The 82,343-nt window shown below is 73.3% G+C and carries 89 protein-coding genes; 43 read left to right on the top strand and 46 right to left on the bottom strand.

Features of this window, described 5'->3' with window-relative positions; all coding sequences use genetic code 11:
* Nucleotides 1-57 precede the first annotated feature (57 nt).
* The 9 genes from ACZ6TB_RS18335 (at nt 58) to ACZ6TB_RS18375 (ending at nt 8,022) form a co-directional block, all read left to right on the top strand.
* Entirely contained in the window at nt 58-1,026 is a 969-nt protein-coding gene (locus ACZ6TB_RS18335) for an NAD(P)H-dependent flavin oxidoreductase (protein WP_465555695.1), read from the top strand.
* Between the two features lie 111 nt (nt 1,027-1,137).
* Complete coding sequence (locus ACZ6TB_RS18340; protein WP_465555696.1) at nt 1,138-1,515, top strand: DoxX family protein; 378 nt, start codon at nt 1,138-1,140, stop codon at nt 1,513-1,515.
* Between the two features lies 1 nt (nt 1,516).
* On the top strand, nt 1,517-2,437 hold the full coding sequence (locus tag ACZ6TB_RS18345; RefSeq protein ID WP_465555697.1) for an RNA polymerase sigma-70 factor: 921 nt from the start codon (nt 1,517-1,519) through the stop codon (nt 2,435-2,437).
* A 249-nt stretch (nt 2,438-2,686) separates the two neighbouring features.
* Nucleotides 2,687-4,279 carry an ABC-F family ATP-binding cassette domain-containing protein gene (locus ACZ6TB_RS18350; protein WP_465555698.1) on the top strand — a complete coding sequence of 531 codons (1,593 nt, stop codon included), beginning with the start codon at nt 2,687-2,689 and terminating at the stop codon, nt 4,277-4,279.
* Between the two features lie 4 nt (nt 4,280-4,283).
* On the top strand, nt 4,284-5,225 hold the full coding sequence (locus tag ACZ6TB_RS18355) for a tyrosine-type recombinase/integrase (protein WP_465555699.1): 942 nt from the start codon (nt 4,284-4,286) through the stop codon (nt 5,223-5,225).
* Nucleotides 5,226-5,280: 55 nt separating this feature from the next.
* Entirely contained in the window at nt 5,281-6,117 is an 837-nt protein-coding gene (locus ACZ6TB_RS18360; RefSeq protein WP_465555700.1) for an undecaprenyl-diphosphate phosphatase, read from the top strand.
* Nucleotides 6,117-7,019 carry a DUF3626 domain-containing protein gene (locus tag ACZ6TB_RS18365; protein ID WP_465555701.1) on the top strand — a complete coding sequence of 301 codons (903 nt, stop codon included), beginning with the start codon at nt 6,117-6,119 and terminating at the stop codon, nt 7,017-7,019. The genes ACZ6TB_RS18360 and ACZ6TB_RS18365 overlap by 1 nt, the downstream gene beginning before the upstream one ends.
* On the top strand, nt 7,016-7,516 hold the full coding sequence (locus ACZ6TB_RS18370) for a GNAT family N-acetyltransferase (RefSeq protein WP_465555702.1): 501 nt from the start codon (nt 7,016-7,018) through the stop codon (nt 7,514-7,516). Before ACZ6TB_RS18365 ends, ACZ6TB_RS18370 begins: the two co-directional genes overlap by 4 nt.
* 2 nt (nt 7,517-7,518) lie before the next feature.
* Nucleotides 7,519-8,022 carry an NUDIX domain-containing protein gene (locus ACZ6TB_RS18375; RefSeq protein ID WP_465555703.1) on the top strand — a complete coding sequence of 168 codons (504 nt, stop codon included), beginning with the start codon at nt 7,519-7,521 and terminating at the stop codon, nt 8,020-8,022.
* Here ACZ6TB_RS18375 and ACZ6TB_RS18380 read toward each other — a convergent pair.
* From ACZ6TB_RS18380 to ACZ6TB_RS18420, 9 genes are all read right to left on the bottom strand, one after another.
* Nucleotides 8,019-8,486 (bottom strand): NUDIX hydrolase, encoded by a 468-nt coding sequence (locus ACZ6TB_RS18380; RefSeq protein WP_465555704.1) that lies wholly within the window; start codon nt 8,484-8,486, stop codon nt 8,019-8,021. The genes ACZ6TB_RS18375 and ACZ6TB_RS18380 overlap by 4 nt on opposite strands.
* Nucleotides 8,487-8,496: 10 nt before the next feature.
* The gene (locus ACZ6TB_RS18385; protein ID WP_465555705.1) at nt 8,497-9,648 is read right to left on the bottom strand and encodes an NAD(P)/FAD-dependent oxidoreductase; all 1,152 of its coding nucleotides are present in this window, start codon (nt 9,646-9,648) and stop codon (nt 8,497-8,499) included.
* A gap of 88 nt (nt 9,649-9,736) precedes the next feature.
* Entirely contained in the window at nt 9,737-10,666 is a 930-nt protein-coding gene (gene sigJ / locus ACZ6TB_RS18390) for an RNA polymerase sigma factor SigJ (RefSeq protein WP_465555706.1), read from the bottom strand.
* A complete protein-coding gene (locus ACZ6TB_RS18395; protein WP_465555707.1) occupies nt 10,663-10,920 on the bottom strand; it encodes a hypothetical protein in 258 nt (85 codons plus the stop codon). The genes sigJ and ACZ6TB_RS18395 overlap by 4 nt, the downstream gene beginning before the upstream one ends.
* A 20-nt stretch (nt 10,921-10,940) precedes the next feature.
* On the bottom strand, nt 10,941-11,297 hold the full coding sequence (locus tag ACZ6TB_RS18400; protein WP_465555708.1) for a GntR family transcriptional regulator: 357 nt from the start codon (nt 11,295-11,297) through the stop codon (nt 10,941-10,943).
* On the bottom strand, nt 11,297-12,685 hold the full coding sequence (locus tag ACZ6TB_RS18405; protein WP_465555709.1) for an MFS transporter: 1,389 nt from the start codon (nt 12,683-12,685) through the stop codon (nt 11,297-11,299). Before ACZ6TB_RS18405 ends, ACZ6TB_RS18400 begins: the two co-directional genes overlap by 1 nt.
* Before the next feature lie 86 nt (nt 12,686-12,771).
* Nucleotides 12,772-13,371: a hypothetical protein gene (locus ACZ6TB_RS18410; protein ID WP_465555710.1), complete on the bottom strand. Its 600-nt coding sequence runs from the start codon at nt 13,369-13,371 to the stop codon at nt 12,772-12,774.
* Nucleotides 13,368-15,170 carry a dynamin family protein gene (locus ACZ6TB_RS18415; protein ID WP_465555711.1) on the bottom strand — a complete coding sequence of 601 codons (1,803 nt, stop codon included), beginning with the start codon at nt 15,168-15,170 and terminating at the stop codon, nt 13,368-13,370. Before ACZ6TB_RS18415 ends, ACZ6TB_RS18410 begins: the two co-directional genes overlap by 4 nt.
* Before the next feature lie 25 nt (nt 15,171-15,195).
* Nucleotides 15,196-16,692 carry a dynamin family protein gene (locus tag ACZ6TB_RS18420; RefSeq protein ID WP_465555712.1) on the bottom strand — a complete coding sequence of 499 codons (1,497 nt, stop codon included), beginning with the start codon at nt 16,690-16,692 and terminating at the stop codon, nt 15,196-15,198.
* A gap of 169 nt (nt 16,693-16,861) precedes the next feature.
* Between ACZ6TB_RS18420 and ACZ6TB_RS18425 the strand changes: the two genes are divergently transcribed.
* From ACZ6TB_RS18425 to ACZ6TB_RS18440, 4 genes are all read left to right on the top strand, one after another.
* Nucleotides 16,862-19,621, top strand: a complete 2,760-nt coding sequence (locus tag ACZ6TB_RS18425) for a LuxR C-terminal-related transcriptional regulator (protein WP_465555713.1) — start codon at nt 16,862-16,864, stop codon at nt 19,619-19,621.
* On the top strand, nt 19,618-20,157 hold the full coding sequence (locus tag ACZ6TB_RS18430) for a LuxR family transcriptional regulator (RefSeq protein ID WP_465555714.1): 540 nt from the start codon (nt 19,618-19,620) through the stop codon (nt 20,155-20,157). Before ACZ6TB_RS18425 ends, ACZ6TB_RS18430 begins: the two co-directional genes overlap by 4 nt.
* Before the next feature lie 176 nt (nt 20,158-20,333).
* The gene (locus tag ACZ6TB_RS18435; RefSeq protein WP_465555715.1) at nt 20,334-21,131 is read left to right on the top strand and encodes a phosphotransferase; all 798 of its coding nucleotides are present in this window, start codon (nt 20,334-20,336) and stop codon (nt 21,129-21,131) included.
* Nucleotides 21,128-22,066: an FAD-dependent oxidoreductase gene (locus ACZ6TB_RS18440; protein WP_465555716.1), complete on the top strand. Its 939-nt coding sequence runs from the start codon at nt 21,128-21,130 to the stop codon at nt 22,064-22,066. Before ACZ6TB_RS18435 ends, ACZ6TB_RS18440 begins: the two co-directional genes overlap by 4 nt.
* Here the strand turns inward: ACZ6TB_RS18440 and ACZ6TB_RS18445 are convergent.
* On the bottom strand, nt 22,063-22,941 hold the full coding sequence (locus tag ACZ6TB_RS18445; protein WP_465555717.1) for a hypothetical protein: 879 nt from the start codon (nt 22,939-22,941) through the stop codon (nt 22,063-22,065). The genes ACZ6TB_RS18440 and ACZ6TB_RS18445 overlap by 4 nt on opposite strands.
* Nucleotides 22,942-23,004: 63 nt before the next feature.
* Here ACZ6TB_RS18445 and ACZ6TB_RS18450 point away from each other — a divergent pair, with 63 nt between their 5' ends.
* Nucleotides 23,005-23,538 (top strand): GNAT family N-acetyltransferase, encoded by a 534-nt coding sequence (locus tag ACZ6TB_RS18450; RefSeq protein WP_465555718.1) that lies wholly within the window; start codon nt 23,005-23,007, stop codon nt 23,536-23,538.
* Between the two features lie 218 nt (nt 23,539-23,756).
* Here the strand turns inward: ACZ6TB_RS18450 and ACZ6TB_RS18455 are convergent, their stop codons facing one another.
* The gene (locus ACZ6TB_RS18455; protein WP_465555719.1) at nt 23,757-24,497 is read right to left on the bottom strand and encodes a lysophospholipid acyltransferase family protein; all 741 of its coding nucleotides are present in this window, start codon (nt 24,495-24,497) and stop codon (nt 23,757-23,759) included.
* A gap of 89 nt (nt 24,498-24,586) precedes the next feature.
* On the bottom strand, nt 24,587-25,507 hold the full coding sequence (locus tag ACZ6TB_RS18460) for a hypothetical protein (protein WP_465555720.1): 921 nt from the start codon (nt 25,505-25,507) through the stop codon (nt 24,587-24,589).
* Between the two features lie 67 nt (nt 25,508-25,574).
* On the opposite strand from ACZ6TB_RS18460, the gene ACZ6TB_RS18465 reads away from it, so the two are divergent.
* Complete coding sequence (locus ACZ6TB_RS18465; protein ID WP_465555721.1) at nt 25,575-26,258, top strand: class I SAM-dependent methyltransferase; 684 nt, start codon at nt 25,575-25,577, stop codon at nt 26,256-26,258.
* Here the strand turns inward: ACZ6TB_RS18465 and ACZ6TB_RS18470 are convergent, their stop codons facing one another.
* Nucleotides 26,259-26,969 carry a VOC family protein gene (locus ACZ6TB_RS18470; RefSeq protein ID WP_465555722.1) on the bottom strand — a complete coding sequence of 237 codons (711 nt, stop codon included), beginning with the start codon at nt 26,967-26,969 and terminating at the stop codon, nt 26,259-26,261.
* Nucleotides 26,970-27,054: 85 nt separating this feature from the next.
* On the opposite strand from ACZ6TB_RS18470, the gene ACZ6TB_RS18475 reads away from it, so the two are divergent.
* On the top strand, nt 27,055-29,337 hold the full coding sequence (locus ACZ6TB_RS18475; RefSeq protein WP_465555723.1) for a putative bifunctional diguanylate cyclase/phosphodiesterase: 2,283 nt from the start codon (nt 27,055-27,057) through the stop codon (nt 29,335-29,337).
* Between the two features lie 175 nt (nt 29,338-29,512).
* Nucleotides 29,513-29,965 (top strand): GNAT family N-acetyltransferase, encoded by a 453-nt coding sequence (locus ACZ6TB_RS18480; protein WP_465555724.1) that lies wholly within the window; start codon nt 29,513-29,515, stop codon nt 29,963-29,965.
* Here ACZ6TB_RS18480 and ACZ6TB_RS18485 read toward each other — a convergent pair.
* From ACZ6TB_RS18485 to ACZ6TB_RS18510, 6 genes are all read right to left on the bottom strand, one after another.
* Nucleotides 29,958-30,938 carry a DUF6518 family protein gene (locus ACZ6TB_RS18485; protein WP_465555725.1) on the bottom strand — a complete coding sequence of 327 codons (981 nt, stop codon included), beginning with the start codon at nt 30,936-30,938 and terminating at the stop codon, nt 29,958-29,960. The genes ACZ6TB_RS18480 and ACZ6TB_RS18485 overlap by 8 nt on opposite strands.
* A 260-nt stretch (nt 30,939-31,198) precedes the next feature.
* Complete coding sequence (locus ACZ6TB_RS18490; protein WP_465555726.1) at nt 31,199-31,990, bottom strand: DinB family protein; 792 nt, start codon at nt 31,988-31,990, stop codon at nt 31,199-31,201.
* A 39-nt stretch (nt 31,991-32,029) separates the two neighbouring features.
* Nucleotides 32,030-32,473, bottom strand: coding sequence for an SRPBCC family protein (locus ACZ6TB_RS18495; protein WP_465555727.1), 444 nt, complete (start codon nt 32,471-32,473; stop codon nt 32,030-32,032).
* A 15-nt stretch (nt 32,474-32,488) separates the two neighbouring features.
* On the bottom strand, nt 32,489-32,815 hold the full coding sequence (locus tag ACZ6TB_RS18500; RefSeq protein WP_465555728.1) for an ArsR/SmtB family transcription factor: 327 nt from the start codon (nt 32,813-32,815) through the stop codon (nt 32,489-32,491).
* A complete protein-coding gene (locus ACZ6TB_RS18505) occupies nt 32,815-33,261 on the bottom strand; it encodes an SRPBCC domain-containing protein (RefSeq protein ID WP_465555729.1) in 447 nt (148 codons plus the stop codon). Before ACZ6TB_RS18505 ends, ACZ6TB_RS18500 begins: the two co-directional genes overlap by 1 nt.
* Before the next feature lie 104 nt (nt 33,262-33,365).
* Entirely contained in the window at nt 33,366-33,581 is a 216-nt protein-coding gene (locus tag ACZ6TB_RS18510) for a hypothetical protein (protein ID WP_465555730.1), read from the bottom strand.
* A gap of 555 nt (nt 33,582-34,136) precedes the next feature.
* Here ACZ6TB_RS18510 and ACZ6TB_RS18515 point away from each other — a divergent pair.
* Complete coding sequence (locus ACZ6TB_RS18515; RefSeq protein ID WP_465555731.1) at nt 34,137-35,093, top strand: tyrosine-type recombinase/integrase; 957 nt, start codon at nt 34,137-34,139, stop codon at nt 35,091-35,093.
* On the opposite strand, the gene ACZ6TB_RS18520 is transcribed toward ACZ6TB_RS18515, so the two are convergent.
* On the bottom strand, nt 35,090-35,509 hold the full coding sequence (locus ACZ6TB_RS18520) for an organic hydroperoxide resistance protein (RefSeq protein ID WP_465555732.1): 420 nt from the start codon (nt 35,507-35,509) through the stop codon (nt 35,090-35,092). The two genes, ACZ6TB_RS18515 and ACZ6TB_RS18520, sit on opposite strands and share 4 nt — an antisense overlap.
* A 9-nt stretch (nt 35,510-35,518) precedes the next feature.
* Nucleotides 35,519-35,938 carry a MarR family winged helix-turn-helix transcriptional regulator gene (locus ACZ6TB_RS18525; RefSeq protein ID WP_465555733.1) on the bottom strand — a complete coding sequence of 140 codons (420 nt, stop codon included), beginning with the start codon at nt 35,936-35,938 and terminating at the stop codon, nt 35,519-35,521.
* Between the two features lie 69 nt (nt 35,939-36,007).
* Here ACZ6TB_RS18525 and ACZ6TB_RS18530 point away from each other — a divergent pair, with 69 nt between their 5' ends.
* Nucleotides 36,008-36,523, top strand: a complete 516-nt coding sequence (locus tag ACZ6TB_RS18530) for a GNAT family N-acetyltransferase (RefSeq protein ID WP_465555734.1) — start codon at nt 36,008-36,010, stop codon at nt 36,521-36,523.
* On the opposite strand, the gene ACZ6TB_RS18535 is transcribed toward ACZ6TB_RS18530, so the two are convergent.
* Entirely contained in the window at nt 36,450-37,265 is an 816-nt protein-coding gene (locus ACZ6TB_RS18535; RefSeq protein ID WP_465555735.1) for an endonuclease/exonuclease/phosphatase family protein, read from the bottom strand. The genes ACZ6TB_RS18530 and ACZ6TB_RS18535 overlap by 74 nt on opposite strands.
* Before the next feature lie 138 nt (nt 37,266-37,403).
* Between ACZ6TB_RS18535 and ACZ6TB_RS18540 the strand changes: the two genes are divergently transcribed.
* Nucleotides 37,404-37,859 (top strand): heme-degrading domain-containing protein, encoded by a 456-nt coding sequence (locus ACZ6TB_RS18540; protein ID WP_465555736.1) that lies wholly within the window; start codon nt 37,404-37,406, stop codon nt 37,857-37,859.
* A gap of 41 nt (nt 37,860-37,900) precedes the next feature.
* A complete protein-coding gene (locus tag ACZ6TB_RS18545) occupies nt 37,901-38,872 on the top strand; it encodes an NAD-dependent epimerase/dehydratase family protein (RefSeq protein WP_465555737.1) in 972 nt (323 codons plus the stop codon).
* Here the strand turns inward: ACZ6TB_RS18545 and ACZ6TB_RS18550 are convergent.
* The 6 genes from ACZ6TB_RS18550 to ACZ6TB_RS18575 form a co-directional block, all read right to left on the bottom strand.
* Nucleotides 38,861-39,829 (bottom strand): pyridoxal-phosphate dependent enzyme, encoded by a 969-nt coding sequence (locus ACZ6TB_RS18550; RefSeq protein WP_465555738.1) that lies wholly within the window; start codon nt 39,827-39,829, stop codon nt 38,861-38,863. The genes ACZ6TB_RS18545 and ACZ6TB_RS18550 overlap by 12 nt on opposite strands.
* A gap of 10 nt (nt 39,830-39,839) precedes the next feature.
* Complete coding sequence (locus ACZ6TB_RS18555; RefSeq protein ID WP_465555739.1) at nt 39,840-40,697, bottom strand: sigma-70 family RNA polymerase sigma factor; 858 nt, start codon at nt 40,695-40,697, stop codon at nt 39,840-39,842.
* Nucleotides 40,698-40,820: 123 nt separating this feature from the next.
* Nucleotides 40,821-41,432 (bottom strand): response regulator, encoded by a 612-nt coding sequence (locus tag ACZ6TB_RS18560; RefSeq protein WP_465555740.1) that lies wholly within the window; start codon nt 41,430-41,432, stop codon nt 40,821-40,823.
* On the bottom strand, nt 41,429-42,541 hold the full coding sequence (locus tag ACZ6TB_RS18565; RefSeq protein ID WP_465555741.1) for a sensor histidine kinase: 1,113 nt from the start codon (nt 42,539-42,541) through the stop codon (nt 41,429-41,431). The genes ACZ6TB_RS18560 and ACZ6TB_RS18565 overlap by 4 nt, the downstream gene beginning before the upstream one ends.
* A 20-nt stretch (nt 42,542-42,561) precedes the next feature.
* The gene (locus ACZ6TB_RS18570; RefSeq protein WP_465555742.1) at nt 42,562-43,341 is read right to left on the bottom strand and encodes an ABC transporter permease; all 780 of its coding nucleotides are present in this window, start codon (nt 43,339-43,341) and stop codon (nt 42,562-42,564) included.
* Entirely contained in the window at nt 43,338-44,279 is a 942-nt protein-coding gene (locus ACZ6TB_RS18575) for an ABC transporter ATP-binding protein (protein ID WP_465555743.1), read from the bottom strand. Before ACZ6TB_RS18575 ends, ACZ6TB_RS18570 begins: the two co-directional genes overlap by 4 nt.
* 114 nt (nt 44,280-44,393) lie before the next feature.
* On the opposite strand from ACZ6TB_RS18575, the gene ACZ6TB_RS18580 reads away from it, so the two are divergent.
* Entirely contained in the window at nt 44,394-44,918 is a 525-nt protein-coding gene (locus ACZ6TB_RS18580; RefSeq protein ID WP_465555744.1) for a 2'-5' RNA ligase family protein, read from the top strand.
* On the opposite strand, the gene ACZ6TB_RS18585 is transcribed toward ACZ6TB_RS18580, so the two are convergent.
* From ACZ6TB_RS18585 to ACZ6TB_RS18600, 4 genes are all read right to left on the bottom strand, one after another.
* Complete coding sequence (locus ACZ6TB_RS18585; RefSeq protein ID WP_465555745.1) at nt 44,883-45,629, bottom strand: Clp protease N-terminal domain-containing protein; 747 nt, start codon at nt 45,627-45,629, stop codon at nt 44,883-44,885. The two genes, ACZ6TB_RS18580 and ACZ6TB_RS18585, sit on opposite strands and share 36 nt — an antisense overlap.
* Nucleotides 45,630-45,639: 10 nt before the next feature.
* On the bottom strand, nt 45,640-46,506 hold the full coding sequence (locus tag ACZ6TB_RS18590; protein ID WP_465555746.1) for an aminoglycoside phosphotransferase family protein: 867 nt from the start codon (nt 46,504-46,506) through the stop codon (nt 45,640-45,642).
* Complete coding sequence (locus tag ACZ6TB_RS18595) at nt 46,503-48,398, bottom strand: GTP-binding protein (protein ID WP_465555747.1); 1,896 nt, start codon at nt 48,396-48,398, stop codon at nt 46,503-46,505. Before ACZ6TB_RS18595 ends, ACZ6TB_RS18590 begins: the two co-directional genes overlap by 4 nt.
* Nucleotides 48,399-48,533: 135 nt before the next feature.
* Nucleotides 48,534-48,881 (bottom strand): DUF6204 family protein, encoded by a 348-nt coding sequence (locus ACZ6TB_RS18600; protein ID WP_465555748.1) that lies wholly within the window; start codon nt 48,879-48,881, stop codon nt 48,534-48,536.
* Between the two features lie 110 nt (nt 48,882-48,991).
* Here ACZ6TB_RS18600 and ACZ6TB_RS18605 point away from each other — a divergent pair, with 110 nt between their 5' ends.
* From ACZ6TB_RS18605 to ACZ6TB_RS18625, 5 genes are all read left to right on the top strand, one after another.
* Nucleotides 48,992-50,758 carry a hypothetical protein gene (locus ACZ6TB_RS18605; RefSeq protein WP_465555749.1) on the top strand — a complete coding sequence of 589 codons (1,767 nt, stop codon included), beginning with the start codon at nt 48,992-48,994 and terminating at the stop codon, nt 50,756-50,758.
* A 136-nt stretch (nt 50,759-50,894) separates the two neighbouring features.
* Nucleotides 50,895-51,704 carry a DUF72 domain-containing protein gene (locus ACZ6TB_RS18610; protein WP_465556053.1) on the top strand — a complete coding sequence of 270 codons (810 nt, stop codon included), beginning with the start codon at nt 50,895-50,897 and terminating at the stop codon, nt 51,702-51,704.
* A gap of 1 nt (nt 51,705) precedes the next feature.
* Entirely contained in the window at nt 51,706-52,185 is a 480-nt protein-coding gene (locus ACZ6TB_RS18615; protein WP_465555750.1) for a deaminase, read from the top strand.
* Nucleotides 52,178-52,717, top strand: coding sequence for a hypothetical protein (locus ACZ6TB_RS18620; RefSeq protein WP_465555751.1), 540 nt, complete (start codon nt 52,178-52,180; stop codon nt 52,715-52,717). Before ACZ6TB_RS18615 ends, ACZ6TB_RS18620 begins: the two co-directional genes overlap by 8 nt.
* A 20-nt stretch (nt 52,718-52,737) precedes the next feature.
* Complete coding sequence (locus ACZ6TB_RS18625; protein WP_465555752.1) at nt 52,738-53,283, top strand: alpha/beta fold hydrolase; 546 nt, start codon at nt 52,738-52,740, stop codon at nt 53,281-53,283.
* Nucleotides 53,284-53,291: 8 nt separating this feature from the next.
* Here ACZ6TB_RS18625 and ACZ6TB_RS18630 read toward each other — a convergent pair whose 3' ends face one another.
* Entirely contained in the window at nt 53,292-54,164 is an 873-nt protein-coding gene (locus ACZ6TB_RS18630) for a hypothetical protein (protein ID WP_465555753.1), read from the bottom strand.
* Nucleotides 54,165-54,305: 141 nt separating this feature from the next.
* The gene (helR, locus tag ACZ6TB_RS18635; RefSeq protein ID WP_465555754.1) at nt 54,306-56,471 is read right to left on the bottom strand and encodes an RNA polymerase recycling motor ATPase HelR; all 2,166 of its coding nucleotides are present in this window, start codon (nt 56,469-56,471) and stop codon (nt 54,306-54,308) included.
* A 102-nt stretch (nt 56,472-56,573) separates the two neighbouring features.
* Between helR and ACZ6TB_RS18640 the strand changes: the two genes are divergently transcribed.
* Nucleotides 56,574-57,389, top strand: a complete 816-nt coding sequence (locus ACZ6TB_RS18640; RefSeq protein WP_465555755.1) for an aminoglycoside phosphotransferase family protein — start codon at nt 56,574-56,576, stop codon at nt 57,387-57,389.
* Here the strand turns inward: ACZ6TB_RS18640 and ACZ6TB_RS18645 are convergent.
* The 3 genes from ACZ6TB_RS18645 to ACZ6TB_RS18655 all read right to left on the bottom strand — a co-directional run bounded on the left by ACZ6TB_RS18645 (nt 57,367) and on the right by ACZ6TB_RS18655 (nt 59,700).
* The gene (locus tag ACZ6TB_RS18645; protein ID WP_465555756.1) at nt 57,367-58,530 is read right to left on the bottom strand and encodes an RNA polymerase sigma factor; all 1,164 of its coding nucleotides are present in this window, start codon (nt 58,528-58,530) and stop codon (nt 57,367-57,369) included. The two genes, ACZ6TB_RS18640 and ACZ6TB_RS18645, sit on opposite strands and share 23 nt — an antisense overlap.
* The gene (locus tag ACZ6TB_RS18650; RefSeq protein ID WP_465555757.1) at nt 58,527-58,934 is read right to left on the bottom strand and encodes a YciI family protein; all 408 of its coding nucleotides are present in this window, start codon (nt 58,932-58,934) and stop codon (nt 58,527-58,529) included. The genes ACZ6TB_RS18645 and ACZ6TB_RS18650 overlap by 4 nt, the downstream gene beginning before the upstream one ends.
* A 79-nt stretch (nt 58,935-59,013) precedes the next feature.
* Entirely contained in the window at nt 59,014-59,700 is a 687-nt protein-coding gene (locus ACZ6TB_RS18655; protein ID WP_465555758.1) for a TioE family transcriptional regulator, read from the bottom strand.
* A gap of 93 nt (nt 59,701-59,793) precedes the next feature.
* On the opposite strand from ACZ6TB_RS18655, the gene ACZ6TB_RS18660 reads away from it, so the two are divergent.
* Complete coding sequence (locus ACZ6TB_RS18660) at nt 59,794-60,954, top strand: erythromycin esterase family protein (protein ID WP_465555759.1); 1,161 nt, start codon at nt 59,794-59,796, stop codon at nt 60,952-60,954.
* Here ACZ6TB_RS18660 and ACZ6TB_RS18665 read toward each other — a convergent pair.
* The 6 genes from ACZ6TB_RS18665 to ACZ6TB_RS18690 form a co-directional block, all read right to left on the bottom strand.
* Nucleotides 60,951-61,592, bottom strand: a complete 642-nt coding sequence (locus ACZ6TB_RS18665; RefSeq protein WP_465555760.1) for a response regulator — start codon at nt 61,590-61,592, stop codon at nt 60,951-60,953. The two genes, ACZ6TB_RS18660 and ACZ6TB_RS18665, sit on opposite strands and share 4 nt — an antisense overlap.
* On the bottom strand, nt 61,589-62,854 hold the full coding sequence (locus ACZ6TB_RS18670) for a sensor histidine kinase (RefSeq protein WP_465555761.1): 1,266 nt from the start codon (nt 62,852-62,854) through the stop codon (nt 61,589-61,591). Before ACZ6TB_RS18670 ends, ACZ6TB_RS18665 begins: the two co-directional genes overlap by 4 nt.
* Before the next feature lie 8 nt (nt 62,855-62,862).
* A complete protein-coding gene (locus ACZ6TB_RS18675) occupies nt 62,863-63,594 on the bottom strand; it encodes an ABC transporter permease (RefSeq protein ID WP_465555762.1) in 732 nt (243 codons plus the stop codon).
* Nucleotides 63,591-64,307 carry an ABC transporter ATP-binding protein gene (locus ACZ6TB_RS18680; RefSeq protein ID WP_465555763.1) on the bottom strand — a complete coding sequence of 239 codons (717 nt, stop codon included), beginning with the start codon at nt 64,305-64,307 and terminating at the stop codon, nt 63,591-63,593. The genes ACZ6TB_RS18675 and ACZ6TB_RS18680 overlap by 4 nt, the downstream gene beginning before the upstream one ends.
* Nucleotides 64,304-64,657 carry a hypothetical protein gene (locus ACZ6TB_RS18685; protein ID WP_465555764.1) on the bottom strand — a complete coding sequence of 118 codons (354 nt, stop codon included), beginning with the start codon at nt 64,655-64,657 and terminating at the stop codon, nt 64,304-64,306. The genes ACZ6TB_RS18680 and ACZ6TB_RS18685 overlap by 4 nt, the downstream gene beginning before the upstream one ends.
* A gap of 146 nt (nt 64,658-64,803) precedes the next feature.
* A complete protein-coding gene (locus ACZ6TB_RS18690) occupies nt 64,804-65,364 on the bottom strand; it encodes a GtrA family protein (RefSeq protein ID WP_465555765.1) in 561 nt (186 codons plus the stop codon).
* A 103-nt stretch (nt 65,365-65,467) separates the two neighbouring features.
* Here ACZ6TB_RS18690 and ACZ6TB_RS18695 point away from each other — a divergent pair, with 103 nt between their 5' ends.
* Nucleotides 65,468-66,337, top strand: a complete 870-nt coding sequence (locus tag ACZ6TB_RS18695) for a dihydrodipicolinate synthase family protein (RefSeq protein ID WP_465555766.1) — start codon at nt 65,468-65,470, stop codon at nt 66,335-66,337.
* On the opposite strand, the gene ACZ6TB_RS18700 is transcribed toward ACZ6TB_RS18695, so the two are convergent.
* Together ACZ6TB_RS18700 and ACZ6TB_RS18705 are read right to left on the bottom strand one after the other, a co-directional pair.
* Nucleotides 66,327-67,106, bottom strand: a complete 780-nt coding sequence (locus ACZ6TB_RS18700) for a class I SAM-dependent methyltransferase (RefSeq protein ID WP_465555767.1) — start codon at nt 67,104-67,106, stop codon at nt 66,327-66,329. The two genes, ACZ6TB_RS18695 and ACZ6TB_RS18700, sit on opposite strands and share 11 nt — an antisense overlap.
* 4 nt (nt 67,107-67,110) lie before the next feature.
* Nucleotides 67,111-67,851, bottom strand: coding sequence for a methyltransferase (locus ACZ6TB_RS18705; RefSeq protein WP_465555768.1), 741 nt, complete (start codon nt 67,849-67,851; stop codon nt 67,111-67,113).
* 190 nt (nt 67,852-68,041) lie between these two features.
* Between ACZ6TB_RS18705 and ACZ6TB_RS18710 the strand changes: the two genes are divergently transcribed.
* The 6 genes from ACZ6TB_RS18710 (at nt 68,042) to ACZ6TB_RS18735 (ending at nt 73,554) form a co-directional block, all read left to right on the top strand.
* The gene (locus ACZ6TB_RS18710) at nt 68,042-68,479 is read left to right on the top strand and encodes an endonuclease domain-containing protein (protein ID WP_465555769.1); all 438 of its coding nucleotides are present in this window, start codon (nt 68,042-68,044) and stop codon (nt 68,477-68,479) included.
* A gap of 52 nt (nt 68,480-68,531) precedes the next feature.
* The gene (locus ACZ6TB_RS18715; protein WP_465555770.1) at nt 68,532-69,932 is read left to right on the top strand and encodes a serine hydrolase domain-containing protein; all 1,401 of its coding nucleotides are present in this window, start codon (nt 68,532-68,534) and stop codon (nt 69,930-69,932) included.
* Between the two features lie 108 nt (nt 69,933-70,040).
* The gene (locus ACZ6TB_RS18720; protein ID WP_465555771.1) at nt 70,041-70,763 is read left to right on the top strand and encodes an ABC transporter ATP-binding protein; all 723 of its coding nucleotides are present in this window, start codon (nt 70,041-70,043) and stop codon (nt 70,761-70,763) included.
* Entirely contained in the window at nt 70,760-71,536 is a 777-nt protein-coding gene (locus ACZ6TB_RS18725; RefSeq protein ID WP_465555772.1) for an ABC transporter permease subunit, read from the top strand. The genes ACZ6TB_RS18720 and ACZ6TB_RS18725 overlap by 4 nt, the downstream gene beginning before the upstream one ends.
* Before the next feature lie 12 nt (nt 71,537-71,548).
* Entirely contained in the window at nt 71,549-72,907 is a 1,359-nt protein-coding gene (locus ACZ6TB_RS18730) for a sensor histidine kinase (RefSeq protein WP_465555773.1), read from the top strand.
* Nucleotides 72,904-73,554: a response regulator transcription factor gene (locus ACZ6TB_RS18735; protein WP_465555774.1), complete on the top strand. Its 651-nt coding sequence runs from the start codon at nt 72,904-72,906 to the stop codon at nt 73,552-73,554. Before ACZ6TB_RS18730 ends, ACZ6TB_RS18735 begins: the two co-directional genes overlap by 4 nt.
* 38 nt (nt 73,555-73,592) lie before the next feature.
* Here ACZ6TB_RS18735 and ACZ6TB_RS18740 read toward each other — a convergent pair whose 3' ends face one another.
* Nucleotides 73,593-74,141, bottom strand: a complete 549-nt coding sequence (locus ACZ6TB_RS18740) for a DUF1062 domain-containing protein (protein WP_465555775.1) — start codon at nt 74,139-74,141, stop codon at nt 73,593-73,595.
* A gap of 317 nt (nt 74,142-74,458) precedes the next feature.
* Here ACZ6TB_RS18740 and ACZ6TB_RS18745 point away from each other — a divergent pair, with 317 nt between their 5' ends.
* The 7 genes from ACZ6TB_RS18745 (at nt 74,459) to ACZ6TB_RS18775 (ending at nt 82,159) form a co-directional block, all read left to right on the top strand.
* Nucleotides 74,459-74,734, top strand: coding sequence for a hypothetical protein (locus ACZ6TB_RS18745; RefSeq protein WP_465555776.1), 276 nt, complete (start codon nt 74,459-74,461; stop codon nt 74,732-74,734).
* A gap of 110 nt (nt 74,735-74,844) precedes the next feature.
* Nucleotides 74,845-75,840, top strand: coding sequence for a LacI family DNA-binding transcriptional regulator (locus tag ACZ6TB_RS18750; RefSeq protein ID WP_465555777.1), 996 nt, complete (start codon nt 74,845-74,847; stop codon nt 75,838-75,840).
* Entirely contained in the window at nt 75,837-77,084 is a 1,248-nt protein-coding gene (locus ACZ6TB_RS18755; RefSeq protein ID WP_465555778.1) for a sugar ABC transporter substrate-binding protein, read from the top strand. Before ACZ6TB_RS18750 ends, ACZ6TB_RS18755 begins: the two co-directional genes overlap by 4 nt.
* The gene (locus ACZ6TB_RS18760) at nt 77,081-78,019 is read left to right on the top strand and encodes a carbohydrate ABC transporter permease (RefSeq protein ID WP_465555779.1); all 939 of its coding nucleotides are present in this window, start codon (nt 77,081-77,083) and stop codon (nt 78,017-78,019) included. The genes ACZ6TB_RS18755 and ACZ6TB_RS18760 overlap by 4 nt, the downstream gene beginning before the upstream one ends.
* Nucleotides 78,012-78,839 carry a carbohydrate ABC transporter permease gene (locus ACZ6TB_RS18765; protein WP_465555780.1) on the top strand — a complete coding sequence of 276 codons (828 nt, stop codon included), beginning with the start codon at nt 78,012-78,014 and terminating at the stop codon, nt 78,837-78,839. The genes ACZ6TB_RS18760 and ACZ6TB_RS18765 overlap by 8 nt, the downstream gene beginning before the upstream one ends.
* Nucleotides 78,840-78,851: 12 nt before the next feature.
* Nucleotides 78,852-80,363: a glucoamylase family protein gene (locus ACZ6TB_RS18770; RefSeq protein WP_465555781.1), complete on the top strand. Its 1,512-nt coding sequence runs from the start codon at nt 78,852-78,854 to the stop codon at nt 80,361-80,363.
* Entirely contained in the window at nt 80,363-82,159 is a 1,797-nt protein-coding gene (locus ACZ6TB_RS18775; protein ID WP_465555782.1) for a GH39 family glycosyl hydrolase, read from the top strand. The genes ACZ6TB_RS18770 and ACZ6TB_RS18775 overlap by 1 nt, the downstream gene beginning before the upstream one ends.
* The last annotated feature ends 184 nt before the right edge of the window (nt 82,160-82,343 follow it).

The raw sequence follows: 82,343 nt of genomic DNA on the forward strand, positions 1-82,343 counted from the left end.
GCTGAAGCGCCGCCCGGCCCCGGCCGCCGGGCCGCAGCCGTCGCGCGAGGATCGCCGATGACGCTTTCGACCGCGTTCACGAGGCTGGCCGGCGTGCGGCATCCGATCGCGCTCGCCCCCATGGGCGGCACGGCCGGTGGCGCGCTGGCGGCGGCCGTCGGCCGGGGCGGCGGGCTCGGTCTGCTCGGCGCCGGCGACGGGAACCGGGAGTGGCTCGACCGGGAGCTGCCGATCGTCGCGGCCGGGGCCGGCGGGCCGTGGGGTGTGGGCTTTCTGACCTGGGCGACGTCGGCCGAGGCGGTGGCCTACGTCCTCCAGTGCGGCGCCCGGGCGGTGATGCTGTCGTTCGGCGATCCCGGGCCGTACGTGCCGCTGGTCCGCGACGCCGGCGCGCTGCTGATTCTGCAGGTCACCGATCTCGGCGAGGCCCGCCGCGCGGTCGAACTCGGCGCCGACGTGATCGTCGCTCAGGGCACCGAGGCCGGTGGGCACGGCGCGCGGCGGGGCCGGTCGACGCTGCCGTTCGTGCCGGTGGTGGCCGACCTCGTGGCGGACCGGGCGGCCGGCACCCCGGTGCTGGCGGCGGGCGGCATCGCCGACGGGCGGGGCCTGGCCGCCGCGCTCGCCCTCGGCGCGGCCGGGGCGCTGATCGGCACCCGGTTCCAGGCCACGGCCGAGTCGCTGGCCGATCCCGGCATCGCCAAGGCGATCGTCGACGGGACGGGGGAGCGGACCGAGCGCAACCGGGTCCTCGACATCGTGCGTGGTTCGGCCTGGCCGGCCGCCTACACGGCTCGCACGCTCGATCATCCGCACCTGGAGCGCTGGCGGGACCGGGAGGATCTCGCCGCCTCGGACGCGGCCCGGCGCGCCTACCGGGACGACCTCGCGGCCGGCGTCATCCCGCCGGTGCCGGTGTGGGCCGGCGAGGCGATCGACCTGATCACCGGCCTGGAGAACGCCGAGAACTTGGTCGAAGACATCGCGACGCGGGCCGAGGCCGTCCTCAATAACCTAGTATCCTAGGATGCCATAGCGGGGGTGACCCGGAAGGCGTGCCGTGCAAAGGGCATGTCACTGGAGAGCGGGCTATCTCGTCTGGGTTTCGAAGACATGCTTCGGAACAGGGGAGTGACGATGAACCTCGCGCTGTGGATCGCCGCCGGGCTGCTGGCGGCCGTGGCCCTCGTCGGCGGGATCACCAAGACGTTCGTGCCGAAGGAGAAGCTCGCGGCCGCGCACGGCGGCGGCTGGACGGCGAACGCGCCGGCCTGGTTCGTGAAGGGCCTGGGCGTCCTCGAGATCCTCGCCGCGGCCGGGCTGATCCTGTCGGCGGCGTCCGGGATCGCGCCGGTTCTGGTGCCGGTCACCGCGCTGTGCTGGGTCGCGCTCATGCTCGGCGCGATGGTCACGCACGGGCGGCGCGGGGAGAGCGGCCTGGTGCTGGTCAACCTGGTCTATCTGGCGCTGGCCGTGTTCATCGCGTGGGGCCGGCTCGGTCCGGCATCCTTCTGAGATGACGGCGCACCTGAGTGGCGAGTTCGAGGAGCTGCGGCCGCTGCTGTTCTCGATCGCGTACCGGATCCTCGGCAGCGTGAGCGAGGCGGAGGACGCGGTGCAGGAGACCTGGCTGCGGTTCGAGGCGTCGGCGACCGAGCCGCGGTCGGTGAAGGCGTTCCTGTCGGCCACGGTGACCCGGGTCGCGATCGACGTGCTGCGGTCGGCGCGGGTGCGGCGGGAGTCGTACGCGGGGACGTGGCTGCCGGAGCCGCTGCCGGTCGACCCGTACGAGGACCCGGTTCGCGCCGCCGAGCTGGCCGACTCGGTGTCGATGGCCGCCCTGCTGTTGCTGGAGCGGCTCAGCCCGCTCGAGCGGGCCGTGTTCGTGCTGCGTGAGGTGTTCGACTTCGAGTTTCCCGAGGTGGCCGCCGCGGTGGGCCGCTCGGAGCCGGCCGTGCGGCAGCTGGCGGTGCGCGCCCGCCGGCACATGGCCGAGGGCCGGCCGCGGTTCGAGGCCGACCGCCGCGAGCGGCAGCGCCTGGCCGGCCGGTTCTTCGACGCGCTGCGGGAGGGCGATGTGGCCGGCCTGCGTGACCTGTTGTCGGCGGACGTGTCGCTGGTCGGTGACGGCGGAGGCAAGGCGCCGCAGCTGGCCCGGGCCGTGGCCGGCGACGCGAAGGTGGCCCAGCTGCTGGTCGCGGTGTTCCCGCGGATGGTCCGGGCGGGGATCGTGGTGGAGCCGCGTGAGCTGAACGGTCAGCCGGGCGCGATCGTCCGGGACCGGGAGGGCCGGGTGCTGCACACGGTCGCGCTGGACGTGCTCGGGGGCCGGGTGCAGGCGATCCGGATGGTCATCAACCCCGACAAGCTCGCGCACCTGGGCCCGCTCGCCGACGTGTGGGCAGTCGACCGCGAAGTCCGGACCCATCCATCCTAGGATGCCTTACGGGTGGTGCGCCGCATCACGGCGCACCAAAAACACCAACAAAACACCAAAAAGGAATCAACGGCAGCCCCACCACAAATTCGGTTGCGGCCGGCGGGCGGCCGGGGCAGGGTTGTCCGCGTTCCCGTTGTCTCAGCAGAGGAGCGGCCTTCTCCATGTGATTCCAACTCCGGCCTAGCTCAAGAACGGCCACGCTCACCGCGTACGGGCCGAGTCGGTGTTGACGTTTGGAGATTCGCCTTGCTGAAAGCTGTTTCGCTCGCCGCGACCCACGACGGTGATCTGCTCTTCTCGTCCTTCGATCTGGTGCTCGGCGCCGGTGACCGGATCGGGGTGGTGGGTCCGAACGGCGCCGGGAAGACCACCCTGTTGCGGCTGCTCGCGGGTGAGCTGCGGCCGGCCGAGGGCGCGGTGACCTACGGTCCGGCGACGCGGGTGGGTTATGTCCCCCAGCAGATGCCCGATCCGGAGGGCACGGTGGCCGCGTTCCTGGCCGGCGGTCTGGGTGAGCTGGCCACGGTGACTGCCGAGTTGCGGCGCCTCGAAGCCCGGCTGGCAGATGGTGAGGACGTTCTGGCGGAGTTCGGCCGGGTGCAGGAGCGGTGGACGGCGCTCGAGGGCTGGACGGCGGAGACGCGGCTGGCGGAGGTGCGGCAGCGGCTCGGCATCGCGGCCCTGCCCGGCGATCTGCCGTTGTCGAGTGTCAGCGGCGGGGAGCAGGCGCGGTTGTTGCTGGCGCGGGTGTTGCTGAGCGAGCCGGATGTGTTGTTGCTGGATGAGCCGACGAATCATTTGGATGCCGAGGGCGCGGCCTGGTTGCAGGAGTGGTTGCGGGCGTTTCCGGGTGGGGTGCTGGTGGTGAGTCACGACCGGGCGTTCCTGGATGCGGTGGTGTCGCGGGTGGTCGAGCTGGACGGGATTCACGACGAGCCGCAGGACTTCCCGGGTGGCGGCTTTTCGGCGTACCGGGTGGAGAAGCAGCGTCGGTGGGAGCGGTTGCTGCTGGATTTCGAGGCGCAGGAGAAGGATCGCCGCCGGTGGGAGGCGGATATCGAGCGTACGAAGCAGCAGGCTCGGGGGGTGGAGACGGCGTCGGGTCTGGGGGTGGCGGCGCCGCATCTGAAGCGGGTGGCGCGGCTGGTGGCGCGTAAGGCGAAGGTGCGGGAGCGGCGGTTGCGGCGGCAGATGGAGTCGACGGCGTGGATTGCGCGTCCGCGGTCGCGGCCGCCGTTGACGCTGGCGTTTCCGGTGGATGAGGCGGAGGCCGGGGAGGTGGTGCTGAAGCTGCGGGAGTTGTCGGTGCGCTTCGGTGACCGGGTGTTGCTGGACAGCGTCGATCTGGATGTACGGCGGGGGGATCGCATCCTGGTGACGGGGCGCAACGGGTCGGGGAAGACGACGTTGATGCGGGCGTTGGCCGCGGAGGGTGGCGGTGAGGTGGCGGTGTTGCCGCAGACCTCGGACGGGCTGCGGTCGGAGGTGACGGTGATGGAGTTCTTCCGGTCGCGGGTGCCGGTGTATGTGGATGATGCGGAGCGGTTGCTGGCGGGTCATCAGTTCGGGCCGGATCAGTGGGGGGCGCGGACGGGGAGTTTGTCGGCGGGGGAGTTGCGGCGTCTGGTGCTCGCGGTGCTGGTGAACAGTCCGGCGCGGGTGCTGGTGCTGGATGAGCCGACGAATTTTCTGGATTTCGACGCTCTCGATGTGGTGGAGGAGGCGTTGCGGCGGTTCCGGGGGACGTTGCTGACGGTGACGCATGACCGGTATTTCGCCGATGCGGTGGGGTTTGGGCGTCGCTGGCATGTCGCGGCTGGTGGTGTGTCGGAGAGCTGAGACGATGGGCGGCATGCAGGTGGTGCCGAGGCAGGGTGGCGGCGCGGTCGCGGAGATCGGTGCGGCGGAGCGGGTGACCGAGGCGTGGCTGGCGAATCGCCGGTTGTCGGAGCACACGCGGGCGGCGTATCGGCGGGATGTGTCGGCGTGGCTGGTGTGGTGTGCGGGGCGGGAGCTGGATCCGTTGGGTGCGTCGTTCCTGGATGTGAATGCGTATGCGCGGGGGCTCGAGGCGAGGAAGCTGGCGGCCACCACCGTCGCCCGTAAGTTGTCCGGTTTGTCGAGCTGGTACGACTTTCTGGTGAAGATTCGGGCGGTGGACGGCAACCCCGTGGGTGGGGCGGATCGGCCGTACGTGTCGCGGGATCATTCGGCCACGGTGGGTCTCAGCCCGGAGGAGGTGGACGCGCTGCTGGTGGCGGCGGCCCGGGCGGGGGAGCGGAGCCGGGCGGTGATCACCCTGCTGGCGGATCTCGGGCTGCGGGTGGGGGAGCTGGTCGGCCTCGACATCACCGATGTCGGCTGGGAGCGCGGGCACCGGACGGTCCGGTTCGTCGGGAAGGGCGGCCGGCCGCGGCGGCGGGTGCTGACGGCGGACGCGGCCGCCGCGCTGGACATCTATCTCGGCTTGCGCGGCATGGCCGAGGGGCCGCTGTTCGTGACGTCGAGCGGTGCGCGCCTGGATCGGCATGCGATCTTCCGGCTGGTACGGCGGCTGGCCGCGGAGGCGGGTATCCCGGCGGCGGATCGGTTGTCTCCGCATTCGCTGCGGCATGCGTTCGCGACGGCGGCCCGGGGTGAGGGTGTGGCGTTGGAGGATGTGCAGGATGCGATGGGTCATGCGGATCCGCGCACGACGCGCCGCTATGACCGGGACCGGCACAACCTGGACCGGGATCCGGCGTACATGATCGCGGCGGCGCGTGCCCGCCGCGCCGGGCCGTGACAGGCCCCCCTATGCTCATCCGCGGTCAGCGGTTCGGGACAAAAGGCGGTCGGGTGTGAACATCTTCGAGGCGGTGCTGCTGGGAGCGGTGGAGGGGGTCACCGAGTTCCTGCCGATCTCGAGTACCGGTCACCTGACGATCGCGGAGAAGCTGCTGGGCTACGAGATCGATTCGCCGGACATCACGGCGTTCACGGCGATCATCCAGTCGGGTGCGGTGTTCGCGACGGTGTGGTTCCTGCGTAAGGACATCGCGCGGATCGTGCCGGCGTGGCTGCGGGGGCTGTTCAGCGCGGAGGCGCGGAAGAACCCGGACTGGCGGTTCGGGTGGGCGGTGATTCTGGGGTCGATCCCGATCGGCATCATCGGTCTGGCGTTCCAGGACACGATCGAGACGACGTTGCGCAGCCTGTGGTTCGTGGCGGGCGCGCTGATCGTGTGGTCGGGGGTGATGGCGTTCGCGGATCATGCGGCGACGCAGGTGCGGCACGAGGACGACACGACCTGGAAGGACACGCTGATCATCGGTACGGCGCAGTGCCTGGCGCTGATTCCGGGGGTGTCGCGGTCGGGGGCGACGATGTCGGCGGGTCTGTTGCGGGACTTCGACCGGGTGACGGTGACGAAGCTGTCGTTCTTCCTGTCGATCCCGGCGTTGTTCGGGGCGACGATTCTGCAGGTCCACGATGAGGCGGGGAACATCGCCGCGGGTGTGGGCTGGGTGAACACGCTGACCGCGACGATCGTGAGTTTCGTGGTGGCGCTGGGCGCGGTGTCGTGGTTGTTGCGGTACATCGCGAAGCACTCGTATGCGATTTTCATCGCGTACCGGGTGGTGCTGGGTCTGCTGTTGATCGTGCTGCTGGCGACGGACACGATCGCCGCGAAGTGATGCCGGTGGAGCGCGCGCTGGCGCACGTGCGGGGCTTGTTTCCCGGTGCGGGCCCGGACGGGTTGTTCGACCGTGCGGTGATCACGGTGAGTTTCCATCCGGATCGGCTGCTGGCGGACGGCCGGACGGTGGCGGATCATCTGGCCGCGGACGGGGTGTACCGGTCGCAGTTCGAGACGGGGATCTCCAACGGCGGGCTGGGTGGTCCGCGGCTGGACTGGGAGGAGCGGATGTTCCCCGGCGTGTACGCGGGGAGCGCGGGCCGGCCGGTCTACGGCGGGCTGAATCTGGCCGGTTTCCCGGACGGGGCGTCGCCGCGGTTCGGGTCGTGTCATCTGGTGTTGCGGCCGGAGGTGTCGTGGCGGGCGACGTTCAGTCACGGCGACAGTGTGACGTTGCCGGTGGTGGTGGGCACGGCGGACGCGTTCGGCGGGGTGTGGGCGGCGCTGCTGGACGAGGTGGTCGCGACGGGCCGGGCGGTGAACGTGGCGGCCGATTCGGCCGGGGAGTGGGTGGCCGCCCTGTCCGCGCCCCGGACGGCGCCGGGCCGGGCGATGGACGACTACGTGGAGGCGCAGGTCCACGGCGGTCTGACGCTGGGCGATGATGTCGCGGCCGTCGTGGCCGACCCGTCGTTTGCCGGTACGCGTTATGAGCCGCTGCTGCGCTCGTTGTGCGGCGCGCTGACCTGGTCGCCGGGGTTCCGGCTGGCCCCGGCCGGTTTTCCGCCGGAGTTGCGCGGCCCGGAGGTTCCGCCGCTGGCGGCGGCGGTGGCGGCCCGGTATGGGGTGGGCGAGCTGACCGCGGAGGTGGTCGGGCGGGCGGCCCGGGAGCCGGGCGTGGACCGGCAGCTGGTCAAGTATCTGTGGCACATCCTGGTGTTGCGGGGCGAGCCGGCGTGAACACGGCCCGGTTGTCGCTGCGGCGGCCCACCGAGGGGGATGTGGATGCGATCCTGCGGATCCACGCCGATCCGGTCGCGTGCGAGCACAACCCGTCCGACATGATCACGGTGCGGGCGGTGGCGGTCGAGCGGTGCCGGGCGTGGGTGGCGCATTGGGAGCGGCACGGTTTCGGCTACTGGGTGCTGCGCCGGCGGGGTTCGGAGCATGTGGCCGGGTTCTGCGGGGTGAAGCTGATGCGGTTGCACGACGCGCCGGTGCTGAATCTGTTCTACCGGCTCGAGCCGGCGGCGTGGGGGTCGGGGCTGGCCAGTGAGGCGGCGACGGCGGTGGTGGCGTCGGTGGCCGATGCGGGGCCGCCGGTGGTCGCGCGGGTCCGGCCGGGCAATGTCGCGTCGGCGCGGGTGGCGTTGCGGGCGGGCCTGCACCGGGCCGAGCATCTGGACACGCTGGGCGAGGACGGCCTGGACTGGGTTTTCACGACCGCTACCCTCTGATCATGCCGGTGCCGCCGTACATCACGAGGCTGCGCGCCCACATCGGGCACGATCTGTTGCTGCTGCCGGGGGTGAGCGCGGTCGTGCGGGACGAGGCGGGGCGGGTTCTGCTGCTGCGGCGCGGCGACAACGGGAAGTGGTCGCTGCCGGCCGGGATGATCGAGCCGGGGGAGCAGCCGGCCGACGCGATCGTGCGGGAGGTTCGCGAGGAGACCGGCGTCGAGGTGGTGGTCGAGGGCCTGGCCGGGGTCGCCACCCACCCGGTCGTGTACCCGAACGGTGACCGCTGCGAGTACCTGAACGTGTGGTTCCGGTGCCGGGCCGCCGGCGGCTCCCCGCGGGCCGACGGCGACGAGTCGCTGGAGGTGGCCTGGTTCGCCGTCGCGCCGGGGGGTCTCGACGAGTGGGCGAAGCTGCGCCTCTCCACGGCGCTGGCGGAGGGCACGTGGTTCGCGTCCCCGGGTGCCGGCCGGCACCCGGGGCTGTCCCGGCCGGACGCGCTCTAGGCGAAGACCGCCGGTGCGTCCGGGTCGGCGGTCGTGGCGATCCGCATCAGGTCCCGCTCGTCCAGGCCGGGCGGCAGCGCGTCCGGCGCGAACCAGCCGACTTCGAGGGATTCGTCGCCGTCGGCCCGGGGTGTGCCGCCGGCGGCCCGGCAGCGGAACCAGACGCTCAGGTACTCGCAGCGGTCGCCGTTGGGGTAGACCGACCGGTGGGTGGCGACGCCGCCGATCCGGTCGATCGTGGCGTGGATGCCGGTCTCCTCGAAGATCTCCCGCACGATCGCGTCGGCGGGTTGCTCGCCGGGCTCGATCATGCCGGCCGGCATCGCCCATTTCCCGGTGTCGCCGCGGCGCAGGAACAGGATGTGTCCCCGGTCGTCGCGGACGACGGCGGCGGCGCCGGGCAGCAGGAGCAGGTCGTGGCCGATGTGGGCGCGAAGCCGGGTCACGTAGGGGGAGGCGGGCATGCGCCCCAACCTATTGGGGCGCCGCAACCGGGTCGGCGGTGACCGGGCGGCGGCGCACCGGCAGCAGAATGGTGGGGTGCGCGGCGCTCCAGCCGGCGCCGCGGCAGATCATCTCTTTGACCCGGGCGGCGTTGCGGCCGGTGATCGCGGTCGCGGTGGGGGTGTCGTCGGCGGCGACGAGCTGCACGATGCCGTCGCGGCGGCCGAGGCTCAGGCACTGCGCCCAGTAGCGGATGGTGGTCTCGGGCACGTCCCGGCCGGTGAGCCGGGCGGCGATCGCGTCGGCGGCCTGCCAGGCCATCGGGATGCTGGTGGCGCAGGCCATCCGCAGCGGCTTGTCGCCGGCCCCGGCGGCGAGGGCGGCGTCGCCGATCGCGTACACGTCGGGGTGCGACACCGACCGCATGGTGCGGTCGACGACGATCCGGCCGGTGCCGTCGACGTCGAGGCCGGACGCGGCGGCGATCGGGTGGGTGGCGAACCCGCCGGTCCACACGGTCACGGCGGCCGGGATCCGGGCGCCGGCGGCGGTCGCGGCGCCGGTCTCGTCGACGGCGGTCACCCGGGTGTGGTCGTGGACGGTGATGCCCAGCCGGTCGAGGGCGGCGCCCAGGTGGGTGCGGGCCTTGCCGGACAGCCAGTCGCCGACCCCGCCGGCGGCGGCGATCGCCACGTCGAGGTGGGGGTGGGCCTCGGCGATCTCGGTGGACGCCTCGATGGCGGTGAGGCCGCCGCCGACGACCAGGACCGGTTCGCCGCGGCGCAGCTCGCCGAGCCGGTCGCGCAGGCGCAGCGCGGCCGGTTTGCTCGCCAGGTGGTGGGCGTGTTTCGCGGGGGCGCGGGTGGTGCTGCCGAGGGCGTAGACGAGGGTGTCGTAGCCGAGCTCGCCGTCCTGCAGCTCGATGGTCTTGCGGCCGGCGTGGACGGCGGTGACCCGGCCGATGCGCACCGCGGCGTGGGTGCCGGCGAGCAGGCCGGTCAGCGGGCGGCGGGGCAGCTGCTGGCCGGTGGCGACCTGGTGCAGGCGGACCCGTTCGACGAAGTCGGGGTCGGCGTTGACGAGGGTGATGGTGGTGCCGGCCGGGTCGAGCCGCCGGGCGAGGCGGCCGGCGGCGTTGACGCCGGCGTAGCCGGCGCCCAGGACGACGATGCGGTGCTTCATGGTGGTGCTCCCGTCAGGTCGGGGATGCGGTTCGCTACCTGAACCGGGCAGCGGCCTGATCCCTGACAGGGCCGGGCTATGAGGTGGGTCACCACGCGGCGGTGGGCTCCCCGGCGGGGCGGGTGAGGTGGGTGAGCTTGGCCGGGTTGGCCTGGATGTGCAGGGCGCGGACGGCGCCGCCGGTGGTGGGTTCGAGGACGATGACGCCGATCGTGGTGTCGCCGGCGAACGCGAGCAGGGCCGGGTCGCCGTTGACGGTGGCCGCATAGAACGTCACGTCGTCGCCGTCGAGGAACCGTCGCGCGGTCGCCGGGCGCAGCACGCCGCGCAGGAACCGGGCGATCGCGACGGCGCCGACGATCGGGGTGGAGCGGGCCGGTACTTCCCCGCCGCCGTCGGCCACGCTGACCGCGTCGCCGGTGAGCAGCCGGACGAGCGGCTCGGTGTCGCCGGTGAGCGCGGCGGCGAGGAACTCCCGGGCGATCCGGTCCGCCGCGGCCGCGTCGATCTCCACCCGGGGCCGGCCGCCGGCCAGGTGCTGCTTGGCGCGGCGGTAGATCTGCTGGCAGTTCGCCTCGGACAGCTCCAGGATGTCGGCGATCTCGGCGTGCGAGTGGCCGAACGCCTCCCGCAGCACGTAGACGGCCCGTTCGTTGGGGGCGAGCCGTTCCATCAGGGTCAGCACCGCGATCGACACCGATTCGCGTTGCTCTGCGGTCTCGGCCGGCCCGAGCATCGGGTCGCCGGCCAGCAGCGGCTCCGGCAGCCACCGCCCGACGTAGGTCTCGCGGCGGGCGCGGGCCGAGGTGAGCTGGTTGAGGCACACGTTGGTGAGCACCTTGGTCAGCCATGCCTGCGGCGTCACGATCCGGTCCCGGGCGGCCGCCTGCCAGCGCAGGAACGTGTCCTGCACGGCGTCCTCGGCGTCGCCGGCCGAGCCGAGCAGCCGGTAGGCGATCGCTTCGAGGCGCCCGCGTTCGGCCTCGAACAGGCCGACGTCGCCGTCGGTGATGGTCACTTCTGCTCCCGGTCGCGCACCGCCCGGCCGGCCGTCACCAGCTGCTCCCACAGCCGTTCCGCCGCCGCCCGCGCCTCGGGTTCGAGGTTGCGGTGCACGACGCTCTTGGCGTCGCCGAGGCTGAGCCCGGTGGCGCGCAGCGCCTTGATCACGGCGATCGGGGCGGCGCCGCCGCCGAGAGCCTGCCGGGCGGCGTCGTCGACGCCGCCGCCCTCGCCGAGGGTCTGCCGCACCACCGCATCCACGTCCTGCACGCCTCGAACGCTAACAGCGGTCACCGGCCGAGCGCGGCCCGCACCAGCGACAGGGCCGTCTCCGGCGGCACACCCCACGCCTTGGTCTTCTCCGCGTAGGCGGCGGCGGCCTGCCGGGCCCGCTCGTCGGTGCCGGCCGCGCCGGCGGTGACGACCGTGCCGAGCCGGCCGCGGGTCTCGACCAGGCCGGCCTGCTCGAGCTCCTTGTAGGCGCGGGCCACCGTGTTCGCGGCCAGCCCCAGGTCGGCGGCCAGGGCGCGGACCGGGGGCAGTTTCGCGCCGGCCGCCAGGGTGCCGTCGGCGGCGAGGGCGGCGATGCGCAGGCGGACCTGCTCGTACGGCGCGACGGGTGAGCCGGGGTCGATGTGGATGTCCATCAGATCAGTCTGGGGGGTGTGTTGCCGGCGGCGGTGATGGCGCGGCGCATCGGCACGAGGGCGAGCAGCACACCACCGACCAGGAAGAAGATCACCAGGGAGACGATGCCGAACCGGTAGCTGTTGGTGATCTGGAAGACCAGCCCGAACAGCAGCGGGCCGAGCCAGCTGGTGCCCTTGTCGCTGATCTCGTAGAAGCCGTAGTACTCGCCCTCGCGGCCGGCCGGGATCAGCTGGGAGAACAGCGAGCGGCTCAGCGCCTGGCTGCCGCCCAGCACCAGGCCGATGGCGACGCCGAGCAGCATGAACGGCAGCGGCTCGCCGGCCGGCAGCCAGTAGGCGGCGATCACCACGCCCAGCCACAGCACCAGGCTGAACAGGACCGTCTTGCGGGCGCCGACCTTCGCCGCCATGGCGCCCAGCAGCAGGGCGCCGCCGAACGCCAGGAACTGCACGAGCAGGATGGTGACGATCAGCGTCGACTGGCCCAGGTCGAGCTCCTCGGTGCCGTACTGGCTGGCCAGGGCGATCACGGTCTGGATGCCGTCGTTGTAGATCAAATACGCGAGCAGGAAGAACAGGGTCAGCGGGTACGCGCGGATGTTGCGGATGGTGCGGCCCAGTTGCCGGAACCCGTCCACCAGCACATTGCCGCGCCGGTCCGACGACTCGGCCCCCGGGTGCTCCTTCAGCCAGGCCAGCGGGATGAGGGTGAACAGCGCCCACCACACGCCGGCCGACACGATGCACCAGCGGGCGATGTCGAGGGTGCGCGCGTCGTCGCCGTCGACCGACAGGATGGTGACGGCGACCAGGTTGAACGCCAGCAGCAGCCCGCCGCCCAGGTAGCCCAGCGCCCAGCCGCGGCTGGAGACCTTGTCGCGTTCGTCGGGGCCTGCCAGCTGCGGCAGGAACGAGTTGTACACGACGATCGACGCGCCGCCGGAGATGTTCGCGATCAGGAACAGCAGGCCGCCGAGCAGGTACCGGTCGCCGGACACGAACGCGAACCCGATCGTCGCCGCCGACGCGATGAACGCGGTCACCGCCAGCAGCAGCTTCTTGCGCGGCGCCCGGTCGGCGACCGCCCCCATCACCGGAAGCACGAAAACCGTCAGGAAAACCGAGAGGGAGACGACGTACGGGTAGAAGGAGCCCGGTGCCACCGAGATGCCCAGCGGATGCACCCGCCCGGCGCAGTCGTCCACGTCGGTGCTCAGCTGACACCCGGCGGCGACCTTGGTGATGCTGGTCAGGAACGGTCCGAGGAAGACGGTCAGGACCGTGGTGGAGAACGCCGAGTTCGCCCAGTCGTAGAAATACCAGCCGGTCCGTTCCCGGCGGCCGGCCGCGGGAACGTCGGTGGGGGTGCCGGTGGTAGCGGCCATCGTGGCTCCAGGTCGTCGATCGGTGCGCGGGTCACTATGCCATCCGCGGACCGCCGAGCGGGAGGAGGCGCGTACTCAGTTCCGCCCTAGTTTTGCGACCACCATTTCGCCAGCGCGGCGGTGGCCGGATCGTCGGAGTCGGCCAGGGCCGCCCACGGGTCGGCGCCGGGCGGCAGGTCGGTGTGCGCGTACTCGGCGAGCTCTGCCGCCGGCACCGGCTCGGTCTCGTGCGCGGCGGCGATCTCGTGCAGGCCGAGGCTGCCGGTGTCGATCCACGGGAAGCCGTCGACCGGCTCCGGCAGGTCCCCCACGTCCACCGCCGGCGGGAACACATCCTCCGCGCCGAGCCCGCCGTCGTCCGCGCCGTCCAGAAGGTGCGGGTCGTCGCCGTCCTCCGCGCCGTCCCCGCCCTGCACGCCCTCGTCACCGTGCGCACTCTCGCCGCCGTGGGCGCCCTCGTCAGCGTGGGCACCCTCTTGGCCGTGGGCGCCCTCTTCGGCGTGGGCGCCGTCCTCGCCGTGCCCACCCCCCTCGCCCGGCAAATCCGAAATGTCGGGCGGTTCGGTGTGGTCCCAGGGCTGGTGGTCGTCGTAGGGCGTCGGCTCGTGCTCGAGCGGATCGTACAGCGGGTCGTGCTGCGCGTCGTACCCGAAATCGTGATCGCCGAAATCGTGGTGATCCGTCATCGGTTCTCCTCGTCGTACGGGACGGGCGTCAGTGCCCGCGCCCGGATCAGCACGTCGTCCACTGTGCGCAGCCGCGCCCGTACGGCGTCAAGGTCGGTTTGCGCCGCGGCTCGCCGCTTGGCCCGCCCCGCCGCGTCCTCCGCCGCCGCCGCGTCGAGCTCGGCGAGGTGCGCGTCGAGGTCCCGCAGCCGCCGCTCGACCGCGTCGTCGACGGCCACCGACAGGGCGTACTGCAGGTCGGTGAACCGGTTCGCGATCTCGTCGGCCAGCGCCGCCCGGGCCTCGCCGAGCACGTCGCGCAGCCAGACGCGGGCCTGCTGCCGGTCGGTCTGCACCCGCCGGCGCCACAGCACGTACCCGCCGGCCGCCAGCCCCAGCCCGATCCCGGCGACCGGCACCAGCAGCCCGCCCAGCGCGAACACCGACGCGCCGAGGATCGCCCCGCGCCCGGCCATGAACGCGATACCGCCGGCGGACAGGGCGATCAGCGCGTTCTCCCCGGACCCGTCGCGCGGCGGCGCGGCGGCCAGCGCGTGCCGGAGGGTGGCGTTGAGCCGGCCGAGCATGGCGGCGCGTTCCTGCTCGTCGAACACCGACGCGAGGACCTTCTCGCCGACCTCGTGGAAGGTGGTCTCCAGGTGGGTGGACAGGGTCGCGGCGAGGGCCTGCAGGGCGGTGTCGACGGCGTCCGGCAGCCCGGTCAGGGTGTCGCCGCGGCCGGTGTCGATGCGCTCGGAGAACTGCTGCTGCAGGGTGGCGACGCTGGTGCGCAGCTGCCCGACGGTCTCGATGCGGGCCCGCTGGGTCTCGGTGCTCAGCAGCAGCGTCCACTGCCGGGACTCGGTGCGTTTGCGGGCGGCCAGGGCGGCGCGTTCGGCGCGCAGCTCGGCGTGCCGGGCCGGGTCGGCGCCGGCCGCGTCGACCCGGGTCGCGGCCGTTTCGGCCAGCCGGGCCAGCTCGCCGCGGGCGGCCCGCAGCACGTTGGCCAGTTGCAGCTGGTGCCCGCGCCCGGCCAGGTCGACCAGGGCGTGCTGCAGGCCGGCGATCTTCGAGGCGTCGACGAGGGCGGCCTGGTCGCCGGCCGGGGCCGCGATTGCCAGCTCGGCCAGCGTCGAGGACACCGGGAACCAGGGCGCGTCGGCGAAGCGGGGGGCGTGCGTGCGCAGCAGGGCCCGGTTGTCGTCGGCGATGCGCCGCCACCCCGGATAGGCGTCGATCTTGGTGAGGGCGAAGACCACGACGTCGACCCGTTCGCTGGCCGCGACCAGGAACTCCAGCTCCGGCGCGGACAGCGGGGCGGAGGCGTCGGCGGCGAACAGCAGCGCGGTCGCCTTCTCCACCGCGGCCAGCGCGACGGTGGCGTGGGCCGGGTCGAGGCCGCCGACGCCGGGCGTGTCGATCAGGCTCAGGTAGCGCAGCAGCGGCGCCGGGTGCGACACCTCGATGCGGCGGGCCTTGCGCTCGCCGGTGGCCCAGCCGCGCAGGTCGTCGACGTCGACCGGGTCGGCGGCGCCCGCGGCCCAGGCCCGCATGCCCGGCTCGCCCGGCACGAACTGCAGGTAGGTGGCGGTCGCGACGGCGGCGTCCACGGGGGACAGGCCGGGCACCCCGAGCAGCGCGTTGATCAGGGAGCTCTTGCCGCGCTTGGTCTCGCCCACCACCACGATCGACGGGCGGACCAGCTGGCGGCGGCGCAGCTCGGCGAGGTCGGCGCCGGCATCGGCGTCGATTCCCCGCACGTACGCGAGGGTGTCGCGCACGGCCTTGTCCAGCACCGGGGTCAGATCCGCGCCGGTCATCGCCGCACCTGCCGCGCCGCGCCGGTCATCGCCGCACCTGCTGGGCGAGCAGGTGGAACCCGCGGTGGGCGACCTGCGCGACCCGCGACTGGGCCGGGCCCGCCCCGGCGACCGCGTAGACCCGCCACCGGTTGGCGGCCTCCACCGCGGCGGCGGCCAGCTCGTCGGCGCCCGCGCCGGGCCGGCGCAGGATCCAGCGCGGGTCCTCGGAGGTGGCCAGCCGGGTCAGCTCGGCCTCCCACGCGGCGGGCAGCGGCACCGTGCCGGTCGCCACCCGCTGCGCCGCGTCGAGCAGCCGCAGCCGGTGGTAGGCGGGGTCACGCAGCAGCCGCTCGACGGCGTCACGCAGGGTCTCGCGGCCGGCCTCGTCGCGGGTGTGCCCGGCCATCCGTTCGAGCCGGCCGAGCGCCCAGCCCGCCTTGATCGCGTCGGAGCGCCACCGGAACGTCTCCTCCAGGGTCTCGCGCAGCCGCGGGAAACCGGACGCGGCGACCAGCCGGCGCACCAGCTCGCCGGTGCCCAGGTGCGGCTCGGCGGCCAGCTGGGCCAGGGCGAACCCGATGCCGTACAGGTCGAGCAGCGTCAGCAGCCGCTCGCGCCGCTCGGCCGGCACCGGCGCGGGCCGGGAGCGGAACAGGTCGACCGAGGCCAGCATCAGCCGCAACTCGGCGGCCGGCATCCCGGCCAGCGTCCGCAGGGCCTCCCCGTCGGCGGCGGTGAGCCGGCCCGCCTCGCCGGTCTCGGCCAGCAGCCCGATCACCGGAACGACATCGGACACCGTACGGGCGAGAAGTCCCGCCTGTTGCCCGGCCAGGGGTTCGGCGACCGGCCACGGGTCGCCGGCGCCGCCGACCAGGGTGTCGACCTTCGCGAACACGCCCAGCGCGTTGATCGGCGACGACGCCAGCCGGGCCGAGGCGTCCCGGAACGCCTCCAGGGCGCGCACGTCGTCGGCCCGCACAGCCTGGGTGAAGACGTAGACGACGGCCTCGGCCGCGGCGACCTCGTTCGCCGACGCGGCGTCGATGTCGGCGTCGAACGGGGCGGTGGACACGCCGACGGCGTCCTCGGCCCGCGCCGACACCATCGTGTCGGTCGACGCCAGCCCGGGGGTGTCGACCACCGTCAGCTCGCGCAGCTTCTCGCTGGTCAGCGTCACATCCACGTAGGCGACCCGGCCCAGCGGCACACCGAGCCGCTGCGGGATCATGCCGTCGTCGTCCAGCGGCAGGCTGCGGCGCTGCCCGTCGCGGCACACCACGTCGACCCGGTCGGCGGGCCCGTAACGGAACCGGGTGACCACCCGTGTGCACTCACCCACCGCCGTGGGAGCGACCCGCCGCCCGATCAGGGCGTTGACGAGTGTCGACTTTCCGGCTTTCAGGCGACCCGCGATCGCAACGCGTAACGGCTCGCCGAGCCTGTCCCTGATCTGTCTGAGCTGGCCACCGGCCTCCGGGCCACTCCGGCCGGCGATCTCGTCACACAGCGTCGCTACGCTGGCGCTCAGCGGCCCGCTCACAACGACTCGTCAGCCAGGCACACTGTCGGCGAGAATGAGCTGACCACGGCCGTCGGCACCTCGACCCTCCCAGCGTTGGGCGGGCCGGGTGCCCGCCGCAGCACAGCCTACGGACAGCCGCGCGTCACGGGATCCCGTGTTCGTGCCACGAGGACAGGGGAGGGCACCGGTGGCGGAAGTGATGGAGCCGGTCGGCGACGCCGCTGCCCTGCTCCGCCGCCCCGCCCTCGTGGTGCTGGCCGGGCCGCCCGGCTGCGGCCGCACCACCCTGCTGCGCCGTATCACCGAGCTGTCGCCCGGCCCCGTGCACGCCGGCGGCGGCCTCGCCATGCTGCGCACCACCCCCGCCCTCGCCCTGTCCCGGGCGGTGCGGGCGCGGCTGCCCGCCCACGACGTGCACCTGCTCGCCGAGGCGGTCCGCTCCCGGGTCCGCGGCGGCCTGCTGGTCCTCGACGACATCCAGTACGCGGACGCCGCCACCCTGGCCGCGCTGCCGCTGCTCGCCGCGCACTGCCGCGTGCTGGTCGCCGTGCGCACCCCGCACCGGCTGCCCGACGCCGTCACCGCCGCCCTGCGCGACGCGGCCGCCGCCTGGGTGCAGGTGCCGCCGCTGGACCGGGAGGCGGCGCTCGACCTGGCCCGGCGCACGGCCGCCCAGCTGCCCGCCGAGACGCTCACGGCGGTGGTCGACCGGGCCGGCGGGAACCCCCTGGCGATCACGGCGCTGGCCCGGCAGGCCGCGGCCGGTCGCGCCCCCGGCCACCAGGGCATCGACCAGGTGGCGTACGCGATCGCCACCGCCCTCGCCGACCTGCCCCGCCCCGCCCGCACCGCGCTGGCCGCGCTCGGCCTGCTCGGCCGTCCCGCCCCCGCCGCGCTGCTCGGCCCCGGCGCCGCCGACCTGCACGCCGCCGGCCTGATCACCCACACCGCCGCCGGCGACCTGACCCCCACCTCGACGTATGTCGCGGAAACCGCCGCCGGCCTGCTCGACGCGGCCGGCCGCGTCGAGCTGCACACCCGCCTCGCCCAGCTCACCCCGCCCGCCGAGGCCGCCCGCCACCTGGCCGCCGCCGGCGACCCGGCCGCCGCCCACCGCACCGCCCTGACCGCCGCCGACCAGACCACCGGCGGCGACCGCGCCGCCCTGCTGCTGTTCGCCTGCGAGCTCGACATCCCCATCGACCCCCGGGTCCGTCTCGCCGCCGCCGACGCGCTGCTGGCGGTCGGCCGCCCGGCCGCGGCCGCAAAGGTCCTGACCGTTCCGCCTTCGCCGCCTGCCGCGTCGCCCGTCTTCCCGCCGCCCGGCGCGGCACACCCGGCCGCCGGATCGCCGCTGGGCTCGGACGGCATGGCCGCGGGATCGTCTCTCGCCGCCGAGGCCGACGTGCTGCGCGGCGAAGCCCTGCTGCAGGCCGGCGCGCCCGCCGCGGCCCGGGCCGCGGTCGCGCGCGTGCCCGACGCCGCCCCCGCACCGGTCGTGGCCGCCCGCGACCGGGTGCTGCTGCTGGCCGAGCTGGCCGCCGACCCGGCCGCCGCCCACGACCTCGCCGGGAAGGTCAGCGCCCGCTACCCGAGCCCGCCACCCGGCGTCGCCGCCGCGCTCGCCGCCGTCGCGGCCCGGCACCGCACCCCCGGCTGGGACACCGCCCTCGCCGAGGCCGCCGCGACCGGCGACCCGCAGACCGCCCGCTGGAGCGCCTGGCTGCTCGTCGAGGAGCTGGTCGCCGACGGCCGCCTCACCGACGCCGCCACCACCGCCCGGCGCGCCGCCCGCGAATGCGCCGACACCCTCGCCTACGGCTGGCAGACCCGCTTCGCCGCCGCCGCCGACTGGGCCCTCGCCCTGCACGGCACCGGCCTGCCCACACCCGGCGCCGCCGTTTCCGTCCCCGGCCCGTCTCCCGCGACCAGTCCCCACGCCGCGCCGTCTTCCGCGACCCCGCCCCACGCCGGGCCGCCTTCCGCGACCCAGCCCCACGCCGAGCCGCCTTCCGCCGCCCCTTCCGGCGCCGCTCCCTTCTGGGCCGGCGGGTCCCGGGCCGGTGATCCGCGGGCCGGCGACGTGCACCCCGGCGTCTCAGGGCCCGGCGATGCCACCGCCGACGGTGACCCCGACGGCGTACTGCTGCGCAGCGGCAACCTCACCGACCGGGCGATCCCCGACGAAGCCCGCGGCTACGCCATCGCCGCCACCGCGCTCATCGAGGCCGACACCGGCCTGCTCGGCGCCGCCCGCGCCCACCTCGACGCCGCGCCCCGGCATCCGGCCACCGCCTGGGTGGCGCAGGAGACCGCGTGGCTCGACGGGCAACCCGACCGGGCCCTGGCCGACCCGGGCGACGACACCCACGGACTGCTCACCGGGCTGCAAGCCATCACCGCCCGGTGGGCCGCGCACGACCTCGGCACCACCGGCACCCCGGTCATCCCGGCCGGGCTGCCCGCACCGGCCCGGCGGACGCTGACCGCCTGGGCCACCGGCACCGGATTCACCGCCGCGGCCGACGGGTGGCGGCCCGTCGCGCTGCGGGAACAGGTCCGCTGCCTGCTCGCCGCCGGGCTCACCGACGGTGACCCGGCCCGGGCGGTCGCCGCGCTGCTCGACGCCGAACGGCTCGCCGACGCGGCCGGGCTCACCGTCCTCGCCGGGCGCGCCCGGCGCGGGCTGCGCCGGCACCACGTGCACCGCGACACCCGCAGTCCCCGGTCGGGTGACCAGCTCACCCGCCGGGAAACCGACGTGTTACGTCTGGTCGCCGCCGGGGAACCCACCCGCCGGATCGCCGGGCAGCTCGGCATCTCGGCCGAGACCGTCGACACCCACATCCGCGCCGGCATGCGCAAGCTCGGCGCCCGCACCCGAACGGAAGCCGCCGCCCTCGCCTTCGCCACCTTCCCCTCTGACGTACCCAAGGATGGCCGGTGACCAGACAGCCCGACGCCCCTCGCCACGTCGTCGCCACCCCCGGTGACGCCGACACCGTCCTACGCCGCCTGATCCGCGACGGCTGGGTCGCCCGCGACGGCTTCGCCCTGCCCGATCCCGGCTGGGACGTGACCGGCAACCGGCTCGTGCTGCACGGCCGCATCACCGACCCGGAGGCGCTGCAACTGGCCGTCCTCGCGGCCGCCCGCGGCGCCGGCATCGTCGCGATCTGCGACGCCGAATCCACCCTGGGCCGCGCCCTGATCGACGACCTGAACCGGCTCGGCCCCGTCCGGCAGGGCCCGGCGCCCGAACCCGGCGACGGCGGCGACGCGGTCGCCGACCTGGTGCCCGAACAGCGGGCCCTGCTCGACCGGCTCGCCTCCGGCGACACCATCGCCGCCGCCGCGGCCGCCGAGTTCCTGTCGCTGCGCACCGCCAACCGGCGCATCGCCGAGGCCCGCGCCCTGTTCGGGGTGCGCACCACCCGCGAGGCCGTGCTCGCCTACCTGCGCCAGCGGGGACCGCAATCCTGATCTTTATCGACTAGGGTTCCGGTCTGTCAGCCGACACCGCATCCTCGCCCGGCACGCTACGGTCGAGATCGGACGTCGTTCGTCGTCACCGGTTCGGGGGCCGTCGTGACCGATCCCGGGCATCGCCCGTGACTACCGAGGCGTGGCCGCGTGTTGCCCGCCTCGACGCTCCGCGTGTGCTGGACCGCATCGCCGAGATCACCGGGGTGCGGCTGGTCCTGGAAGGACCGGCGCCCGGCGGGGAGGTCGGGGCCACCTACGTGCGCTGGCCCGACGGCCGCCGCTCGGTGCTCACGGCGGGCCGCACCCACAGCGGCGCCCACGCGGACCGGGCGCGGGAGGCGGGCGTGCCGACCGCCCGGCACGAGCTGACCGCCCGCGTCGACGGGGTGCGCGTCATCGTGCAGCAACGGCTTCCCGGCGCGCCGCCGGCCATCGTGGACGCTTCCCTCGTACGCCAGATGCTCGCCGTTAACGACCGGCTGGCCGGGGTGTTGTCCGCCGCGCCCGACCCGCGCCCCGCGGAGCTGCATCTGACCGGCGACGGGCCCGGGTTCTGCCTGCACGATCCGATGCGTGAGCACAGTGACCGCACCGCCCGGCTGCTCGACTGGGTGCACGAGGTCGGCGCCGACGGCACCCACATGATCGGCGACGACCTGACCCACATGGATTTCCACCCCGGCAACATGCTGGTCGACGGCGGCCGGCTGACCGGCGTCGTCGACTGGGACGGCGCGGTCCGCGGCGACCGGCACTTCGACCTGGTCACCCTGCGGTTCTTCCTCGCCGCCGACGCCCCCGCCCTGGTGCCGCTGGTCGACGAACGGCTGTCGCTGATCTCCCGCCGGCGCCGGCGCGCCTACTGGGCGCACATGAGCCTGCGCATGGTCGACTGGTCGATCCGGCACCACGACGAGCCGACCGTCGAACGCTGGCTGACGGTCGCCGAGGGCGGCCGGGCCGCCCTGTGAAGAAGGTCGCGGTCGTCGGCGGCGGCATCGTCGGCGCCTCCATCGCCTACCACCTGGCCCGCGCGGGCGCGCCGGTGACCGTCATCTTCCGCGACGCCGGCGTCACCGCGTCGTCGTTCGCGTGGATCGGCGGCACCGGCGACGCCTGGCCCGGCGGCGCGGCCGTCCTGCGCGACTGCGTCATCCCCGACTGGCGGCGCCTCGCCGCATCGGTCCCCGGCGTCGAAGTCCGCTGGCCCGGCTCGCTGTCCTGGCCCGCGCCCGCCGCCGCGGCACCCGGCCAGGAGCTGATCGGCGCCGCCCAGATCGCCGCCCGGGAACCGTCGCTGCGCACCGTGCCGCCGCAGGCCCTGCACATTCCCGGCGACGGCACGGTGGACGCCGCCGCGGCCGCCCGCGCGCTGCTGCTGGCCGCCCGAGGCCACGGCGCCCGGATCGTCACCGGGGTGTCCGCGAGCCTTCCCGCCGACGGAATGACCGTGCTGGCCGCGGGCACCGGCGTGACCGAGCTCAGCGGCGGCCGGGTGACGGTGCCGGCGTCGCCGGCGTTCCTGATGCGGTTGCGCGGCCCGGCGGGCCTGGTGCGCTCGGTGGTGTCGACACCGGATTTCGAGGTACGCGAGGACGGCGCCGGCCGCTTGCTGGCGACCGCCCCGCTCGGCCGGGACCGTTCCTGGCCGGGCCTGCGCGCCCGGGCCGGGCAGACCATGCAACGGCTGCGCGACGCGTTCGGCGCCGACCTGCGCCTGACCGGCTGGTCCGTCGGCGACCGGCCGATGCCCCCGGCCGGACCGGTCATCGGCTTGCTCGACCCGTCCACGTACGTCGCCGTCATGCATTCCGCCGTTTGTCTCGCCCCCGCCGTCGGCCGCCTGGTCGCCGGCGAACTGCTCACCGGCCGCCCCGCCCCCGAGCTCGACGGCTGCCGCCCCTAGACGGCTGTGCGTTGCGCCAGCAGCGCCGCGATCCGCTCGGTGGACAGGCACGACACCAGGCAGCGTTCCTTCGCGTCGCCCAGCAGCTGCGCCGTCCACGTGGTGAACCCGCCGTCGCCCAGCTCCACCCCGCCGTCCGCGGTCAGCAGCAGCGCCGCACCCGCGTAGTAGCCGCGGCCCCGCTGCCGGTCCGGGTTCTCCGGCAGCATGCCCGCCAGCCGTTCGCGCAGCACTGGGTTGTCGAAGACGGCGTGCGTCATCGTGCCGCCCACCTCGGGCAGGATCTGCCGCCAGAACGCCAGATGCCGGGCCAGCAGCCGCGCCTCGGTGCGCCCCGAGCCGGTGTCGCGGGCGCTGGACACCAGCGAGAACAGCCGGAAATGCGACCCCATGCCCGGCCCGAAGTGCTGCGCCCGCAAAATCTGATGGGCGGCCGCCACATGCACCTCACCGCCCGGCCCCTGCCGCGAACGCCGGTCCGCGGCCTCGACGGCGAGCGCGTTCGTCGGGTCGCTGAGCACCTCGACCGGCCGGGTCGTGGTGACGATCCGGTTCGGGCTCTGCGGCGCCACCGCCGTGCACGTGCCCAGCGGCACCACCGGCGACAGCGACACCCCGCCGACGTCGCCGGGCAGCATCGCCCACAGCCGCGCCTCCAGCTCCGCCACCGCCCGCGGATCGGCCGCCGACGGCCGCACGAGACGGTCCTGCCGCCACCGCCGCAACACCTCCGCCGCCCGCACCCGCCCCGACCGCTCCCGCGCGACCGCCATCATCAGCACCTGCAGGTCACTGCCCGACAGCCCGCCGATGGCCGCGGCGGCCCCGTCCGGCAGCCGCGCCCAGACCCGCCGCTCGGCGTCCGTCATCTCCATGGGCCACACCTTCGCCGATCCGCGCGCGGGCGGTCCACCGGTTTAGGGCGGATCATGACCGGCATGCCGTTCCCGATGACCACCCTGCGAACCGCCCGCCTGACCCTGCGCCCGTTCGCCGAGCCGGACGCCGAGGACGTCCGCAAGGTCTGGAACGAGCACGACTACGTACGCTGGGCGCCCGCCGGCTTCCCGCTGGCCGGCGGATCACTGGACGAGGCCCGCACCTGGTGCGCCGACCCGTCCCCGGCCAGCTTCGCCGTGGTCCCCGCCACCGGCGGCCGCCTACTGGGCCACGTGTCACTGTTCGACGCCGACTGGACGGCGATGACCTGCGAAATCCACTATTGGACGGCCCCGTGGGCACGCGGCCACGGCTACGCCCCCGAATCCGCCCGCGCCGCCGCCAGGTGGGCGCTGCAAGACCAGGAGTTCGCCCGGGTGACGCTGAACGCGGTAGTCCCGAACGCCGCCTCCCGCAAGGTGGCCACCGCCGCCGGTTTCCAGTTCGAGGGCATCCTGCGCAACGCCGCCCTGACCCGCTCGGGCCGCCACGACCTGGCCTCCTACAGCCTCATCCCCGCCGACGTCCGCTAGCCCCGCGCTCGCGGTCCGCGCCCGTCGCCCACCCCGCGCGTATAGGTGAGCAGAGCGCCCGACGCTGGTCCCGGCGCCTCGCGTGCGCGTATAGGTGAGCAGAGCTCCCGACCCCAGTCCCAGCGCCTCGCGTGCGCGTATAGGTAAGCAGAGCGATCCCTGCAGCGCGCGGATTTCGGCGTGCGATCCCGGCAGCGTGCGGAAAGCCGGCGTGCGGCTCAGGCGTGCGGGGTCGACTGCGGGCGCGGGCGCACCCGCGAAGGGTCCTCGGCGCGGGTCACGTCGACGAAGTTCGGCTCCTGCATCTCGCCCGCGCGCAGCTGCGCCAGGGTTTCGTCGATGCCGTCCATGATGAGCCGGGTCGCCTTCATCGCTCGGGCACCCGGCGTGCCGGTCACGCCGCTCAGGTCGATCGGTGTGTCCCCGAACCGCACGTGCACCACCGGCCGCCGCCACATCGCCCGGGCCAGCGATCGCAGAATCCCCTTCGGCGTCGTGTACGGCAGCACCGCGTGCGTGCCCCACTGCGCCACCGGCAGCACCGGCGCCCCGCTGGCCTCGGCCATCCGCGCCACGCCGGTCTTGCCGCGCTCCGGCCACATCCACGGGTCCAGGCCGATCCGCCCCTCCGGGTAGACCAGCACCATCGACCCCTCGGCGAGCGCCTTCGCCGCGGCCGGCAACGCCTCGGCGACCCGGGCGGTGTTCCGGTCGACCCGGATGTGCCCCGCCGCCCGCATCGCGGCCCCCGCCACCGGCGCGTCGAAGATGCCCCCGGTCGCCATGAACCGCGGCGCGATCCTCATCTTGTGACAGGCCGCCGTCATCACGACCGGATCGAACGGGCTGATGTGATTGGCGGCCAGAATCACCGCCCCCCGGCGCAGCGACGCCGGCACGTCCCCGCTGACCCGCAGCCGGCACAACGGCAGCACCAGAACCCGCGCCAACACGAGCATGAACCGCCACATGAACGGCGCCCGCCAGGTCTCACTCCCCATAAGGCCGCCAATAATCGCACGCCACCCACGTTCGGAGTGGCCCCGGCTCAGCTCCCGCCGCCCGCCTCACCCAGCTCCGCCAGCCGCGCCTCCACCTCGGCCAGCTCGGCCCGCAACCGCTGCGCCTGCTGCTCGGCCTCGGCCCGCTCGGCGGACAGGATGTGCTCCACCGCCTCCTGCACCCCGGGCACGTCGACCAGCGACACCATCCGCAGCGCCTCGGCGGGCCGCACCGTGTACGGCTTGGCCAGCACCTTCGCCCCCTGCGCGGCCGACACGGTCCACTCGCCCTCGCCGTACGCCAAGGTCACCGTCAGCGACGGCACCGGTTTCACCTTCGCCGGCCGGGCCGCCTTGCGGGGCGCTGCCTCTGCCACGTCGTCTCCACCCTTCCGCGGCGCGGGCGCGGGCGCGCCCGGCTTATCCTCGCGCGCCATCCCGTCGACCGGCGTGACCGCCGCGCCCTTCACCGCCGATCCCGCGACGGGCGACGCCGTGACGACAGACCTCGCGGCCCCAGGCTTCGCCTCAGCGGACAACGCGGCCGCCGGCTTCGCGGCCGCCCCCGAAGGCTTCGCTGCCGCCCCCGCCGGTTTCGCGGCCGCCCCCAAAGGCTTCGCGCCTGCTGCCCCGGGTTTCGCCGCCGCCACCCTCGCCGGCACCGGCTTGTCGATGACGAACTCCGGCATCGCCGGCGCGACCGGCGCGACCGGAGCCGCCGCCTTCTTGGCGGCCGCCCCCCGCGGAGCAACGCGCAGATCAGCAGGGGAGAAGGGCAGCTCATCCCGCCCGAACCGCACCACCACCCACTCATCGGCGACGGCCGGGTCCGCCAGCGCCACCACCTGCCCGATCTGCCCGGCGATCTGTCCCGCCGAGTCGGTGAACTGCACCTTGGGCCTGCGGCCCGCCGCGAGCGTGTCGCGGATCGTCGTCAGCTCCTGCGTGCTCAGCCCCGGGGCCGCCATCGGTACCCTCCCACATCGTTCGAACGTTTGTGCCAAAGTTCTACCAGGCGGCTACGACAAAATCCCGTTGCCCGCGCCGATAACGTCATCGACGTGGACCTGTTGGCGCAGCAACGCGAGTATTACCGGCACCGCGCCCCGGAGTACGACCAGTGGTGGCAGCGCCAGGGGCAGCACGGCCACCGGCGACGAGCGGGAACGCGCCGGCTGGTTCGCCGACATCGACCAGGTCGCGCACGCCCTCGACACGTTCGCGCCCACCGGCGACGTCCTCGAACTGGCCGCCGGCACCGGCTGGTGGACCGAACGCCTGGTCCGCCACGCCACGCACGTGACCGCCGTCGACGCGAACACCGAAACGCTCGAGATCAACCGCCGCCGCATCACCGGCAGGGCCGTCGACTACGTGCAGGCCGACCTGTTCGGCTGGACCCCGCCGCCGCGCGCCTTCGACACCGTGTTCTTCGCCTACTGGCTGTCGCACGTGCCCGAGGACCGCCTCGACGCGTTCTGGCGCCTGGTCACCGGCGCCCTGCGCCCCGGCGGCCGGATCTTCCTGATCGACAGCTACCACTACCGGCGCACCACCGGCGACCTGCAGCAACGCACCCTCAACGACGGCCGCCGCTTCGAGATCGTCAAACGCTACTGGCAGCCGCACGAGCTCGCCGCGCTGCCCGGCCTCGGCCTGACCGCGCAGGTCACCACCCATGGCGGCATCATCTGGGCGCACGGCACCCCCGAAACCTGATCACGGGCGCGGCGAACGGGCGGTCACGCAGTACTCGCGCCCGGCCGGGTCCCGCAACGTCGTCCAATCCCCGGGCACCCGCCGCACCACCACCGCCCCGAGCCCCACATGACGATCAACTTCGAGGTCAACGGCATCACAGGCCAGATCCAGATGTACGCCCGGAGCACCGGAACCCAGCCGTTGCAGGAGCAGCCGCAACGGCATCGCCGGGCCGCCCGACAGGAAACGGAACTCGGGACGGTCCGACCGTCCGAGCGCCCACCCGGTCATCGATGCCCAGAACGCGACTTCCTCCTCGTACGCGGGCAAAGGAATGTCCAGACACAGCTGGTCGACCGTGCTCGTCTGCCCGCCGGGCCAGCCGACCGGCGCCGGGCGGACCGCCTCACCGTGCCAGCGCACCAGGCAGAACCCGATGCCCGCGGGGGAGCGCAGCACCACCAGATCACCGGCGTCGTCGACGACCGCCGCACCGAACCCGGCCGCCTCCGCCGCCGCCGGCCGCACCTCGTCCACGTGCAGATCCAGATGCGCCCCCGGCCCGGTCACCTGCACCCGCAGGCACGCGTCACCCTCCGCCGGCACCAGCGTCGCGAACACCCCGCCGTCCCGGCGCGCCGACAACGTCGTACCCGTCACCGCCAGCCAGAACGGCTCGGCATCCCGCGACGGCGTATCCAGAAACCCGGTGATCCAACGAACCCGCACCCGCAGAACCTACCCATAAAGCTCAGATGAAAGCGCCACCCCGCCGATCAGGTCAGCACTGACGGATGAGGCGGGGGTTGGGGTCATGAAGTCCGGGACGCTCCGGCGCAACGCGTCCGTCGTCGCCTCCATCGGCGTGGCGGCGTTCGCCGTCGCCGTGTTCGCCGCGAACCTCGCCGGCCCGCACGGCCCGGCCGCCCTGCTGTGGATCGCCGCGCCCGTCTCCGCCGTCATCCCCGGCGTGGTCGCCGCCCGGGTCGCCCGCACCCCCGGCCTGTCCGCCGCCACCCGCCGCTTCTGGCGCGACCTGGCCCTGACCTGCGCGCTGGTCTGCCTCGGCGCCACCCTCAACGCCGGCGACACCCTGCTCGCCGACACGCCCACCCAGGAAATGTCGGTACCGACCGTCACCGCGTACGCCGGCGCCGTCCTTGTCCTGCTCTGGAGTTTGTGCCGCCTGCCCCTGGGCGTCACCGGACGCCGCGACCTGCTGCGCGTCAGCCTCGACGCCGGAACCGTGCTCGTCGGCGTGGCCGTGTTCATGTGGCACTTCCAGGCCCACCCGATGCTCGACAAGACCGGCTACCACAGCACCCCGCTGCTGATGGTCACCCTCACCGGCCTGCTCGAGCAGCTCACCGTCTTCGCCATCGTCAAGGTCACCCTCGCCGGCCGCGCCCACATCGCCCGCCGCTCCCTGCAACTGTTCGCCGCCGGCCTGCTCGGCGGCGGCCTCAGCAGCGTCGTCCAGCAGTTCATCGTCGGCCGCCCCGACCTCAACGTCGCCCAGCTCGTCATCCCGCTCGTCATGATCTGCGCGACCGCCGGCGCCGAACAGCAACGCCGCGCCCTCGCCGCCGGCGAAGCCCCGCGCGCCGCCACCACCCGCCCGTTCAGCCGCCTGCCCTACCTCGCCATCGCCGGCATCGACGCCCTGCTGCTGGTCTGCATCCTCGACGGCGACCGCGACACCCTCATCGTCGCGAGCGCCGCCGTGGCCCTCACCGGCCTCGTCGTCTGGCGGCAGCTCGCCGCGTTCCGGGAGAACGCCCACCTGCTCGACCGGCTCGACCACTCCGCCACCCACGACGCCCTCACCGGCCTGCCCAACCGGGCCCTGTTCCACCAGCGCCTCGACGCCGCCCTCGACCCGGCCCGCCCCGGCCGCCCGGTCAGCGTCGCCCTCATCGACCTCGACGACTTCAAAACCGTCAACGACACCCTCGGCCACGGCGCCGGCGACGCCCTGCTCATCGCCGTCGCCGCCCGCCTGTCGAACGCGGTACGCCCCGGCGACACCGTGGCCCGCCTCGGCGGCGACGAGTTCGTCGTGCTGCTCGACAACGTCACCGGCGCCGACGCCGAGGGCGCCGCCCGCCGCATGATCGCCGCCCTCGCCGAACCCGTCCTCGCCGACGGCCACGACCTGCTCGTGCGGGCCAGCATCGGCATCGCCACCGGCCGCGGCGGCGACGCCGGCGCCGACCTGCTGCGCCGCGCCGACATCGCCATGTACGCCGCCAAGAACGTCAGCGGCAGCGCCTACCAGCGCTACCGGGCCGGCATGGCCAACGCCGTCGCCGACACCGCCGCCACCGGCGCCCAACTGCAGCGCGCCCTCGCCGACGAGCACCTGTTCCTGGAATACCAGCCGATCGTGCACCTCGCCGACGGCCGCCTGCGCGGCGTCGAAGCCCTGGTCCGCTGGGCCCACCCGACCCGCGGCACCATCCCGCCCGCCGACTTCATCCCGGTCGCCGAACGCACCGGCCTGATCGTCCCCCTCGGCGACTGGGTGCTGCGATCCGCCTGCGCCCAGCTCGCATCCTGGTCTTCCGAGTACGGCTCGGACGCGCCCGGGATCCTCAACGTCAACGTGACCGCCCGCCAGCTGTCCGACCCCGGCTTCGCCGACCGGGTAGCGGCGACCCTGCTCGAAACCGGCGTCCCCGCCGCCCGCCTCACCCTGGAGATCACCGAAACCACCGCCGTCGAACTCGGCGCCGGCTCGTCGGTCGCGACCCTGCACGTGCTCCGCGAGATGGGCGTGCGGATCGCCCTCGACGACTTCGGCACCGGCCAGTCCACGCTCACCCTGCTGCACGAGCTGCCCGTCGACCAGCTGAAACTCGACCGCTCCTTCACCCAGGGCACCACCAGCGGCCTGCGCGACACCATGCCGGCCGCGGTGATCGCCCTGGCCCGCGCCGTCGACCTGGACATCGTCGCCGAAGGCGTGGAAACCGCCGACCAGGCATCCCGGCTGTCGGCGCTCGGCTACCACCACGCGCAGGGCTACCACTTCGCCCGGCCCCTGAGCGCCGACCAGCTCACCACCATGCTCGCGACGCCGGTACTGCAGGGCTGAACCCCCGGCTCTGCTTACCTATACGCGCGCCTGTCGCGCTCCACCCATCCGAGGGCCGCCAGCTGACCTCGGCAATCTCGGCGCCGGCCTTGACTCTCCCTCTGGACTCTCCCTCTTGACTCTCCCCCTGGGGGAGACCCCAAGCTGGACCCAGCCGAGCGGAGGGACGCGACGAGTGACCGACCAGATACATCTCCGGGCGGTCGAGGACGGCGACCTCGACACGCTCTACCGACACCAGACCGACCCGGAAGCCGTCGAGATGGCCGCCTTCCCCGCCCGCGACCGCGACACGTTCGACGCGCACTTCGCGAAAATCCGCGCCGACGACACCCTGACCGTCCGCACCGTCGAGGCGAACGGCGCAGTCGCCGGCTACATCTGCTCCTGGCCCGCCGACGGGCGGCACCTGATCGGCTACTTCTTCGGCCGCGAGTTCTGGGGCCGCGGCATCGCCACCACAGCACTGGCCCACCTGGTCGCCGAGATGCCCGAGCGCCCGCTGCACGCGCACGTGGCGGCCCACAACACCGGCTCGATCCGGGTGCTGAGCAAATGCGGCTTCCACCCCGAGACCAAATCCACCGCACCCGACGGAGTGGAGGAATTCCTGTACGTCCTCACCTGAACCCGGTAACCACCATCAGCACCCACCCGACCACCGCCACCGGCAGCGCGACCACCAGCACCAGCCCACGCCCGGCCCACTCCCGGGCGCCCCACCCACGCACCACCAGCACGGTCATCGCCAGGCCCAGCACCACCAGCAGCCCGGCGAACTCCAGCGGGCCGGCCACTCCGTAGGACGGGTCGCCGATCCGCAGCGCCTCGAGCGCCGCCTCCGCGAAGAGCACCGCCCCCGGCAGCGCCAATGCCACCCACCGCACGACCTCCGCTCGCCGCGTCGTCACCGCTCGCCGTTCCGTCTCCGGGCGCGGTGTCGTCTCGGGCCGTGATGGTGCCTCCGGCTGCGGTGTCGTCTCGGGCCGTGATGGTGCCTCCGGCTGCGGTGGCCTCTCCGGCCGTGACGGTGTCTCCGGCCGCCACAGCGCCTCTGGCACCCGCGGAGCCTCGACCGCCTGCGAAACCCCTGCATGCGGCGATGCCCCCACACCGAGCGCGGTTCCCGGCGGGGGAGATGCTTCCGACGAGACCTCTCGCCGCGGCTGTGCGCCACCCGACCGCGATGCTCCCGATGGCCGCGATGCTTCCGACAAAGCCCCGGCGTCCCGCGAAGCCCCCGACCCCCGGGCCAGCGCACCCCCCACCCCGAACACCACGCCCGCCACCAGCGCGAACCCCATCCACAGCAACGCATACGAGCCGTAAGCGTTGGCCAAGTCGTCATCCTGGATCAGGGTCGCCGCCACGTAGTACGACGGCACCGCCACCACCAGCATCAGCACCGCGGCGACGGCGCTGCCCCACCACCCCCAGCGCGCCCGGAAGGTCAGCCAGAACGCCGCCACCGCCCACACCGCGGTCGCATTGCCCAACCCGCCGAGCGGGAACGGCACGAACCTGATCCAGACGAAGTCGGCGACGCCCAGCAGCACCCCACCGGCCACACCCGCGACGGCCGCGTTCCGCGTGATCACCATGAGGGCCGATCCTAGGAACCCCGCCACCCGCCCCGCCTCCCGCTCAAGACGGATGCCGGCACCAGGGCGCCCCCACCGAAACGGTTACCGGCGCCGGGAGAGCCTCGGCCGAAACGGGATGCGAGCCCGGGGGGAGCCGAGGACAAAACGGACGCGAGCCCGGGGGAGCCGAGGACGAAACCGACGCGAGCGCGGGGGAGCCGAGGACGAAACGAACGTGAGCGCGGGGGAGCGGCGGACACCACGGCCAGAAGGGGCGCCTACTTCGACCCCACCTCCAGCACCGCCAAATCACGCTCGGCGAACATGCGATGCTGCCACTCCTCGTTGAGCACCACCTCCAGGCACTTGCGCACCGGGAAACTCCGCTCCGGCGGCCAGCCCGGACCCGCCACCGGCGTCGTCTCCGCAAGCAGGTCGTCGTCGGTCAGCGTCGACAGGTAAACCCGCACCCGCTCGAACCGGTCCCCGCGCAACGCCAGCGCCTCCGCCAGGGACGGCCGCGCCGAGCGGTCGTGGGGGACACCGGGCGTTTCCTCCATCTCGTCCCACGGCAGGCTCAACGCCGCCCACGGCGCCGGATCGCCCTCGATCGCGCGCAACACCCAGCACTCCGTCGCGAACGCCAGGTGCCGCAACGTCTGGATGAACGACCACTCACCGTCCACCGACTCGTGCAACAGCTCCGGATCCAGCCGCGACGCCCGCTCGACCGTGCCGGCCCACAGCCGATCGAGCGTCGCCCACGCCTCCCGGAACCCCTCCGCGGACGCCGGTTTCATCTTCACCATGTCGGGATGGCGGCGCTCCAGCTCGGCCCGGATCAACGGCCCGATGTCGACCCCGTTGATCGTCACCCGGCCGATCTCGCCGCTGATGTCGACGTTGTCGAGCATGCTGCCACGCAGCCGCACCCCGAGCAGGTCGACGCCACGCATCTCGGCGTCCTTGAACTCCACATTGCGGAACCGGGCCCCGGTGATCTCCACCCGCTCGAACACCGGACCGGACAGAGTGGTCCGCTCGAAGCGGACCCCGACGATGTCATCCATGCCGGGGACCCTAGCGACCGCGTACGACAGAAAAGCGAGTCAGTGCCAGTCGCTGATCGGCACATCCCGCGGATCCGGCGCACCCGCACCCGTCTCGATCAGCTGCTTCAGGCTCATCAGATACGTCGCCCACTTCGTCGAGCAGTGGTACATGAACTCCACCGGCTCCCGCCAGCCCTCATGCTTGAACAGCAGAATCGTCCAGTCACCGTCCTGCCGCAGCTCCCACCGCACGAACGTGCCGATCCACTCCGCCGGCCCGTCCACCACCTCCCACAACGCCAGCCGCCCCGGCTCGAGCTCGACCACCTTCATGTCGAACCCGCCCGGCACGAACCGGAACTCGATCACCCCGCCCGGCGCCGTGTCCCCACTGGTCTTCTCCGCCCACCACCCGGACAACCCGTCCAGCGTCGTCAGCGCCTCGTACACCCGCTCCGGCGACGCGTTCTCGACACCGATCCGATGAAGAATGTCTGCCATGATCCGTACGTCTCCCTACTTGGTCTTGTTCTGGATCGACTCGGCGATCCGCTTGATCCGCTGAAGCCGCGCGTCCCACGCCGCCCCCACATCCGCCATCTGCGTCACCGCCCGCTCGAGTTGTGCGAGATCGACGCGATACTGCTTCTCCCGGCCGGCCGGCGTCGCGTGCACCAGACCCACCCGATCCAGCACCACCAGATGCTTGGTCACCGCCTGCCGCGTCACCGGCAGATGCTCGCTGAGGCCCGTCGCCGTCCCCGCGCCACCGGACAGCAGAAGATCGAGCATCCGCCGCCGCGTCGGGTCACCCACGGCCGACCACAGCTCGTCGTCGACCATCACGACGCCGCCTGCACCTTCGCCGCGTACGCCGGCAGCCGGGGAATGAAGACGTCCCAGCCCGACACGTGATCCATGTACTCGGCCGCGACCGTCGCCTCGGCCCAGCCCCGCTCCCGGAACCCGGACTCGGTCATCTTCAGCCGCGTGCCACCCGCGAACGGCTCCAGCTCGAACACCACCAGGAACGAGTTGCCCTCGGCGGCCTGCTCACCCACCGCGTGGGTCCATCGAAAAGAGAACCGCAGCGGAGGTACGGCGTCCACGACCGTGAACCCGACCCAGTGGGGACCGAATCCGATCCGCCCCGCACCACCCGCCACGACCGGGTACTCGGCCTCGTCGGGCCACCACTCGCGCAGATGCTCCGGGCTGCTGACCACGTCGAAGACCACCTCGGGGGAGGCCGCGATGTGGATTTCCCGCTCCAGCGTGCCGAACTCCATGTGCCCTGCCACCTTTCGCAACCATCGGTTGCGTATGAAGGTAGCTCGACGGCATCAAAAGCGCAACCATCAGTTGCACGTACGGCGGGAAACGCCCGCGACACTCACCAGTCCAGCCCGACCCGCCACTCACTGCGGGGGAGCACCACATAGCGCTCACCGTCCCCGGGCGGCCGGCCCAGCGCGTCCTCGACCGCCCGAGCCCGCCCACGGCGCGCCGGCAGACCGGGACGCCGTTCCACCTCACCGACCAGTTGCCAGGTGCCGCTCGCGATCTCCTGGAGCACGACGTAGGACGGGCGCGCGTTCGTCTCGGGCATGGTGCTCATCCTCGCGCGCCACCGCCACCCCGGTTCCCGAGAATTTCTCAGGTCGATAATTGACATTATGTCAACTAGTACGGGAAGAGGGGTGGCGGACGAGCCGGGGCGAGAGTGCCGACCGGCGAAATCCTGACAGGATCGCGCTCACGGAACCCGACCAGCCAGAAGCCGAGCAGGTTTGCCGCCCCGGCGTGCGCCAAGGGCGCGACAAGAAGCCCGCACCCGCGGCGGCCACAAGAATTGGCGCGGCCGGTGCCGCGGGCCGGAACATGGTGATCGTCAGCAACGCCCCGCACTCGCCGCCCAAGCACGTGTGCTCGCACCGGAAACCTCGGGCTTGGTTCGCGCGACGGCCCGGGCCTCGGCACGGAAGCTCGAGCGGTATTGCGGACGCTCGACCGTTCGCGGAAGCCCGAGCGGTATTGCGCACGCGTGACCCTGCCCGAGCCGCGACGCGGACGCTTAGGCGCTCCCGGACGCTCAGGCTGCACCCCGCGAATCCGATCCGGATATCACTGCACAAATATATCTAAATGCTGCATAATATACCTTATGCAGGACGGACGGGACGTCGGTGTGGCGGGGCTGGTCGATGAGTTCTTGGCGGCCCGCGCCACGCGGAAACCGTCCGTGCACACGCTTGAGGCCTACCGGCGTGATCTGCGGGCGGTCCTCGACCTGATCGGCGACGGCAAGGATGTCACTCTGGGTGACCTCTCCCCTCGTTCGCTGCGGGCGGGGTTCGCGCGGTTTGCCGGGAGCCGGGCGCCGGCCTCGGTGGCGCGGGCCTGGTCGTCGTGGAATGCGTTCTTCACGTTTCTGGTGACCGAGCGGGTGTTGCCGGGCAATCCGATGTCGGGGGTCGACAAGCCGCGGCTGGCGGCCTACTCCCCCAAGCCGTTGCGGGGTGAGGACACGCCGGAGCAGTTGCTGTCGGCGGTGCGCAGTGCGGATGAGCGGCAGCGGGATCCGTGGCCGGAGCGGGATGTGGCGGTGCTGGCGCTGGCCTTGTGTGCGGGGCTGCGGCTGTCGGAGATGCTGGCGTTGCGCAGCGCCGACATTGTGGGGCGGCCCGGTGAGCGGCGGGTGGAGGTGGCCGGTAAGGGTGGGCGGCCGCGGGCGGTGCCGATCGAGCCGGAGCTGGATGCGGTGATCGAGCGGTATCAGGACAGCCGGCGGGTGCGGTTCGGGCGGGCGGGTCCGCGGGATGCGCTGCTGGTGGATCGCCAGGGTGCTCCGCTGCGCCGGGGTGGGTTGCAGTATCTGGTGGAGTCCTGTTACCGGCGGGCGGGCGTGACCGATCGGGTGCCGCGGGGGGCGCAGTTGCATGCGTTGCGGCATACGTTCGCGACGCGGCTGGCGGAGGACGGGGCGAATGCTTCGGAGATCATGCGGTTGCTGGGGCATGCGTCGTTGACGACGTCGCAGGGGTATATCGAGGTGACGGCGGCGCAGCAGCGCGCGGCGGTGCGGGCGAACCGCACGAACCGCGCGCTGCGGGAGATCTAGGCGAGCGAGAGCTGCACGTCGATGTTGCCGCGGGTGGCGTTGGAGTACGGGCAGAGCTGGTGTGCGGTCTCGAGCAGGCTCTGCGCGGTCGCTGGGTCGACGCCGGCGATCTCGGCTTCGATGGTGGCCTGGAGCTGGAAGCCGCCCTTGTCGTTGGGGCCGACGCCGATGTCGATGGTGACGGCGGTGTCGGTGAGGGTGACTTTGGCGAGGCGGGCGGCGGCTTTGAGGGCGCTGTGGAAGCAGGCGGCGTAGCCGGCGGCGAAGAGCTCCTCGGGGTTGGTGAGGTCGCCGCCGGGTCCGCCCATCGCCTTGGGGACGGCGAGGTCGAAGTCGAGGACGCCGTCGGCGGAGCGGACGTGGCCGTTGCGGCCGTCTCCGGTGGCGGTGGCGGAGGCGGTGTAGATGGCTTCCATGGGTTCCTCTCAGTTGGCTCGGATGCGTCCGAGCAGGTCGTGCAGCTGGCGGTATTCGTCGAGGGTGAGGCCGGCGGCGCAGGCGATGCGCTCGGGTACCTCGGACAGTTGATCTTGCAACGAGGCGCCGGCGGGGGTGGGCGCGATGACGACGGTGCGCTCGTCGGTGGTGCCGCGGCTGCGGCGCAGGTAGCCGGCTGTTTCGAGGCGTTTGAGCAGGGGTGACAGGGTGCCGGAGTCGAGGCGCAGGGCGGTGCCGAGGTCGCGGACGGTGATCGGGTTGCGGTGCCAGAGGACGCGCATGACCAGGTATTGGGGGTAGGTGAGGCCGGCGTCGTCGAGCAGCGGCCGGTAGAGGGCGGTCATGGCGCGGCTGGCGGCGTAGAGCTCGAAGCAGATCATGTGTTCGAGTCCGGTGGTGGCCTCCATGCCGGTAATCATTGCGCGCAATTTGGTTGTGCACAACTTACGTGGCGATGATCACCACCCTGTGTGATCATGCGAGGCGTGCCGGAGATTCGTTTTGTGAAGCTCTCCCCCGCCGCGCTGACCGCCCTGATCGAGGGCGACCTCGGCCGGGCGAGCGAGGCCGCGGGCATCGCCCTGAGTCAGTACCTGGCCGACGAGAGCTGGCTGTGGGAGATCCGTCTCGAGCAGATCCGGCAGGACCCGGAGAGCGCGGACTGGATCGCGCGGGCGGCGGTCACCGAGCCGGACGGGGTCGTGGTCGGGCACGGCGGGTTCCACGGGCCGCCGGACGCCGAGGGGATCGTCGAGGTGGCGTACTCGGTGGATCCGGCGCACCGGCGGCGCGGGTACGCCAAGCAGATGCTGGCGGCTCTGCTGGCGCGCACCGACGCGGACCCGGCGGTGTCGGCGGTACGGGCGAGCATCCGCCCGGACAACGCGGGCTCGCGGGCGACGATCGCCGGCTTCGGGTTCAGGAAGGTCGGCGAGCAGTGGGACCCGGAGGACGGCCTGGAGGACGTGTATCTGCGTCCAGCTGCACGATGAGCGGCCGGTGGTCGGAGACGGGCGGGTGCGGGGTGGCGACCTGAACGACCCGGCCGACGTCGAAGCGCGGGTCGGTGAGGATGTGGTCGAGCTGGGCGCGCGGTGACGGGCTGGGGAACGTGGGCGCCTTGGCCAGGGGTTTCCAGCCGGTGACGGCGCGGACCGGGCCGGTGGGCATGTTGAGGTCGCCGAGCAGGATGCGGGGGCCGGGCAGGGTGCGCAGGGCCCGGACGGCGTGGCGCAGTTGCCGCAGGTTCCAGCCGGGCACGAAGGACAGGTGGGTGGTGGCGACGGTGAGCGGCCCGGCCGGGGTGTCGAGGACGGCGGCGAGCAGCACCCGGGGTTCGTCCTTGAGCATGCGGATGCCGTCGCCGGTGTAGACGGGTGAGCGGATCGGCGCGCCGGGCAGGGCGGTGATCTGCCAGCGGATCACCGGGTAGCGGCTGACCAGGGCGATGCCGTAGAGCGGGTGGGCGTTGTCGTCGGCGGAGCTCCACGGGTGCCAGGTCTCCCCCGGGGTGCCGACGACGGCGGCCGCGAACCGGTGGGTGGGTGCGCCGAGGGCCTCGGCGGCGATGGCGGTGAGGTCGAGCAGGCCGCTGCGGGGCTGGGCGCGGTCGACCTCCTGCAGGCCGAGGATGTCGGCGTCGAGGTCGGCGATGGCGTCGTGCACGCGGGCGGCGTGTACCGTCCCGTCGGACAGTGACCGGCCGTGCAGCAGGTTGAAGGTGGCCAGGCGCACGAGTACCGACCCTAGCGGAACGGGGTGATCCAGCGATGTTCGCCAAGTTGCTGTGCTGCTCGGCGTTGATCTTCGTGGCGGGGGCGATGCTGGGGCTCTGGCTGCAGAAGGTCCGCAAGCCCAGGGAATGATGGGCCGATGGAACTGATCAACGAGCTGGAGCGTCAGGAGCAGGATCTCGTCCTCGACCGCTTCGACAACGAGGACGCGTGGCGGCTCGGCGCGCTGCTGTGGGAGCTGGCCGGCGACCGGCCGGTGGCGATCGACATCCGGCGGGGCACGCAGCAGGTGTTCCACGCGGCGAAGAACGGCGCGGTGGCCGACAACGACCGGTGGATCGAGCGCAAGGTGCGGGTGGTCGAGCGGTTCGGGGCGTCGTCGTACCTGGTCGGGCGCCGGCTGGCGGCGAAGGACCAGGAGCTGAACGCGGGGATGGGCCTGGATCCGGCGGACTACGCCGCCCACGGTGGCGCCTTCCCGATCAGGATCCGCAATGTCGGGGTCGTCGCCGTCGCCACGGTGTCCGGACTCCCCCAGGCCGACGACCACGCGCTCGTCGTCGAGGCGCTCACCAGGTTCTGCTCTCAGCGATAGAAGCTTCCGCCGGGAAAGCGCATCGGGCATTCTCGATCGCCATGAAGCTGCTGATTCTGGGCGGATCGGGATTCGTCGGCCGGGCGATCGCCGAGGAGGCGGTCGCCCGCGGCGACGACGTGACGGTCCTCAACCGTGGTCTGCGCGACGCGGTGCCGGGTGTGCGGGTGCTGACCGGTGACCGGCTGGCGCCCGACGGGCTCGCGGCGTTGCAGACCGGCGACAGCTGGGACGCGGTCGTCGACACCTGGTCGGCGGGCGCCGGGGCGATCGGTCGCGCGGCGCGGCTGCTGAGGGACAAGGCCGGGCATTTCACGTACGTGTCGAGTCGTTCCGTCTATCGCTGGGGCACGCCGCCGCCGCTCACCGAGAGCGCGCCGCTGGCCGATCCGAAGGAACCGGGCTACGCCGGTGACAAGGTGCGTGGCGAGATGGCGGCGGCCGACTTCGGTGGCCCGGTGCTGTTGGCCCGGGCCGGGCTGATCCTGGGCCCGGGCGAGGACGTGGGGCGGCTGCCGTGGTGGCTGAACCGGCTCGCCCGCGGCGGTCCGACGCTGGCGCCGGGGCCGCGGATCCTGCCGTTGCAGTACATCGACGCCCGCGACCTGGCGATCTTCACCCTCGACGCGGCGGCCGCGCGGATCCAGGGCCCGTTCAACGTGGTCAGCGAGTCGGGGCACACGACCATGGGTGAGCTGCTCGACATCGCCAACGAGGTGACCGGCCGGCGGGCGGTGCTGCGCTGGACGGACCCGGCGGTGATCGAGGCGGCCGGCATCCAGCCGTGGACGCAGCTGCCGATCTGGCTGCCGCCCGGCCCGGACCACGACTTCCTGCACCGCGGCGACGTCTCCCGGGCGCTCGCGGCGGGGCTGCGGTGCCGGCCGGTGTGGGACACGGTCGCCGACACCTGGACGTGGCTGCGGTCGCTGCCGGGTGGGGCGCCGCAGCGCACCGACCGGGACCAGGTGGGCCTGGACCCGGCGGTGGAGGCGAAGGTGTTAGGCGAGTAGCGACGCCAGCCGGGCGGCGCCGACGTTCCCCCCGGAGAGGATCACACCGATCCGGGCGGGAGCGGGCGTGAGCCGGCCGGCGAGCAGGGCGGCCAGGCCGGAGGCGCCGCTGGGCTCCAGGACGGTCTTGAGGCGGTCGACGGCGAAGCGCAGCGCGTCGCGGATCTCGTCGTCGGTGACCAGCACGATGTCGTCGACCAGGCGCCGGTTGACCGAGAAGGTGAGCTCGCCGGGGATCGGGGCGGCCTGCCCGTCGGCGATGGTGCGGGGCACCGGGATGGTGACCCGCTCCCCCGCGGCGAGGGAACGTTTGGTGTCGTCGCCGGCTTCCGGCTCGACCCCGATGACCTTGATGCCGGGCTGCAGGCCCTTGGCCGCGGTGGCGCTGCCGGCGATCAGCCCGCCCCCGCCGACGGGCACGACCAGCACGTCGAGGTCGCCGACGTCCTCGAGCAGCTCGAGCGCGGCGGTGCCCTGCCCGGCGATGACGTCGGGGTGCTCGTACGGCGGGATCAGCGCCAGCCCGCGGGAGGCCGCGAGCTCGGCGCCGATCTGTTCGCGGTTCTCGGTGTACCGGTCGTAGGTGATGATCTCGGCGCCGTAGCCGGCCACCGCGTCGAGCTTGGCGGCCGGGGTGTCGGCCGGCATCACGATCACCGCGGTGCTGCCGACCTCGTGGGCGGCGAGCGCGACGGCCTGCGCGTGGTTGCCCGACGAGTAGGCGGCGATCCCGCGGGCCAGCTGGTCGGGGCTGAGGCGGGCGATCGCGTTGTAGGCGCCGCGGAACTTGAACGCGCCGACCCGCTGCAGGTTCTCCGCCTTGAGGTACACCCGGCCGCCGACGAGCGTGTCGAGGGTGCGGGAGCGGAGCACGGGGGTGCGATGTGCCGCCCCCGCGATCCGCTGCGCCGCGTCCCGGATGTCCTGCAGCTCCACCACGCTCACTGAAGAGGTCACGCCCGCGATATTAGGCAGCCTTGCGCAAGCCCTGCGCGTCGGTCGCCGACAGGCGGGTGGCCAGGGTGCTGCGGGCGGCGATCTGCGCGGCGTAGACGGCGCGGCGGCGGGCGACGCAGCCGTCCTTGGCCTTGCCGGTCTCCTGCTGCTCCATGTGGGTGGCCAGGCCGTCCTTGAGCAGGGCGAGGGCCTCGGTGCGCAGCTGCGACACGCGGGACTCGGTGACGCCCAGCTCGCCGGCGACCTCCGACAGCGGCCGCTCCTGCAGGAACGACGCCTCGACGACGAAGCGCAGCCGCTCCGGCAGCACGGCGACGGCGTCGTGCAGGTAACCGATGCGCTCGCGGTGCAGCAGCATCTCCTCCGGGTTCAGGGAGGTCTCGGTGACCATGTCATCGGCCGAGCCGGCGGCGAAGCCCTGCAGCGACAGGACGGCGGCGCGCTGCACGTCCTCGTCGACGGTGGCCAGCTCGGCGACCGCGACACCGAGCAGCTCGGCCAGCTCGGTCGGGGTCGGGGTGCGGCCCAGCTTGGTGGTCAGCTCCTGCCGGGCGGTGTCGGCGCGGCGGGCACGGGAGCGCACCGAGCGGGTGGCCCAGTCCATGCCGCGCAGCTCGTCGAGCAGGGCGCCGCGGACGCGGACGGCGGCGAACCGGCCGAACGGGATGCCGCGGGACGAGTCGTACGCCCGGACCGCCGTCACCAGCGCGGTGTAGCCGGCCGAGGCCAGGTCGTCGCGGTGCACGTGGGGCGGAACCTTGAACAGCATCTCGCGGACCATGTGGCCGACCAGAGCCATGTTCTCCCGGATCAGCGTCTCCTGCTCGGCGGTGACGGAGCGGGTGACGGTCGTCGTAGCGGCGCTCATGTTCGGTTCCCCCCTGTGTGGTTGCAGGGGGAACTTTTCGCGTCGCCGGGTGCAACGAACGGTCACTCATGGTTGCGGCCCGGTTGCATCGGGTCCGGTTTTCTCAAGCCGGGTGGAAAACCCTCAAGAAAGCAGCCAGCCGTTGTCCAGCGCCAGCCGGACCGCTTCGGCCCGGGTGCGGGCCCCGGTCTTGCCGATCGCCGAGGACAGGTGGTTACGCACAGTTCCCTCGGAAAGGCGCAGGTCACGGGCGATGTCGGCGACCGTGCCGCCGTCCCGGGCGGCGCGCAGCACGTCCGACTCCCGTTCGGTCAGCGGGGACTCGCCCTGGGCCAGGGACTGGGCGGCGAGCTCGGGGTCGACGACCCGCAGGCCCTCCTGCACCCGGCGGACGGCGTCGGCGAGCTGCCGGGCCGGGGTGTCCTTGACGATGAACCCGGACGCGCCGGCCGCCATCGCCTGGCGCAGGTAGCCGGCCCGGCCGAAGGTGGTCACCATCAGCACCTTGACCTTGGGCAGGTGCCGGTGCAGCTCGCGGGCGGCGGCGACCCCGTCGAGGCCGGGCATCTCCACGTCGAGCAGGGCGACGTCGATGTCGTGGTCGCGGGCGGCGGTCAGCACCTCGTCGCCGCGGCCCACCTCGGCGACCACCTTGAGGTCGGGCTCCATGTCGAGCAGGGCGGCCATCGCGCCGCGGACCAGGGCCTGGTCGTCGGCGAGCAGCAATTTGATCATGTGGGGACCTCCACCCGTACCCGGAATCCCGGCCGGCCGTCGCGGCGACCGACCGTCAGTTGCGCGCCCAGCGCCTCGGCCCGCCGGCGCAGCCCGGCCAGGCCCTGCCCGTCGGTCCCCGGCGGGGAACCGGCGCCGATCCCGTCGTCGACGATCTCCACACAGCCGGGGGTGATCACGACCGAGGCGTGCCGGGCCCGGCTGTGCCGCACGATGTTGGTGACCGCCTCCCGGATCGTCCAGGCGAACAGCTCCCGGTTGCGGCTGGGCACCTCGTCGGCGGCCCCGGGAAGGGTCGCCTCCACGTTCGCGGCGGCCAGGGCCGCCCGGGCGGCGGCGATCTCGCCCGGCAGGGAGATGCCGCGCACCCCCATCGCCGTGGACCGCACGTCGGCGAGGGCGTCGCGGGCGAGGCTCTCCAGGTCGGCGAGCTCCTTGCGGGCCCGGTCGAGGTCGACGTCGAGCAGCCGCTGGGCGAGCTCGGCCTTGACGGTGACGACGGTCAGCGAGTGGCCGAGGATGTCGTGCAGGTCGGCGGCGATGCGGGCCCGCTCGTTCTGCACGGCCAGGTCGGCCAGCTCCTGCTGGGTGGCGGTGAGCCGGCTCTGCCGCTCGGCGGCGAGCCGGATGCCGTAGGTGGCCAGCGAGCCGAGCAGCACGGCCAGGCCGTAGCCGTTGTCGTGCCAGCCCGGCACCAGCGCCGGCAGCGTCTCGGAGAACGCGGTCAGGAACACCGCCAGCGAGATGCCGAACGGCAGCGGCAGCGCCACCATGCCGAACGCGGCGATGTACACCAGGCAGGACAGGGCGTGCGCGCCGGCGCCGGGGACCGTCAGGCCGAACAGGCCCAGCATGACGGCGATCCCGACGGCGGCGCGCATCACGTACGGGCGGGACCGGACCGGCGAGCGGCGCACGATGCTGGCCAGCCGGACCATCATCAGGTAGGAGATCGCGAACGCGACCAGCGCGACGATCCCGACCGTACGCCAGAGCATGTTCTGCTGTTTGAGCAGCGCGTTGAGCGGCTCGGTCAGGTAGAACAGCCACACCGCCGCGAAGAGCCAGCCGTAACGCCGGCCCCAGTCGCGGCGGTCGGTCTCGTCCATGGCCACTGACGCTACCGGGCTCAGACGCGGGCGGTGTCGCGGCGGAACCGCCACATCGCGCCGACCGCGAAGATGGTGGTCCAGGCGACCACGTTCAGCACGGCCAGCCACAGGTTGCCGTCCTGGGTGAGCGGGTAGCGGGCGATCTCGCCGACCCCGTAGACCGGGGTGAACTTGGCGATCGTGGCGAAGGTGTGCCCGAAGGTGTCCAGCGGGGCGAACAGGCCACCGGCGAACGACAGCACGGCCAGCACCGGGCCGAGGATCTGCATCACGTTCTCGCTCGGCAGCAGGTAGCCCATGAACAGGCCGAACGCGGCGAACACCAGCGCGCACACCCAGGCCAGGATGCCGCAGAAGATCCAGGCGTGAGCCGGCAGCCTCGCCCCCGAGACCGAACCGACGAGGAAGGCCACGGCCACCGACACCAACCCGATGATCATCGCGAGGACGAGCTTCACGGCGATGTAGGCGACCGGCTTCAGCGGGGTCAGACGCAGCTGCCGGCTCCACCCGGCGGCCCGCTCGATGCTGACCATCGCGCCGCCGCTGGTGGTGGCCAGCATCGCGCCGTATACGGCCATGCTGACCAGGATGTAGCCGGTGACGTTGCCGCCGCCGACCGTCTCGTGCCGATTGGCCGCGTTGGTGCCGAAGAGCAGGAAGAACGCGGCGGGCATGACCAGGGTGAAGATGACCGTGCGGCGGTTGCGCATCATCCGCCGCAACTCCAGCTTGATCATCCCGATGTTGAAGCCGCCGAACTTCGGGAGGCTGCGCTCCACGGACAAGGTGGTCATTTCTGGTCTCCGGAGGCGTCGTCGGCGGTCAGGGTCAGGAAGGCCTCTTCGAGGTTCCGCGAGGTGATCTCCAGGTCGCGGGCCTCGGTCGAGTTGAGCAGGTAGCGGGCGATCTCGTCGGTGTCGCGGCCGTGCAGGTAGACGGTGTCGCCGCGCACCTCCGCGGTCTCCACCCCGCCGATCGCCAGCAGCTCGGACTCGGCCGCGCCGGGCAGGGTGGCGCGCACGGTGCGGCCCGAGGCGAGGGCCTTGACCTCGGCGGCGGTGCCGTCGGCGACGATCCGGCCGCGGCGGACGAAGACCACCCGGTCCGCGTACGCGTCGGCCTCCTCCAGATAGTGGGTGGCGAAGATGACCGTGCGGCCGCCCTGGGCGTCGCGGCGGATCGCCTGCCAGAAGTCGTGCCGGCCGCCGACGTCCATGCCGGTCGTCGGCTCGTCGAGGATCAGCAGCTCCGGGTCGGGCAGCAGCGCCATCGCGAACCGCAGCCGCTGCTGCTGCCCGCCCGAGCACTTGCCGACCAGGCGCTTGCCGATGTCGGCGATCCCGGCCCGCTCCAGCGCCTCGGGAACCACCGACTGCGGCTTGCCGAACAGCACCGCGGTCAGCTTCACGGTCTCCTCGACCGTGTAGTCCTTGAGCAGGCCACCGGTCTGCATGACGGCGGACACCAGGCCCAGCGCGACGGCGTCGTGCGGCTTGCGCCCGTACACCTTCACCGAGCCCTCGGTGGGCTGGGCGAGGCCGAGCAGCATGTCGACCGTGGTGGTCTTGCCGGCGCCGTTCGGGCCGAGCAGCGCCACCACCTCGCCGGGGCGGATCTTCAGGCTGATGCCGTCGACGGCGGTCACCGCGCCGAAGCGCTTGACCACGCCGTCGAGGTCGACGGCCGGTTCCGCGGTGCCGCGGGCCGTGATGTCTGTGGCGGTGAGGGTCATGGACACATCGTGTCCCGGCCGGCACCAGCGGCGAGGGGCCGCGCGTCATCTCGTCGCCATGACATCCGTCAGGGGTCGCCGAATATCGATGGCGGGCGTCGCGACAATGAGATCATGGAGCCCACCCACAGCGCGCTGATCGTGCCGATCCCCGAGGCCGAGCCGGCCGTCGGCAAGCACCGCGACCACCTCGACCTGGCCGCCGCCTGGGGCGTGCCCGCGCACGTGACGGTGCTGTACCCGTTCGTGGCGCCGGGCGAGCTCGACGAGCACGTGCTGGCCACCGTGAAACGGATCGTCGCCGGGGTGCCCGCGTTCTTCCTGACCCTGGACGGGATCGGCTGGTTCGGCGACCGCACGGTGTGGCTGTCGCCGAACCCGGCCGAGCCGTTCCGGCGGCTCACCGCCGAGATCGCCGCGCACTTCCCCGCCCATCAGCCCTACGGCGGCGCGTTCGACGAGGTGATCCCGCACCTGACGATCGGCGAGAGCGACGACACCGGCGAGCTGACCGCGGCCGGCGAGGCGGTGCTGCCGTACCTGCCGATCCACGCCCGCGTCGACGCGGTCCGGCTGATCACCGGCCGGGAACAGCCGGGCGGCTCATGGCCGACCCGGGCCGTCTTCCCGCTCGGCTGAGGGCGAGGGTGACGGCGCGGCGGCCGATGCTTCCTCACCCTCCGCGGCGAGGAAGGCGTCCACCGCCGCCTTGAAGACGCCGAGCCGCGACAGCACGCCACCCTCCGGCTCCTCGTCCTCCACCAGCGCCAGCAGGATGTGGCCGGTGCCGACCATCTGCTGGCCGAGGCGCAGCGCCTCGCGGAACGTCAGCTCGAGCACCTTGCGGGAGCGGGCGTCGTAGGGCACCAGATCGGGCGCGTCCCCGGCCGGCGCCGGCAGCGACGCCGTGGCGGCCGCGCGCACGGCCTGCAGGTCGAGACCCTGCGCGGCCAGCGCCCGCGACCCGAGACCGTCCGCCTCCAGGACACCCAGCAGCAGATGCTCCGGGTGGATCTCCCGGTGGCCGCCGGCCTTCGCCACGTTCATCGACGCCACCACCGCCACCCGGGCCGGCGCCGAGAACCGCTCGAACCCCTGGTCGCCCTTGGCCACGAACCGCTTCTGCGCGGCCTGTTTGGTGACGCCCATGCTGCGCCCGATGTCCGTCCACGACGCCCCCGACCGGCGGGCCTGGTCGACGAAGTGGCCGATCAGGTGGTCGGCGAGCTCGCCCAGGTGATCGCCCAGCAGCACCGCGTCCTGCAGGCGCAGCAGCACGTCGTCGGGCCGGGCCCGGTGGATGGCGGTGATGAGGTCGTCGAGCCGCACCGGCGGCATGATCTGCGTCATGCCGTCAACCCTAGGTTGACGCATCCTCAGGCGTCAACACCTGGTTGACGGTGCGGCGGCCGAGCGCCGCGAAGTCCGGTTTCGAATGCTGGTAGTAGTGCCACGCGCCCAGCCCGAACACCAGCGCCCAGGCACGGCCCCGCTCCCAGGTGGCGTCGTCGACGTCACCGGCCGCGGCCCGGAAGATCGGCCGGGTGGCGGCGTCGAAGACCGTCCAGGCCGGCATGAGGTCGCACGACGGCTCCCCGATCCCCGCGCACCCGAAGTCGATCACCGCGCTCACCAGGCCGTCCCGCGCGACGAGGTTGGGCGGGAGCAGGTCGCTGTGCAGCCACACCGGCGGCCCGTCCCAGGCCGGCAGCCGCAGCGCCGCCTCCCACACCGCGGCCGCCCCCGGCACGTCGAGATCGCGCAGCGCCGCCCGCACCTCCTCGTCCCCGCGCCGATAGGTGCCGCCGCGATAGGCCGCCGGCGCGCCCGCGGTCGGCACCCGGCGCAGCGCCGCCACGAATCCACCAAGCGCTACCGCCGCGCCCGACAAGTTAGAAATGTCGTGATTGCCGGGCAACCACCGATACACCGCCCAGTACAGGGGAAAGTCCGGCCCGGGCACCCCGAGCGCGACTGGCGCGGGAATCCCCAGCGGCAGGTGACCGGCCAGGAACGGCAGCCACCGGTGCTCCTTGCGGATCGCGGCCACCGCCCCCGGCATCCGCGGCAGCCGCACCACGAGGTCGTCGCCGAGGCGGAACATCACGTTCTCGGTGCCGCTGTCCAACGGCCTCAGCGGCAACGCCGCCCACGCCGGGAACTGCGCGGCCAGCAGCCGGCGCACCAGCCCGGGAGAGATGTCCAGCTCACCGTCGTGCAGCTTCACGAGACCTCCCGGGCTCCGGCGCGGCGCACCACGCGCAACAGGTATTCCTTGCGGTCCAGCGGATCCGGCCCGGTCCGCTCCCGCACCGGCGGCGCCCCGCGCACCGGCGCGTAGTGGTCGAACGCGCTGTCCAGCACGCCCTCGCCCCGGGTCAGCGCCGGCAACCGGCGCTGCAGGTCGTGCACCCGGGCCGCCGGGATCTCGCCCTCGATCCCGGCCGCCGACGTGGCCAGCGGGACCGCCCCGAGCCGGCCCAGCACCGGCAGCACGGCCGGGATCGTGTCCGGCGGCGCCTCGGCCCGGAACGCGTGGATCGGCTCGAGCACCCGGGTGCCCGCCTCGCGCAGGGCGGCCATCAGCACCAGCGGCGTCAGGTTGCGGAAGTCCCCCGCCGTACTCGACATGCTCTTGTCGAAGATCGCGTGGGAGTGACTCTGCCGCGGCGAGTAACCCGAGTGGGTCATGGTGACCGCGCAGTCCGGCACGGCCCAGCCCCGCAGCCCCTGCCGCAGCGTCTCCCGGACGGTCTGCTCGACCGCCACGAAGAACGCCGGCGGCATCGCCCCCGGCTCCACCGCCAGACCGAAACTGATCCCGGCCCCGGTCGGCGCCGGGCGGACCCGCAGGCCGACGGTGGCCAGGAACGGGTTGGGGTCGACCTTGTTGAACTCCACCGCCGCGCCCTCGCCGATCAGGCTCTCGACGCAGATGGTGGTGGTCTGACGGAACGTCACGTCCAGGCCGTACCGCTCGGCCAGGGTGGCCTGGATGACCTCCTTCTGCACCTCGCCGTACAGCGACACGTACAGGTGCCGGTCGTCGTCGAGCCGCAGGTTGATCAGCGGGTCCTGCTCGGCGAGCTCGGTCAGGGCCGCGTGCAGCTCGGCCTTGCGCGGCGCGAGCACGGCGGTCTCCAGGCTGGGCGGGGCGAACTGCGCCGCAATCTTTCCCCGTACGCCGAACGTGTCCCCGATCTTGATCCGATTGAGTCCGCGGACCGTCCCGATCTGTCCCGCCCGCAGCTGCCCGCGGACCTCGCTGCCGCCGTCCGCGAACACGCTGATCCCGGTGACCCGGTCGGCCCCGACCGTGTCCCGCACGTGCAGGACGCCGCCGAACATGCGCAGGTAGGCGACCTTCTCCCCGGCCGGCCCCCGGTCCACCTTGAAGACCGTCCCGCTGACGCCGCCGTCGTCGCGGGCGGCCGGCAGCAGGGTGGTGATGCCGTCGATCAGGTCGTCGATGCCGGCGCCGGTGATCGCCGAGCCGAAGAACACCGGCCGCACGTCGTCGTGCGCGCGCAGCGGCGGCGCCGGCCGGTCCTCCACCAGGGCTTCGAGCACCGTGTCGTCGTGGTCGGCGAGCCGCAGCAGATCCACCCGCCGCCGCACCGCCGCCGCCCGGGTGCCGATGCCCTCGACGGCGCTCATCGGCACGATCGCCGGGCCGAGCCGGGCGGCGATCTCGTCGAGCAGGCCGCCGAAGCGGGCGCCGGCCCGATCCACCTTGTTCACGAAGATCAGGGTGGGAATGCGCAGCCGGGCGAGCGTGCGGGCCAGCACCCGGGTCTGCGCCTGCACGCCCTCGACCGCGGACACGACCAGCACGGCGCCGTCGAGGACGCCGAGGACCCGTTCCACCTCGGCGATGAAGTCCGGGTGGCCCGGGGTGTCGATCAGGTTGACCGCGGTGCCGCGCAGCGGGAACGACACCACCGCGGACTTGATGGTGATGCCGCGGCGGCGTTCCAGCTCCAGGGTGTCGGTGCGGGTGCTGCCCGCGTCGACGCTGCCGAGCTCGTCGATGACTCCGGCGGCGTACAGCAGCCGCTCGGTGAGGCTGGTCTTACCGGCGTCGACGTGCGCCAGAATGCCGAGATTGAGCGTAGCCAAGCGTCATGTCCCTCATGCTGAGTCGGAATCCTTCCTCGGTGGACATGCGCGCTGCAGCCATCTCACTTCTCTTTCCGGTCGGGTACATCGGTCGGGTGCCAGCTCATCAGGGCGGCGACCGCCGCGGCAAGCGAATTACCCGCGGGCCTCGCGGCGGCCGCGCTTGCCCAGCGGCACCTCGGACATGTCGACGGTCTGCGAGGTCAGGTTCTTCACCGGGTAGCCGCGCCCGGCCATCCACGCGGCGGCCTTCTCCTCGGCTTCGAGGGCGAGCAGGGGAATCTCCTCCTCGTCGTCGGTCTCGGCGAGGAACCGGAACGTGAAGAACGGCCGGGCCGGCAGGTCGTACGCGAGATAGCCGTCCCGGGTGTACTCGGTGCCCAGGAACGAGTGCTCGTCCCCGGCGGCGACCAGCTCGGCCTGCTGCTCGGCGCTCAACCCGTCGAACGACCCCTTCACGGTGACCCGGACAGTCCGGCTCATACCCCTCACCCTCTTCCGCTCGCCCGCCGGTCAGTATCCGCGCCGCCCCATGATCACGACAGCGATATAGCGGGACCACCCGGCAAGATCGATCCCGCTATATTCGCCGCGTGACCACCGGCTACCGTCTCGCCTGGCAGCACCGCCGCCCGCTGCTGACCGTGCTGCTGCCCGTGCTGGCCGCCGCGCTGATCACCCTCACCGCGCTGGACCTGGTGCTGGGCCGCGACCACGTGGTCATCATCAACCGGCTGCCCGTCGTGCAGGACGACGACGGCGCCGCCCTGGCCCGGGCGAAACTGCTCGCCGTCGCCCTGTTCTGGCTGCTCGGGCTGGCCGCCGCCGCGGCCACCGCGGCCGGCGCCCGCCTCGGCCTCGCCGTCCGCCCGGCCCGCGCCCTGGGGCTGGCCGCCCGCCGCCTGCCGATCCTCGCCGGGGCCGCGCTGCTGGCCGGCTACGGCACCTACCTGCTGCTGCGGCTGGCCGCCCCGGTCGGCGTCGTCGCTCTGCTGGCCGCCCTGGCGGTCGCCGCGGTCGCGGCGGCCCGGCTGCTGCTGAGCCTGCTGCCGGTCCTGCTCGGCCACGCCGGCCCGCCGCACGGCGTCGTCGCGTTCCTGCTCGGCGGCCTGGCCATCCCGGCCGCGGCCGCGCTGGCGGCCGGCCGGATCGGCGTGCCCTACCTGGGCGCGGTGCTGCTGACGGTGGTGATCGCCGTCCAGGCCGGCCTGCTCGCCGACCTCTACCCGGCCACCGGCGCGGCCACCGCGCGGCTCGGGCTGCTGGCCGGCCGGGCGGCCCGCCCACCGTGGCTCGCCCTCGCCGCGATCGTCCTGGCCCTGCTCGCCCCGGCCGGGGTCGCCGCCGCCAACCCGTTCGCCGCGCCCACCGTCCGCTCGCACGGCGACGTCCCCGGCATCACCGCCGCCGTCGCCTGGCCGGCCGGCGGGCACCCCGTGCTGGCCACCCTGTCCGGCGCCCGGTTCTGCGACGACGACCTCTGCGACCGGCACGTCGACGTCACCGGCGGCACGGCCGTCTTCGACGGGCAGGGCACGGCCGGCATCGCCGCCGACGGCAGCGCCGTGCTCAAGGCGCTCACCACCGGGGGCATGGACAACGGCGGCCCGTTCCTCGACTACAGCCTGTGCACCCGCGCCGGCTGCGAGCGCGCCTACCTGCCCGTCCGCGCGTCGGCGAAGGAACCGTTCGGCTGGCCCGGCTACGCCGCCGCCGTCGGCCCCGACCACGCGATCTGGTTCGCCCTCGCCTGGCCGGCCGCCACGACGTACCGGCTCGTGCTGATCCGCTGCGCCGAGGCCGGCTGCCCCCGGCCCGAACGCCGCGAGGCGGGCACCGTCGAACGCCTGCCCGGCCCCGACGCCGCCGAAAACCAGCAGGTCCGGCTCACCTTCACGGCCGGCGGCCACCCGCAGATCGCCGTCCGCACCGGCCTCGAAGCGATCACCACCACCGGCACCACCCTGGTCGGCGAGCCCGGCAGCATCTGGACCACCACCACCGCCGGAACGGCCGTCTCCTACCGGCCCGGCTCGCTGCGCGTCGGCGACCGGCTCATGAACCTGCCCGGCAACGCCGTCGCCACCGATTCCGGGGCGGTCGCGGCGGCCGGCGGCCACGCCTGGGCCACCGCCGCCGAGCCGGCGCCCGCACCCGGCTTCCACGTCACCGTCGGCGCCACCGGCGAACCGGCCTACTGGCGGCAGATCCTGTGGCGCTGCGACCCGGCCGGCTGCCGGCGGCAGATCCTCGACGGCTTCGCCACCCGCTACGGCCGCGAAGTCATGGCCGCCGCCCCCGACGGGCGGGTCCTCATCGTTCGCCGCGACCGGATCCTCCTGGTATCGGCCGCAGCGTGAACCAGCGCGCCGCGGCCCGCAGCTCCTGCCGGGTCTGCTCCCGCTGTCCCTCGTCGAGCGACATGACGACCCCCTCGCCGTAACCGTCGCGGCCAACGCTAGCGTTGGCCGGATGCAGCTTCACGTCGGTTGCGCCATGTGGTCGCTGAAGGCCTGGCAGGGCCGGTTCGTCGCGGCGTCGCTGCCGGCCGGCGAGCGGCTGCGGGCGTACGCCGAGTGGTGCAACGCGGTCGAGGGAAACACCACCTTCTACGCGACGCCGGCCCGCGACACGGTGGCCGGCTGGGCCGCCCAGACCGACCCGGGCTTCCGGTTCCTGATGAAACTGCCCCGCGCCGTCACCCACGAGCACCGCCTCGCCGGCGCCGGCGACGACCTCGCCCGCTTCTGGGACGCCATGGAACCGCTCGGCCCGCGCGTGCACGCGTTCTGGATCCAGCTGCCCGGCTCCTTCGGCCCCGCCGACATCGGCGTCCTGGAGACCTTCCTGCGCCGGCTCCCGCAGCAGCACGCGTACGCGGTGGAGGTCCGCCACCCCGGCTTCTTCGAGCAGCCGGCCGCCCTCACCGCCGTCCTCGACCGGGCCGGCGCCGAATGGGTGCCGTTCGACACCACCGCGTTCTTCGCCGCGCCACCCACCAGCGACGCCGAACGCGACGCCTGGACCAAGAAGCCCCGCATGCCGCTGCGCACCACCGCGCTGACCGGCCGCCCGGTCATCCGCTACCTCGGCCGCGACGACACCCGCGAGACGGTCGAGGGCTGGCAGCGCTGGGTCGAGACCACCGCCGGCTGGCTGCGCGAGGGCCGCACCCCCACCGTCTTCGTGCACACCCCCGACAACGCCGACGCGCCGGCCCTGGCCCGCCGCTTCCACGACGAGGTCCGCGCCCGTGTCCCCGGCCTCGCGCCGCTGCCCGAGGCCGCCCCGATGACACTATTCTGAGGTGACCCACGAGCACTGGATGAGCCGCGCCGTCGAGCTGGCCCGCCTCGCGCCCCGATCCGCCCGGGCGTTCGCCGTCGGCGCCGTCCTGGTCGACGCGAGCGGCGAGGAGATCTCGTCCGGCTACTCCCGCGACACCGACCCGCTGGTGCACGCCGAGGAGTCGGCCATCGCCAAAGCCGATCCCGGCGTACGCCTGGAGCAGGCCACCCTCTACAGCACGCTCGAGCCCTGCTCGAAACGCGCGCACCGCCCCGACGCCACCTGCACCGCCCTGATCCTCGCCGCCCGGATCCCCCGCGTGGTCATCGCCTGGCGCGAACCCGACGTGTTCGTCACCTGCGAGGGCGTCGCCCTGCTGACCGCCGCCGGCGTCGAGGTCGTCGAGCTGACCGCGTTCGCCGCCGCGGCCCGCGCCGTCAACGCCCACCTCCCCGGTCTGCCGTGGACACCGCTGTGGGAGACTCCCGGCCGTGGGTGACGACGAGCGTGGGCTGACCGCCCGGGACCTCGTGCCCGCCGCGGGCGGCGACTGGCACGGGCTGCTGTTCGACAACCAGGCCGTCGGCCTGCCGCCGGCCCTGACCTGGACCTTCCGCATCCCGTTCGCGCAGGCCGAGCTCACCGTCGACTGGGTGCCGCTCGACGCGCCCGGGTGGCGGCGGATGGCCGGGCAGTCCGCGGTCAGCGACGCGTTCGCCGAACCGGCCGAGTCCAGCGTCTACCACGAGGGCGTGCACCACCGCTACGACCGGGCCGAGCTCACCGTCGCCGAGCAGGACGGCGCCCGCATCCGCGTGATCGTCGCCGTCAGCGGCGACATCGACCGGCTCGGCCCCGACACCATCACCGCCGACACGTGGCTCACCTTCACCGGCATCAGCGTGCAGCTCGCCGGCGCCGGCACCACCGAGACCGCCCTCGCCCGGCTCGCCGAGTTCACCGACACCGCCGGTCTCGCACCACGGCCGGACGCACCCGGCGTGGCCGTCCAATTCGGACCATCGGCGTGACTTTGTTCTAGGCTCGGGAGATGGCCGACGCCCTCGTCATCCCCGGCCGCAGCAGCGGACCCTACGCCCCGCTGCCCTGCTACACCGGTGACCTGGCCGAACTGCGCGGCGCCCGGGTGCACCGGCACGAGTGGACCGCGCCGCCGCCCGGCCACCCCGAGATCTTCGAACCGGCGGCCCAGCAGTGGGTGCGCGACCAGGTGACCCCGCTGCTGGACACGCTCGACCGGCCGCTGCTGATCGGCAAGTCCCTCGGCACGTACGCGTGCGGCATCGCCGCCGAACGGGACCTGCCCGCCGTCTGGCTCACCCCGCTGCTGCACGTCCCGCACGTGGTCGCCGCGCTGGAGCGGGCCACCGCCCCGTTCCTGCTCGTCGGCGGCACCGCCGACCAGCACTGGGACCCGGCCGCCGCGCGGCGGCTCACCCCGCACGTGTTCGAGGTCGCCGGCGCCGACCACGGCATGTACGTGCCCGGCCCGCTCACCGCGTCGATCGCCGTGCTGGCCCAGGTCGTGCACGCCATGGCCGAGTTCCTCGACGAGACCGGCCTGTCACTGCGATAGTCCAGCCCTCAGATGAGCTGCCACTCCAGGCCCTGCCAGTGCACCGGCGGGCCCGGCTCGCGGCCGCCGAGCGGGTCGGCGTCCTCCGGCCACAACCCGGTCACCGCGATCTGCGCGACCGCCGCCGACCGGGTCGGGTCGTGCTCGCCCAGCAGCGCCGCCGTCACCCCGGCCGCGGTCAGCACCGTACGGGTCAGGTCCAGCCGCACCGGCGGCATCTTCGCCCGCGCCGCAGCCGCGTCCGCCGCCTGCTCGAACGCCCGCCGCGCGGCCAGATCCACCGGCGAGGCCAGCATCCGGGCCAGCGCTGCCGCCAGCTCCGCATCGGCGGGCAGCAGCTTGGCCAGATCGGGCGCGTCGGCGACGGTGGTGTCGGCGACGTCGAACGCGGCCACCCACAACAGCCCCGACGTCTGCGTCCGGCACGGCGACGTGGTCGCCGCCCACACCGCGGACCGGAAGATGCCGTTGTGCAGCCGGCTCTCCGGGTCCTCGATCAGCCGCTCCAGGGCGTGCCGGGCGATCAGCGCCAGATCCCGGTCCACCTCGACCGACCCGGCGCCCCGCTCGACCAGGTACTCGACCTTGCCGTCGTCGTCGACCACGACGCAGAACGCGTCCCGGAACCCCGACTGGCGGATCTCCCCGAACAGGCAGGCGCGCGGCGCCCCCGGCGGCGTATCCAGGATGCCGGCGCCGATGTCGTCGCGCATCCACCGGTCGTAGCCGGTCACCGGCACGTCCTCTACCAGTACTTCTTCGACCGCCCGCCGTCCTTCGGCGAACAGCTCGGCGGGTGTGGGCGCGGCCCCCGCGCGGGGGTGCGGCGGGCGGAAGGCGGTCGTCTGACGCGGTCTGTCCGCGTATTCACGGAAGCGCATGGCCGCATCGTGACAGCGCCGCTCAGCGACAGGTCGCACCCCGAGTCCGACCCGGCGGCGATCGAAACAACCCCCAGCCGCCTCGGCCTCGCGCCGCTCGCCGCCCAGATCGTCCTGGGCGCCCTGGCCGGCACGGCCCGGCTACGGGTGGGTCAGGATCACCAGCTCCTGCGTCGCGCGGGTCATGGCCACGTAACGGTCCACGGCGCCCTCGATGCCGGTGCCGAAGGCGGCCGGGTCGACCAGGACCACCAGGTCGAACTCCAGGCCCTTGGACAGCAGCGGGGTCAGCGACCGCACCCGGGCCGATCCGGAGAACGACGGGTCGCCGATGACGCAGGCGACGCCCTCGCCCTCGGCGTGCGCGGCCAGCCACGCCTCGACGATCGCGTCCCGCTCGGCGTACGCGCCGTGGCGTACCGGCACGCCGCCGCGCCGGATCGACGTCGGCACGTTCGCGTCGGGCAGCGCGGCCCGGATCACCGGCGACGCCACCTCCATGATCTCCTCCGGGGTCCGGTAGTTGATCGTCAGCGACGCCATCGTGACCGCCGGCAGGCCGACCCGGGCCAGGCGCTCCGCCCACGACTCGGTGAAGCCGTGCCGCGCCTGGGCCCGGTCCCCGACGATGGTGAAACTGCGCGACGGGCAGCGCAGCAGCAGCATCTGCCACTCGGCGTCGGTCAGCTCCTGCGCCTCGTCCACGACGATGTGCGCGAACGGCCCGGCCAGCTGATCGGGCTCGGCCCGCTGCAGGATCGCCTCGTCGACCAGCGACTCGCGCATGTCCTGCCCCTTCAGCATCGTCCACACGCCCTCGCCGTCGTCGTACGCGGTGGCGTCGAGCAGGTCGTCCACGACCCGGGACATGTTCTCCCGCTGGGTCGCCAGCAGCGCCTCCTCCCGGCGGCGGCGCCGCGACGACTCCGGGTCGCCGAGCCGCTGCCGGGCCGCGTCCAGCAGCGGCAGATCCGGCACCGTCCACGCCCGGGCATAGGGCCGCTGCAGTTGCGCCACCTCGGCCGCGGACAGCCACGGCGCGCACCGCCGCAGGTACGCCGGCACCGACCACAGGTCGGCGACGATGTCCGCCGCCTCCAGCAACGGCCAGGACCGGTTGAACGCCGCGCCCAGCTCACGGTTGTGCGCGAGCTGACGGCGTACGAAATCCTCGGGCTCGTCGCCCTGGTATTTCTCCACCAGGATCGCCAGCAGCTCCTCCCACACCTCGTCGCGGCCCTCGTTGTGCGGCGTGCCCGGGCCCGGCACCGCGAACGCCTCGGCCCAGTCCGCCGCCGTCAGCCGCAGCTCCTCGTCGCCGGCCACCACCGTCAGCGGCTTGATCGGCGGCTCCTCGTAGAACCGGACCGCGGCCTCGATCGCCTTCACCAGATCGGCCGACGACTTGAGCCGCGCCACCGCGGGATCGGTCTCCGGCGCCGCGCCGGCGCCCTCGGTGACCAGATCCCGCAGCGTGCACGTCTGTACGCCCTCCTCGCCGAGGCTGGGCAGCACGTCCGCCACATAGGCCAGGTACGGCTCGTGCGGCCCCACGAACAGCAGCCCGCCGTGCTTGTGCCCGAGCCGCGGATCGGCGTACAGCAGATAGGCCGAGCGGTGCAGCGCGACCACCGTCTTGCCGGTGCCCGGCCCGCCGTCGACCACCAGCGACCCGCCCGAGCCGGCCCGGATGATCGCGTCCTGGTCGGCCTGGATCGTGCCCAGCACGTCCCGCATCCGCCCCGACCGGTCCCCGCCGAGGCTCGCCACGAACGCCGACTGATCGTCCAGCGACGCCCGGTGCCCGTCGAACCCGTCCGGCGTGAACACCTCGTCCCAGTAGTCGGTGATCCGGCCGCCCGCCCACCGGTACCGGCGCCGGCTGGAAAGGCCCATCGGGTTGGCGTGCGTCGCCCCGAAGAACGGCTCCGCCGCCGGTGACCGCCAGTCCAGCAGCAGCCGCCGCCCCTGGTCGTCGGTCAGCCCCAGCCGCCCGACGTAGACCGGGTCGCCGCCGTCCGCGGCGACCATGTGCCCGAGACACAGGTCGAGCCCGAACCGGCGCAGCGCCCGCAGCCGCCCGGACAGCCGGCGGACCTCCTGGTCACGGTCCAGGGCCCGCCGCCCGATGCCGCCCGGCGCCTTCCGCTCGGTCTCCAGCCGCTGCGACAGGTCGTCGATCGAGCGCCGCAGGCTGCCGGCGATCGCGGCGAAGTGCTTGTCGTCCCCGGCGATCAGCGCCGGCTCGGCCTTGGCCGACAACCGCTCGGGGAGAGAAAAAGCGCTGTCGATTCCGGTCCTCTGCACTGAGCAGCCCCCATTTGCTTGGCCAACACACCACCTAGGCTGGCGATTCTGCGCCGTTATGGGGGTCTTGCCGCAAGCCCCCCTATCCGCTATACCTTGAAAGTGGAGGGGAGCGCGCAGCACTTGCTCGGTGCGGGCATGGAGGGCGCGGTCTACGCCGTCGACGAGACCCGGGTCGCGAAACACTGGCACCGCGGCGACATCCCCACTCTGCACCGCCTCGCCGCCTTCTACGACGCCCTGTCCACGCGCGGGCTGTCGTTCGCCGTCCCCCGCATCGAGTCGATCGAGGTCGTCGACGGCCGCGTCGTCACCGTCGAGCGCCGCTTCCACGGCCGGAGCCCCACGACCCCCGGCCCGGTCCTCGCCGTGCTCGCCGAACTGGCCACCACCGGCCCCCTGGCCGAGGCCCGCGACCTGCCCGTGCTGGGCGGCCGGCCGCTCGACGGCGACTTCCCCGGCGCCCTCGCCCGGCTCGCCGCGCGCCGCGTCACCCCCGTGCTCGCCGAGGCCGTCGGCCACCTGGACGCGCTGATGGCCGCCCTGCCCGGCCGCCTGCGCGACGTCGACACCGGCGCCCGGGCCGTCATCCACGGCGACCTGATCCCCGGCAACATCCTGGTCGGCGACGCCGGCACCGCCGTGCTGGACTGGGGATTCCTCACCACCGAGGGCGACCCGGCCTTCGACGCCGCCGTCACCGCCGCGATCTTCGACATGTACGGGCCCGGCGCCCGCGCCACCGAACGGGCCCTGCAGGACCGGATGCCGTACGACCGCACCACGCTGCTGGTCTACCGGGCCGCCTACAGCCTGATCACCGCCACCGCCTACGACCCGGCCGGCGCCGACGGGCACTTCGCGTGGTGCGCCGAGGCCCTGCGCCGGCCCGAGATCATTCGCGCGCTGCTCGGCTGACCAGCTGCCGCACCCGGGCCGCCTCCCGGGTCAGATGATCACGCTCGGGGACGCTGGCCGCCGCGCGGGCCGCCGCCGCGTACAGGTCGGCCGCCTCGGCCCAGTCGCCGGCCCGCTCCCGCAGGTAGGCCAGCACCGCCGGGTACCGCGGCAGCCGCGGGTCGACCCCGGCCAGGGCGGCCAGCCCCGCCTGCGGGCCGTCCGCCTCGGCCACCGCCACCGCCCGGTTCAGCCGCACCACCGGGCTGCCGGTCAGCCCCAGCAGCTCGTCGTACCACTCGACGATCTGCACCCAGTCGGTCTCGGCGGCGCTCGGCGCGTCGGCGTGCAGGGCGGCGATCGCGGCCTGCGCCTGGTACTCGCCGAGCCGGTCGCGGGCCATCGCCGCCCGCAGCACCGTCACCCCCTCGGCGATCAGCGTGGTGTCCCAGCGCGACCGGTCCTGCGCGGCCAGCGGGATCAGGCGACCGGCCGGTCCGGTACGGGAATCGCGGCGCGCGTGATGCAGCAGCATCAGCGCCAGCAGCCCGGCCGCCTCGGGCTCGCCGCCGGTCAGCGCGACCAGCTGCCGGGTGATCCGGATCGCCTCCGCCGCCAGGTCGACATCCCCGCCGTACCCCTCGTTGAAGACCAGGTAGAGCACCCGCAGCACGGTCGGCAGATCGCCCGGCCGGTCCAGCGGCATCCCCTCGAGCTTGCGTTTGGCCCGGCCGATCCGCTGCGCCATGGTCGCCTCCGGCACCAGGTAGGCCGCCGCGATCTGCCGGGTGGTCAGCCCGCCGACCGCCCGCAACGTCAGCGCCACGGCCGCGCCGCTGGGCAGCGCCGGATGCGCGCACAGGAAGTACAACCGCAGCGTGTCGTCGGAGGCCGGCGCCGCCGCCGGCTCGACCTGCGCGACCGACGCCGCCCGCTCCCGGCCGCGCCGCGACGCGTCGGAGCGGGCGGCGTCGACGAACTTGCGCCACGCCACCGCGACCAGCCATCCCTTCGGGTCGCGCGGTGGCTCCTCCGGCCACGTCGCCAGCGCCCGGATCAGGGCCTCCTGCACGGCGTCCTCGGCCGACGCGAAATCCGCGCCGCGCCGGACGAGGACGCCGATGACCGCGGGCACCAGCTCCCGCAGCAGCGTCTCGTTCATTCCGCCACGGTCACCGGCTCGCCCAGGAACGGCCGCACCTCGATCCACTCCAGCAGCGGCTTCCCGCCGGCGCCCGGCGCCGCCGACAACTCCGCCGCCAGCTCGGCAGCCCGGTCCCACGACTCCACGTCGATGACCATCCAGCCGGCGATGAGATCCTTCGTCTCGGCGAACGGCCCGTCGGTGACCGGCGGCCGGCCCTCGCCGCCGGAGCGCACGAACGCCCCGGTCGGCGCGACGGCCTGACCGTCGACGAACTCGCCGGTCTGCTGCAGCCGATCGGCGTAGTCGCTCATGAACTGCATGTGCGCGTCGACCTCGGCCGGCGTCCACCGGTCGATCGGGATCGCGTCGCCGGCCGGCTCGGGGCCGCCGCGGTAGTGCTTGAGCAGCAGATACTTCATGTCGATGCTCCCTCTTCGGTGTCTGGCCTTCGTCGTTGCCCCCGGGGACGGAGCCGCCGCCGCGTTCTCGACAACTTCCTCAAACTTTTTTCAGGTACGCGTCGAGCGCCCCCGCCCCAGCGAGCAGCGCCCGGCCGCGGGCGGTCAGCCGGGCCCGCCAGTCGCGCAGCATCCCCTCCAGCGGCGCGACCCCGCCCGCCGCCCGCACCTGGTCGATCACGGGCGCGATCTGCGCCAGCCGGTAGCCGCCGCGGCGCAGCTGGTGCACCAGCCGGGCGTCGCGCACATCGGCCGCACCGTAGACCCGGTAGCCGGTCAGCCGGTCCCGGCGCGGCACGACGAGACCCGCCGCCTCCCATTTGCGCAGCGTGGCCGGGCGGACCCCGAGCCCGCGGGCGAGCGGCCCGACGAACGTGTCACCCCGCCGCGGCGGCACCGGCGCCAGGTCGTCCAGCGCCACCTCGACCGCCCGCAACGTGCGCCGGTCGTCGAGCAGCTGCGCGTGGCTCTCGTCGACCAGCCGCAGCGCCGCCTCGACCGCGCCGTCGTTGACGGCCCGCATGATCGCCGTGGCGGTGTGGTGGCCGTGCCCCGGCACCAGCGCCAGGAACGCGTCGAGGGCGTGCGCGTGCCGCGGCGTGTAAGTGCGATAGCCGGCCGGGGTGCGCGCGGCCGGGGGCAGGATGCCGTCCGCCTCGTAGTTGCGGACCGCCTGCGTCGACAGGCCGTGCCCGCGCGCCAGGTCGACCGGCCTCAGCCGTACCACTGCTTGAAGGTTTTCCGCCATCACCCTCGCCGCCACGCTCGCCGCCATCGCGAGCAAGTCTCAACCGGGAGTTCAACGATACCGTTGACGGGTATGACAGCTGTTAGCAAGGACGCCGTGCTGAGCCTGCTGAACGACCGGCCGCGGCTGCTTGCCCTCGGTGAGCCCACCCACGGCGCCCCCGCGATCCTGGCAATGCGGAACGAGCTGTTCCGGGATCTGGTGGCCGGCGCCGGCTACCGCACGATCACCATCGAGTCCGACTGCCTCGCCGGCCTGATCGTGGACGACTACGTGACGGGCGGGGACGGCACGCTCGACGACGTCATGCGGCGCGGCTTCAGCCACGAGTGGGGCGCCTTCCCCGGCAACCGGGCCCTGGTGGCGTGGATGCGCGCGTTCAACGACGGCCGGCCGGCCGGCGACCGGGTGCGATTCGCCGGCTTCGACGGCCCGCTGGAGATCACCGGCGGCGCGAGCCCGCGCCCGGCGCTCACCGCGCTCCTGGCGTACCTGGCCGCCCGGATCGACGCCGCCCTGCTGCCCTGCACCGCCGCCACCCTCGACGAGCTGCTCGGCGACGACGCGCCGTGGCCCGACCAGGCCGCGATGATGGACCCGGCGAAGTCCATCGGCCGTACCCCCGCCGCCGACCGGCTGCGGGTGCTGGCCGCCGACCTGGAGGCGCTGCTGACCGAGCAGCGCCCGCACCTGATCGCCACCTCGGCGCCGGACGAGTGGTTCCGGGCCCGCCTGTACGCGCGCACCGCCGCCGGCCTGCTGCGCTACCACTACTGGATGGCCGACCCGACCGCCGGCCGGCTGCCGCGGCTGCTCGGCGTCCGCGACGCGATGATGGCCGCCAACCTGCGCGCCCTCGCCGACCGCGGCCCCACCCTGGTCAACGCCCACAACAGCCACCTGCAACGGGACCAGAGCTCGATGCGGATGGGTCCGGCCCCGGTGTCCTGGTGGAGCGCCGGCGCGATGCTCGGCGTCGATTACGCGTTCCTGGCCACCGCGCTGGGCACCGACCACGAGCACGGGGTGGGCGTGCCGCCGCCGGACACCATCGAGGGCATGCTGTACGCCGCTCCCGACGCGACCGCCCTGGTCGACCCGCGCCGGCTGGACGCCGCCGCGCCGGCCCGGGTGTCGCCGTGGTTCGGCTACGCGCCCCTCGACCCGGCGCACCTGCCCCGCATCGACGGGCTGATCTTCGTGCGGGACGCGGCCGGTACCGGGAGTTTCTAGGCCCGGCCCAGCAGCCCCCGGTTGTAGCCCTCGGCCACCGCCGACGCGCGGTCCTTCACGTCGAGCTTCGCGTAGATGTTGATCAGGTGGGTCTTCACGGTGGCCTCGGTGATGAACAGCCGGCCGGCCGCCTCCCGGTTGGTGTGCCCGGCCGCGACCAGGCGCAGCACCTCCAGCTCGCGCTCGCTCAGCGGCCCGGACGTCGGCGCCGGGGTGCGCAGCCGGCTCATCAGGCGGGCCGCCACCGACGGCGACAGCGTCACCTCGCCGCGCGCGGCCGAGCGCACCGCCCGCAGCAGCTCCTCGCGCGGCGCGTCCTTGAGCAGGTAACCGGTCGCGCCGGCCTCGATCGCCGGGAGCACGTGGCTGTCGGTGTCGTACGTGGTCAGCACCAGCACCCGCGACGGCAGCCCCCGCTTGGTCAGCTCGCCGATCGCGGTCACCCCGTCCATCCCGGACATCCGCAGGTCCATCAGGATCACGTCCGGCGTCAGGGTCTCGGCCAGGCGCACCGCCTCGGCGCCGTCCGCGGCCTCCCCGACGACGGCGAACTCCGGGTCCCGGGCGAACATCGCGCTCAGCCCGTCGCGTACCACCGGATGGTCGTCGGCGATGAGCAGCCTGATCGGCTCGTTCACGAGCGCACCTCCGCTACCGAGAAGGGCAGGCACGCGGAGATTCCGGTGCCGCCGCCGATTTCCGATTCGATCTGCAGCGTGCCGGACAGGGCCTCGATCCGCTGGCGCATCGCGACCAGCCCGAAACCCCCGTCGGCGGGCGGCCGGGCGGCGGGGTCGAAGCCCGGGCCGTCGTCGATCACGTCCAGCGCCACCTGGTGATCCATGTAGGAGAGGGTGAGCCCGACCCGGGTCGCGCCGGCGGCGTGCCTGGCCACGTTGGCCAGGGCCTCCTGCGCCGTGCGCAGCAGCGCGACCTCGGCGTCGGGCGGCATGGTCACGGGCTCGCCGGTCACGGTCACCCGGGCCGGCAGGCCGTGCCGCGCCGACCACTTGCCGGCCACCTCGGTGATCGCGTCGGCCAGCCGCCCGGTCTCCAGCGGTTCCGGCCGCAGCTCGTTCACCGACCGGCGGGCCTCGGTCAGGCTCTCCCGGGCCAGGGCCTTGGCCGCCTCGTGGTGCCGCCGCCAGACCGGCCGGTCGCCGACGGCGTGCTCGGCCGCCTCCAGCTGGGTGACGATGCCGGTCAGCCCCTGCGCGAGGGTGTCGTGGATCTCCCGCGCCATCCGGGCCCGCTCGTCCAGCACCCCGGCCGTGCGGGCCTGCTCGACCAGCCGTGCCTGTAGCGTCGTGTTCTCGGCCAGGGCCGCCTCCAGCCGGGCGTTGGCCTCCCGCGCCGCGCGCAGCGCCACCTCGCGGGTCTCGTGGTGACGCATCAGCGTCTCGCCGCCCCAGGCCAGCAGGCTCAGCGGCACGACGTTGACGGCCAGCACCGCGAGCCGCTCGAGCCACCCGGCCCACGTGTCGTAGTCCAGGCCGGTCGACTGGGCGGTCGCGGCGACGACGCTCGCGCCGGCGATGAACCACAGCTCCCGCGGCCAGCCGATGATCCGGAAGGCGTAGAAGTACAGCACCACCGAGTAGAAGCCGAACCACGGGTCGCGCAGGACCATGACCAGTCCGAACAGGATCAGCCCGGCCAGGAACACCATCATGATCGCGGGCCGGTCCCGCCAGGCCGGGCGCACGGTGTAGAACGCCAGGTTCCACACCGCGGCCGCCGCGCACAGAGCCAGGTCGATCACCGCCGAGCCGGGCGCGGCGTGCTTGAAGGCGATGGTCAGCGCGGCCAGGACGGCGAGCATCACGTACGGGACCACCGTCACCATCGGCTGGGAACGCTGCTCCCAGGCCTCCGGCCCGGCCATCTGCCCTGTCTGCATGTGCGCACCTACTCCCAGCGGAACAATCTAGCGGCCGCGAGCCCGGCGCCGGCGGCCCAGGCGGCCAAGGTGAGCAACGCGAGGGCGTGCGGCCAGTGCCCGTTGGTCGCGTCCTGCATCGCGGTGACGGCGGCGCCCATCGGGGTGGCGTGGGCGACGTGCTGCAGCGTCCCGGGCATGGCCGGGATCGGCAGGAACAGCCCGCCCAGGAACACCAGCGGGTAGAAGACGGCGGCGCCGATCGCGTTGGCGGCCCGCCCGCCGGGCGCGGCCGCGGTGACGAGCAGCCCGACGGCGGTCAGCGCGAGCGTCGCCAGCAGCGCGGCCAGCAGGAAGCCGGCCAGTTGCCGGGGCAGCACCACCCCGAACGCGAACCGGGCGACGATCAGCAGGGCCGCCACCGACACGAACGCGGTCGTCAGGGTCACGATCAGCTGGGCGGCGAGCACCCGGACCGGGCCGACCGGGGTGGTCCGCAGCCGCCGCAGCACCCCCTTCTCGCGGTAGCCGGCCAGCACCGGCGGCAGCACGTTCAGGGCGAGCATCGCCAGCACGAAGGCGACCAGGATCGGCACGTACGTGTCCAGCAGCGTCCGCCCGCCGAGCTCGGCCCGCGGCTCGTGGTAGAAGGGCAGGTTACCGAAAATGATCAGCAGGAGCAGCGGCAGGCCGACACCGAACGCCGGCCCGGACTTCTCGCGCAGGAACAGCCGCAGCTCGATCAGGGTCAGCGTGCTCATGCGGCCCTCCCGGTCAGCGAGACGAACGCGTCCTCCAGCGTGGGCTGCCCGGCCCGGTCGATGAGCTCGGCCGGGGTGCCGGTGACCAGCACCCGGCCGGCGTCGATCACGGCGATCCGGTCGCACAGCCGCTCGGCCTCCGGCATGAAGTGGGTGACCAGCACGATCGTCACGCCGCTCGCCCGGATCCCGGCGATCAGGTCCCAGGTGTCGCGGCGGGCGTGCGGGTCGAGCCCGGTGGACAGCTCGTCGAGAATCGCGATCCGGGGCCGGCCGACGAGGGCGAGCGCGATCGACAGCCGCTGCTTCTGGCCGCCGGAGAGTTTCCCGTACGGCGTCCTCTCCCGTCCCGCCAGCCCGAGCCGCCCGAGCAGCTCGGCCGGGTCGGCGGGATCCGGGTAGAAGGACCGGTAGAGCCGCATCGCCTCGCCGACGCGCAGCCGCTCGGGCAGCTGGCCGTCCTGCAGCTGCACCCCGACGCGGCGGGTCAGGGCGGCGTGGTCGCGGTGCGGGTCGCGGCCCAGCACCCGGATCACGCCCCGGTCCGGCCGCCGCAGCCCGGTCAGGCACTCGACGGTGGTGGTCTTGCCGGCGCCGTTGCGGCCGAGGATCCCGAAGATCTCGCCCGGGGACACGGTGAACGAGACGTCGTCCACGGCCACCGTGTCCCCGTACCGCTTGTGCAGGTGCTCGACCTCGATGACGGCGCTCACGCCGCGGCCGCCGCCCGCCGGCGGGCCAGCGTCACGACCACCGGCAGCAGGAGCAGCCCGCAGACGACCTGCTCGAGCTTGAACCAGAGCGGGAACATGCCGGGCAGCGCCACGATCACCACGACCGCGACCAGCATGGCGGTGGTGACGAACCGCAGCCGCCGGAGCATCTTCGGCTCGCCGCGGGCGGCCCGGATCGCGAAGTACAAGGTGAGCAGTGACGCCGCGGCGACGATGCTGCCGCGGATCCACACCGCGGTGGTGACCGTCGCCGTGTCGTGCCGCAGGACGATCATCGTGGCCAGGGTCAGGGCGCTGACCGCCGCGTAGCCGCCGACCAGCCATTTCATGGTGCGCATGGTGTGCCTCCGAATGTCGCGCTGATGGGAATCAGCGTCGCAACGGAGGCGCCCCCGGCGGATCGCCCGATCTCCGGGGCGGCCGGTGGAGATCGGCGCTCGGTCAGCCGGTGGAGCCGCTCCACCGATCGGTGGAGTCAGGCCGCCTTGTCCCGCTCGACGTCGGCCGCCACCAGGCGGACGTTCGGGTGCGGGAAGACCCATTTGCGGTACGCCCACAGGCGGAACCCCATGGCCAGCAGGGTGCCGGCGATGATGCCGAACCCGAAGTCGCTGACCTCCTGCGCCATCCGCCCGACGTCGGGGACGCGCAGGTCCAGCACGTACCGGGCGAACCACAGCGGGATGTCGTTGACCAGGATCGCGGCCGCGTTGATGGCGAAGAACAGGGTGGCCTCGTGACGCCGCTCGCGGCCGCCGCGGGCGCTGAACGCCCATTCCCGGTTCAGCACGTAGGACAGCACGGTGCTCACCAGCGTCGCGATGCTCAGCGCCGTCAGCGGCTTGCCCGTGAGCACGGTCAGCTTCAGCGCGTAGTTGATCGCCACCGTCACCACGAAGCAGGTGCCGCCGACGATCAGGAACTTCAGCACCTCGCGATGCCGCAGCAGCCGGGCGCGCACGGGCGCGGGCAGCATGCGCAACACGGCACGCACCGCGGCGCCGGGCCGGCCGCGGAGGCCGATGGAGTCCTGCATCCGGCGAAGGGTACTCGCCCCACTCCATTCTTAAGCGCCGCTTAAACATCCAACATCAAAAACTAACTGGACCTTAGCCGTACGGGTGGAGCACCGTAACCGCATGCCGCTTTCCGGACTGTTCATCCCCGTCATCACGCCGTTCGGCCCCGACGGCGCCGTCGCGTGGCAGGCCCTCGAAGCGCTCGCCCACGACCTGCTGCGGCAGGGCGCCGACGGCCTGGTCGCGCTGGGCACCACCGCCGAGCCGTCGGCGCTGACCGTCGCCGAGCGGCGCGACGTGCTCGACCTGCTGGCCGCCGTGTGCCGCGAGCACGAGGCCCCGCTGATCGCCGGCGCGAACGACGCCGAGCAGCTGCGCGTGCTCGCCGACCGGCCGGCGGTGGTGGCCGCGCTCAGCCTGGTCCCGCCGTTCCTGCGGCCCGGGCCGGCCGGGGTGCTGGCCCACTTCGCGGCGCTGGCGGCGGCGTCGCCGGTGCCGCTGGTCGCCTACCACGTGCCCTACCGCACGGCCCAGCCGCTGACCGCGGCCACGCTGCGGGAGCTGGCCGCGATCGGCAACGTCGCGGGCATGAAGCTGGCCACCGGCGCGATCGACGCCGACGTGATCGACCTGATGGCGGACCCGCCGGCCGGCTTCGCGGTGCTGGGCGGCGACGACGTGGTGATCTCCCCGCTGCTGGCGCTGGGCGCGGCCGGCGGCATCCTCGCCTCCGCGCACCTGGCCACCGCCGACTTCGCGGCGCTGATCACCGCCTGGCGCGAGGGCGACGCGGCGAAGGCCCGCCCGCTCGGCCACCGGCTGGCCCGCCTGTCGGCGGCGGCGTTCGCCGAGCCCAACCCGACCGTCATCAAGGCGGTGCTGCACGCCCAGGGCCGCATCCCGACCCCCGACGTGCGCCTGCCGCTGCTGCCGGCCGCCCCCGGGTCCCGCGACGCCGCGCTGGCTCTCACGGCGTGGGTCAGGGTTTGACGGCGCGGGTCGCGAAGTAGCCCGGCAGCCAGCCCGCGGTGGCGTCCGCGTGGTGCGGCGCCTCCTCGAACCCGGTGATGACGAAGCCCGCGGCGAGCTGGCCGCCGATCTGCTCGGCCATGGTGTGGCTGTACTCCAGCGGCGCGTGCGCCCCGAAGAGCCGTTCGCGTTCCTCGGCCGGCACGTGGGTGAGGTCGCTGTACGGCAGCTTGTGCCGGACCACCAGCTCGCCGCGCTGGTCCAGGGCCTCGTTGTCGAACAGGTAGACGTCCGGGTTGAGGAAGCCGCACAGCAGCGTCCCGCCCGGCCGCAGCACCCGGAACGACTCCCGCCACACCGGGGCGAGCTCGGGGATGAACAGGTTCGAGACCGGGTTGAAGACCAGGTCGAACGACGAGTCGTCGAACGCCGACAGGTCACGCATGTCGCCGAGCACCGTCCGCAGCGGCACGTCGTCGCGCCGCGCGACCAGCTCGTCCTGCTCGAGCTGGCGCGGCGAGTTGTCCAGCACGGTGACCCGGGCCCCGGCCGCGGCGAGCGTCGGCCCCTGCTGCCCGCCGCCGGAGGCCAGGCACAGCACGTCCACGCCGGCCAGGTCGGCGGGAAACCAGGAGCGGTCCACCGGCCGGTAGCCGATGAGCACGACCGACCAGTCCCCCGCCCGCGCCTTGGCGACCGTCTCCGCCGAGATCGGCCGCGACCATTCGTTGCCCTGGTCGACCTGCAGGTCCCAGGCCACGCGGTTGTGCGCCGCCGGATCAACACTCATGCGGTCACGCTATCCGGCCGAGTACGAGGTAGGCGAAGCCGAATACGTCGCGGTAGACGCCGACGTATTCGCGTAGCCGGACATCGAGTTCGTCTCGGAGCTCGGTCGCGCGGGGATCATCGGGATGACGCAGCAACCACGCCTGCCGGCCGGCCAGCCACGTTGACTCGAAATCGTCCCATTCGCGCTGGTCGGCAACGCTCATGTGGAGCACCCGCCAGCCCAGCGCCCGGGCCTGCTCGATGAGATCGGAGAGCGGCATGATGCCGGGGCCGATGATCTCGGTCGCCTCCGGCGTGGGCGGACGCTCCCAGAACCCGTCACCGAACAGCAGACGGCCGCCGGGCCGGACGAGGGTGGCGAGCGACTCGAGAGCTGTGGCTGTTCCTCCCCACGCGTGAGAAGCGCCGATACACAAGACCCGGTCCGCGGGTTCCCGCCATGCCGACGCTTCCTGCTTGAGGAACGTCACCTGCTTGGCAAGTGACCGATCGGCAGCGAGCATGCGGCCGCGCGCCAAGGCCGCATCGTCGGTGTCTACGCCGGTACCCGTTGCCGAGCCAGTGCCATCGGCGCCGACTGCCTGCAACAACAATTCGCCCCAGCCGCATCCGAGGTCCACCACGCCGGCGCCGGCGGAAATGCCGAGTCGTTGGAGAAGGAGGTCGGCGTGGGTCTGCGACAGCGGCGTATTCCAGCGCATCCGCTCGTAGCGTACGGAGGTGACATCGTCGACTGTAGACATCGTGGCAGTGTGCCAGGCCTCGACCCGGAGTACTCCGTATTTACTGCTGGTCCTCACGTCAACGGACAGCCGGCACTTAATTACCGAATTACTGTTACCTGCAATCCGGTAATCCCCAATTCGGACAAAACGCCGACACACCATAATGACAGTTATGCGGTGACGACACACAAGGTGTATGTTGTACGTCGTGGACAAAGCGCTGGTGCATTGCGGGAAATGCGGCGAGACGAAGCCGCGGTCGGCGTTCTACAACCTGGCGCACACCAAGGCGCCGCGGCGACCGTGCAAGGCCTGCATCACCGTGGACAAGCGGGCTCGCTACGCGGCCGGCGACGGCGATCAGATCTCGCACGCGCAGGTGCTGCGGGAGAAGTACGGCCTGACCCCCGCGCAGTACGAGGCGAAGCGCGCGGCCCAGCAGGGCCGCTGCGCGATCTGCGGTCAGCCGGAGACCGCCCGCGGCCGCGGCGGCGCGCCCCGGCGGCTCGCCGTCGACCACGACCATCGGACCGGCGTCGTGCGGCAGCTGCTGTGCCGGCGGTGCAATCTGGTCACCTGGGCCGTCGAGGAGAACCCGGACCTGCTCTACGCGGTCCGCGCCTACCTCGACCGGCATCGCGCCTGACCGGGCGGTAAATCGGGCGAGCCGGGGCGGGTCGCGCTGTTAGCGTCGCCGGATGTCTTCCTCGGCTTTGCTGCTGCCTCGTTCGACTCCGGCGGCGGAAGGGGTCTCGTCGCGGGCGATCGGCGTCCTGCTGGATCGGCTCGAGGCGCCCGGGGTCGAGGCGCACTCCGTGATGATTCTGCGCCGGGGGCGGGTCGTCGCCGAGGGGTGGTGGGCGCCGTACTCGGCCGATCGGCCGCATCTGCTGTACTCGCTGACCAAGTCGTTCACCTCGGTCGCGGTGGGGATGGCGGTCGGGGACGGGCTGCTGTCGCTGGACGACCGGGTGGTGGACGTGCTGCCCGAGCACGTGCCGGCCGGGGTCTCGGCGCAGGGGCGGCGGCTCACCGTGCACCATCTGCTGTCGATGACCAGCGGGCACGGCGAGGACAGCCTCGGCGAGGCCTGGACCCGGTCGCCCGGCGATCTGGTCAACGGCTTTCTGCGCGTGCCGTTCCCGTTCGCCGAGGGCACGCGGCACACCTATGACAACGCGACCACGTTCGTGCTGGCCCGGATGGTGGAGCGGGTGACCGGCCGGGACCTGCCGGGGTTTCTCGACGAGCGGCTGTTCCGGCCGCTGGGCGTCGGGCACGCCGAGTGGGACCGGGTGGCGAGCGGCGCCGTGTTCGGCTTCCACGGGCTGCACCTGACGACCGAGGCGGTGGCGGCGTTCGGTGAGCTGCTGCGGCTCGGCGGCGGCGGGCTGATCCCGCGCGACTGGGTGGAGGTGGCGACCCGGCAGCACGTCGAGGTCGATCAGAGCGAGTGCCCGGGCTTCGCCGCCGGGTACGGCTACCAGTTCTGGACGACGCCGTACGGGTACTTCGGCAACGGCGCCAAGGGCCAGCAGTGCGTGGTGGTCCCGTCCCGCGACCTCGTCGTGGTGGTGACCGCCGGCTCGAACGAGGAAGGGGCGATGCCGGGCGCCATCGCCGACTGCCTGCTGCCCGGCCTCGACGCCCCGGACGGCCCGGACGACGACGAGCGGCTGGCCGACCGGCTGCGGCGCCTGTCGCTGCCGCTCGTGACCGGGGCCGCGGGCCGCTCGGCCACCGCCACGATCGACGGGTCGGACCCGGAGTCGCCGCTGCCCGGCGGCACCACCGTGGTTCTCGAGCCGGCGCCCGGCGGCTGGCACCTGCAACTCGGCCCGTCGCTGAAGGTCGCCGTCGGCCACGGCGAGTGGCGGGAGAGCGCACCGCTGGGCCGGCCGCTGGTCGCCACCGGCGGCTGGCAGGGCGGCACGTTCGTCGCCGACGTGTACGTCATCACCACCCCGCACCGGGTCCGCCTGACCGTCGACGCGACGGCCGGAACCGCGGTGGCGGCCTGGCACGGCGTGCCGCTGACCGGCCCCGACCTGATGCGGCACGTGCGGTCGCCGCTGATGACCCGGCCCGACGTCGCCTGACCGCCTGGGGGAAATCCCCCAGGCGAAGACGGCAGCCAGCCGGATCCCGCCCGGCCCGCCGCCTGCCTAGCGTCTTTTCCGTAGTCATCCACTGCGGAAGGAGCTCCGGTGATCGAGGCCCGGAATCTCACCAGACGATATGGACCGACGGTCGCGGTCGACGCGCTGAGCTTCGACGTGCGGCCGGGCAGCGTCACCGGTTTCCTCGGCCCGAACGGGTCGGGCAAGTCCACCACGATGCGGCTGATCCTCGGCGTGGACCGGGCCGACGCCGGGCAGGCGCGGGTCGGTGGCCGCCGCTACCGGGACCTGCGCTGGCCGCTGCGGGAGGTCGGCGCGCTGCTCGAGGCCCGCGCGTTCCACCCGGGCCGCAGCGCCCGCGCTCACCTGGCCGCGCTGGCCGCCGGCAACGCGATTCCGCGGGGTCGGGTCGACGAGGTGCTCGACATGGTCGGCCTGACCGGGGCGGCCGGCCGGCGGGCCGGGAAGTTCTCGCTCGGCATGGGCCAGCGCCTCGGTGTCGCGGCGGCGCTGCTGGGCGATCCGGCGGTGCTGCTGCTGGACGAGCCGGTGAACGGGCTCGACCCGGAGGGGGTGCGCTGGATCCGCGACCTGCTGAAGTCGCTGGCCGCGCAGGGCCGCACCGTGTTCGTGTCGAGCCACCTGATCAGCGAGATGGCGCTGACCGCCGAGCGGCTGGTGGTGATCGGCCGGGGGCGGCTGCTGGCGGACACCACGGTCGCCGAGATGTCGGCCGGGGCGGCGTCGCTGGAGGACGCGTTCTTCCGGCTCACCAGCGACGAGGTCGAGTACCGGGGGGCGGCGTCATGACCAGGGATCGGTACGGGTTGGCCGACGCCGCCCGGATGGAATGGATCAAGCTGCGCAGCCTGCGCTCCACCTGGCTGACGCTGGCCGTGACCGTCGCCGGCACCGTCGGCATCGGGGCCGCGGTCGGCCTGAACAGCCGCAACGGCGCCGCCGACCTGACCAACAACGCGCTCGGCGGGGTGGTGCCGGGCCTGCTGCTGGTGGGCGCGCTCGGGGTGCTGACCATGACCAGCGAGTACGGCTCGGGGACGATCCGGGCCACGCTGACCACGATCCCGCGGCGGCCGCTGGTGCTGGCGGCGAAGGCGGCCGTGTTCGGGGCGGTCACCCTGCTGATCGGGGAGCTCGGGTCGTTCGTCGCGTTCTTCGCCGCCGCGGCCACCCTGCGCCACGGCCTCACGCCGCCGGCGCTGGGCGATCCCGGGGTGCTGCGGGCGGTCGTGCTGTCCGGCGCCGCGTTCTGCCTGATCGGGCTGCTCGGCCTGGGACTGGGCGCGATCGTGCGGCACAGCGGCGCCGCGGTCGGGGTGCTGGTGGCCGGCGTGTACGTGGCCGCGCAGGTGATCGGCTTCGTCGCGCACGGCGCCGCCGCGTACATGCCGATCCTGATCATCGAGAACTCGCTGAGCACGACGATGCCGGTGACCTGCGGCAGCGACGCGGCGTCCTGCCCGGACTTCCTGCCGGCGTGGGCCGGGCTCGGCGTGCTCGCCCTGTACGCCGTGATCGCGCTCGTGGCCGGCGGCTGGCTGCTGTCCCGGCGGGACGCGTAGGAAGATGACAGCATGGCGCTTCCGGTGATCAGGACCGCGGTGCGGGCGCCGTTCGCCCGGCGCCAGGCCCGCGAGCTCGGATTCTGCCTGGCCACCCTGCCGTTCGCGCTGCTCAGCCCGCTGGCGCTGGTCGTGCTCGCGGTGGATCTGACCTGGTGGGCGGCCGGCGGCGGGCGGGGCAACCCGTCCCCGGCCCACCTGGCGATCGCCGGCGCCGGCGTGGCCCTGCTGGTCGTGCTGCTGGTGGCGACGCCGGCCGCCCGGTGGCTCGGCTCCCGGCAGCGGCGCCTCGCGTCCCGGCTGCTCGGGCTGCGGGTCGCGGCGCCGCCCCCGGTCCGGCCGCGCCCCGGCGGGCGGGCCTGGCCCGGCCCGCGCGACGGCGCCGGCTGGCGGGTCGTCGCCTACCAGCTGGCCAAGCTGCCGATCGCCCTGCTCGAGCTGTACGCGGTGTTCTTCTGGGTCGGCGGGCTGGTCAACCTGGCCTACCCGCTGTGGTGGGGTGCGTTCCGCAACCACCCGCCGGGGGTCCGGCTCAGCCCGGTGCCGGTGTTCACGCCGCTCGGGTTGTTCGGGGAGGGCACGTTCCGGGTCGCGACGGTGCCCGGCACGTTCGCCGCCGCCGCGGCGGGAGCGGCGATGCTGCTGGCCGCGCCGTGGGTGACCCGGGCCGTCACGTCCGCTGACGCCTGGCTGATCCGCGGCCTGCTCGGGCCCGGCCGGCTGGCGCAGCGGGTGCACGACCTGGAGCAGAGCCGGGCGCTGGCCGTCGACGACGCGGCCGCCGTGCTGCGGCGGCTGGAACGCGACCTGCACGACGGCGCGCAGATCCGGCTGGCCACGCTGGCCATGAACCTGGGCATGGCCCGGGAGAAGCTCGGCGCCACCGGCGAGGTCCCGGACGCGGCGGCCGCCCGCGAGCTGGTCGACGCCGCGCTGCGGGGCGCGAAGGACGCGATCGCCGAGCTGCGCGGCCTGGTCCGCGGGATCCATCCGCCGGTGCTCGACAACGGGCTGGCCGACGCGCTCGCCTCGCTGGCCGGCGACCGCGCGATCCCGGTCGAGGTGCGGGTCAGCATCCCGGTCCGGCCCACCCCGGCGATCGAGACGATCGCCTACTTCTGCGCGGCCGAGCTGCTGGCCAACGCGGCCAAGCACAGCTTCGCGAACACGCTGGCCGTACGGGCGTCCGGCGAGCGGGACGTGCTGCTGCTCAGCGTCGCCGACGACGGTATCGGCGGCGCCGACCCGGCCCGGGGCACCGGCCTGACCGGGCTCGCGCAGCGGGTCGCCGTGGTCGACGGCACGCTCACCATCGCGAGCCCGCCCGGCGGTCCGACGACCGTCACCGTCGAGCTTCCGCTGCGCGCATGACGGTACGAGTGGTGATCGCCGAGGACGCGGTCCTGTTCCGGGCCGGGCTGTCCCGCCTGATCGAGGACCACGGCCACCGGGTGTGCGCGGCGGTGGGCGACGGCGACGCGCTGCTGGCGGCGGTGGCCGAGCACCGGCCCGACGTGGTGGTGGCCGACATCCGGATGCCGCCGACGCACACCGACGAGGGGCTGCGCGCCGCGCTCGAGATCCGCCGCCGGCATCCCGGGACCGGGGTGCTGGTGCTGTCGCAGTACATCGAGACCCGCTACACGGCCCGGCTGCTGGAGGGCGACGCGGCCGGCGCCGGCTATCTGCTGAAGGAGCGGGTGGCCGACGTCGCCGAGTTCACCGACGCGCTGCAGCGGGTCGCCGCCGGCGGCACGGCGCTGGACCCGGAGGTGGTGGGCCGGCTGCTGCGGGCCAGCCGCCGGTCCGACGGCCTGGCCGCGCTGACCGCCCGCGAGCGGCACGTGCTGGTGCTGATGGCCGAGGGCCGGTCGAACGCCGGGATCGCCGACGCGCTGGTGGTGACCGGCGGCACCGTGGAGAAGCACGTGGCGAGCATCTTCGACAAGCTGGGGCTGCCGCCGGGCGAGGCCGACAACCGCCGCGTGCTCGCCGTCCTGCGCTACCTGGGCTCGTGAGGATCGGGCCGGGCCGACCGGCCCGGCCCGATCCCCCGCTACTGCGCGGCCAGCACGGTGAACGCGAACCCGGAACGGACCGGGCGGCGCAGCGCGATGTCGCACTTGACCCGGCGCAGCACCTCGCCGCGGCTGAGGGCGAGGCCGTGCGCGATGAGCCGGTCGGGGCGCACCGGCACCGGATCGTGGAAGGCGACCTCGATCCGGACCGGCCACGCCGCGGCCGGCGCGGAACCAGCCGGGGCGGGGCCGGTGTCCAGCCGCCAGGCGCCGGTCCAGTCCAGGGCGAAACGGTGGCGCCGGGCCAGCGCCGGGTCCAGCAGCGTGGACGCCACCAGGCCCGGGTCGTTGACGTGGTAGCCGTGCAGAGCGGCCGGGTCGAGGGTGCGGACCGGGGTGCGCTCGTGCACGGTGAGCTTGCTGGTGCGGTCGCACGACACGCAGCGGATCAGCAGCCACACGTCCAGCAGCTTGCCGTTGGCGTTGACCCGGAACCGGCCCTCGCCGGTGGTGGCCGAGGCGGACCGGCAGTCCACGCACCCCGTCGACAGCAGCGGCAGCCGGGTGCGGCGGACGGTCCAGGGCATGACGATATGAGGTTGTGCAGACATGACTCGTTGACCTGATCTCTGAAGACCTGACACGAGGCCGATTGCGCGCGGCCTCGAACGCGGTAGGCCGGGCGCACGAGGGCAGCCCGGCGGAACCGACGGGATGCGTCGGCTACCGGTGCGGGGAAGGTGTCAGGTCTACAGGGCAGGCGTGGTCACGTGGGATGGTCCTCCGGGTCGCGACGGGACGCAGGCACCGTAGGCGAGCGCGGGAGCGGCCCTCAACCGGTTTTCCGGGGCGCGAATCTGCCGAAGTCGCCGCCGGGGGCGCCGGGGCGGGCTTTCATGGGTTCGTGACCATCGAACACACCGGGCTGGCCGCGCCGGTTCCCGCCGGGCCGACCGTCGTCGAGTTGTCGCGGCGGGCGCGCCTGGCCGTCACCGACGCGGCCCGGCTGATCGAGGCCGCGGTCGACGCCGGCTGGGAGAACCCGGACGGCTTCGCGATGGCCGACCCGCACGCGGCGGTGGACGCCGCGCTGTGGCTGTGGACGCAGCAGTCGTCCGCCCTGCCCGGCGTCGAGGTGCTGTCCGACGGCGGCGAGGCGGGGTTCGCCGCCCCGGACTGACGGCGGTGCCGCGCGCCCAGAACCAGCGCCGGGTTCGTCCCGTATCGCTGATGGTGAATCCCGGATTCGCCCGAGTGTCGGGTCTTCCGCACCGGGGTTAGCGTCCGGCCATGGCGATGAAAGCGCTTTCAAGGGCGACGATCTACGAGGTTGCCCGGCTCGCGGGGGTCTCCATCGCCACGGTGTCGCGGGCGTTGCGCGACTCCGATCTGGTCACCGAGCAGACCCGGGAACGGGTCCTCGCGGCCGCGAAGCAGCTGGAGTTCACGCCCAGCCGGCTGGGGCGCTCGCTGGCCGAGGGACGGCACGCGGCCAACGGGATCGTCTTCCCGGACCTGGTCGGGCCGTACTACGCCGAGGTGGTGCTCGGCTACGAGGCGGCCGCGGCGGCCTTCGGGTCCAGCGTGCTCATTCTGGCCACGCACGGCCGCGCCGACGCGGAGGCGGCCGTACGCGACATGGCGTCGCGGGTCGACGGGCTGACCGTGATGGGCCAGACCGTCGGCGACGACGTGATCGCGAAGCTGGCGGCCACCGGGCTGCCGCTGGTGCTGCTGGCCCGCGACCCGGTCCCGGGCGTCGACACCGTGCGCGCGCAGAACCGGCAGACCGCCGAGGCGCTGGTGGAGCACCTGCTCGAGCACGGGCACCGCCGGTTCGTGTTCCTCGGCGACCCGGACGGCTCACCGGACGTCGCCGGGCGCTACCGGGGTGTGCAGGCCGCGCTCGCCGGCAACGGCATGGACCCCGCTGATCCCGTACGGCTGCATGGTTTTGATCTGGAAGCCGGACGCGCCGCGGCGCGGGAGCTGACCGCCGAGCCGCAGGCCGTGGTGTGCGCCAACGACGAGATCGCCCTCGGCGTGCTGCTGGAGCGCCCGGAATTGACCGTGACCGGATGGGACGACCTGATGGCCGCCCAGTTCGCGGGCCTGACCACCGTGCGGCAGCCGATGCGGGAGCTCGGCGCGACCGCCGCCCGCTGGCTGAACCGGCGCATCACCGAAACCAGCGAGAAACCCGCCGCCCCCCGACGGCGGGTCCTGCCCACCCAGCTCGTCGTGCGACGCAGCTGTGGCTCTCACTCCCCGGAGGTTCACCGATGAGGAAGCAGTTGGTCGCCGTCGCGGCCGTGGCGCTGACCCTCGCGGCCGGTTGCGGCCGCGACGCGAGCGGAGGCAACGAGACCGCCAAGACGGTCGGCGAGGGCAAGGCCAGCGGGGAGATCACCGTCTGGGCGATGGGCACGGAGGGTGAGAAGCTCGCCGAGTTCGCCAAGGCGTTCACCGCCGAGAACCCGGACGCCAAGGTCACCGTGACCGCGGTGCCGTGGGAGGCCGCCCACCAGAAGATCGCGTCGGCGATCGCGGCCAAGCAGACCCCGGACGTGTCGATGATCGGCACGACGATGCAGGGCGAGTTCGCCAAGACCGGCGCGCTCGACCCGACCCCGGCCGACCTGTTCAAAAAGGACGCGTTCTTCCCGGGGGCGTGGGACAGCACCGTCGTCGACAACACCAGCTTCGGCGTCCCCTGGTACGTGGAGACCCGCGGCATCTACTACCGCAAGGACCTCGCGGCCAAGGCCGGCTTCCCGGACGGGCCGAAGACGTGGGACGACCTGACCGCGATGGCGGCCGCCATGAAGAAGGCCGGCGCGAAGTGGGGCATCAACCTGCAGCCGGGCAAGACCGGCTCGTGGCAGTCGATGCTGCCGTTCGCGTGGTCGGCCGGCGCCGACATCGCGGCCGGCGGCAAGTACAGCTTCGACAGCCCGGAGATGGTCGAGGGGATGAAGTACTACCAGTCGTTCTTCGCCTCCGGGCTGGCGCCGAAGGACCTGCCGCAGGGCGCGCTCGAGCCGGCGTTCGCGAAGGGTGAGATCGGGTCGTTCATGTCCGGGCCGTGGCACATCGGCATCCTCAAGGACCAGGGCATGAAGACCGACCAGTTCGCGGTGGCGCCGATGCCGGCCGGCAAGTCGTCGACGTCGTTCATCGGCGGCAGCAACATCGCGGTGTTCAAGGACGCGAAGAACCGGGACGCGGCGTGGAAGTTCCTGGCCTGGCTGTCCCAGCCGGCGGTGCAGGTCAAGTGGTACGAGACGGTCAGCGACCTGCCGGCCGTCCAGTCCGCGTGGTCGGACGCGACGCTGTCCGGCGACCCGTTCCTGAAGGTGTTCGGCGAGCAGCTGAAGTCGGCCAAGGCCCCGCCGCCGTTCCCGACGTGGGAGCAGGTCGCGGCCGCGCTCGACAACGAGGTGGAGAAGGTGTGCGTCGCCGGTGAGGACCCGGCCGCGGCGGTGAAGACCGTGCAGCAGCAGGCCACCGCCATCGGGACCGGGGCATGACGGCGACGCTCTCCCCGCCGCGCGTCCTGGCCGAGCCGCCGGCCAGATCGAACACGAGGCTCCGGCGGGCGGTCACCGGCTGGTCGTTCGCGGCGCCGTTCACCGTGCTGTTCGTGGTGTTCGCGCTGCTGCCGGTGGTGGCGTCGCTGCTGATGAGCGTCACCGACCTGCGCGGCACCGACCTGCGGCACCCGTTCTCGGTGAACTTCGTCGGCCTGGACAACTACACCCGGCTGTTCTCCGACTCGCTGTTCCTGCGGGCGTCGCTGAACACGGCCGTGTTCGTGCTGATCGGGGTGCCGCTGACCATGGTCGGGGCGCTGGCCGCCGCGAACGCGCTGAACTCGGGGCTGATCCGGTTCCGGGCCGTGTTCCGGGTCGGGTTCTACCTGCCGGTGGTGACCAGCATCGTGGCGATCTCGGTGATCTGGCGGTTCCTGCTCGACCCGTCGGCCGGCATCGTCAACAACCTGCTCGCCCAGGCCGGCATCGCCGGACCGAACTGGCTCGGCGACTCGCACACGTCGCTCGCGTCGATCACGGTGATGGCGGCGTGGCGCAACTTCGGCTCCCTCATGGTCATCTTCCTGGCGGCGCTGCAGGGCATTCCCGCCGACCTGTACGAGGCGGCCACGCTGGACGGTGCCGGACGGTGGCAGCAGTTCCGGCACGTGACGCTGCCGTTGATGCGGCCGGCGCTGCTGTTCGGGGCGGTGATCACCGGGATCGGGTATCTCCAGCTGTTCGAGGAGCCGCTGGTGATGACGCAGGGCGGCCCGTTGTCGTCGACGCTGTCCGTCTCGTACCACATCTACAACCAGTTCGGGTTCGGCAACTACGGCTATGCCGCCGCGGCCGCCTACGTCCTGTTCATCGCGATCGTGGCGCTCTCGGTTCTGCAATTCCGGCTTCTGGGGGCGCGTGGTGATGACTAGGCGGGATCTGGTTGCCCGAATTGTGCTGTACGGCATTCTCGGCGCCGGGCTGCTCGTCGTCGTCGGGCCGTTCCTGTGGATGCTGGTGTCGTCGTTCAAGCCGGAGGGGGAGATCCGCTCCGACCCGCCGACGTGGCTGCCGTCGCACTGGACTTTCAGCCACTATCACGACTTGTTCTCCCGGCTGGATTTCCCCCGCTATTTCGTGAACTCGGCGGTCGTGGCGATCCTCGTGACGCTGGGAAACCTGCTGTTCTGCTCGCTGCTCGGCTACGCCCTGGCGAAACTGCGGTTCCCGGGGCGGCGGGCGCTGTTTCTCACGGTGCTCGGCATGCTCATGGTGCCGGGGATGGTGACGTTCGTGCCGCAGTTCGTGCTGATCAGCAACATGGGGCTGGCCAACACGTACGCCGGCCTGGTGTTGCCGTTCCTCGCCGGCCCGTTCGGCGTGTTCCTGATGCGGCAGTTCCTGCTGTCGATCCCGGACGACCTGATCGAGGCGGCCCGGGTGGACGGCGCCGGCGAGTGGCGGATCTTCTGGCGGATCGTGCTGCCGCTGTGCCGGCCGGCCCTGGCCACGCTCGGCATTCTCACGTTCCTGGCCTCGTGGAACAACTTCCTGTGGCCGCTGGTGGTGGCCACGACCGACGACAAGTACACGCTTCCGGTGGCGCTGGCGCTCTACAGCATCGGGCAGAACCGCATCTATTACGGGCTGCTGCTGGCCGGGGCCGTGGTCGTCGTGCTGCCCGTTCTCGCGGTGTTCCTCGCCCTGCAGCGGCATTTCATGCGCGGTATCGCCACGACCGGTCTCAAGTGAGGGGTACTTCTTGTGATTCGGCGCCTTGTTGCTCTGTTCTCCGCTCTCATCGTCTCCGCTTCGCTGACCGCCTTCTCGCCGGGTGATCCACTTCGTGGCTATGCCCGGGACACGTGGCGGTCCTTGACGGCGATGACGTCGCCGCTCGGGCTGCCTTCCGACAACATCTCCGGCGACTTGTCGGTTAAATCGACCTACACCTCGCCCACCAATATCGGCGGCTACATGTGGTCGGCCGTCGTCGCCCGGTCTCTGGGGCTGATCTCCGCCCGGGAGGAGACGGCGCGCATCTCGCGGACGCTCGACACGCTGGCGGTTCTGCGGCGGAACGACAAATCGGGCATGTTCTACAACTGGTATGAGCCGGCGACCGGAAATGTCGTGACGATCTGGCCGGAGGACGGGTCGACGGTGACACCGTTCCTGTCCAGCGTCGACAACGGCTGGCTGGCCGCCTCGCTGCGGGTCGTGTCGGGGGCCGTCCCGTCGCTGCGGGGCAAGGCGTCGCGGCTGCTCTCCTCGATGAACTTCGGGTTCTTCTACAACCCTTCCGCGGCCACCCCGTTCGGCACCCACGGGTTGATCCGGGGCGGCTTCTGGGACACCCAGCCGCCCGGGTGCTCGGCTTTCCAGGACGGCGTCTGGTTCACCTGCAACCACTACGACATCACGGTGACCGAGCCGCGCATCGCCACCTACCTGGGCATCGGCGCCGGGCAGATCCCGCCGTCGGCCTACTTCTCGACCATGCGCACCCTGCCCGACACCTGCGACTACGCGTGGCAGGAGATGGAACCACAGGGATTCACCGCCACCCATTTGGGAGTGCCGGTCTACGAGGGCTCCTACCGCTACCGGGGCATCACGTTCGTGCCGTCGTGGGGCGGCGACATGTTCGAGGCGCTCATGCCGGACCTGTTCGTGCCGGAGACCACGTGGGGACCGAACAGCTGGGGCCGCAACCATCCGGCGACGGTGGCCGCGCAGATCGAACACGGCCTGAACGACGCCCGCTACGGCTACTGGGGCTTCTCCCCGGCGTCGAACCCCTTCGGCGGGTACGCGGCGTGGGGCGTCGACGCGATGGGGATGGACACCGACGGCTACCCGTCCGACGTGCCCGGCGGCAAATACGACGCGGGCTTCGGCGCGTGCCGGCCGCCCGGTCCCGCCGCCGTCTACGGGGACGGCGTGGTCACCCCGCACGCCGCGTTCCTGGCATTGCCCTACGCGCCGCGGGCCGCCCGCACGAACCTGGCCCACATCAAGAGCGACTTCGACGCGTACGGCCGGGGCGGCTTCTACGATGCGGTGGCCGTCCGCTCGGGCACCGTCGCCAAGCGGTACCTGTCCCTGGACCAGGCCATGATCATGGGCGCCATCGGCAACACCCTCGACCGTGACGTGCTCAAGCGGGCCTTCGTGACGCCGCAGTTCGAGCGTGCGGTGCGGCCGCTGCTGGACCAGGAGACGTTCAACGTGCCCGCCGGCCAGCGTCTCCCCCAGCTGGGCGGTGGCCGTTGATGACGATCGAGGACCAGGCTCGCGCCCAGTGGGCGGCCCTGATGGGTGGTGGCGGCGCCCAGGACCGCACGGCCGGGGAACCGGTCGCGGCCGACCTGCCGGCGCCGGTGTCGGTGACCGCCGTCGCCGGGCGCGGGCAGGTGACGGTGTCCTGGCTGCCGGTGCGCGGCGCGATCGGCTACGCCGTGCACCGCGCCGAGTCGCAGGACGGGCCGTTCACCGTCGTCGACCACGGCGGCGGGGACGTCCTCGCGGTCCCGCACGGGCCCTACGCCGACACCACCGACGGGCGCGGCGGCTGGTACGCCGTCGCCGCCCTGGAGACCGTCAACGCGATCGGGCCGCTCTCCGCGCCGGTCCGGTCGGCGCCGCCCAGCCAGCGCCCGTCCGGGCCGCCCGCCCAGGTGCTCGTCGCGGTCGGCGACCGGGAGACGCCCCTGCACCGGGTGTGGCAGGAGATGGTCGGCTCCGAGCACCTGAGCCACCTGCTGTCGGCCGACACCACCGGCGGCCGGGTGATCGGCGACGAACTGCGGGAGGCGCTGCGCCGCGTGCACGACGAACTCGGCGTCCGGTCCGTGCGCGCGCACGCGATCCTCGGGGACGACCTCGGCGTCTACCGCGAGGAGAACGGCCTTCCGGTGTACGACTTCGACGGCGTCGACCGGGTCTACGACCTGGTGCGGGAGCTCGGCCTGACCCCGGTCGTCGAGCTGGGCTACATGCCGCGGGAGCTGGCCGCCGACCCGGAGCGCACCGTCTTCGCGTACGGCGGAATCATCTCCCCGCCGAAGGACTGGTCGCGCTGGCACGACCTGGTCCGGGCGTTCACCGCGCACCTGGCCGAGCGGTACGGCCTGGACGAGCTGCGCGCCCGGTGGCGATTCGAGGTGTGGAACGAGCCGAACCTGTCGGTCTTCTGGTCGGGCACCCCCGCCGAGTACTGGCGCCTCTACGCCGAAGCGGCCCGCGCCGTGAAATCGGTCGACCCGCACCTGATCGTCGGCGGCCCGGCGACGGCGGCGGTCGGCTGGATCGACGACCAGACCCGCATCGACGCGCCGGTCGACTTCCTGTCCACGCACGTCTACGGCACGATCCCGCTCGACCTGCGCCCCTGGGCCGACGGCCGGCCGATCCTGTGGACCGAGTGGGGGGTCACCGCCACCCACGGCAGCCGCATCAACGACTCGGTGTTCGCCGCCGCATTCCTGCTGCGGGGCATGCGCTCGGCCGCCGGCCGCCTCGACGCGCTCGCCCCGTGGGTGGCCTCCGACCACTTCGAGGAGCTGGGCCGCCCCCGCAGCCTGTTCCACGGCGGTTTCGGCCTGCTCACCGTCGGCAACCTGGCCAAGCCCAAGTTCTGGGCGCTGTCGCTGGCCCAGCGCCTGGGCCCGGCCGAGGTCCCGCTGACCTTGACCGGCGACGGCGCCGGCAGCCTGGTGGAGGGCTGGGCGTCCCGCTACCCGGACGGCGGCCAGGGCCTGCTGCTGTGGAACGGCACCCTCGACCACAGCCGCTCCACCGGCGACGCCGCCCTGTCCCGCCTGATCCGCTTCACCCCGCGCCTGACCGCCGCCCACACGCTGCGGCTGTGGCGGGTCGACGCCGACCACGGCAACATCACCACCCAGTGGCCGGCCGACCGCTGGCCCACCGACACCGAGTGGCCCACCTTGCAGGCGCGCGACCACCTGCCGGAGGCCCAGCCCCCGCGGCGCGTCACTCCCGGCGAGGAGATCGTGCTGGCCCTGCCGAACCCCGGCATCGTCTTCCTGGAGTTGCGCCCGATCTAGCCGCAGTCTCGACGAGTTCCGCGCCCGGATCGCGCCAGTCATGAAAGTCGCGGGTGAGGCGGCCCCGGCGCGCGGTGGGGTGGTCAGGCGGCGCGCGGTGGGGTGGTCAGGCGGCGCGCGGTGGGGTGGTCAGGCGGCGCGCGGTGGGGTGGTCAGGCGGCGCGCGGTGGGGTGGTCAGGCGGC

This window comes from Actinoplanes sp. NPDC051537 (assembly GCF_055586105.1).

Bases quoted from the DNA above. Each gene is read 5' to 3' on its own strand.
- ACZ6TB_RS18610 (WP_465556053.1), top strand. From the start codon at position 50,895: ATGTGGTCGCTGAAGGCCTGGCAGGGCCGGTTCGTCGCGGCGTCGCTG.
- ACZ6TB_RS18695 (WP_465555766.1), top strand. From the start codon at position 65,468: ATGCCGCTTTCCGGACTGTTCATCCCCGTCATCACGCCGTTCGGCCCC.
- ACZ6TB_RS18410 (WP_465555710.1), bottom strand. From the start codon at position 13,371: ATGACGGATCACCACGATTTCGGCGATCACGATTTCGGGTACGACGCG.
- ACZ6TB_RS18645 (WP_465555756.1), bottom strand. From the start codon at position 58,530: ATGAACGAGACGCTGCTGCGGGAGCTGGTGCCCGCGGTCATCGGCGTC.
- ACZ6TB_RS18475 (WP_465555723.1), top strand. From the start codon at position 27,055: ATGAAGTCCGGGACGCTCCGGCGCAACGCGTCCGTCGTCGCCTCCATC.
- ACZ6TB_RS18380 (WP_465555704.1), bottom strand. From the start codon at position 8,486: ATGCCCGCCTCCCCCTACGTGACCCGGCTTCGCGCCCACATCGGCCAC.
- ACZ6TB_RS18565 (WP_465555741.1), bottom strand. From the start codon at position 42,541: ATGGACGAGACCGACCGCCGCGACTGGGGCCGGCGTTACGGCTGGCTC.
- ACZ6TB_RS18750 (WP_465555777.1), top strand. From the start codon at position 74,845: ATGGCGATGAAAGCGCTTTCAAGGGCGACGATCTACGAGGTTGCCCGG.
- ACZ6TB_RS18705 (WP_465555768.1), bottom strand. From the start codon at position 67,851: ATGTCTACAGTCGACGATGTCACCTCCGTACGCTACGAGCGGATGCGC.
- ACZ6TB_RS18510 (WP_465555730.1), bottom strand. From the start codon at position 33,581: ATGCCCGAGACGAACGCGCGCCCGTCCTACGTCGTGCTCCAGGAGATC.
- ACZ6TB_RS18335 (WP_465555695.1), top strand. From the start codon at position 58: ATGACGCTTTCGACCGCGTTCACGAGGCTGGCCGGCGTGCGGCATCCG.
- ACZ6TB_RS18570 (WP_465555742.1), bottom strand. From the start codon at position 43,341: ATGACCACCTTGTCCGTGGAGCGCAGCCTCCCGAAGTTCGGCGGCTTC.
- ACZ6TB_RS18445 (WP_465555717.1), bottom strand. From the start codon at position 22,941: ATGGAGATGACGGACGCCGAGCGGCGGGTCTGGGCGCGGCTGCCGGAC.
- ACZ6TB_RS18685 (WP_465555764.1), bottom strand. From the start codon at position 64,657: ATGAAATGGCTGGTCGGCGGCTACGCGGCGGTCAGCGCCCTGACCCTG.
- ACZ6TB_RS18450 (WP_465555718.1), top strand. From the start codon at position 23,005: ATGCCGTTCCCGATGACCACCCTGCGAACCGCCCGCCTGACCCTGCGC.
- ACZ6TB_RS18455 (WP_465555719.1), bottom strand. From the start codon at position 24,497: ATGCTCGTGTTGGCGCGGGTTCTGGTGCTGCCGTTGTGCCGGCTGCGG.
- ACZ6TB_RS18725 (WP_465555772.1), top strand. From the start codon at position 70,760: ATGACCAGGGATCGGTACGGGTTGGCCGACGCCGCCCGGATGGAATGG.
- ACZ6TB_RS18460 (WP_465555720.1), bottom strand. From the start codon at position 25,507: ATGGCGGCCCCGGGGCTGAGCACGCAGGAGCTGACGACGATCCGCGAC.
- ACZ6TB_RS18740 (WP_465555775.1), bottom strand. From the start codon at position 74,141: ATGCCCTGGACCGTCCGCCGCACCCGGCTGCCGCTGCTGTCGACGGGG.
- ACZ6TB_RS18560 (WP_465555740.1), bottom strand. From the start codon at position 41,432: ATGATCAAATTGCTGCTCGCCGACGACCAGGCCCTGGTCCGCGGCGCG.
- ACZ6TB_RS18675 (WP_465555762.1), bottom strand. From the start codon at position 63,594: ATGAGCACGCTGACCCTGATCGAGCTGCGGCTGTTCCTGCGCGAGAAG.
- ACZ6TB_RS18760 (WP_465555779.1), top strand. From the start codon at position 77,081: ATGACGGCGACGCTCTCCCCGCCGCGCGTCCTGGCCGAGCCGCCGGCC.
- ACZ6TB_RS18690 (WP_465555765.1), bottom strand. From the start codon at position 65,364: ATGCAGGACTCCATCGGCCTCCGCGGCCGGCCCGGCGCCGCGGTGCGT.
- ACZ6TB_RS18670 (WP_465555761.1), bottom strand. From the start codon at position 62,854: ATGCAGACAGGGCAGATGGCCGGGCCGGAGGCCTGGGAGCAGCGTTCC.
- ACZ6TB_RS18340 (WP_465555696.1), top strand. From the start codon at position 1,138: ATGAACCTCGCGCTGTGGATCGCCGCCGGGCTGCTGGCGGCCGTGGCC.
- ACZ6TB_RS18580 (WP_465555744.1), top strand. From the start codon at position 44,394: ATGGAGCCCACCCACAGCGCGCTGATCGTGCCGATCCCCGAGGCCGAG.
- ACZ6TB_RS18575 (WP_465555743.1), bottom strand. From the start codon at position 44,279: ATGACCCTCACCGCCACAGACATCACGGCCCGCGGCACCGCGGAACCG.
- ACZ6TB_RS18365 (WP_465555701.1), top strand. From the start codon at position 6,117: ATGCCGGTGGAGCGCGCGCTGGCGCACGTGCGGGGCTTGTTTCCCGGT.
- ACZ6TB_RS18700 (WP_465555767.1), bottom strand. From the start codon at position 67,106: ATGAGTGTTGATCCGGCGGCGCACAACCGCGTGGCCTGGGACCTGCAG.
- ACZ6TB_RS18515 (WP_465555731.1), top strand. From the start codon at position 34,137: ATGCAGGACGGACGGGACGTCGGTGTGGCGGGGCTGGTCGATGAGTTC.
- ACZ6TB_RS18375 (WP_465555703.1), top strand. From the start codon at position 7,519: ATGCCGGTGCCGCCGTACATCACGAGGCTGCGCGCCCACATCGGGCAC.
- ACZ6TB_RS18355 (WP_465555699.1), top strand. From the start codon at position 4,284: ATGGGCGGCATGCAGGTGGTGCCGAGGCAGGGTGGCGGCGCGGTCGCG.
- ACZ6TB_RS18415 (WP_465555711.1), bottom strand. From the start codon at position 15,170: ATGACCGGCGCGGATCTGACCCCGGTGCTGGACAAGGCCGTGCGCGAC.
- ACZ6TB_RS18660 (WP_465555759.1), top strand. From the start codon at position 59,794: ATGACAGCTGTTAGCAAGGACGCCGTGCTGAGCCTGCTGAACGACCGG.
- ACZ6TB_RS18600 (WP_465555748.1), bottom strand. From the start codon at position 48,881: ATGAGCCGGACTGTCCGGGTCACCGTGAAGGGGTCGTTCGACGGGTTG.
- ACZ6TB_RS18485 (WP_465555725.1), bottom strand. From the start codon at position 30,938: ATGGTGATCACGCGGAACGCGGCCGTCGCGGGTGTGGCCGGTGGGGTG.
- ACZ6TB_RS18765 (WP_465555780.1), top strand. From the start codon at position 78,012: ATGACTAGGCGGGATCTGGTTGCCCGAATTGTGCTGTACGGCATTCTC.
- ACZ6TB_RS18585 (WP_465555745.1), bottom strand. From the start codon at position 45,629: ATGACGCAGATCATGCCGCCGGTGCGGCTCGACGACCTCATCACCGCC.
- ACZ6TB_RS18650 (WP_465555757.1), bottom strand. From the start codon at position 58,934: ATGAAGTATCTGCTGCTCAAGCACTACCGCGGCGGCCCCGAGCCGGCC.
- ACZ6TB_RS18385 (WP_465555705.1), bottom strand. From the start codon at position 9,648: ATGAAGCACCGCATCGTCGTCCTGGGCGCCGGCTACGCCGGCGTCAAC.
- ACZ6TB_RS18495 (WP_465555727.1), bottom strand. From the start codon at position 32,473: ATGGCAGACATTCTTCATCGGATCGGTGTCGAGAACGCGTCGCCGGAG.
- ACZ6TB_RS18775 (WP_465555782.1), top strand. From the start codon at position 80,363: ATGACGATCGAGGACCAGGCTCGCGCCCAGTGGGCGGCCCTGATGGGT.
- ACZ6TB_RS18625 (WP_465555752.1), top strand. From the start codon at position 52,738: ATGGCCGACGCCCTCGTCATCCCCGGCCGCAGCAGCGGACCCTACGCC.
- ACZ6TB_RS18405 (WP_465555709.1), bottom strand. From the start codon at position 12,685: ATGGCCGCTACCACCGGCACCCCCACCGACGTTCCCGCGGCCGGCCGC.
- ACZ6TB_RS18530 (WP_465555734.1), top strand. From the start codon at position 36,008: ATGCGAGGCGTGCCGGAGATTCGTTTTGTGAAGCTCTCCCCCGCCGCG.
- ACZ6TB_RS18735 (WP_465555774.1), top strand. From the start codon at position 72,904: ATGACGGTACGAGTGGTGATCGCCGAGGACGCGGTCCTGTTCCGGGCC.
- ACZ6TB_RS18545 (WP_465555737.1), top strand. From the start codon at position 37,901: ATGAAGCTGCTGATTCTGGGCGGATCGGGATTCGTCGGCCGGGCGATC.
- ACZ6TB_RS18345 (WP_465555697.1), top strand. From the start codon at position 1,517: ATGACGGCGCACCTGAGTGGCGAGTTCGAGGAGCTGCGGCCGCTGCTG.
- ACZ6TB_RS18755 (WP_465555778.1), top strand. From the start codon at position 75,837: ATGAGGAAGCAGTTGGTCGCCGTCGCGGCCGTGGCGCTGACCCTCGCG.
- ACZ6TB_RS18730 (WP_465555773.1), top strand. From the start codon at position 71,549: ATGGCGCTTCCGGTGATCAGGACCGCGGTGCGGGCGCCGTTCGCCCGG.
- ACZ6TB_RS18715 (WP_465555770.1), top strand. From the start codon at position 68,532: ATGTCTTCCTCGGCTTTGCTGCTGCCTCGTTCGACTCCGGCGGCGGAA.
- ACZ6TB_RS18555 (WP_465555739.1), bottom strand. From the start codon at position 40,697: ATGAGCGCCGCTACGACGACCGTCACCCGCTCCGTCACCGCCGAGCAG.
- ACZ6TB_RS18400 (WP_465555708.1), bottom strand. From the start codon at position 11,297: ATGGACATCCACATCGACCCCGGCTCACCCGTCGCGCCGTACGAGCAG.
- ACZ6TB_RS18630 (WP_465555753.1), bottom strand. From the start codon at position 54,164: ATGCGCTTCCGTGAATACGCGGACAGACCGCGTCAGACGACCGCCTTC.
- ACZ6TB_RS18490 (WP_465555726.1), bottom strand. From the start codon at position 31,990: ATGGATGACATCGTCGGGGTCCGCTTCGAGCGGACCACTCTGTCCGGT.
- ACZ6TB_RS18520 (WP_465555732.1), bottom strand. From the start codon at position 35,509: ATGGAAGCCATCTACACCGCCTCCGCCACCGCCACCGGAGACGGCCGC.
- ACZ6TB_RS18540 (WP_465555736.1), top strand. From the start codon at position 37,404: ATGGAACTGATCAACGAGCTGGAGCGTCAGGAGCAGGATCTCGTCCTC.
- ACZ6TB_RS18500 (WP_465555728.1), bottom strand. From the start codon at position 32,815: ATGGTCGACGACGAGCTGTGGTCGGCCGTGGGTGACCCGACGCGGCGG.
- ACZ6TB_RS18525 (WP_465555733.1), bottom strand. From the start codon at position 35,938: ATGGAGGCCACCACCGGACTCGAACACATGATCTGCTTCGAGCTCTAC.
- ACZ6TB_RS18505 (WP_465555729.1), bottom strand. From the start codon at position 33,261: ATGGAGTTCGGCACGCTGGAGCGGGAAATCCACATCGCGGCCTCCCCC.